Origin of the sequence: Bordetella sp. H567 (assembly GCF_001704295.1) — a bacterium.
Lineage (GTDB): Bacteria > Pseudomonadota > Gammaproteobacteria > Burkholderiales > Burkholderiaceae_B > Bordetella_C.
Genome location: NZ_CP012334.1, coordinates 2449095 through 2561177 on the forward strand (window position 1 = coordinate 2449095; position 112083 = coordinate 2561177).

Genomic DNA, 112083 nt, shown 5'->3' on the forward strand with positions numbered 1-112083 from the left:
ATTGAACAGGCCCAGCAGGGTGACCAGCAGCGCCAGCACGGGCACCGCGAGGGCGGACGCCGCGCGCACGGACGCATCGCCGTGCGGCACACCGCGCAGGGCCTCGGCGGCCCACACGGCGGCCAGCACCACATCGCGCAGCACCGTCATCACCAGCAGGGAAGAGAAAAACCCCATGGCCGTCAGGCCCGTCCAGGCCGCCTGCCGCGACCAGCGCGGCGCCATCCGGCGGGCGCGCGTGCCAAGAGGGATCAGCACGCAGGACGCCACCAGGTATAGTCCTGCCAGCCAGCGGATGGCGTCGGAAACGGGCGCGTCGGGGATGAGGCGCAACCCGATGTACACGTGCAAGAGGATGCCGATGGCGAGAATGCGGGTAATGAAGGGCGGGCGGCGCATGCAGGGGTCTCCGCCGAATTGAAAAATAGCCAGCGTGCCCTCATTATCCGATATGGCGGCGCTGGGCCGCGCGTTTCCGGTGGCCGGCGCCGGTTTGCAGGTGTTTCGCCGCGAAATTTGAAAGGCAACTGATTTGAAAGATATCGAGACCCTGCTGCTGGAGTACGGGCCGCTGCTGGTTTTCCTGAACGTGCTGCTGGAGCAGGCCGGCCTGCCCATCCCGGCCTATCCCCTGCTGGTCGTGGCGGGGGCGCTGGCGGCGCATGGCCACCTGTTCTGGCCGCTCACGCTGGCGGCCGCGGTGCTCGCTTGCCTGATCGCCGATGCGGGGTGGTATGCCGGCGGCAAGCGCTTCGGCAGCGGCCTGCTCAGCACGGTCTGCCGGGTGTCGATTTCGCGCGATTCCTGCATCCGCCAGACGCAATCCCTGTACTGGCGCACCGGCCCGCGTGTCCTGCTCGTCGCGAAATTCCTGCCTGGGGCCAGCGCGCTGTCCACCGTGATGTCGGGCTTCGCCGGCCTGCCTTTCCGCACCTTCATGACCTACGATGCCGCGGGTTCGCTGATCTGGGCGGGTTCGGCACTGATCGTCGGTATCGCCTTCAACGACATGGTCGGACAGGTCCTGGGCGTGCTGGGCGACTATGGTGGCTATGGCCTGCTGACCATCGCGGTCGTATTGGTGGCCTACCTGGCCTACCGCTGGGCGCGCCGCAAGCGCACCATCCGGCGTTTTGCCCACGTGCGCCGCGTGACGCTGGACGAGCTGGAGGAAATGCAGGCCCAGGGCCGCGTGCCCGTGCTCCTGGACGTGCGGGCCAGCAGCGACGATCCCTTGCCCGGGGCCATTCCGGTCGACCCGCATGCCCGCATCGGCGAGGAACCGTATCAATGGCCGCTGGACGCGCACATCGTCGTGTACTGCGCCTGCCCGGAGGAAATCTCGGCCGCGGTGCTGGCCGATCGCTTGCTGCGCGCGGGCTATCGCAATGCCGGCGCGCTGGCCGGCGGGTACAACGCCTGGGTCGCGCGGCAGCGGGCGGCGGATGCCGCCGTGGCACCCGAATCCGTGCGCATGTCCGGCGGCTGATCCGCGATGCCGAACGCGCCGCGTTCCGCCGCCGCCGAGCCGCCATCGCTGCAAAGCAGGCGCGATATCGATCCCACGGTGGCGGAATTCCTCGATGCGCTGTGGCTGGAGGACGGCCTGTCCCGCAACACGCTGGGCGCCTACCGCAACGATCTGGCGGCCTTCGACGTCTGGCTGCATGCGCATGAAGGCCGGCGCATTTCCGAGGCGCGCGCGGGTGATATCGAAAGCTGGTTCGCGTCCGTCCATGCCGATACGCGGGCGACCACGGCCAACCGGCGACTGTCGGCGCTGCGGCGCTATTTCCAATGGGCGCTGCGCGAGCGGCGGATCGCCCAGGATCCCTGCCTGTCCGTACGTTCCGCCCGCCAGCCGCTGCGCACTCCCAAGATCCTGTCCGAGGCGCAGGTGGAAGCCCTGCTGCGCGCACCGCGCGTGGAAACCGAATTGGGCCTGCGCGACAAGGCCATGCTGGAAACCCTGTATGCCACCGGCCTGCGCGTATCCGAACTGGTCGGGCTGGCCGCGCTGGACGTCAATCTGAACGAAGGCGTCGTTCGGGTGGTAGGCGGCAAGGGCGGCAAGGATCGCCTGGTGCCGCTGGGCGCGGAGGCGGCGCACTGGGTGGATCGCTACGTCCGGCACGCGCGGCCGCTGCTGCTGGCCGGACGCCTCTGCGACGCCATGTTCGTCACGGTGCGTGGCGACGCCATGCACCGCCAGACCTTCTGGCTGATGGTGGGGCGCTACGCGCGCGAAGCCGACATCCGCGCCCCGATTTCCCCGCACGTCCTGCGCCACGCTTTCGCCACGCACCTGGTGAATCACGGCGCGGACCTGCGCGTGGTGCAGATGCTCCTGGGCCATGCGGATATCTCGACCACGCAAATCTATACGCACGTCGCCCGTGAACGCCTGAAGGCGCTGCACGCGCAGCACCACCCGCGCGGCTGAGCAGGCGCGGCTCAACAGGCGCGGGTCAGCGCGTCTTGCGGAAGGTCAGGTTGATGCGGCTGGCCCCGGTGGCGGGATGGATGCCGTCGGCCAGCGGCGCAATCCCGTGAAAGGCCAGGCGCGACGGGCCGCCCCAGACCGCGACGTCGCCGTGCACCAGGGGAAAGCGGCGCGGCCGGTCGGCGCGCTGCAGGCCGCCGAACAGGAAAGTGGCCGGCAGTCCCAGCGATACCGACACGATGGGCGCGTGCAGGTCGAGTTCGTCGCGGTCCTGGTGCAGCGTCAACCGGGCGCCCGGACGGTACAGGTTGATCAGGCAAGCCTCCGGGGCAAAATCCGCATATCCCGCGCGTGCGGCGGCATCGCGCGCCAGCGCCGCCAGCAGCTCCGGCATGGCAGGCCAGGGCTGGTCGCTGAGGGGGTCGCGCGGCCCGTAGCGGTAGCCGCGCCGGTCCGATATCCAGCCTTGGGCGCCGCAGTTGGTCATCGCGACGGACATCCGCTGGCCGCCGGGGGTAAGCAGGTGGCGAAAGGGGGCCGCGGCGGCGATCGCCTTGACGGCCGCCAGGAGTGCAGGCGCCTGGCCACATGCGTAGCGGCGCAGCAGCACGGCCCCCGGCGCGATGGGTTCGTCCCAGGGCGCTTCTTCATCCGGGCTGCCGAACAGGTTGCCCGAGGAGGGCGGGGAAATGGGCGCTGGCATGCGTGCATTGTAGGGCCGGCGCGGCGCCGGGAAGGCCGCCGGACGGGGCGGCCGGAGCGCCAGCTGGCGCTATTGGCGGGGAAATTGGCCGGTGCCAGCGGGTGCCGAAGCGGCCCGCGCTAGTAGAATAGGCCTCGAACTTTCTTGCAGGCGGAGCATCATGGAAGACACTTTCAACTTTCCCCGGCGGCTCACCGACGGCTACCAGGATTTCCTCGCGGGACGCTTTCCGGCCGAGCGCAACCGGTATCGGCAGCTCGCGGAAGGGCAAAACCCGGAAATCATGGTCATCGGCTGTTGCGATTCCCGCGTGGCGCCGGAACTGATCTTCGATGCCGGGCCTGGCGAGATGTTCGTGCTGCGCAATGTGGCCAACCTGGTGCCGCCCTACGAGCCGGATTCGCACTATCACGGCACCAGTTCGGCCATTGAGTTCGCCGTGAACGGATTGAACGTCAAGCACATCGTCGTCATGGGCCATGCCTCCTGCGGCGGTATCCGGTCGTATTACGACGATGCCGAGCCGCTGGCCAAGGGCGACTTCATCGGCAAGTGGATGTCGCAGATCGAGGCCACCGCGCGCAAGGTCGACCTGACCGGCGAACGCCAGACCGACCTGCGCCGGCTCGAACTGCGGGTCGTCGAGCACAGCTTGAAGAACCTGATGACCTTCCCGTATATACGCCAGCGCGTGGAGCGCGGCGAATTGCAGCTGCACGGCGCGTATTTCGGCGTGGCCACGGGCCTGCTGTTCATCCGCAATCCGCAGTCAGGGGAATTCATGCCGTTCGGCGAAGGCCCCGGCGACGACGGCGCTGCCTAGGCGCCGCAGCGATGCCCGCGCCGTCCAACCTGCCGCGCCGCCGTGCGCTGCGCGCCCTCGGGGCCGCGGCGGTCGGCCTGTGCGCGGCCCCTGTCGGCAGGATATGGGCGCAGCCCGCGCCGCTGCGCATCGGCGTCATCGCCAGCGTGGCCAACGAAGCCACGGAAATCGCCATCGCCCAGGCGCGCGACGAGGGCGTCAACGCAAGGCTGGTGGAATTCGCCGATTGGGTGATGCCCAACGTCGCCGTCGCGGATGGCTCCATCGAGGCCAATTTCTTCCAGCACGAGCCCTTCCTGGACCTGTTCAACCGCAGCCGTGGCGTCAACCTGCAGCCCATCGCCTATGGTTATTCGACGACGATGGGCCTGTTTTCCAAGAAGGTGAAACGCGGCGAAGCGCTGCCGCGCGGCGCGTCCATCGGCATTCCTTCCGACCCCGTCAATACGGGGCGGGCGCTGCTGCTGTTGCAGTCCATGGGCCTGATCCGCCTGAAGGCCGGGGCGGCCGAGCGCGCCACGCTGCTGGACGTGGAAAGCAACCCGCTGCACCTGAAGTTCGTGGCCATCGAAGGCGCGCAGGCGGCGCGCGCTTTCGACGATGTGACCGCATCGGCCACCTACACGACGTTCGCCAAGCATGGCGGGCTGGACGAAAGCGATGGCCTGGCCTTCGACAACCACGATCCGGAGAATGTGCGGCGCTACGCCATACGCTGGGTCGCGCTGCCCGAACATGCAGAGGATCAGCGCCTGCTGAAGTTCATCGCGGTGTACCAGCGCTCGCCGGAGGTCAAGGCCACGCTGCGCCGCCTATACGGAAACCTGATCGAGTTCCCCTGGGCTGGATAGGACCACCCCCGAAGCGCTGCGCGCGTCCCGGGTCGAGCGGCATCGGCTTGGTGCGTCGGGGATCAGTCTTCCGCGGGCGCTTCGCCTTCCAGCGCGAACAGGTCCCATACCGCGGTGAACAGCGCGGCGATCAGCGGGCCGATGACGAAGCCGTTCAGCCCGAACAGCGCCATGCCGCCCAGCGTCGAAATCAGGATGACCCAGTCGGGCAGCTTGGTATCCTTGCCGACCAGGATGGGGCGCATGATGTTGTCCACCGTGCCGATCACCAGCACGCAGAAGGCGATCAATCCCACGCCTTGCCACAGGGCGCCCGTGACCAGGAAATACACCGCCACCGGCACCCAGATCAGCGCCGCGCCCACCGCCGGCAGCAGCGACAGAAAGGCCATCAGCACGCCCCACAGCAGGGAGCCCTGGATGCCCAGCACCCAGAAAGCCAGGCCGCCCAGCAGGCCCTGCGTGGCCGCCACCGCCACATTGCCCTTGATGGTGGCGCGGATCACCGTGGTGAACTTGCGCGTCAGGTGCTGCTTGTAGGCTTCGCTGAGCGGGATCGCGCGGCTGATGCTGCGCGACAGCGATGAGCCGTCGCGCAGCAGGAAGAACAGCAGGTACAGCATGACGCCGAAGCTGATGACGAACTGGAAGGTATCCTGGCCGATGCTGAACGCTTGAGTGGCCAGGAATTGGCTGGCCTGCACCGCGGCGGTGCTGAGCTTCTGCTGCACGCTGCGTATGTCGGACACGTCGAAGCGGTCCAGCATGGCATGCACCGAAGGGGGCAGGGCGTTCACCACACGTTCGAAGTACAGGCCGAAGTTCAGGTTGCCCGACTTCATCTGCTGGTAGAGTGCCGTACCTTCCTGGACCAGCGAGCCGGTGATCAGGATCATGGGCAGGATGGCGATCAGCACGCACAGCAACAGGGTGATCAGCGCGGCCAGGTTGCGCCGCTTGCCCAGGCGCGCCAGCACCCGGCGGTGCAGGGGGGAAAATATGATCGCCAGGATGGTGCCCCAGAACACGGCGCCGTAGAATGGCCACAGGATCCAGCCGAAGGCTATCGATACGACGATCAGCAGACACAGGAAGGTCCGGTAGTGCAGATTGGAATTGCTCATTATTTGGGGGTTCCCGCGATAGCGCGCCCGACCCGCTCGGCCGGGCGCCATGCGCATGATGCCATTGTCGCCGGGCCGTATGCGGCATTTATGTCAGGTGGAGGACAGACATGACGGATTCCGTCGATCTTAAGGGTATCGGGCTCAAAGTCACATTTCCGCGCTTGAAGATACTGGATCTCTTTCGCAACAGCGAACAACGACACCTCAGCGCGGAAGACGTATACCGGCATTTGATGAACGAAGGCGTTGAAATGGGCCTGGCCACGGTCTATCGCGTCCTGACGCAGTTCGAACAGGCAGGCCTGCTCAAACGCAGTCAGCTCGGCGGCAACAAGGCGGTTTTCGAGCTGAACGACGGCGAGCGCCATCATGGCCACTTGGTCAGCACGTCCACCGGGATCGTCGAAGAGTTCGTCGATCCCGAAATCGAGCGACGGCTGCGGCAGATCGCCGACGATATGGGCTACAGCCTGACGGAATTCACGATCACGATATTCGCCACCCCGAAATAAGCCCTGCCGGCGCCCAAGGCGCCATGACGCGGCAATTCAACGGCAGGCGGTGGCCGCTTCGAAGAAACGCGCGAGCAGGGGCGTATCGTTGTCCTGGCGATGGGCCAGCAGGATCTGGCTGCCCGCGTCGGGCGTGTCCAGGGGGCGGTAGACCACGCCAGGGATGCCCGTCTTGGCATAGGTTTCCGGCAGGATGGAAACGCCCATGCCGGCCGCCACCAGGCCCACGATCGTGGCGCCTTCCCGGGCTTCCTGGCCGATCTGCAGCGCGAAGCCGGCACGGCTGGCCAGCACGCTGACATGCTCGAACAAGCCGCAACCCAGCCCACGCGGAAACAGAATGAACGATTCACCGGCCAGCGCGGCCATGGGCAGGGGCGTGTCCGTGCACGCCAGCGGGTGTTCCGCGGGCAGGGCGGCCATCAGGCGGTCGCTCCATAGCGTGAGCACACGGATATTCGGCGGCGGGCAGAACAGGATGGAGGGCCGCAGGAAGCCCACGTCGATGCCGCGGTCGGCCAGGGCCTGCAATTGCTGTCCGGTGGACATATGCAGCAGATCGGCCTTTGCGGAGGGGTGCCGGGTGCGGAAGTCCTGCACGATGCGCGGGAAGGCTTCGAACATCGGCACGGACGCGGTGAAGGCAATGCGGATCTCGCCGGCCTCGCCCTGCAATGCCTGGCGCACGACATCGCCGGCGCGCTCCAGGTGTTGCAGGGCGCGCCGCGCCTGGTCCAGGAATAGCGCGCCCGCCTCGGTCAGTTCCACACGCCGCTTGGTACGGTGCAGCAGCGTGGCGCCCAATTCATCCTCCAGGGATTTCACCTGCATGCTCAAGGGCGGCTGGCTGACATGCAGGCGGCGGGCCGCCGCGCTGAAGCTCAGTTCCTCGGCCACCGCAACGAAATAGCGAAGTTGGCGGAAATCCATGGTTATTTGGAAAAGGTATAAATCCTGAATGGAAAAAGTATTGGACGCTATGAATAAGGGTAAACCATTATAGCGATCGAAACAGACGGTATTTTTTTGAAATTCCCAGGAGACTCGAATGCGAGCCAATAGCGCGTTGTCCAAACTCTTTCGCGGCTTGGGGCTGGCCACGACCGTGGCCTTTGCCGCCCTCCCCGCGATGAGCCGCGCAGCCGACTTCCCGTCCAAGCCGATCAAGATCGTCGTGCCCTACGCCCCGGGCGGCGCCGTGGATATCGTCACCCGCCTGGTCGCGCAGAAGATGGGCGAGACGCTCAAGCAGAGCATTATCATCGACAACCGTCCCGGCGGCGCGACCAATATCGGGATGGACATCGTGGCCCGCGCGCCCGGCGACGGGTATACGCTGCTGACCGCCTCCAATTCCCTGGCCAGCAATGCCGCGCTTTTCACGAACCTGAATTTCGATCCCGCCAAGGACCTGATCCCGGTGGGCGCGATCGGCTATGCGCCGCTGGTCGTCGTCGTGCCGTCGTCCTCGCCGTTCAAGACGCTGCAGGACATGATCGCCTACGGCAAGGCCAATCCGGACAAGCTGACCTACGCCTCCGCCGGCAACGGCAGCTCCGGCCACCTGGCCAGCGAATTGTTGAAGGGCGAGGGCAAGTTCGATGCGCTGCACGTGCCCTACAAGGGCGGCGCGCCGGCCATCACCGACATGCTGGGCGGCCGCATCAGCTTCATGTCGATCAACCCGGTCGAGGCGATTCCGCACATCAAGGCGGGCAAGATGACCACGCTGGCCGTGCTGGACAGCAAGCCGTCCGCGCTGCTGCCGGGCGTGCCCAGGGTTGCCTCGCTGGGCCTGCCCAACGCGGCGGCCTCCGTATGGTGGGGCCTGTGCGCGCCCAAGGGCACGCCGGCCGACGTCGTCGCCAAGCTGAACGAAGCCCTGAACAAGGCGCTGGCCGACAACGACGTGCAGACGCGGCTGTCCGAACTGGGCGCCGTCACCACGCCCGGCAGCGCGGCGGATTTCGGCAAGTTCGTGCAGGAAGAAACAGTCAAGTGGTCGCGTGTGATCAAGGCGGCCAATATCAAGGCTGATTAGGGGGGCCCACCCCCCGAAGCGCTGCGCGCTTCCCCCCTCAAGGGGGGCGACGCTGGCGGACCGGCGGAGCCGGATCCGCGGCGTCCCCGACCGAGTGGCACCCGTTTCATGCGGCGGGTGGTGTGAGGAAGGCCACCCTGGCGGAGCCGGATCCGCGGCTCCTGGGCGGCATCTGCTTCTTGCGGTGCATGGTGCGCGGGCGATTGATCTTTATGGAGGACGACTGACATGAGTTTCGCGGTACGGAATATTCAGCGCGCCGATGGCGCAATCATCACGCGGCTGGCGGCGGCCGGTACGGCTACCGTTCATGAAGCGCAGGGCCGCAGCGGCTTGTTGCAGCCCTATATGCGTCCCGTCTACGCGGGGGCAGCCATCGGCGGCAGCGCGGTCACGGTGCTGGCCCACCCGGGCGACAACTGGATGCTGCACGCCGCCATCGAGCTTTGCCAGCCCGGCGACGTCATGGTCGTGGCATGCAGCGCGCCCAATACCGACGGCATGTTCGGCGAATTGCTGGCGACCTCGATGCGCGCGCGCGGGATCGTCGGCCTGGTCATCGATGCCGGCTGCCGCGATGTGCAGGCGTTGAAGGACATGCAGTTTCCGGTCTGGTCCAAGGCGATTTCCGCCAAGGGCACCATCAAGGCCACGCCGGGATCGGTGAACCTGCCGGTCGTGTGCGCGGGGGCCATGGTGTCGGCCGGGGATGTCGTGGTGGCCGACGACGACGGCATCGTCATCGTCCCGCGCCGCCGCGCGGCCGAAGTGGCGCAGGCCTGCGAGGCCCGCCTGCAGAAGGAAGCCCTGAACCGCAAACGCCTGGCCGCGGGGGAACTGGGACTGGATATCTACGGCATGCGCGACAAGCTGCGCGAAGCCGGGCTGGTGTATGTGGACAGCGAGGCCGATCTGCCTTGAGCAGGACGTGGCCGGTGCTCCCGCGAGGGGACCGGCTCCGATGGATCAACGAACCGGCGCATGCGCCGGTTTTTTTCGCCCCAACGGCGCAGGGCCGGCGGCGGGTACGCGCTTACGACCGGCGGCGCGAGGCTGGCCGCTGGTACCCCGTGCAGGGCGGCGCGCGCGTTAACAGGCGCTAAGTACTTTCCCTAGATGCCATCGCACTGATATTCAGTATTATGAGCAAAAAGCTCAGTAGGCTGATTAATTAGTCGACAAATCGGCGCCACGAAGCGCCGGCACACAAGGGGTAAGCAAGCCATGAAGCTGCGCAAATTGATGCTGGGAGCCGCCACGGCGGCCCTGTGCCTGGGGGGCGGGACGGCCGCCGTCGCGGAGGACGCCGCGTCCTTTCCCAGCCGGAACTTCGACATCATCGTGACGTTCCCCCCGGGGGGCGGCACCGATATGCTGGCCCGGCTCGTCGGCAACTACATGGCCGACACGCTGGGCAAAGGCGCGGTCGTCGAGAACCGTCCCGGCGCCAGCGGCAACGTCGGCGCGCGCGTGGTGAAGGAGCGCGCCCCGGACGGCTATTCCTTGTTGATGGTCAACAGCTCCTTCGCCGTGAACCCCGGCGTGTTCAAGACCTTGCCCTTCGACCCGAAGAAGGATTTCGACGCCATCATCAACATCGCCTATGTGCCGTCGGTGCTGGTGGTGCCGCCCAATTCGCCGTACAGGACGCTGGCCGACGTCACGGAGGCCGCGGTGAAGACCAACGACGTGTCGTTCGGCTCCTGCGGCAACGGCACGCCCCAGCACCTGGCGGGCGAACTCTTCAAGCTGCAGGCCAAGGTGAACATGGTGCACGTGCCGTACAAGGGCTGCGGCCCCGCGCTCAACGACGTGGTGGGAGGGCAGATCGGCCTGGCCGTGATCACCGCATCCAGCGCGCTGCCGTTCATCAAGGCGGGCAAGCTGCGCGCGCTGGCGGTGACTTCCAAGGATCGCTCCAAGCTGATGCCCGACGTGCCCACGGTCGCCGAGCAGGGCTACCCCGGCTATGAACTGACGCAGTGGCACGGCCTGCTCGCGCCCGCTGGCACACCCGGCGACATCAAGCAGAAGCTATACGACGGCGTCGCGAAGATCATGCAGCGGCCGGACGTGCAGCAGAAGCTGGCGGACCTCGGCTACGACACCGCATCCGACGGGCCGGTGGCGTTCCAGAAGATGGTGGCCGGCGATATCGACAAGTTCACCGCGCTGGCGCACAAGATCGGCCTGTCCGCGGACTAGGGCCCGCCAAGGCCGCAAGGGCGGGCGGTATTTGCAGATAAATGGCGAAAAAACAAGGAGCATTCAATGAGCAACAAGTTGAGAATCAGTCTGGCCTGCGGCGCGTACGACCGGACGCAGGCATTGTTCGACGGCCGCGCGCCCATCGAGGGATGCGAGGTCGCCGCGGTGCCCGTCGAGCCTGAGGAAGCCTTCCACCGCGCGTTTCGCTACCAGGAGTTCGACGTCACCGAGATCTCCATGAGCAGCCACATGATGACCACCGCGCGCGGCGACAATGAATACGTCGCGGTGCCGGCCTTCATCTCGCGCGTGTTCCGGCAGTCGGGCATCTACATCCGCACGGACCGCGGCATCAAGACGCCGCAGGACCTGCGCGGCAAGGTCATCGGCGTGCCGGAATACCAGATCACCGCGAACGTGTGGATCCGCGGCATTCTGGAAGACGAATACGGCGTCAAGCCCAGCGACATCAAGTGGCGTCGCGGCGGCATCGAGGAGCCGGGCCGCGGCGAACGCGCGCCCATCGAACTCGGCAAGGAAATCGACCTGCGGCAGATTCCGGATGACAAGACCCTGTCCGGCATGCTGGAGGCGGGCGAGATCGACGGCTACATCGGTGCGCGCGCGCCGTCCTGCTTCCTGCGCGGCGCGCCCCATGTGGGCCGTCTGTTCGGTGACTACATCGAAGCCGAAAAGGACTATTACCGCCGTACGGGCATCTTCCCCATCATGCACATGGTGGGCATCCGCAAATCGCTGGTGGAGGAAAACCCCTGGCTGCCGGTCAGCGTCTACAAGGCCTTCCTGAAGGCCAAGGCGCTGGCGATGAAGGAGCTGAACGAAATCTGCCACCTGGCCGTCACGCTGCCGTGGATGGTGCACCATTACAACGAGGCACGCTCCATCATGGGCGAAGACTACTGGCCCTACGGGCTGGAGGCCAACCGCCACACCATCGAGACCTTCGCCCGCTACCACTACGAACAGGGGCTGTCCAAGCGCAAGGTGGCACCGGAAGAGCTGTTCGCCCGATCGGCGCTGGATCTGTCCAAGATCTGATCGACGCGGATGAAAGCCCCAGTCCTTCGTTACCTGGCGCCACGTTCGGTGGACGAGGCGCTCCACATGCTGGGCAACGAGGAAAACGCGCGCATCCTGGCAGGCGGCCAATCGCTGGTCGCCATGCTGAACATGCGCTTCGCCTTTCCCGACTGCCTGGTCGACATCAACCGCATTCCCGAGCTGGCCTATATCCGCGAGGACGAAGCGGGCGGCGCGATCGAGATCGGCGCCATGACGCGGCAGCGGGATGTCGAGTTCTCGCCGCTGGTGGCGGCGCGCCTGCCGCTGTGGCGCGAGGCGGTGCTGCATGTCGGGCACCGGCAGACGCGCAACCGCGGCACCGTGGGCGGCAGCCTGTGCCACCTGGATCCTTCCGCGGAGATCCCGACGGTGGCCATGGCCATGGATGCCACCATCGTGGCACGCAGCCGGCGCGGTACGCGCGAGATCGCCATCGCCGATTTTCCGGCCGCCTATATGACCCCCGCCGTCGCGTCCGACGAGATGGTGACCGCGGTGCGCGTACCGATATGGCCGCGCCGCCATGGGCATGCTTTCGTCGAATTCGCGCGGCGGCACGGGGATTTCGCCATCGTTTCCTGCGCGGCGCTCATTTCCTTGGACGAGCAGGGCCGCATCGCGCGGGCTTCGCTAACCCTGGGCGGCGTGGCCGTCGCGCCGATGCGCATGCGCGATGCCGAGGGCGGCCTGGTGGGCCGCGCGCCGGACGAGGAAACCCTGGCGCGCGCCGCCGCCCTGTGCGGACGGATCGACGCCACGGCGGATAGCTATGTGCCTGCATGGTACCGGCGCCGCCTGGCCGCAGTGCTGGCGCGCCGCGCCCTGGGCCAGGCGATCCAGCGGGCCGGCGCGCACGAGGAGCTCGCATCATCATGAACCAGGACGATAGGGCAGAGGCCCGGCCGATACGGCTGGTCGTCAACGGCGAAAGCCGCTGCGGCACGACGGAGCCGCGAGTGCATCTGGCGGACTTCCTGCGTGGGGAATTGAAGCTGACGGGAACGCACGTGGGTTGCGAGCACGGCGTGTGCGGCGCCTGTACCGTGCTGGTCGACGGCCATTCCGCGCGCGCCTGCCTGATGCTGGCGGTGCAGGCGGAAGACTGCCGGGTCGAGACCATCGAAGGCCTGGCCGGCAAGGACGGCACGCCGCACGCGCTGCAGGCCGCCTTCCACGAATTGCACGCGCTGCAATGCGGCTATTGCACGCCAGGCATCCTGATGTCGCTGGTCGAACTGCTGCGCGATCATCCGGATCCGGACGAGGCCGCCGTGCGCGACGTGCTGTCCGGCCATCTGTGCCGTTGCACGGGTTACCAGAACATCGTCGCCGCGGCCCTGCGGGCGGCGCGGCGGCTGCGCGAAGGACAGGTCGATGGACGTATCGCTTGAACGCAAGGCACCCGAGGGCGCGCCCGATGCCGGGCAGCGCGCCGCGACGGTGTCCAACCCCGGGATCGGCCAGCCCGCGCGCCGCATCGAGGACCAGGCACTGCTGACGGGCACTGCGCGCTTCCTGGACGACATCGCGGTCGATGCGCCGCTGCATGCCTGCTTCGTGCGCAGCCCGCATGCGCATGCGCGCATCCTGTCGATCGACGCCGCGGCTGCGCGCGCCATGCCGGGGGTCGCCGCCGTCTATGCCGCGCGGGACCTGTTCGGCGAATTGACGGAATGGCGCATGCCGCTGGGCTTTCCGCTGGCCAACCTGCCGGCCGACACCACGCCCTTCGTGCTGGCGCCGTCCGAGGTTGCCTTCGTGGGCGAAGCGGTGGCCATCGTCGTCGCCGCCTCGCGCCATGTGGCCGAGGACGCCGCGGCGGCAGTGGCGGTGGACTACGACATCCTGCCGGCTGTGGCGGATTGCCGCGATGCGCTGGATCCCGCCGCGCCGCGCGTGCGCACCGAACTGGCATCCAACGCCTTGCAGGAATACGCCTTGTCATATGGCGACTGCGATGCCGCCTTCGCCGCCGCGCATCGCGTCGTGCAAGAGAAATTCCATGTGCATCGCGGTTGTGCGCACCCCATGGAAGGCCGGGGCGTGCTGGCGCGTCCGGATCCGGCGTCCGGCGAGCTGACCGTCTGGTCCTCCACCCAGATGGCGCACGAGCTGCACTATACGATCGCCTTGATGCTGGGCCACCCGGAAGACCTGCTGCGTGTGGTCACGCCCGAGGTCGGCGGCGGATTCGGCGCCAAGTTCATGATCTATCCCGAGGAGGTTGCGGTGCCCGCGGCGGCGCGCAAGCTGGGCCGCGCCGTCAAGTGGGTGGAGGACCGCCGGGAGAACTTCGTCAGCGCGATCCAGGAGCGCGACCAGTACTGGTCGATGGCCGTGGCGGTCGACGAACGCGGCTGCCTGCTGGGGCTGCGCGGACGCATGGTGCACGATCACGGCGCGTACACGCCACAGGGCACCAACGTGCCGTACAACGCCGCCTCGTCCATGACGGGCCCGTATATCGTGCCGGCCTACCATCTGGATGTAGCGGTGGCCTATACCAACAAGGTCCCGGTCGCCACGGTGCGCGGGGCGGGCTACCCGCAGGCGGCCTTCGTCATGGAGCGGCTGCTGGACCGCGTGAGCATCGAGCTGGGCATCGATCGCGCGGAATGCCGGCGGCGCAACCTGATTCCGGCCGAAAAGATTCCGTACACCAAGCCGCTGAAGTCGCGCGCCGGGGTGCCGCTGACCATAGACAGCGGCGATTTCCCGGCCTTGCAGGCGCGGGCGCTGCAGGCCATCGACTACGACGGCTTCGAGGCGCGTAGGCAGGCCTCGCGCGACCGCGGGCTGTGCCGCGGCATCGCCGTCGCCAACAGCGTCAAGCCGACCGGCCGCGGGCCCTTCGAATCGGCGCGCGTGCGCGTGCAGCCCTCGGGCCAGATCACCGTGTACACCGGCGCCCTGGCCATGGGGCAGGGCATCAAGACCACCCTGGCGCAGATCTGCGCGGGACACCTGGGGGTGGCGCCCGAGGCCGTGCAGGTGATTGCCGGCGATACCGCGTTCATCGGCTACGGCATGGGCGGCTTCGCCAGCCGTCAGGCCATCATGGCCGGTACCGCGGTGGACCAGGCCGCCGCGCGCCTGCGGCGCAAGATCCTGGACGCGGCGGCTGTCCTGCTGCACGCCTTGCCGGATGACCTGACGCTGGCCAACGGCGAGGTCGTGCCGCGCTCCGGCGCGGGTTCGTCCGTCGCGCTGGCGCGGCTTGCCATGCTGTTGAAGGGCGTTCCCGGCTATGCGCTGCCGGTGCCGGGCGATCCCGGCCTGGATGAGACCGTGCATTTCCATTGCGACGCGCAGGCGTACGCGGGCGCCTCGCATGCCTGCGAAGTGGAGGTCGACGCGTTGACCGGCGCGGTCGCCATCGTCCGCTACGTCGCGGTGCAGGATAGCGGACGCATCATCAATCCCATGCTGGCCGAAGGCCAGGTACACGGCGGCGTGGTGCATGGCATCGGCAATGCGCTGTTCGAATGGATGGGGTACGACAGCGGCGGGCAGCCCCTGACGACGACGTTCGCGGAATACCTGCTGCCCACCGCGCCCGAGGTGCCGAACGTGGAAGTGATATTCCAGCCGTCGATCACGCCGCTGAATCCGCTGGGCGTGAAGGGCGTGGGCGAGTGCGCCACCATTCCGGTGGCCGCCGCGGTCATCGGCGCCGTCGAACACGCGCTGGCCGGCCATGGCGTGCGCCTGTCCGAGTTCCCCCTGACACCGGTCCGCCTGCTGGAATGCCTGGACGCGGCAGGCGAGCAGGGCGTGGGCGCGAACGCGCCCGGCCCGGACCAGCGCGAGCTTCCATCCCCCGTGGACCGCCCCTAGTTTCCAACCTTTCAGGAACAGCCATGGAGTTCACCAATACCTTCCACGTGCCGCTGCCGCTGGAGCAGGCGTGGCCGTTGATGCTGGACGTGCCGCGCATCCTGCCTTGCCTGCCCGGCGCGCGTTTGACGGAAGTCCTGGACGGCAACCGGTACAAGGGCGCGGTGTCGGTGCGGCTGGGGCCCATCCGGCTGTCGTTCGATGGCCAGGCGGCCCTGGTGCGCAAGGACGACCAGAATCACGTCGCCTGGCTGGAGGGATCCGGCATCGACCCCAAGGGGCGCGGCTCGGCGCGCTCGGAATTCAGTTTCGCGCTGGCGCCCGCGCCGGATGGCGGCACCCGGGTGACGGTGACGACGCAGCTGGCGCTGTCCGGCTCGGTCGCGCAATACGGGCGCGGCAGCGGCATGATCGCCGAGGTGGCATCGCAGATACTGGGGCAGTTTGAAAGGAACCTGGCGCAGTCTCTGGCGGGCGATGGGAGCGGCGAGGGCTTGCCCGGCGCGCCGGCACAGGCGGTGCCGGGCACGGAGGGCGCCCATATGGGCGATGGGCCGGCACACCGGGGGCCCTATCCGTCGGCGCCGCATTCCACCGCGCCGCAAACCGCCATCCCCACGGGCGGCCAGGGTAGGGCACCGGCCGCATATCCGGCGGCGGCCGGCGCCTTTTCCGCCCAGGGCGTGGACGTCCAGACTGTCCTGCTACAGGCGCAAGCCGTGCTCGGCCAGGCCCAGGCCATCCTCGCGCTGGCCCAATCGCGCATGGTGCAGGGCCGGCATGGCGCGGCGGCGCACGCGGCGCCGGCCGGCGAACTCAACATGCTCAGTATCGGGCTGAAGGCGATGTGGGCGCGGCTGCGCGGTGGCCTTGGCGACCTGTTCGGCCGGCGGCCATAGCGGCGCGCACGGCCCGCCGACACGCACGCCACGCTTCCCGCGTGGCTTTTTTTTTGGTCTGATGTAGCGGACCGCTCATGCATAAGTCTTATATAATATATAAGACGTCCCCGTCGCGGTGGCGCCCGTTTCTTTTCTTCCTACATGGACATGCCGGCATGAACTCCGCCTCGGATTCCACAGTACCCGCGCTCGAGCCCTTGGCGGATCCGCCAACGGTGGCGCAGCTTTTCCTGGGCTTTTTCTGGCTGGGAATGACGGCCTTCGGCGGCGCCTTGCCGCTAGCGCGCCGCATGATGGTGGAAAAGCACCGCTGGATTTCCAGCGAGGAATTCACCACGCTGCTGGGCCTGTGCCAGTTCCTGCCGGGCGGCAACATCATCAACCTGTCCGTGGCGCTGGGCATGCGTTTTCGCGGGGTGCCGGGCGCCGTGGGCGCGATGCTGGGCTTCGTGCTCATGCCCACGGTGGTGGTCATCATGCTGGGCGTGGTCTACGAGCACTACCAGGACGACCCGCACGTGCGCCACTTGTTCGCCGGGCTGGCGGCCGCGGCGGCCGGGCTGCTGATTTCCCTGACGTTGAAGATCGGCGCGCCCTTGCTGAAGAACCGCTGGGGCACGGTCGTCGCGGTACTGTGCTTCATCGCCATCGCGGTGTTGCGGGTGCCCTTGCTGCCGACCATGCTGGTGCTGACGCCGCTCAGCATCCTGGTCAGCTGGAGGATGCGCCGATGACGCAAATATTGATCCAGCTGGCCATCCTGTTTACCCAGCTGTCGCTGCTGGCCTTCGGGGGCGGCAACACCATCCTGCCGGAAATGCAGCGCCAGGTCGTCGACGTGCACCACTGGATGACGGCGGAAAACTTCACGGCGCTGTTCGCGCTGGCGCAGGCCGCGCCTGGTCCGAACCTGATGATCGTGCCCATGGTGGGCTGGCACATCGCGGGCTTGCCCGGCATGCTGGTCAGCAGCTTAGCCAAGTTCGTGCCATCTTCGCTGGTGGTCATCCTGGTCATGCGCCTGTGGGACCGCTTCAAGGACAAGCCGTGGCGCGCCGCGGCGCAGGCGGGCATTTTCCCTGTCACGGTGGGCCTGCTCGCGGCCAGCGCGGCCTTGATCACCGAAGCCTCGGTGGACGGCTGGCTGCTGGGCGCGATCGCCGCCGTGGTGGCCGTGCTGGGATGGCGTACCCGTCTGCACCCCCTGTGGCTGCTGCTGGGCGGCGCGGTCGTGGGATTGGCCGCCATGGGCCTGCCCGGTATCTCGTAAGCGGTGCCTGGCGCGGCGGGCCTCGGGCGCGCCGGCGCGTTGGCGTAAAATCCGCGCGTGGCATGAGCCCCGGCGCGTCGCTTCCGTGATGCGCCGGTTCGCCTTCGGAAAACTCGATGTCTTTCCCGCTGACAACAGCGCAGTTGCAAACCCTGCGGGAGCAGGGTTTCGTGGTTGCCCGTGAATTCGTGCCGGCCGTCCAGCGCGAGGCGCTGCGTGCGCTGGCGCAGGCCCAACTGGACCAGGCGGTCGCGCCGGTCGAATACGAGGCCGACCTGGCCTATCCCGGCGCGCCCGCGTCCCGCAACGCCGAAGGCGGCGGGACGGTGCGGCGCCTGCTCGATGCCTATGGGCGCGATCCGCTGTTCGCCGCCTGGGCGACCGCGCCGGCCGTGGCGTCTTCCCTGCACCGGTATTTCGGCCAGGCGGCGGTCCTGTCCCGCGCCCATCACAACTGCGTGATGACCAAGCATCCACGCTTCGGCAGCCTGACCGGCTGGCACCGGGACATCCGCTACTGGTCCTTCGACCGCGAGGACCTGGTTTCGACATGGCTGGCGCTGGGCCCTGAAACGGCGCACAACGGCGGGCTCTGGCTGGTGCCGGGATCGCACAGGATGACGCTGCCTGCGGATCGCTTCGATGCCGCGCAGTTCCTGCGCGAGGACCTTCCCGAGAACGCCGCCCTGATCGCGACGGCCGTATCGCCCGAACTGGCGCCGGGCGATGTTTTGTTTTTTCACTGCCGCACCCTGCACGCCGCCGGCCGCAACCAGAGCGACCGCGTCAAGCTTTCCGTCGTGCATACGTATCACGCCGTTGAAACGCACCCGTTGCCGAATACGCGATCGGCGAGCAAGCCCGAAGTCCTGCTGGATCCGGCAACCTGACGGGAAGCCGTCAGCCAAAGTGGTTGAAACCTTCTCGATGACGGTATGTCAGAACGACATACCGTCACGAGTCCACAATCATGGTTTCAGATCGCGAAAAGCAGGGCGGCCATTCAAATCCGCAGAATAATCAAGCGCCAGGGCGCGTCGCGGCATCGCCGGACAGCCTGGATAGCGGCGGCAAAATATCCGCGGATTCGCTGGCGGCCATGTTCCCGCCGGGCGGGGGCCGCCGGATTTCAGCCTGGAGCTTGATCAAGCCTTATTGGATTTCCGAGGATCGCCATCGCGCCCGCGCCCTGCTGGCGTTGGTGATTGCGTTGAACCTGGCCATCGTCTATGTCAACCTGCGCGTCAATACCTGGTACGCCACGTTCTATGATGCGTTGGACAAGCGCGACCTTCCCGCATTCACGCACTTGATTTTGGTTTTTACCCTGCTCGCCTTTATTTTCATTGCGCTGAGTACCGTGCAGATCTATTTTCGCCAGATGCTGGAATTTCGCTGGCGCCAATGGTTGACGGACGTCTACCTGCGCCAATGGCTGCTCAGCCGCTCTTATTACCGGATGGAGCGCGACCATATCGTCGATAATCCGGACCAGCGTATCGCCGAAGACCTGCGCAGCATGGCCACCAATACATTGGCGCTGTCGATAGACCTGATATCGACCATCGCCACCTTCTCGGTTTTCGTGTCCCTGTTGTGGATGCTGTCCGGCGCGCTCAGTTTCGCGCTGTTCGGCCATGCGGTGCGAATACCGGGCTACCTGGTATGGGCCGCGGTGGCCTACGGCATATTGGGTTCTTTCCTGGTCCACAAGATTGCCAGGCGCCTGGTGGACGTCGGATATCGCCAGCAGAAAGTCGAGGCCGATTTCCGCGTGCTGCTCGTACGCGTGCGGGAAAACGCCGAGCAGATCGCGTTCTACGATGGCGGTCCGGAAGAGGGCCGCCGCGCCCGCGCCGCATTCGGCGCGGTGCGCAATAACTGGCGCGAAATCATGCGATACACCAAGCGCCTGGTCTTCGCCAGTTCCGTCTACGGGCAGATCGCGATCATCTTTCCGCTGGTGGCGGCCGCGCCTCGCTATTTCGCGGGTGCGTTTACGATCGGCGTCCTGATGCAGCTGAACAACGCGTTCGGGCAGGTCAGCGGCGCCTGTTCCTGGTTCATCAACAGCTACGCCACGCTGGCGGATTGGCGCGCCACCCTGAACCGGTTGCGCGAATTCAGCAAGCGCATGGGCGAGGGCGATCCCGACCGCCTGTCGCGCGAACACGGCAATGAGGTTGCCGCCCGCGGCCTGCACGTCTTCCGTCCCGATGGCCGTCCGCTGGGCGTACCGTCAACCTTCCGCGTGGCGCCCGGCGAGCGCTGGCTGGTGCGCGGCCCCTCGGGCGCGGGCAAGAGCACCTTGCTGCGCACGCTGGCCGGCTTGTGGCCGCACGCGGCCGGCGACCTGGTCATGCCCGCCGGCGGGGGTTCGGGCGGCGGCGGCAAGGGCCATGCCGCCCTGTTCCTGCCGCAATCCACCTATGTGCCCGACGGCACCTTGAAACAGGCGGTCTGCTATCCCGACCCGGTGGATGCCTACAGCGATGCCGAATGCGCCGAGGCGCTGCGCCTGTGCCGGCTGGAGGCCTATGCGGACCAGCTCTACGTCGCCGATGCCTGGGCGCGCCGCTTGTCGCCGGGCGAGAAGCAGCGGCTGTCCTTCGCGCGCGCGCTGCTGCTCAAGCCGGCTTTCCTGTTCATGGACGAGTCCACCTCCTCGCTCGATACCGATACCGAACGGCATCTGTACGAAACCCTGTTGCAACGCCTGCCGCGCGCCGCCGTGATCAGCGTGGCGCATCGCGATACCTTGGCGCGCTTCCATACGCACGAGATGCATGTCGGACCGCAAGCGGACGCGCGGCCGCTGGCGTTGGCGCCGGCCGGGACTTGAATGGCTCAGGATTTCATCATCGCGCCGGGAGTGTTCTGGCGGGAAATCGTCCCCGGCCTCGTGCTGCTGCTGGCCACCGCCATCGGCGTGTCGCTGGGGTATTGGCAACTGCGCCGCGAAGTCATGCGGCGGCGCGCGGTCGAGGCGCAGCTGCAGGCCGCGCGCGACCTGGCCGATAGCGCCACGCTGGCGAAGTCCACCTTTCTCGCGACGATGAGCCACGAGATCCGCACGCCGCTCAGCGGCATCATCGGCATGCTGGACCTGTTGATGCGCGCGGCGATGGGTGCGGAACAGCGGCAGATGCTGCGTGCCGTCAATTCGGCCGCCAATTCGCTGCTGCAGATACTGGACCAGGTCATGGACTTCTCCAAGATGGAAGCGAATCGCATGAGCCTGGAATCCGTGCCGGTGGATCTGCGGGCCATGGTGCAGAGCGTGGTCATGGTCATGGGCGAACCCGCGCGGCGCCGCGGCGTGAAAACCCGCTATGTCGTGGATGAAGCCGTCAGCGCCACGGTGCTGGGCGATCCGCTGCGCATCCGGCAGATCCTGACCAACCTGATCAGCAACGCGGCCAAGTTCACGGCGCAGGGCGAGGTGAGCCTGACCTTGACGGTGGATGCCGCCGACGCGGGACATCAATCCCTGCGCTTCGTGGTGGCGGACACGGGTATCGGCATTCCGCGGGAAAAGCTGGCGCAGGTCATGGCGCCGTTCCGGCAGGCCGATACATCGATCTCCCGCCACTACGGCGGCAGCGGTCTGGGCCTGTCCGTATCCAGCCGGCTGGCCGCCTTGATGGGTGGCAAGCTGGTGCTGGACAGCGATCCAGGCAAGGGGACGCGCGCGACCTTCCTGTGCCGCCTGCCGGTGGGGCCCGCGACCGAAGGGATTTCCGCGGGCGCCATGGCCCGGCAACTGGCCTTGCCGGCCCCCGCGCCGTCGTTGCCGACGCTGGCCTGCCACGATGGCGCCGGCGCATGCGGCCACACGCATGCCTGGGACCCAGACCATGGCATGCCACCCACGTCCGGCGAACCGGCACCGTGCGCCGACAGCATGTCCGACGGGCCGCGCCTGCTGGTCGTGGACGATCACGCGATCAATCGCGACCTGATCCGCAGGCAGCTCGCCACCCTGGGCTATGCCTGCGACGTGCGAGCCGATGGCACGTCCGCGCTGGAGGCCCTGCAATCGGCCGGCTACACGATGCTGCTCACGGATTGCCACATGCCCGCGATGGGCGGCGCCGAACTGGTCGCGGCATGGCGTGAAGAAGAGCGGCGCCGCGGCGGCGCGGCGCGCCTGCCCATCGCCATGGTGACCGCCCGGACGGACGCCGACCCGGCCGATGGTCCGGATGTCGACGCGCGGGTCCGCAAGCCGGTCACGCTGGACCGCCTGCGCGCGGTGCTTCTGGATTGTCTGCCCGCGCACGCGGTGACCGCCACGCTCGCGGACGGATCCGGCCAGGTGGTACGGCCCGTCCCGCAGGCTGGCCTGGCGCTACCGGTGCTGCGCGAACATTTCCGTCAGGATGAGGCGGCCCTGCGCGAGTTCCTGCGGACTTCGCTGGCGGCCTTGCGGGCCGATCTGGTCCAGGCCCTGGCCGACCTGTGCCCGCAGTGCTGCGAACGCTACGCGGACTGGCTGCATCGGGCGCTGGGCGCGCTGAGCATGCTGGGACACTGGCCGGTGGTGGACGAAGGCAATGCCCTGGAGGCAGCGCTGCGCGGTGCGCCCAACCTGGGCTTGCTGCACGAAATGCTGCAGTTCCTGGAGCATTTCGCCCAGACCGTGGACGACATCGAAAGGGAAGTCGGCCTGCTTTGACGCGGCGGGGCGGTTCAGTATCGCGCGTCGTCGGTGGCCGCGCCTGCCAGTCCGGTCATCCTGTCCGGGAGCTGGCTGATCGCCGATCCCGTCATTTCGACGACATGGAAATCGCCGGCCGGACCGAGCATCCGCACTTGCAGCCGGCGCAGCGCGTACGAATCCGCGCCCATATGCAGCCACACCCTCGCGCGGTCCCGGTCGTCGGCGTGCAGGCGAGCCAGCCAGTCGTCCAGCGGCATGGCGGCCTCGGGCAGCGGGATGTCCTCAGGCAGCTGTCCCAGCCAGTACATGCGCTGTTCCGCGCGGCGGTATTCCCACGCCACACGGCCACTGACCTGCAGCGCGGCTTCGAGCTGGCGCGTCAGCGCGGCCGTGCGCATGAGGGCCTGTTCGCGATCCGCGGACAGCGCCGTGGTGACCAGGCTCAGCAGCGCGGCGCAGCCCAGGAAACCCTGCACGGCCAGTAGCGGCTCGCCATCGAAATGCGCGATATTGGCATACGGCCCCATGCCGCTCATGGTGTAGGAGCCGGCGACCAGCGCCAGGCCGGCGACGATCGCCGTGCTGCCGATCGCGCCCCAGGCAAGCGCCACGATCGCCACGAACAGCAGCGGGCCGTAGCTCATGCCGAAGCCGTCGTGCCATACGATTTGCTCTCCGCCCGGTGGATTGTCGAAAACAATGGTGGTGCCGGCCAGCAGGGCGAAGGCGGCGATCACGCCGATCCACAAGTGCAGCACGTTCTGTTCGGCCAGCGCGCGCGCACGGAAGTGCGACCACGCCAGGATCATCGGCGTCGTGATGAGGCAACCCACGAACCCGGCCAGCGTCCACACATACCAGTGCGTCGCGGACGCGGAGGAGTCGACGGCGCGCAGGCCCAGGACGGCCAGCACCCCGCCTGCCACGCTGCCCACGGACAGCAGCACGATGAACCACAGCGTGGCGGGCAGGGTGGCCAGGGTATCCGAGGCGTGGGTGCGCCAGCGCCACAGCGCCGCGACGCCGGCGCAGAACACCAGGTCGGTCAGGGCGAAGACCAGCGCCACGGGCAGCGTGCGCTGCCCGACCAACATGCCCGTGCCGACATGCAGCAAGGCGGCCAGCGCCATCCAGCCGGGCCAGCGCCGCGGCGGCTTCATCATCAGCGTGGCCATGAGCACGCCGGCCGGCGGCCAGAACAGCGTGGAGAGCGTGGCGGCGTCCCGTTCGCGCATGCTGACGATGGCCAGGCAGACATAGCCCAGCGCGAAACCCAGCAGGCACAGCACGCGGCGATGTGTCATGGCGTCAGGACGGAGATGGTTCCGGAACATCGGGCGCATCTTACAATGGCCGCCGGGGAGATCACACGCCAATTGCAAGGGGAAGGAAGATGGATATTCAGCGCTTTCGCCACATTGCCGCATGGGCGGCCGCGGCGCTCCTGTGGGCCGGATTCCTGCCCGATGGACTGGCCGCGTCGCGTCCCGCCGTCGAGGCCACTAACGGCATGGTGGTGACGTCGCAATACCTGGCCTCCGAGGTTGGCGTCGATATTTTGAAAAAAGGCGGCAACGCCATCGATGCGGCGGTCGCGGTGGGCTATGCCCAGGCGGTGGTCAATCCCTGTTGCGGCAATATCGGCGGCGGCGGGTTCATGACGATACACCTGGCCGACGGCCGCGATACCTTCATCAACTTCCGCGAAACGGCGCCGGCCGGCGCATCGCGTGACATGTACCTGGACGCCAAGGGCGACCTGGTCAAGGGCGCCAGCCTGTTCGGCTATCGCGCCGTCGCCACGCCAGGCACCGTGCTTGGCATGGACACCGCGCTGCGCAAATACGGGCGCTTGTCGCGCCAGGCCGTCATGGAGCCGGCCATCAGGCTGGCGCGCGACGGCTTCGACCTGACGCGCGCGGACACCGATATCCTCGACACCAGCACGGCGATGTTTCGCGCCGACCCGGAAGCGGCCAAGGTCTTCCTGCGTCCGGACGGCACACCCTTGCAGCCGGGCGACCGGCTGGTGCAGGCCGAGCTGGCGCGCACCCTGCAGGCGATCGCGGACCAGGGGCCGGATGCTTTCTACAAGGGCCGCATTCCGGCGGCGGTCGAGCAGGCCTCGGCGCGAGGCGGCGGCGTGATCAAGGCGGCGGACTTCGCCGCCTACAGGATCACCGAAACGGCGCCCATCACTTGCAACTACCGGGGTTATGTCTTCGTGTCGGCGCCGCCGCCCAGTTCCGGGGGCACGACCTTGTGCGAGATCCTCAACATCCTGTCCGGCTACGATCTGCGCGCCATGGGCTATGGGTCCGCGCAGTCGGTCCACGTGATGGCCGAGGCCATGCGCCATGCCTACATGGACCGCAACACCTATCTGGGCGATCCCGCCTTCGTGGACAATCCGCTGGGACGGCTGCTCGGCAAATCCTACGCCGCCGCCATACGCGAGAAAATCGCCGGTGACCGTGCCACGCCGTCGGCGCAGGTCCAGCCCGGCATGGCGCCGCATGAAAAAACGGAGACGACGCACTATTCCATCGTCGACAAGGACGGCAATGCCGTGTCCACCACGTATACGGTCAACGGCCGTTTCGGCGCCGGCGTCATCGCGCCGGGCACGGGCTTCTTCCTGAACGACGAGATGGACGACTTCACCACCAAGATCGGCGCGCAGAACCTCTTCGGCCTGGTGCAGGGCGCCACCAATGCCATCGAGCCCGGCAAGCGGCCCTTGTCATCCATGGCGCCCACGCTGGTGACGCGCGACGGCAAGACCTACATGGTGCTGGGATCGCCGGGTGGATCGCGCATCATCACGATCACGCTGGAGACGGCCATCAACATCATCGACCACGGCATGGCGCCACAGGAGGCGGTGGACGCGGCGCGCATCCATCACCAGTGGCTACCGGACGAGGTCTATTACGAAAAATATGGCCTGTCGCCCGATACGCTGAACATCCTGCGCGGCATGGGCTACAAGATGGTGGAACAAACGCCATGGGGTGCGGCTGAACTGGTGCTGGTGGGCCTGCCTGACGAAACGCGCAAGGACGGCACGGCCAGTTCGGGCAACGACGCCTCGGTGTCCGGCTCGGTACGGCCCGGCTATCTGTATGGCGCCAATGACGAACGCCGCCCCGCTGGGTCGGCACTGGGGTATTGATGGACACGGAAGGAACGCAGGATCTGGCGCGGCGCGTCAAGGAACTCGAGATCAAGGCGGGGTTCGCCGAGGATCTCCTGGAGGAGCTGAACCAGACCGTGCACAGGCAGCAGGCGCAGATCGAAAAACTGGCGCAGCAGATCGGCCGGATGCGCCAGCAGATGGCGGACGCGGATGAGGCCAAGGACGCGTTCCGCAGCCCAAGGGAGGAGCTGCCGCCGCATTATTGACGTGCCATCCTTGCGTGGCATCGCTGATGTGGCATCGCTGCCGTGGCAGCGTCGCCGTATCGGCATAGGCGTGCCGCTGCGCGGCCCTGCTTTGATGGACTTTACACGCGCGTGGCAGCTGCTTGCGCGCAGTTGCACGCCGCCCCGTTTCGTTTCCACGGCGCGGCCACGCTTCGCGCGCCAGCGCGGGGAACCGCGTCGCCTCGGACAGTCCTAATAGCGCCGGAATGGGTAGCTCCCATTCCCATCGCTATTCCTGGGACTCATGGCAGAAATCTTCCTTCCTTCGTATTTTCGCGCCGGCCGCGACAGCGCGGACGCCGAAACCGGCACGGCGCGCCTGGCGGTGCTGCTGGCCGTCCATGGCATCGTCTGGACGATTGCGTCAGCCCTGTACCGGTCCAATCTGGATTGGGCAGGCGATATGCTCGAAAACTATACCTGGGGCATCGCCTGGCAAGCGGGCTATCACAAGCATCCCCCGCTGTTCGCCTGGATGACCGCGGCCTGGTTCACCGTCTTTCCGCATACCGACGTCGCGTATTTCGCGCTTTCCGTGGCGAACGCGCTGTTGGGCGTGTGCGGCGTCGTGGCGCTGGCGCACCGTTTCCTGCCGGCGCGCGAAGCCGCGGTGGCCGGCCTGGCCCTGGCCGTATCCCCCATCTACACCACGCTGGCGATCAAGTTCAACGCGAATACCGTGCTGTTGTCCCTATGGCCATGGACCGCGTATTTCTTCGTGCGGTATATCCAGACGGGCACGCGCAAGGCCGCGCTGGCGATGGGTGCCGCGGCGGGCCTCGCGATGCTGGGTAAATATTTCTCCGTCGCGCTGCTCGTCGGCCTGCTGCTGGCGGGCTGGGCCCGGCCGGCCTGGCGCGCGCGGCTGCTGCAGCCGCAGGCGCTGCTGGCGGTCATGGCGGGCGCCATCGTGCTGTGGCCGCACATGCGATGGCTGGTGGATCACGGCATGCCCACCTTCGCCTACGCGCGCGATCGCATGCATGAGATCGCGCGGCCTTTGCCGGCGGTGGCCGCCGATATGGCCGTCTATGGCCTCGTGCAGGTGGCCTACCTGCTTCCCAGCATGGCGTTCGTGCTGCTGCTGGCCGGACATGCGCGCGGCCGCGCGGCCAAACTGATGCTGCATGGCTATGTGCGACGCTCGCTGCAGCGGGACCTGTGGTGGCTGGCCATGGGCACTTTCCTGGCGATATGCGCGCTGGCCATGGTGACGCGGACACATCTGTCTTCGCTGTGGGGCAATACTCAGTGGTTCGCGATCACGGTGTTCTGGCTGGCGGTACTCGCCAACGCGGGCGTCCGGCTCGACATGCGGCGCATTCCGGTCGTGATGGCGGTGTACTGGGCCCTGACGCTGGCCTTGTCCGCCGGCGGCGGCTACCTGAAGGCCGTCCATCACGACAGGCTGGCGATGGAGCCACGCCAGGCGCTGGCGCGGGCGGCGCACGACGCATGGGACCGCGGCACGGCACAGCCCCTGCGTATCGTCGCCGGCAACGACAAAGAGGCAAGGGCGGTGTCGTTCTACGCGCGCGAACGCATACATTACTGGGACGTCCTCGATCCGGCCGCCACGCCGTGGGTCACGGAAGCAGACGTCCGCCGCGAAGGCGTCTTGTTCGTGTGCCGCGACGACGACGCGCATTGCCAGCGTGCCGCGTCGTCCTTCAGCGGCGAGGAGCCCATGACGATAACGGTGCATAAGACGACTTGGGGCATCCGCATGCCTGAGCGCCACTATGTGCTGTTCCTCCTGCCGCCGGGCAAGCCGGCCGGGGCGGATGTGACGACGGCGCGAATGACCGCCCCCGTGGCGCCCTGATGCGCCGCGGTCTCAGCGCCGCTGCACCATCCGTGCCTGCAGCGCATGGAAGCCGGCCAGGAACACCTCCTGGCTGACGAAGCGCTTCAGCTCCGTCTCGCGCTCCGGCGCGGCCGTGAATTCGGCGCTCCATTCGCCGAAGCAGCGGTCGCCGTCCGTGACCGGTGTCAGCTTCAGGGTCGCGACGTAGTCGGATACCCCCATGGGGCTTTCCAGGATGGCGTAGGTAAAGGTGTAGTCGTAGTCGGACAGGGCCAGCAACTGCTCCCGGATCGACCCGCCGTCGCGCGTATGGAAATAGCGCACACAGCCGATGCGGTCCGCCGTCAGGCCGTTTTCGATCAGGGAGTCGGCGATCAGCGGGTGCCATTGCGGCATGCCGTTGAAGTCCCGCACGGCCGCCCAGACATCCGCGGCGGGCGCATCGATGACGCTGGATACGAAAACGGTGGTCATGGCTTTTTCTCTCCGGCGGGCGCGGCCAGGCTGCCCGCGCCCGCCATGCGGTTGATATCGGCGCTGTCCAGCCCGATTTCCTTCAGCAACTGATCCACGATGGGCGCCTGCGCCCGGAAGCGCAGCGCCGAATTGACCACCGCGTCGGAAAAGCTTCCGCCGTGGTCGTGCCCACCGGCGCCGCCGGACAGTCCATCCACGTGCATGATCCGTATGCTGTCGATTTTCTCCATGGGCTTGACCGATTCGCGGATGATTCCTTCGACCTTGTCCAGCAGGCGCATGCGCAGGGCCGAGGCGCGCGCTTCCGGCGTCAGGATGTTGGACGACTCGTTCATCATGCGCAGGCCTTCGGCTTCCACCTCATGGCGGATGCGCGCGGCGGCCAGGCGGATGCGCTCCGCGTCGGCCTGGGCTTCGGCTTCGGCCCGCATCGCATAGCCGCGGTCCTCGCTGGCGGCCCGCTGCGCCTCGGCCGCCACGCGCAGCCCCAGCGCCTCGCGCTCGGCCGTCTGCGCCGCGGCCACCAGTTCGATACGCTTGCGCCGTTCGGCCATTTCCAATTCGCGCGCGGTAAAGATTTTCTCTTCCGCCGCGACGGCCAGCGCCCGCGCTGCATCCGCGGCGGCCTGCGCCTCGGACTGGGACTTCGACTGCATGGCCACGGCAATGGAGCGCTGCTGTTCGGCCAGTTCGATCGTCTTGCGCCGCTCGATTTCGGCCGCCTGCAGTTCGCGGTCCTTGTTGATGCGGTTGGATTCGACGATCTGTTCCGCGCGCAGCCTGGCTTCTTCCACGGCTTGTTGCGCGGCGATCTGGGCACGCTGGCCTTCCTTGTCGCGCTCCGCGCGTTCGCGCGTCAGGGTGGCGCGCTGTTCGGCGCGGGCGATCTCCAACTCCCGCTCCTGGGCCAGGCGCGCGGCTTCCGACTCGCGGTCGATGTCCAGGGAGAGTTTTTCCGCTTCCAGGTTCTTGTTGCGGATCGCGATGAGCGTGTCCTGTTCGATGTCGTTGCGCTGCTTCTTGCGCCGTTCGATCTGTTCGGTCAGGCGGGTCAGGCCTTCGGCATCGAAGGCGTTGCTGGGATTGAAGAACTCCATCGGCGTCTGGTCCAGCTGGGTCAGCGACGCGGCTTCCAGTTCCAGGCCGTTCTTGGTCAGGTTGTCGGCGACGGCCTCGCGCACGCGGCGCACGTAGTCGCCGCGCCGCTCGTGCAGTTCCTCCATCGTCATCTCGGCGGCCACCGTGCGCAGCGCGTCGACGAACTTGCCTTCCAGCAGTTCCTTCAGCTGTTCGGGGGCCATGGTCCGCTGGCCCAGCGTCTGCGCGGCGTCCGAGACTGCCTGGGCGCTGGCCTGCACGCGCACGTAGAACTCCGCGATCACGTCCACGCGCATGCGGTCCTTGGTGATCAGGGCCTTGTCGCGTCCGCGCGCCACCTCCAGCCGGAGCGTGCTCATATTGACGGGGATGACGTCGTGGACGATGGGCAGCACCAGCGCGCCGCCGTCCAGCACCACGCGCTGGCCGCCCAGGCCGGTGCGGACGAAGGCCCGCTCCTTGGATGCGCGCAGGTACAGCCAGTGCAGCAGCCCGACGATGACGGCGGCAACGATCGCGATCGCGAGCACGATCAGCAGAAAGGTGCCGAATTGTGAGCCTGACATGATGAGCCTCTTTTATCGGGTGATTTGCTTGAACTGCCGCGCGGTTTCGGTAAGCGCGGTTTCGGCCGGCAGGCGCTCCATGCTGGAAGCGCCGAAGAACCCATGGCACTGCGGGCATTGCGACAGGATGTAGGCCGCGTCCCCGGGTGCCGAGATAGGGCCGCCGTGGCACAGCACGATGACGTCGTCGCGCGCCCTGCGGGCGGCATCCGCCCAGGCCTGGATGCGGGGCACGCATTCGGCCAGGGTAGCCGCCGTGCGCGCGCCGATATCCCCGCCCGTGGTCAGTCCCAGGTGGCAGACGACCACGTCCGCGCCGGCGCGCGCCATATCGGCGGCGTTCTCCGCGCTGAACACATAGGGCGTGGTCAGCATGTCCATGGCATGCGCGCGCGCGATCATCTCGACCTCCATGCCGTAGCTCATGCCGGTTTCTTCCAGGTTGGCGCGAAACACGCCGTCGATCAGGCCCACGGTCGGGAAATTCTGCACGCCGGAGAAACCGAGCACCTGCAGCCGCCGCAGGAAGGCATCGGCGATCATGAACGGGTCCGTGCCGTTGACGCCGGCCAGCACCGGGGTATGGCGGACCACGGGCAGCACTTCGTGCGCCATCTCCAGCACGACCTCGTTGGCGTTGCCATAGGCCAGCAAGCCGGCCAGCGAACCGCGTCCCGCCATGCGGTAGCGTCCGGAGTTGTAGATCACGATCAGGTCCACGCCCCCGGCCTCTTCGCAGCGCGCGGACAGGCCTGTACCGGCGCCCGCGCCGATGATGGGCTCGCCGCGCGCGATCATGCCGCGCAGGCGTTGGACGATGGTTTCACGCGCGATGCGCGGCATGGCGGCTCTCCTGGCTGGGCGACAAGGGAAGGGGCGGGCCGTCCGCCTGGATCTCGCGGAAGGCCTGGACCAGCGCCTCGGCAAAACGCGGGTCGTTGATGTGATAGGGCAGGCGTCGCAGCTGGCGCGCCGGCGACGGGCGAAATCCCTGTTCGATGGTGGCGTACAGCGCGCGGTCGGCGTCCGGATCCCAGAAAGGCTGGCCCGGCATGTCGATGGCCGAGACCCCGCCTTCGGGCAGCAGGAAGCGCACGGGGCCGCGCATGCGGTTCAGCTTGTCCACGAGGAAGGCGCCGATGCGGCGGTTTTCCTCCGGCGTGGTGCGCATCAGCGTGATGTTGTCGTTGTGCCGGTACAGCTTGCGCGCGCGGAAGCGTTCCGGCACGGTGTCCATGGCCATGAAGTTCACCATGTCCAGCGCGCCGCAGGAGCCCACATAGGGGATGCCGCTCTCGACGATGGCATCCAGGCGGCCCGGCCCGGCGGAGAACACGCCGCCCACGATCTCGTCGGCGATCTCCGTCGTCGACACGTCGATCACGCCTTGCAGCAGCCGCGATTCGACGAGTTTCTCCATGGAGTTGCCGCCGATGCCCGTGGCATGGAACACCATGCAGTCGTAATCGGATCCCAACGCCGCGGTGACCGCCTGCACGCAAGGCGTGGTGACGCCGAACATCGTCAGGCCCACGGCGGGGCGCTGGGCCTGGGGGGGCGGGGCGCGATGCAGCACCATGCCCGCCAGGGCATGGGCCGCGTTGCCCAGGACCTGGCGGCTGATCGGGTGGATGCCGGACACGTCCGTGACGGAATACATCATGCAGATGTCGCTGGGGCCGACATAGGGCCGCACGTCGCCCGACGCCACCGTGGACACCAGGACCTTGGGTATGCCGATGGGCAGCGCACGCATGCCTGCGCTGGCCAGCGCGGTGCCGCCTGAACCGCCCGCGGCGATGACGCCGCCCAGGTCGCGCCGGCTGGGCAGGAAACGGGCCAGCGCGCGCGCCATGGCCGAGACGGCCGACCCGCGGTCGCCGGTGAAGACGGCCTGTTCGCCATCCGGATGATGGCGGGCCACTTCGCGAGGATGCACGCCGGCGGGCGAGGGCTGTCCGGACGTGGAGACATCGACGGTCACCGTGCGCAGGCCCAGGCGCTGCAGGCAATCGCGCAGCAGGAAGAGCTCGCGCGCCTTGGTATCGAAGGTTCCCACCACGTAGGCGGCGCGGTTCACGGCGACGGCCACGGGCGGCATCGCCGGCGGCGGCGCGGCCGGCGGCCCGCCGTCCACATCGCTGCCTTCGTCCGCATGGCCCATCGGGGCCGGCACCGCGCTCTCCTGCCAGCGATTGAAGCCCTCGTCCGCACGCGGCAAGGCGGGTGGCGGGGAGTCGCCGGCGTGCTCGCGCCTGATCGTCAGGACTTCCACCATGCCCGCGCGCGGCATCGCGGCGGGCGCGTCATCGTCCGGCGTCCCGGTGCCGGGCCCGGTGGCCACGCCCAACAGGCGCTGCTGCAACGCGCGGTCCGCGCCCAGTTGCGTGGCGGGCATCACGCGCGCCACCTGGCCGTTGACCAGTACGGCAACGGTGTCGGCCACGTCGATGGCCACCCCCAGGTTCTGCTCGATCAGCAGGACCGCGATCCGGCCTTCGCCGGCCAGGCGCTTGAGCATGGCGGCCACGTGTTCGACGATGACCGGCGCCAGGCCTTCGGTGGGCTCGTCCATCACCAGCAGCGTCGGGTTAAAGAGCAGGGCGCGGCCGATGGCCAGCATCTGCTGTTCACCGCCGGACAGCTGGGCGCCGCCGTGGTGGCGCCGTTCGGCCAGGCGGGGAAAGGCCGCATAGACGCGATCCATGGTCCATTCGCCGCGCCGCGCGCTGCGGGCGGCCAAGCGGAAGTGTTCGTCCACGGTCAGCGACGGCCAGACATGCCGGCCTTGCGGAACGTAGCCTATCCCCAGTTCGGCGATGGCATGGGGCGGCTTGCCCAGGATGTCCTGCCCGTGCAGGCGGATCGCGCCGCGCGCGGGAACCAGTCCCGTCACGGCATTGCACAGCGTGGTCTTGCCCATGCCGTTGCGGCCGACCACGGCCAGTACGCCGCGGGGCAGGATCAGCGATACATCGTGCAGCGCGTGCGCGCTGCCGTAGTACACATTCAGGCCGGCGATCTCCAGGACCGGCGTTCCGCCGCTGTCCTTGGGCGGTGCAGCCGTTGTGGCCCCGGTACGTGCGTCAGTGACCATGTCGCCGCTCTCCCATGTAGATGGCCTGCACGTCCGGATCGTTCTCGATCTCCTGCGGCGTGCCGTGGCGCAGCACGCGTCCGTTGTGCATGACGGTCACGCGCGTCGCCACCGACAGGGCGATTTCCAGGTCGTGTTCGATGATGACGTAGGCGATATGGGGCGGCAGCGCGCGCAGCAACGCCACCAGCTCGCGGCGCTCGGCGGGCGACAGGCCGGCGGCCGGTTCGTCGAACAGGATCAGGCGGGGCGCGCCGGCCAGGGCCATGCCGATTTCCAGCTGGCGCTGCTGCCCGTGCGACAGCAGCGCGACCGGTGTGTCGGCCAGTTGCGTCAATCCCGCGTGCGCCAGCAGCGCTTCGGCGGCCAGGTCCGAGGCGCTGGCCCTGGCGGTGCGCCGCAAGCTGAAGCGTCCACGCGAGACGCCGCGCACCGCCAGGTATAGATTGTCCCGCACGTTCAGGTCGCGGAACAGCAGCGAGGACTGGTAGGTGCGGCGCAGCCCGCGCCGGATGCGCTCCCAGGGCGGCAGCGCGGTCACGTCCTCGCCGAACAGCAGCACGCGGCCGGCGGTGACCGGATAATCGCCCGTGATCATATTGAACAGGGTGGTCTTGCCCGCGCCGTTGGACCCGAGCACGGCGTAGCGCTGGCCCGCCTCGACATTGAACGAGACCCCGTCGATGGCTTTCAGCGCACCGAATGCGCGGCTGATGCCGTGCAGTTCCAGCGCATGGAAATGGCCCACACGCCGCGCCGGTGCACCGGCTTGCCGCATCTCGGCGGGGCCCTCCTCGGTGGGAGAGGCCCCGGGAAACGAGGAGGAGGCGCCGATGGCCGCGCGCGTGCCGTCCATCATTTGCATTCCGGATTGGTGCGCGAGCCCAGCCCCATCTTGTCGAATTCCGCCTTCGACAGGCCCAGCCGCTGGTCCACGTCAGGAATGACCTTGACGAACTTGTTGTACAGCGTGCCGTCGCTGTTCTTCGCCACCTCCGTCAGGAAGATGTTGGCGACGGCGTTGCGGTTTTCATCCAGCTTGACGTTGCCCGTGGGGGTGGACACCGTCATGGTGGACAAGGTCTGGCGCAGCTTGGCCTGGTTGTCCGACAGATCGGCTTTTTCCTGCTCCAGCGCGTCCAGCACCGCCTTGGTATTGACGTAATAGGCATGCGCGAACAGGCTGGGACTGGGCAGGCCATCCTTGTACGCGGCGCGGTAATCGGCCACGAACTTCTTCCACGCCGGATCGCCGTAGTTGTCGGCGATCGGTCCCGCCGAGGGCGTGCCGATCAGGGCATCGCGGCGCTTGCCCTTGTAGCCCAGCACCGATTGATCGATGGTGATGGAGCCGGCGATCAGCGGCTTGTCGCCGCCGGCCTGTTCATACTGCGAGAAAAAGTTCACCGCGTCCGAGCCGCCCAGGGCGACGTAGATGGCGTCGATATTGTCGGGCAGGCGGGCGATGACGGACGAATAGTCCTTGGTTCCCAGCGGTACCCAATGCTTGTCCACGACCTTGCCGCCCGCCTTGCAGAACTCGATCATGAAGCCCTGCAGCAGCGAATAGGGAAACGAATAGTCCTCGGCCACGGAGACCACGCGCTTGTAGCCCTTGTCCTTGTAGGCATAGGTGCCCAGTCCCGCCTGCCATTGCGCGCCGTCGGGCGAAAACCGGAAGAAGTTGGGCGCGGGTTCCTGCAGCGTCGTGCCCTGCGCGGCCGACGAGCCGTTCACGAAAGTCACTTCGGGGTGCGTCTTGGCGTAGTTCTTCACCGCGATGCCCTCGGAGCCGGACAAGGGCCCGATCAGGATGCGCACGCCGTCCTGCTCCACCAGCTTGCGCACGGCGTTGACCGCCGTATCCGGATTGCCGTTGGACGAGGCCTTGATGATCTCGATCTTCTTGCCCGCCACCATGCCCTTGTGCTCGGCCACGGCCAGGTCCACGCCCCGCATGCCATCCTGGCCCGGCACGGCGAACGGCCCTTCGAGCGTGGCCAGGGCGCCGATCTTGATGACCTCCTGCGCCTTGGCGGGATGCGCGCCCAGCACGGCGGCAAGCGCCAGCGCCAGCGAGCCGGCGGCCTGGGCGGCGCGGCGCGGTGTGCGCGCAAGGGTGGCGGTAATCGCGTATGTCATGGATGTCTCCTGGTTCTCGTGGTGATTCCAGCGGGTGCGGCGCCGGGGGTGGCGCCCTGCGTATGAACCGGCTCGGCGGGCCGAGCCGGCCCGCGCAATCTGCGCCGCAGGCCCAGCAGGCCGTCCGGCGAAACCATCAGAACCAGGAGGAACACGCCCCCGATCACCAGGTTGAACCGTTCGCGGTCCACCAGATCAATGGCGAAGTTCTGCAGCAGCACGAACAGCAGCGCGCCCAGGAAGGCGCCAGCGGGATGCCGCATGCCGCCCAGCACGGCGATGATCAGGATATTGATCATGGACGTCGTGTTGACCGAGCCGGGGGAAATCTGCGAGTTGTACCAGACCAGCAGCACGCCGCCGACGCTGGCGATCAGGCCCGCGAGCGCGTGCGCGGCGATGCGATGCGCCGTCACGTCGAAACCCAGGGCCCGCATGCGACGGGCGTTGTCGCGTATGCCTTGCAGCGCCATGCCGAAGGGGGCGCGCGCCACATAGGCCACGGCCGCGTAGCCCAAGGTGGCACAGGCCAGGCTGATGTAGTAGAACGGCACCGGCGCGCGCAGATCCGCCCCGTACGGCGCGGGCGGCAGGATGCGCGCCAGGCCCTGGAAACCGTTGAAGACGGTGTAGTTCTGCTGGACCAGGTAGAAGAACGCCACGCCGATGGCCAGCGTGATCATGATGGTATAGATTCCTTCCGTGCGCACGGCCAGCATGCCGATCAGCGTGGCCGCCAGCGTGCCGATGGCCAGCGCGGCCAGGACGGCCAGCCACCACGGCCATCCCAGGCTGTGCGCCGCGTCGGCGTTGATGCCCAGCAGCGCCACCGCATAGCCGGCGATGCCCGCGACGGTCATCTGCGACAGGGTGACCATGCCGCCGTAGCCCGCCAGCAGCGCCAGCGACAGCGCGATCAGGCCCAGCACCAGCGACTGTGCGCCCACTTGAAAGATGAAAAAGGGCGTGGCCACGACGGGATACAGCAGCAAAGCCACCGCGATGCAGACATGGAGCAGGGTCGTGCGCGATACGCCACGCTGTTGGCGCCGCCCGACGCCGGCCGAGGCCACCGGATACGCTGCCGCCGGCTGGGTCATGACGCGCCGCCATTTCGCCGCACTCATTACGCTTTTTGCTCCTGTTCGCGCCGTCAGGCCCGCCTGCCCATCAGACCCTCGGGACGGAAGGCCAGCACGGCGACCATGATCAGAAAGGTGAACACCACGCCATAGGTGGGCGCATAAGCCAGGCCGAAGGTTTCCGCCAGCCCGATCAGCAGGGCGCCCACGGCGGCGCCGCTGATGCTGCCCATGCCGCCGACGATCACCACGATCAGGGAAGCCAGCAGGTAGCGCACGTCCTCGCCGGGTGCGATGGACAGGGCCGTGCCGCCCATGACCCCGGCGAACCCGGCCAGGCCGGCCCCGACGGCAAACGTAATCGCGAATACCTTTTGCACATTGACGCCGCTGGCCGACAGCATGCGTTTGTTGTCCACGCCGGCGCGGATCATCATGCCGACGCGGGTCCGGTTCAGGAACAGCCATAACGCCGTCCCGATCACCACCGCCGACAGCAGTACGACCAGCCGGAAGCCCGAGTACTTGCCCACGCCGGGCACGCTCACCACACCCAAGAGCCAGCGCGGCGGATCGAACTGGTAGGCTTCGCCGCCCCAGATCCACAGGAAGATATCGGCCAGTACGATGGACAGCCCCAGGGTTACCAGCGTCTGCCTCAAGTCCTGTCCTTCCATGTGCTGGAAGACCAGCAATTGCAGCAGCAGGCCGGCCAGTGCCGTGGCCACGAAGCCGGCGGCCAGCGCCAGGAACCACGACCCGGTCGCATCGCCCACCGTATAGCCGATATAGCCGCCCAGCAAGAACAAGGATCCGTGCGCCAGGTTGACGTTGCGCATCAGGCCGAACACCAGCGTGAAACCGCTGGCAACCAGGAAATAGAGGGCGGCCAGGGTCAGCCCGTTCAACAGCGACAGGCCAAAAAGCCGCGCGTTGTCCGCGATGGCGACAGCGGCCAGCCCTGACAGGATGGCCAGCAGGGCGAGAGCCAGGATCCAGGACCCGTAGCGCTTCACGGCGCGCCTCAGGCAGCCCAGCGCGTGCTGCGCGCGCTGGCGATCTGCGGCGCCCGGTGGAACTCGCCGTCCTTCATCACCGCCAGGATGCGCTTCTTGTCCTGCAGGATGCGGATATCGGCCAGCGGATCGCCGTCGATGAGCAGCAGGTCGGCCAGGTAGCCGTCGCGGATCTGCCCCAGTTCGTTGCCCTGCATCATGATCTGTCCGCCCAGGGTCGTGGCCGACAGCAGCGCCTCCTGCGGCGACATGCCCACGTACTTCACGAAGTACTCCAGGTCGGTGGCGTTGGTGCCATGGGGCGTCCAGGCAAATCCGTAGTCGCCGCCGGGCAGGATGCGTATGCCGCGGCGGTGCATCTTCTTCATCGACTCCACGGCGACCTCGAGTTCGCGGTGATAGCCCATCTTCGCGGTGACCTCGGGCGTCAATCCCCACTCGCTGGCGTGGTACGAGGTATTCACCAGCCAGGCCAGGCCCGGCGCCACGAAGACGCGATCCTTTTTCGATTCCAGCATGTCCAGCGCCTCTTCATCCGTGAAGCTGGCGTGGTAGATGATGTCGATGCCGTGGCGTATGCACTGCTTGATCGACTCGCAGGATCGCGCGTGCGCGGCGACGCGCTTGCCGAAGCGCCTGGCCTCGGACACGCACATGGCGACCTCCTCTTCGGAAAACTGCGTCATTTCCGCCGGCAGTCCCGCGATGTACTCGCCCGAAAGGTTGATCTTCAACTGGTCTACGCCATACTTCACGAACAGCCGCACCATCTTGCGCATTTCCTCCGGGCCGTTGACGATGGCGCCGAAGCTCAGTTCCGGGTAGGGCATGTGCGGCGGCGTCGAATCGCCCAAGCCGCCGGTGGTGGTGATTTCCTGGCTGGCCGCCAGGTAGCGCGGGCCGACGATCTGGCCGTCGCGGATGGCATTGCGCGTGACCACGTCCAACCGCGGCTTGGCCGTTGCCGCGCCCACGCAGGACGTCCATCCCATGTCCAGGTAGCGGCGCGCCACGGTGATGCACCAGACGACATGCTCTTCGACGGGCATGCGCTGGATGGCATCCAGCGAGGGCTGGTCGTTCCAGGAAAAATGGGTGTGGGCCTCGGTCATGCCCGGCATCAGGAAGGCGCCCGCGCCGTCCACGACCGTGACCCCGCCCATCGTCAGGGAACGCGTGGAGCGCGACACGCGCGTGATGCGGTTGCCCTGGACGAGCACCTCGCCCGAATAGGGCAGCGCACCGGTTCCATCGAATACGCGTACGTTGGTGAACAGCACCTCTGCCATGGCGGTCTCCCGGCGGTTGGGTGGGCGAGGGCGGCGCGGCTCAGCGCGCGTGCGCCGAATAGAAATCCTTCAATTCACGCAGGCAGGCATCGGGACGCTCAAAGGTGGTCCAGTGTCCACAGCGGGGATAGATCACCACGCGGCTGCCGCGGATCCGTTCGCCGATGGCGCGCACCGACAGGGGCGGCGCAACGCCGTCCTCGTCGCCGGTTACCAGCAGGGTGGGGCAGGCAATCGCGTCGATGGGGGCGGCCTGCGCGTCGGCCAGGGCGTCGCAGCTGCGCGCATAGCCGTCCGGGTCCTGGCGCATGACGCTTTCGCGCACCAGGGCCACTGCCGCGGGCTGGTGTTGCCGGGTGTCGGCGGATGTCGCGCCGGCCACGATGGCATCGGCAATGGCTTGCATGCCCGCCACGCCTTCGTCGCGCGCGCGCTGGCCGCGTGCCCGGATATTGGCGCGCGCCCCGTCGGGCGGGCAGAGCATCGGTCCGAACAAGGCCAGGCTGCGCACCAGTTCGGGCCACGCCGTCGCCAGCTTGAAGCAGACAATGGTGCCCAGCGAGTGGCCAACCAGGTGCGCGCGCTCCACGCCCAGCCGCGCACAGATGTCGCGCACCGACTGGGCCAGGCTGTCGATGCCGATCGGTCCGGCCACGGCGTGCGAGCGCGCGCTGCCCGGCAGATCGATGCGCAGCACGCGAAACCGGCTGAAGGCGCCCATGACGGGCGTCCAGTTGTTCGACGATCCCCCAAGGCCGTGGATGCACACGACGGCATCGCCGTGCCCGTCGACTTCGACCGCGATGCGATTGACGAATTCGGTACTCATGGCCTGCCCCCGGCAGCGATGCCGCGGGCGAGAACAGCGTGCACAGGCCTTTCGCCAGCCGGACAAGGCGCGGCTGCGCGAACGATGGCGATCGTCACGGATTGTCTCCTCGGCGAGGAATTTTTCTTGGAATGGGCAGCGGTGCGGCGAACTGAGACACGCGATCCGATTTAAGATACGTGTCTCGTTTTCCGAATCATGCTAGAAGACGGTTTTTGGGCTGTCAATAAAAATCTGGACACACGAGCATGGGATATTCCCCTAACGCAATCACCGCCGTGCCGCAGGCGCCTACCCGCGGGCCGCGCGCGCGTACCTGGAAGCTGCTGATGGACGCGGCCAGCAGCCTCATCGAAGAAGGGCATACCCCAACCGTGGCGGAGGTCGCCAAGCGTGCGCAGGTATCGCGCGCGACGGCCTATCGGTATTTCCCCACCCGCAGCCGCTTGATCACGGCCATGGTCGACACGGCGCTGGGACCGGTGCGGTCCTGGTCGTCGTCGCAAGCGGACGGCCGCGCCCGTATCACGGAGCTCTTCGAATCGACCTTCATCCGCTTCAAGGAGTTCGAGCCGCACATGCGTGCCGCCGCCCAATTGGCCCTGGAACACCAGGCTTTGGAGCGCGCCGGCATCCTGGAGGAAGAGCCCTATCGGCGCGGGCATCGCATCCGTATCCTGGCGCACGCGGTGGAGCCGTTCCGCGCCCAGGTGCCCGCCAAGGCCACGGACCGCTTGCAGAAGGCCTTGTCCATCATCTACGGCATCGAGCCGCACATCATCCTGAAGGATATTTGGGGCGCGAAGAACAAAGAGGTGGAGGCGATCGTCTTTTGGATGGTGGGGGCCCTGATCGAGGCCACCTTGAAAGAGGCCAAGGACACCGCGCCCGCCAAAACCGGCAGGCGCCCGGCGCGGCGCGGTGCCGACGCGGCTGGCAAGGCCGCGGCCTAGGCCGCCTTCTCTCGGCGCCGGCCTACGGCTGACTTAAGGGGAGCGAGACGATCTCAGCCTACGCGCGGATGCTTGATCCGGCGCCGCAGATTACGGTCCGGGACCACGTTCAAGGCGACGGCGGCACGGCCGGCGGGGCGGCTTCCAGGGCGGGCAGGGGGGCCATGCCGGCGGCGGCCAGTACGGCGTTCGCATGGGGTAGCCAGGCGCTGTAGCGAAGCTCTCGGTCCACGCGAACACCCATCTCGCGGCGCGCGTCCTCGGACAGCGGGTCGTCGCTGGTGGGCAGCTTCAGGGCCTGCAGACGCTGGTCCACGCGTTCTTCGAATCCATCCAGGCTTTCGTAGAGGGCGCGCTCGACAGCCCGGCACGCATCGGGCCCGATCTGCCGCCGGACCTCCGCCAGGAAGGGCGTGAAATCCAGCATCAGGTAGGTGGCGATGGAATCGGCTTCAATCCGCGTAATGGCCTCCTTGGCCTGCTGGATGTCCAGGTCGGTCACAGGGCTCAGGTCGGGAAATGCCATGCCCTTGACGCTGAGCGGCAGGTGTAGCGCTTCGGCCAGGTTCACCTGGTAATCCAGCATGATTTCGACGGGATCGATGATGATCAACGGAACGCCGGCCTTCTGCCTTTCCTGGTTCTCTTTGTGCAGGGCCTGGATCTTCGCTTGTGCGACGGACTCCAGGGTTTCCCATCGCAGGGTGGTCAGCGCAAGGTGGCAGAGCTCGCCCAGTCTGTCCGCGTACTGGCCTTCCATGGCTTCGGCCTTGCGCAGGAGCATCTTCAGGCGATTCCACGTCAGCAAGGCGTTATCCCTGCACATGATCGAGCCTTCATCGCAGATGCGAAAGGCTTCGGCGCGCAGGGCCTCGCGTCCGGGTTGGGCGGCCTGGACCAGCCACTGCGCGACCTCTTCACGCGTGGTGCCCGACCGGTAGATATGCGAGTGTGTCAAGCCAAGCAGGAATCGCTTGAATGACAGCGTGGGCGGCGTGGCGCGGGTATGGCGTAGCGGTTCGTCGATCTCGGTCCATCGGGCCGCGAGTTCCGGGTCGGGCTGGTCCATCCAGTGTTCGATCAGTCCGCCGATGGGACGGTCGGCCGTGTGCTGCTCGTGGGTGTAGCTGGCGACGTGCGCGGGGGTGGGCATGTAGGGCTCCGGCCTGAAGGGCCGCCGGTGCCGCTCGACCCGGATCGGGCCGCCGGCGGTCTCCGCGGGAACGGCAGCCGCGCTTTCGGCCCCAGGCCACAGTAGCTGCAGGGGACGATCGAGCGTGGCGGCGGCCTGCGCCATCGCGTCCTGCGTGCCGTGCATCGCCGCGGCGCCCATCAGGCTGCTGTTCGGCCACTGGCCGGCGAGCAGCTGGCGATACACGTTGTCCATCGTACCCGCAAGCAGCGACAGGTATTGATGCGAGACCAGCCGCAGCTGCATTTGCGAAACCGCGGCGACGGCGGCCCGCAGCGCGTCGTCGGCGTCCGACGCCGGGACGCCGGGTGGCTGCTCGAAGGTAAGCAGGGGGAGGGCCAGCGTATCCGCGGTGAATGCCAGAGTCGGATAGCGGCCATGCAGGGCTGACACGCTACGCAGCTGGCGCAATGCCGCCGCGCCGTCCTCCATACGGTTGATATCGCGGAAATGGGCGTCGGCAAACTGCAGCTGCACGGGGCTGGGGTCGCCGGTGACGATGGCATACAGCAGGTCGGCGAAGGAAGCCGGATACGGGCCGGGCAGGGCGGGCTGCAGCGGTTGCCCGGGACCGGCCTGCCGCAGGCTGGCGGCCAGGAGATGTGCCATCGCGTCGAACGATTGAGCGTTGCTGATGGGGGTGTGCATGGGGCGGCTTCCTGGGGTAAGGGTGGCGCAGGACCGGACGGGGGCGCAAGGGAAGGTCGGCGACGGCGCGCGTTGAGTAGCAGCCTTGCCGGCAAAGTTCGGCCGGCGCGGGGTATCGCCGGGGCGCCGGGAAGCGTTCCACGTACCGTCGGCCATCCGCGGTGCGCGTCTTCGGAAGGTGCTGATTTCGCCACGGGCGATTTAGGCGAGGGAACCTCCGGGGTGGCGGGCGACTTACCGCGGTATTTGTCCAGGAGTCCCGATGATCATCTCCGTATCCCCCTCGGCGGCGCTGCCGCCCTCTTTTGCGCCGGCCTTCTTCACGCCCTACACGCCGGCGCCGGAAACACCCGTACGCACGGCGGCCGATGAAGGCCGGCCCAGGATGAGCTACTGGGCCGACCGCCATGGATCGCACGCGGCATTCTGCGCTAGTCCGGACTTCGAACAGTATCGGCAGGAAGTGGCCGACGACGTGCGCTTTCTCACCGGGCTTGCGCGGGACCTCGGCATGGTCGACGCGGATATGGTCGAGGAAAACCTGCGCGTCCTGTACGAGCACCGTTTCAACGTGAACCACTTCGATACCCACGCGGAACTGTTCGACAGCGCGGGGAAGCGTTCGCTGGACAATGTGTGCGACATGTTGCGCGACGAGCGCTTGCCCCAGGACAAACGCCGGAACGCGATCCGCGAGCTGGCGCTGGGGGTAACGCTGTGCGCCTCCGGCGCGGTCGCCAATCTGATGGCCGCGGATCGCGAGTTGTCGCTGTCGACCGGCGGCATGCGCAGCAAGCTCTGGAAAATGAAAGAGGATGTGGTGCGCAGTGTCCTGCACCAGGCCGTGTTGGAACAATTCGGCGCGAACCCGAATTATCCCGGCGATGAGGTGCATTACTTCTCCGGCGTGTGGAACTATGTCGCCGACGCAGTGGGGCTGAACGAGATCGAGGACCTGATGGTGCCCAGGCTCCCGCTGGACTTTCTGAACGCATGCCAGAAGAAGGTGTTCGCGGCGATATCGCCCGACAAGCTCGCGCGGCTGATGGCCACCGAATGCCTGGAAGGGTTCCGCAGCCGGACGATAGACAATGCGCATCCAGCGTCGGGCGTATGCACCGCCGCGGCAACGGAGCGGTTTACCGAAGTCTTGAATGACATACGGCAGGAGCTCGGCCTGGAGGAAGACGCGCTAAGCATGCATTCCTTCGTGCGGATCGATGGCGATGGCCTGCGCTACGACGTCCGGACCGATTGCGGGTTGATTGCCGTGGAGTTACTGAAGGCCATGAACGCCGACAAGCTATTGGAGGACGCGCCCAGGCAACTGGGCGAACGCGTGGAGGCAGACGGTACACATATCGGCTTGTACTCCTACGGGGACCGTCTGGCGTGGCGGCTGCGGCAGGCGATGGACGGTGCGGCGCCATGGTTTGCCCAGGGCGACCTGGAAACGATCGATTTCGCGGATCTGCACGCCTTGCCCGGCGCGCAGGCTCCGGATGCGCCGACGCTGCCCGCCGGAGTAATACGCGAGATCCTGCGCAAGGGCAATCCGGCGGACCTCATGGGCGTCCGTGCGAATTGGCTGGGAACGTCCCGGTCCATCCTGGCTTTGCTGAACAGGCTCGATGCCGATCAAGCGATCCAGTATCTGGACGCCAATATGCCTTATCTGCGCACCGGTTTCCCCGAGAGCGAGCGCGCCAGTTTTCTCAGCGATGCGATCACGATGGGCGAGCCCGGCCGCCAACTGGCGCGCGCCTGGTATCCGGATCCATGGGCCTTGCTGGGCGAGAAGCCGAGGGAATACACCTCGGTCACCCAATTGGAAAGATGGCTCATGGCGAACCAGGCCGCCCCCATCGATACCGTGCGCGAGATGATAGTCGCCGGGTGGCAGAACGGTCATGACGCGGTTTCCCTGCGCGATGCGATGTTGAAGGCGCTTACCGGCATCGAGGGCAGATCCCTCATGTGGGTGCCCGTACATACCAAGACCCCCGCCGGCACCGATGCCTTGCACCGCCTGGTCGTCGATCTGCTGAACGAGCCGGCGTCCGGCCCAGCGATGGCCCAAGCCCTGCCGAAACTGTTGAGCGGCACAAACAGCCACATCCAGGTACTGGACATGCTGGACCCGGGCAACGCCGCTGCACTCTCCGCCGTGCACCGCATGCTCTTCGATCCCGCGATCCTGCCGCTTATCCAGAACGACATGCCGCACATCCTGTTGGGCGGCCAGCCGCAGAAGGAGGTTCCGATGTGGTCGGCGCTGTACACGCGGGACGTGCCCCTTATCCGGGCGTATGGTGCATTGCTGGCCGATGTGGCAAAGGTGCCGGGCATGGAAAAGTGGCTGGCGATACTGACGACGCCGAACAAGTCGGCCGGCTCGCCTGAGCCGGGCGGACGCTTGACCGACAGCGTCTTGCTGCATGTTTCCGTGGCGGTCGGCGTTGAGGTTATCAAGGCTTACCACGACATCCTTGTCCATCCGGCCATTCTGCTGCACATCCAGGGGATGTTGCCCGAACTGCTCGGGCCCACCGAGGCGGACGATTTCCGGCGGCCCGGCTATCTGACCGCCAGCCTGCTGAGCGAGAACCTGGGCGGCTACACCGCGTACCGCGAGATGATCACGGACCCGCGTATCCTGCCTCATATCCTGCAGGGCTTGCCCCGGATGCAGCTCCTCATGCTGGTCCAGGCGGGTATCGTTGAAGCGCCAGTCGAGCCGGTCCATGCGTTGCCGGCCAGCTTGCCCACCTTCCTTCAGCTCCTGCAGGACCGTCAGTCCTAGACGCCTGGTCCGGACATGGCCGGCGCGCCCCCTGGTATCGTCTAGATAGCCGAAACTACCGGGCGACGGCCGCGTCCCCGCGATCCATCGCCCGGCGCGGCCGGCATGCAAAGTATCGCTATCCGGCGTATCGAACACCCCTGTCCGATACGCTGTTCTCGGAGGATGGAACGATGGATCTGGGTTTGAAAGGCAAGACCGCCATGATCACGGGCGGCAGCAAGGGCATCGGGCTGGCCGTCGCCAAGGCCCTGATGGCGGAAGGCGTACGCGTGGGCATCGTCGCGCGAGGACGGGCGGGGCTGGACGCCGCCATGGCCCAGTTGGGCGGGCAGGGCGCACAGGGCGGCGGCAAGCTTTTCGCGGCGGCCGCCGACCTGATCGATCCCAACCAGGCAGCGGGCGCCGTCACGGCGATCGAGAATGCCTTGGGACCCATCGACATCCTCGTCAACAGTGCCGGCGCCGCGCGCCGGCACGATCCCGAGACGCTGGACGCGGATAAATGGCGCGCCGCCATGGATGCCAAGTTCTTTACTTACATACACACGCAGGATGAAGTGCTCAAGCGCTTGCGCGCGCGTAACGCGCCGGGCGCCATCGTCAACATCATCGGTTCAGGCGGAAAGACGCCGACGGTCACGCACCTGGCCGGCGGTTCGGCCAATGCGGCACTGATGCTGGCCACCGTCGGATCCGCGCATTACTACGCGCGCTTCGGCATCCGCATCAACGCCATCAATCCGGGCGCCACGGTGACCGACCGCGTACAGGAAGGGCTGGCCGTGGAGGCCAAGTCGCAAGGCGTCAGTGTCGAGGAGGCCCGCAGGCGAGGCGAAGCCGGTATTCCGCTGGGACGCTACGCCGAACCGGAAGAGGTCGCCGATGTCGCGGTGTTCCTGGCCAGCGCCCGCGCCAGCTATGTCGTGGGCGCGGTGGTTCCGATGACGGGTGGCCTGGCGCCCACGATCTGACGTACGCGAGGTGATCAACAGGGCTTGTGGGCCAGGCCGGCGGTGTCGTCCGCGCGGCCTGGCCGATTGCTTGAGGCTTCCGGGGCAGGCGAGGCGGTATTCCGCTTGGCCAGCGCTGCGCCCTCGTCGGTCCTACACCATCAGCGCTCCATCCGGCAACCAGCCTGTGCGGCGCGTTTCGTCTTTATCCGGCCTTGACGTTGCCTCGTACGCTTCGACGGCGGCGTCGGTGATTTCCGCCGACGCTGTTGTCCCCAGTTGGTATTGGACTTCGCTCAAGAACGGGGCGAAGTCCAGCAGGAGCCAGGCGGGGAAGCGTTCCTTCTCGGCCTGCCGTATCACTTCCAATGCCTGGTCGATGTCTTCCTCGGTGAGCTGCGCCGTATCGGCGTAGTACATACGCGTGACGGGGATGGGAAGATCCAGGGCTTGCCGCAGTCCGAGCTGATACCCCAAATGGGTTTCCAGCGGGTCGATGATTTCGGACTCCTCTCGCTCCTCTTCGGTGCGCTGCTGCTCCTGTGCGTAGAGCTGTTCGACCTTCGCGGAAGCGACTGTCTCGAGTTCTTTCAGCCTGAAGATGGACCGCGCGACGCTATGCAAGTCGGCAAGCCGGCCCCGGTAGCGCCCTTCGCGTACGTCGGCCTCGATCGCCAGCATGGACAGCTTGTTCCAGATGGATAAGGCGCCGTCCTGGCAATTTCCCGCAGCTTCGATGCAGGCTTCGAATGCTTCGGTACGCAATTGCGCGCTGAGCGGCTGCGCGTCCGTTCGACCGGGACAGGATCGTCTGGCCATAGCGAGACCACCGCTTCCAGTATCTCCTCGGGGGTTTTGCTTGCTTGCTGGACGCGCAGCAAGTCGTCGGCGAACGCGGCGATGAGACGCAGCATTTCAGGGTCTTCGTCGCGCCCCTCGGGCAGGTTTGGGTCGTGTCGCGCCGGACTGTCGATGGGCTCGCTGGGGCGCGCGGTACGGGTTCGTTCGGGGGTGACATGCCGGCCAGCGCCGGCGTCGTCAAAGACGATGACGGGATAGCTGCCTCGCTGTTTCGCCAGCCCCTGCAACTCACGCAAGACCGTGCCCGAGGCCAAGTAGCAATAGAGTCCCCGGATATGGTCTTCCAGGGTGCCGAGTTGTTGTGCGGTGGGATTTCCGACCACGACGATGTGGATGATGTTGGCGAAATTGACCAGCCTGCCGGTCTGGCCGGCAGGCCCGGCGTGCGGCGAAAGAGGGACAAGTTCCAAACTGCCGTCAGGGGCGTGGCTCGCGAACGAAGCCCAGGCGGTGGGCTCTGTGGTAATGGGTCTCATGGGTATACGGCCGTGGTCGTGGATCTGGCCGTTTTCGTAACCCCACGCATGGCAATGTTCACCCGTTGGGGCCGACGAACCAGGCCGTCGCCTGGTCCGCCACCATCGCGGCATCCGGGCCCGGATGCGCCGCCTGCCGCAGCGCTTCGATTACCCGCTGATATCCACGCAAAGGTATTTCAGCTCGACATACTCGTCCAGCCCATGGCGCGAGCCTTCACGCCCCAGGCCGGACTGCTTGACGCCACCGAAGGGGCCAACTTCGTTGGAGATCAAGCCCGTGTTGATGCCGACGATGCCGTATTCCAGGCCCTCGGACACGCGCCACACGCGGGCGTTGTCGCGGGTGTAGAAATAGGCCGCCAAGCCGAAGATGGTGTCGTTGGCCAGCCGTAGCGCTTCCTCTTCCGTGTCGAACCGGAACAGCGGCGCGACGGGGCCAAACGTTTCCTCGCGGGCGAAGAGCATGGATTGCGTGACGTCCCGCACCACGGTGGGTTGAAAGAAGGTTCCCCCCAGCGCATGCGACTTGCCGCCCACCACCACCTTGGCGCCCGCACGCGTCGCATCGTCGATATGCTCACGGACTTTCTTCACGGCGTTCTCATCGATCAGTGGACCTTGGGTCACGCCTTGCTCGAAACCGTCGCCCACCTTCATCGCGCCGACTTTCTCGGCCAGGCGTTGGGCGATCTGGTCGTAGATGCCGGACTGTACATAGATGCGGTTGGCGCAGACGCAGGTCTGACCGGCATTGCGGAATTTGGATGCCAGGATGCCGTCCACCGCTTTTTCCGGATCCGCGTCGTCGAAAACGATGAAGGGCGCATTGCCGCCCAGTTCCAGCGACAGCTTCTTGATCGTGGGCGCGCACTGCGCCATCAGCTTGCGGCCAACCTCGGTGGAACCGGTGAAGCTGAGCTTGCGCACGGTCTCGCTTTCGCACAGGGCCGCGCCGATCTCGCTGGAGCTGCCGGTGATGACGTGCATGACGCCGGCCGGCACGCCGGCTTCCTCGGCCAGGACCGCCAGGGCCAGGGCCGTCAGCGGCGTCTGCTGGGCCGGCTTGACGATCATGGTGCAACCGGCGGCCAGGGCAGGGCCGAGCTTGCGGGTGATCATGGCGGCGGGGAAGTTCCATGGCGTGATGGCGGCGGTGACCCCCACGGCCTGCTTCAGCACCATCATGCGTTGCCCGGCCTTGGGGCTTTGCAGGACTTCGCCGTCCATGCGCTTGGCTTCCTCCGCGAACCATTCCAGGAAGGACGCGGCGTAGCCGATCTCGCCCGCGGCCTCCGTGACGGGCTTGCCCTGTTCCGCCGTCATGATGGCGGCCAGGTCCTTCTGGTGCTGCATCATCAGTTGCGCCCAGCGTTGCAGGATGACGGCGCGTTCCTTGGCCGGGCGCGCGGACCAGGCGGGCAGGGCGGCGGCGGCGCGCTCGATGGCATGTTCGGTTTCCGCGCGTCCGAGCTTGGGCACGGAAACGATGATCTCGCCAGTCGAAGGGTTGTTCACCGGGATGGCCGGTCCCTTGCCGGCGCCATGCCATTTGCCGTCGATGTAGCAGGCGTCGCGAAGCAGGTCGGGGCGTTCCAGTCGTTGGGTCAGGGAGGTCACTGCTGTCTCCTGGAAATGGGCGGCGGCGCCAGGGCGCGGTGCGCCGTCGCAAAAAGTGAGGGTCTTGCGCAGGCCGTGGGGAATCAGTCCTATGGTAAGCCCTGCGGAACCCTGGCCCCGATTTCGCCTTGCGTCCGAATTTTTTGTATGCAAAGATATGCAGAACATTCCGGCGGCCGGCGTCGCCGCCGGTGACGATTTCTCAGGAGACACTTAACGTGTTCAAACCGCCGTTCCTTTCCCGGTGGCTGCTTGCCGCCGCGGCCCTCATGCCGGCGCTCGCCGGCGCCCAAGGTTTTCCCGACAAGCCGATCCGCCTGGTCGTTCCCTTCGCGCCCGGCGGCGGCACCGATAGCATTGCGCGCGATATGGCGCGCACGCTGGGCGAAAAACTGGGGCAGGCCATCGTGGTGGAAAACCGCGGAGGCGGCGGCGGTTCCATCGGCGCGAACGTGGTCGCGCACGCGACGCCCGACGGCTATACCTTGTTGTTCGCGACTTCCACCTTCGTGACCAACGCGGCGGCGGAGGGGACGACGCTTTATGACGTCGAAAAATCCTTCCAGCCCATTGCCCTGATCGGACGCGGCCCGCTGCTGGTAGTGACCAACAAGGACGTACCGGTGAACAGCGTCGCGGAACTGCGCGAGCTCGCGCTGAAGAAGCCCAACGCGATCAACTTCTGCTCGGCGGGCAATGGCAGCATCAACCACATGTCCGGCGAGCTGTTCAAGCAGCGCGCCGGCGTGCAGATGACGCACGTGCCCTACAAGGGCAGCGGTCCGGCGACGCTGGACCTGCTGGCCGGACGGGTGCAGGTGTTCTTCGCCACGGTGCCGACCATCCTGCCGCAGGTCAAGGACCATCGGGTGAAGCTGCTGGCCGTGACCAGCAAGACGCGCTCGCCGCTGTTCCCGGATACCCCCACCATGGCGGAAGCCGGCATTGCCGATTTCGACGTCAGCACGTGGTGGGGCGTGCTCGCGCCCGCCGGCACGCCGCCGGCCGTCGTGGACAAGCTGAATGCCGCCGTGAACGAAGCCGCGGCGGCCACGCTGGTACGTCAGCGCCTGACCGACGAAGGCGCGCAATCGTTCAAAGGCTCGCCGGCCGACTTCGCCGGCGTGCTGCATGGCGAACTTGCGCTCTGGAAGGGCGTGGTCAAGCAGTCGGGCATGAAGCTGGATTGAGCATCGGGCTCGACCCGGCGCATGATGCCCGTCCCTAATCGAGGAAACCACATGAAAATCGTAGTGCTGCCCGGCGACGGGATCGGTCCGGAAACCATGGCTGTGGCCGTCGATGTGCTGCAGGCCGTCGATCGCCGCTTCAAGCTGGGCCTGCAACTGGACCATGACATTGCCGGCCACGAAAGCCTGAAGCGCCATGGCGCCACCGTCACGCCCGCGCTGTTCGAAAAAGTGCGCGCCGCCGATGGCCTGATGCTGGGCCCGATGTCGACATACGACTTCAAGGACGAAGCCAAGGGCGAAATCAATCCGTCGATGTACTTTCGCAAGAAGCTGGATCTGTATGCCAACATCCGGCCGGCGCGTACCTACAAGGGCATCCCCGTGCGCCTGGGCGAGTTCGACCTGGTGGTGGTGCGCGAGAACACCGAAGGTTTCTACGCGGACCGCAACGTCGAATCGGGCGGCAGCGAAATGCTGATCACCCCGGACGTGGTGGTGTCGCTGCGACGGATCACGCGCCTGTGCTGCGAGCGCATCGCGCGTTCCGCCTTCGAGCTGGCCATGACGCGCAAGAAGCACGTCACCATCGTGCACAAGGCCAATGTGCTGAAGATCGGCGACGGCATGTTCATCGAGGAATGCCACAAGGTGGGCAAGGAATTCCCCGAGGTGCGCGTGGACGATGTCATCGTGGACGCCATGATGGCGCACGTCGTGCGCGCGCCGGACCGTTATGACGTCGTGGTGACGACCAATATGTTCGGCGACATCCTGTCGGACCTGACGGCGGAAATGTCGGGCAGCCTGGGGCTGGGCGGTTCGCTCAATGCCGGCCGCGATCACGCGATGGGGCAGGCGGCGCACGGTTCGGCGCCCGATATCGCCGGCCAGAATATCGCCAACCCCGCGTCGCAGGTGCTGTCGGCGGCCATGCTGCTGAACTGGTATGGCCAGCGCAAGGCCAAGCCGGCCTTCGTGGAAGCCGCCGGGGCCATCGAAAAGGCCCTGGCCGACGCGGTTGCCGCGCGTGAATGCACCAAGGACGTGGGCGGCACGCTGGGCACCCGTGAAACCGGCGCCGCGTGGGTCAAGCGCCTGGCCTGATCGGACTGCGCCATGGTGGCGCCGCATCCCTGCTTGCGCGGCGGCCGGCGCAATGCCGTTCGCCACGCGTGGGCGGCTGCCATCGCCCTTGGCCCCGCATCGGCGGGTGCCGGACGGTGGCGCTCGTATCGGCGATGGCCGCCATTGTGATCTGTCGTTGCGACCTGTGCGATGGTTATTGATGAATACTCTTCATTAATGAGCGGAACGCAGCCGCGATTGACCTCGCGCCGCTGGCTGACTAGACTGCAACGGCCGCGCCGGGCGGGCGCCTATCCCGCGCCGGCGTGTGTCGCGGGCCGCCACGGCCCTGCCATCAACGCGTATTACGAGACATCATCATGAGCGAATCGACGAAACAGCGCCTGCGCCGACGGGTGGAGCAGCGCAACGGCCTGCTCGTTCCCGGCGCCTTCAATGCCATGAGCGCACGGGTCGTGGCCGACCAGGGCTTCGAGGCGGTCTACCTGACCGGTGCCGGGCTGACCAATATGCATTACGGCGTGCCCGACCTGGGCATCATCGGCCTGCGCGACGTGGCCGACGCCACATCGCGCCTGCGCGAGGCCGTGGACCTGCCCATCATCGTCGACGGCGATACCGGTTTCGGCAACGCCGTGAACGTCTGGCACACCGTGCGGGCGCTGGAACGCGCCGGCGCCGATGCCATCCAGCTGGAAGACCAGCTGTTTCCCAAGCGCTGCGGCCACTTTTCGGGCAAGGAAGTCGCGCCGCTGCCGGAAATGCTGTCCAAGATCCGGGCCGCCGCCGATGCGCGCCGCGACCAGGACTTCCTCATCATCGCTCGCACGGATTCGCGCGCGGTGCTGGGTTTCGATGCCGCGGTCGAACGCGCGCAGGCCTTTGCCGATGCCGGGGCGGACATCCTGTTCGTCGAGGCCACGGAAAGCCTGGAAGAAGTACGCGCGCTGCCCAAGCTGCTGAACAAGCCGCAGCTGATCAACATCGTGATCGGCGGCAAGACGCCCGCGTTGACGGCCGAGGAACTGGGCCAGATGGGCTACGGGATCATCCTGTACGCGAACGCTGCCCTGCAGAGCGCGGTGGCTGGCATGCAGCGCGCCTTGGGCATGCTCAAGCGCGACGGCCTGCTGAAGGAAGATCCCGCCCTGGTCGCTCCTTTCCTGGAACGCCAGCGCCTGGTGCAGAAGCCGCTGTATGACGAGCTGGAGAAGAAGTACACGGATAAGTAAGCCCAGGCGGGTCCGCGGTAAAACGAAGGCGCCGTCTCCGTAGGAGGCGGCGCCTTTTGCGTCGGAACGATAGTCGCCATGCGCGCCGGAACGCGCACGGCCCGCTATCGGATCGCCATCGCCGCATCCTTCGCCGCGCTATCCTGACCCGCCGATGCAGTACTGCCAGATGGCGCGGGCGGTGGCGCCGAGGCGGCCATCGGCGTTTTGCTCCAATCTCCGCCCAGCGCCTTGACCAGGAACACGGACACCAGCAACTGCTGGCCCTTCAGCTGCGCGGCCTGGCGTTCGGTATTCAAGACCGCCTGTTGCGCGGTGATCACGTCCAGGTAGGTCGTGGCGCCGCCGCTGTAGCGGTCGGCGGCCATGTCCAGCACCTTGCGCGCATCGGCCACGGCCTTCAACGACTGCGCGCTGGCGCGGTCCAGCGCCGCCAGGCCGGTGATGCCGTCCTCGACTTCCTGCATGGCGCCCAGCACGGAGCGGCGGTAGTTGGCGACGGTGGCGTCGTAGCCGGCGCGGGCGAAGTTGACGTTGGCGCGGGTGCGGCCGGCGTCGAAAATGGTTTGCACGGCGGAAACGCCGATGGACCACAGCAGGCTAGGCGCATCGAGCAGGGCGCCGATCTCGCGGCTGTCGGCGCCCAGGCTGGGGTTCAACATGACGCTGGGATAGAAGGCGGCCGTCGCCACGCCGATCTGCGCGTTGGCCGCGGCCATGGCGCGTTCGGCGGCGGCGATGTCCGGACGGCGCTGCAGCAGGTCCGAAGGCAGGCCCAGCGGGATGGCCGGCGGCATCATCGATGCCGTCAGGGGCTGGGGCGGCAGTGCGAAGCTGGGGGCCGGCGTGCCGGTCAGCGAGGCAATGGCATGCTCGAATTGCGCGCGCTGCTTGGCAAGGACATCCACCTGGGTCAGGGTGTTGTCCAGCAGCGCCTGTTGCTGCGCGACCTCCAGGCCCGAGGCCGCGCCGCCGTCGTAGCGTGCGGTAATCAGTTCCAGCGCGCGGCGCTGCAAGGCCACGGAACGGTTGACGACGTCGATTTCCGTATCGAGCGCGCGCAGGTTCACATAGTTGGCGGCAAGTTCGGCGGTAAGCACCAGGCGCGCGTTGGCCAGGTCCGCCTCGGCCTGTTGCGCGGTCGCGGCGGTGGCCTCGACCGAGCGGGCGACGCGGCCGAACAGGTCGACTTCATAGCTCGCGTTGAACGAGAAGGTATAGTCGTTCTGCACCGTCGAGTACTGCGGCGAGGCGTAGTTGGTCAGGGGCCGGTTGCCGGAAATCTTGAAGCGCGATACGCGTGTGCCGGCTGTCAGCTGCGGGAACAGGCCCGACCGGCTGGCATCGGCGCTCGAGCGTGCCTGCGTCAATCGCGCGGTGGCGATGGCCAGGGTGGGGTTGGCCGACAGGACCTGTGCCTGCAGGCGATCCAGCACCGGATCGTTGTAGCGTAGCCACCATTCGCCCTTGTCCAGGCCATCGGCCGGCGCGGCCTCGCGCCACGGGGCCTCCAGTCTCCAGGTGACGGGCAGGTCGACGTTCGGCTGGTGGTAGTCCGGGCCGACGGCGCAGGCCGAGAGCAGCAGGGCTGCGGTGAGCGGCGCTGCGAAGGCACGCCGTATCGCGCAGGCGCGCGGCGCCTGCCGGGCATGCTTGGCGCTGCCTTGCGCCACACCGCCGCCATCGCGCCGGCCCGCGGCCGGCAACGTCTTTCCACGCCCCATCGTCATTGCTCGCTTCCGGTGGCGCGTTCGGCGGCCCCGGTACTGATCGCGGGCGTGGGGACGGGCGTGGGCGCGGCCGCCTTGCCTTGCGCGACGTGCACCACGTCGCCGGCCGACAGCGAATCGGCGGGGTTCAGGACGATGCGGTCCGTGGCCTGGAGCCCGTCGGCGACCTCGATCGTCTGGCCGAAATTGCGGCCCAGCGTCACGCGGCGCAGGTCGATGCGGCCCTCCGGGCCCACGACCGCCACCATCGTGCCCTCGCGGCGGAACAGCAGCGTATTGGTGGGCACGGCCAGCGTCTCGCCGGCCGGCAGGTCCAGGCCCACCGACACGTAGGCGCCCGGCAGGAGCACCCCATCCGGGTTGCGCAGGCTGATTTCCACCTGCATGGTGCGGGTGGCCAGGTCGATGGAGGCAGCGGTGCGCGCGATCGTGCCGGTGAACTTCTGGCCGCCCAGTTCGGCCTGCGTCACGATGACGTGTTCGCCTGCCTTGACCAATTGGGCGTAGCGCTGCGGCACGTTGATGTACACGCGCAGCGGGTCGGTTTGCGCCATCAGGAACAGCGGACGGCCGCTGCCGGCGTCGATCAGGTCGCCGACGTCGACGTTGCGGCGGGTGATGATGCCGGAAAAGGGCGCCACGATGCGCTTGAAGCCTTCCAGCTGGCGCAGCCGCTGTTCGTTGGCCTGCGCGGCGGCCAGGTTGGCGGCGGCCTGCGCGGCGCCGCCGCGTTTTTCTTCCAGATCCTGCTGCGATACCACGTCCTTGCGGCGCAGTGCTTCCCAGCGTGCCAGCGTGCTGTTGGCCAGCGTGAGGGCCGCCTTGGCCTGTTCACGCGCGGCAATGGCCTGCGAGAGCTGCTGGTCGATTTCGGGCGTTTCGATTTCCGCCAGCAGGTCGCCTTTTTCCACGCGGCTGCCGATGTCCTTGGTCCAGCGCTTCAAATAGCCGCTGGCCCGCGCCGAGAGCGGCGCTTGCACATAACCCTGGAGGGTGCCGGGCAGCGCCAGGGACTGGCCGTTTTCCGGCGTGCTGGGCACGGTGGTCTGCACATACTGCACTGCGCGTTCCTGCGTGCCGCTTTCCAGTTCGCTGGAATTCTGGATGCGGCTGACCACCGTGCGCGCCGCGCCCAGGGCCAGCACGACGAGGACGATCAGCACCAGCAGGCGGGTGCGGCGCACCACCTGGTCGCGCTTGGGCAAGTCGCCCGCGCCGACCTCGCCAGGCGTCAGTGGATGTATTCCCAATTGGTTGTGTCGCTGCTCCGACATGCTCAAGTCTCCCGCCGCGCGGCATCGGACGCCAGCGGCGCGGTGGACGCGGCGCCGGCGGGCCCGGCCTTGCGGCGTCCCAGTCGATGATGTACGCCGGCAAAGACCACCGGGACGAAGAAAAGCGTGGATACCGTGGCGAACAGCAGCCCGCCGATCACGGCGCGCCCCAGCGGCGCATTCTGTTCGGCGCCTTCGCCCAGGCCCAGGGCCATGGGGATCATGCCGATGATCATGGCCAGGGCGGTCATCATCACGGGGCGCAGCCGCGTGGCCCCTGCCTCCAGCGCGGCCGACAGCACGGGCGCGCCTTCCTCGCGCCGCTGCCGCGCGAAGGACACCAGCAGGATGCTGTTGGCCGTGGCCACCCCCATGGTCATGATGGCGCCGGTCAAGGCAGGCACGCTCAGCGTCGTGCCGGTGATGAACAGCATCCAGGCGATGCCGGCCAGCGCGGCGGGCAGGGCGGAGATGATGATGAAGGCATCGATCCACGACTGGAAGTTCACCACGATCAGCAGATAGACCAGCACGATGGCCATCAGCAGCCCCACGCCCAGGCCGATGAAGGAACTCTGCATGGTCTCGACCTGGCCCAGGATCTGCACCTGGCTGCCGCGCGGCAGCTTCTGGCGTATCTCGTCGACCTGCCTGGAGACCTGCGACGCGACGCTGGCCAGGTCCTTGCCCTGCACGCTGACATAAACGTCGATGGCGGGCTGGATGTTGTAGCGCGACACCACGGCCGGCTGGCGCGCGGGTCGGATATCCACCAGGTTGCCCAGCAGCTGGGTGTTGCCGCCGGCGGCCGCGCCGGGTGCGCCCACCGGCAGGGCGAGCAGCTGGTCCATGCCGTCGATCTGGTATTGCGGCGCCTGCACCGCCACGCTGTAGACGATGCCGTTGCGCGGGTTCAGCCAGAAGGCGGGCGAAGTCTGCGTGCTGCCCGACAGGGCGATCAGCACGCTTTGGCCCACGTTGGCCGCGCTCAGCCCGACCTGCTGCAAGCGCGTGCGATCCATCACCATGTTCAGCGTGGGCAGGTCCAGGCGCTGGTGGATATGGGCGTCCACGGCCCCGGGGACACGGCGTATCGAACCGACCAGTTCGCCGGCCAGACGGGCGTTGGTGTCGACGTCGGCGCCGGTGAACTTGACGTTGATGGCGGCGGGCAGGCCGAAGTTCAGGATCTGCGTGACGATATCGGCCGGCTGGAAGAAGAATTCCAGGCCGGGAAAGCGCTTGGGCAGTTCGGCGCGCAGGCGCTCGATGTAATCCTCGGTGGGCGCGTGTCCGTCGCGCAGCGACATCAGGATCTCGCCATCCAGCGAACCGAAGGTGCCCGCGTTGCTGTACGACAGGTTGATGCCGCTGTTGGGCACGCCCAGGTTGTCCAGGATGGTTTCCAGGTCTCTCGGCGGGATCAACTGGCGGATATGGTTTTCCACTTCATCGGCCAGGCGCGCGGTTTCCTCGATGCGCGTTCCGGTGGGCATGCGCACGTGCAGGCGGATCTGGCCAGCGTCGACCGTGGGGAAGAAGTCGCGTCCCAGGAAGGGATAGAGCAGGCAGGACAGCAGGCAGAAGCCCAGGAACACCGAGGCGAACACCTTGCGGCGCGACAGCTGCGCCGATAGCACCAGGGTATAGGCGCGCCGCATGCGTTCGAAGCGCTGGTCGAAGGCCCGGTACAGGCGCTGCAGCGCGCTGGGCCGCGCGCTCGCGGCGGCGGTGCCGTGCTGGCGCATCAGCAGCATGACCAGCGTGGGCACCAGCGTGCGCGACAGGATGTAGGAGGCCAGCATGGCGAAGACCACGGCTTCGGCCAGCGGCACGAAGAGAAAGCGCGCCACGCCGGACAGGAAGAACATCGGCACGAAGACGATGCAGATGCAGATCGTGGATACGAAGGCCGCGACGCCGATCTCGTTGGCGCCGTCCAGGATGGCGGTGTTCAGCTCCTTGCCCAGGTGCATGTGCCGCTCGATGTTCTCGATGGTCACGATGGCCTGGTCGACCAGGATGCCCACCGACAGGGCCAGGCCGCCCAGCGTCATCAGGTTGAGCGTTTCGCCCAGCGCCTTCAGCGCCAGGATGGCAGCCAGGATGGACAGCGGGATCGTCAGGGCGATGATCAAGGTGCTGCGCCAGTTGCCCAGGAACAGCAGCACCATGGCGGCCGTCAGCAGGGCCGCGATCAGGGCCTCGATGATGACGCCCTTGACGGCCGCCTTCACGAACACCGACTGGTCGAACAGGGGCGTGAGCTTGATCTCCGGCGGCATGGTCGCCACCACGCTGGGCAGCAGGTCGCGCAGATTGGAGACAATGTCCAGCGTGGAGGCGCCGCCGTTCTTCAGCACCGACAGCAGCACGCCCCGCACCCCGTCCTGGCGGACGATATTGGTCTGCGGGTTGTAGCCGTCGCGGACGTAGGCGACGTCGCGGACATAGGTGGCAGCGCCGCCGGGCACGGCGCGCACCGGCAGGGTGTTCAGCCCGGCGATGGTCTCCGGCGAGCTGTTCATCCTGACGTTGTATTCGGTTTCGCCGAACTTGGCCGTGCCGGACGGCAGGATCAGGTTCTGGGCGTTGATGGCGTTGACGACGTCCGACGGGGACAGCCCGCGCGCCTGCAGCGCCTGCAAATCCAGGTCGACGGAAATGACGCGGTTCTTGCCGCCGTAGGGAAAGGGCACCGCCACGCCGGGAATGGTGATCAGGCGCGGACGCAGCGTATTGAGGGCGCTGTCGAAGAGGGCCTGCTCGGGCATCGTGGGGCTGGACAGCCCCAGCTGTATCACCGGGATGCTGGACGCCGAATACTTGATCACCAGCGGCGGCGTGATCCCGGGCGGCAATTGCCGAACCTGCGTCTGCTCGGCCGCCACGACTTGCGCGATGGCCGTCTGGATATTGGCCGTGGGCTGGAAGAAGATCTTGATGACGGTGATGCCGGCCAGCGATGTCGATTCGATGTGCTCGATATCGCTGACGGTCGTGGTCAGGCTGCGTTCGTTCTGGGCGGCGATGCGCTGGCCCATCTCCTGGGCGGACAGGCCGTTGTAGTTCCAGATGATGCTGATCACCGGAATGTTGATTTCCGGGAAGATATCCGTGGCCATGCGCATCAGCACGAACGGCGTGGCCAGGATGATCAGCAGCGCCATCACGATGAACGTGTAGGGGCGCCGCAACGCCAATTGCACTACCGACACGGCGGACCCCCGGACAAGAACGGATCGGACAACTGCAGCATCATGATGCGGGCACCCCTGCGGGGCATGAATGGACGGCGGGATGCGCGCGCGTGCCGTCCGGACGCCCGCGACGGGGCCGCGTTCGGGGAGGGAGCCGCTTGCGAGGCAAAAATAAGACTACGAAAAGTAACAGGTATTCTTAGGCATACCGCGGGAAAGCGCAAGGCGGATAAACGCGGGGTTTGCCCGCTGGTCCAGCGCCTGGACGGCCCTGGCCGGAGCGCGGACGAGGTCGGGCTTCATGCCGGTGCATCCGGCCTGCGGCGTCGCCGGCTGCTGCATTGCAAACGGCGCCCGCGGGAGCGTGGGTTAAGCTCACGGTCGCTGGACTTTCCTGAACTGCTGCTTACAAATACTGCCCTTATCGACCATGCCTTTGCCGTCACGCTCCTTCGTCGCCACTATTGAAGACCTGCGCAAGATCGCCGAAAAGCGGGTGCCCCGCATGTTCTACGACTACGCGGATTCGGGCTCATGGACTGAATCGACGTATCGCGCCAACGAGGCCGACCTGCAGAAAATCCGCTTCCGCCAGCGCGTGGCGCGCAATATGGAAAACCGCAATATCGCCACGACGATGGCCGGCATTCCCACCGCCATGCCGGTTGCGCTGGCGCCGACGGGCCTGACCGGCATGCAGCACGCGGACGGCGAGATCCTGGCGGCGCAGGCGGCGGAAGCCTTCGGGGTCCCGTTCACGCTGTCCACCATGAGCATCTGCTCCATCGAGGACGTGGCGCAGAACACCACCAAGCCGTTCTGGTTCCAGCTGTACATGCTGCGCGACCGCGATTTCATTGAACGCCTGATCGAGCGCGCCAAGGCCGCCAACTGCTCCGCCTTGATGCTCACGCTGGATCTGCAGATCCTGGGCCAGCGCCACAAGGACCTGCGCAACGGGCTGACGGCGCCGCCGCGCCTGACCTTGCGCAATATCCTGAACATGGCCGGCAAGCCCGCTTGGTGCTATCACATGCTCGGCACCCGCCGGCGGGGCTTCGGCAACATCGTGGGGCATGCCAAGGGCGTGGCCGACATGGCGTCGCTGTCGTCGTGGACGGCCGAGCAGTTTGATCCGCGCCTGAACTGGGGCGACGTGGAATGGATCAAGCGGCGCTGGGGCGGCAAGCTCATTCTGAAAGGCATCCTGGACGCGGAGGATGCGCGCCTGGCCGTCGATACGGGCGCCGACGCGCTGATCGTCAGCAACCACGGCGGACGCCAGCTGGACGGTGCGATGTCCTCGATCAGCATGCTGCCCGCCATCGTGGACGCGGTGGGGGGCAGGATGGAAGTCTGGATGGACAGCGGAATACGTTCCGGCCAGGACATCCTGCGCGCCGTGGCGCTGGGCGCGCGCGGCACCCTGATCGGCCGGCCCTTCCTGTATGGCCTGGGTGCGGGCGGGCGCGAAGGCGTAACCAAGGCCTTGCAGATCCTGGCCAATGAGCTGGATGTCACGATGGCGCTCTGCGGCCATCGGGATATCCATGACATCGACCGCGGCATCCTGATGCCGGGCACCTATCCGGCTCCATGAGCCCGGGTGCGGCCAGGCACTAGGACTGCAGGATGAAGTCGTACAGGCGCTGAGCGGCCGCGGAGAGAGCGCGGCCACGGCGCCTGATCAGCCCCAGGGTGCGTGAAATCGGCGGGTCCACCAAGGGCACGCTGACCAGCGTCGCGTGCCCCAGGTGCGGCATGCCCAGCTTGGGCACCACGCCCACGCCCACCCCGGCTTCGACCAGGCTGACCAGTGCGGGCACGTGCTGCACTTCGCAGAACCATCGCGGCAGCGCGGCCGTATTGGCCAGCGCCTGATCGATCAGCATGCGGTTGCCGCTGCCCTGCGCCACGGTGACGTAGTCGTGTCCGGCCAGTTCAGCCCAACGTACCTTGCGCCTGCGCGCCAGCGGATGCTCGCGCGAGCAGGCCAGCACGAAAGGGTCTTCGATCAAGGGTTCGAATTCCACGTCGGGTTCCTGCGTGCCGATATAGGTCAAGCCGAAATCGGCTTCGCTGCGCGCCACGGTGGTGAGGATTTCGGCGGAGGTTTCGTCGCGGATGCGCAGCCGGATGCGCGGATATTCGTCGTGATACGCCTTGATCACGCGGGGCAGGAAGAACGCCACCGCCGAGGGCACGCAGGCGATGGTGACTTCGCCGGACATGCGGTCGGCCAGATCGCGCGTGCCCAGGAGCGCGCTCTCCAGTTCATTGAGGACGTGGCGCGCCTTGTGCACGAATCCCCGGCCGGCGGTGGTCAATTCCAGGCGCCGCGTCGTGCGCTCGAACAGGCGCAGGCCCAGCGCGCCTTCCAGTTTTTCGATGCGGCGGCTGAGCGCCGATTGGGAAATGCAAAGGACTTCCGCCGCGGCGCGGAAACTGCCATGGTCGCTGGCGGCGACGAAGGCGCGCAGGTCTGCGAGGTCGAAATTCATCGGGACGAAGGACGAAGACATGTTGCGATGCGTCATTGAACGGCACGCGGATGCCATCCGCAGTGCAGCAAATGCCGTGATGCGTCTAACGCAAGAATCCTAAGAATATTTGCACTTTACACGATTGTCGACCTTCTTCATCCTTCGCGCATATTCAAAAAGTGCGCCGGCGCAATTCCGTCTCCGGCGCGACGAGGAAGGAGCAAAAGCATGACGACCCCCGGCGCCGCCGGCGCGCCCCCTTTGACCCGCTACGTCGCGGACTTCGTGGTGGGCACGCAGGAGAAGGACATCCCCCAGGAAGTCCAGCAATTAGGCAAGAAGGCCATCCTGGACGCGCTGGGCGTCGTATTGCCCGGCGCGATTTCGCAGCCGGGCAGGGTGCTGGCGGATTATCTGGCCGACCTGGGATGTCGTGGCGACGCCACGGTGCTGGGCACCGCGCTGAAGCTGTCGCCGCGCTTCGCGGCGCTGGCCAACGGCACGGCCATGCATGCCGACGACTACGACGACACGCTGCAGGCCGAAACGGGCCGCTTCCAGGGCGTGCACCCGACGGCGCCGGTGCTGTCGGCGGTGCTGGCCGCGGGCGAAGCGCGCGGCGCATCGGGCCGTGAGGTGCTGCTCGCCTACCAGGTCGGCGTGGAAGTAGCCTGCCGCCTGTTCGACGCCACGCACGTCAACCACATCCTGAACGGTTTCCATGCGACCGCAACCTGCGGCATGCTGGGCGCGGCCGCCGCCGTCGGGCGCCTGTACGGCATGGACGCCGACGGCATCGCGACCACGCTGGGCATTGCCGCCAGCCAGGCCGGCGGTTTGCAGGAAAACTTCGGCCGGTCGGTGAAGCCCTTTCACGCGGGGCGGTCGGCGGAAGTCGGCATCTTCGCCGCCGACCTGCAACAGCGCGACTTTACAGCGTCTCCCATCATCCTGGAAGCCAAGCGCGGCTTCTTCCAGGCCTTGGGCGGCGGCTACGAGGCGCCGCGCCTGATGGACAAGCTGGGGCGGCCGTGGTCCTTCGTCGACCGCGGCGTCTGGCTGAAGGCCTTCCCCACCGGCAGCCTGGGCCATCCGGCGATGACCAAGATGCTGGAGCTGGTCAAGCGCCATGACGTCCGCCCGCAGGACGTGGCCCGCGTACGCGTGAAGACCAGCCAGAACATCCACCACACCCTGCTGCATCATCGCCCGACCACCGAACTGCAGGCCAAGTTCAGCCTGGAGTTCTGCCTGGCGGCGCTGCTGCTGGAGCGCAAGTGCGGGCTGAACCAGTTCCACGACGAATACGTCATGCGGCCCGACGTGCAGGCCGCCATTGCCAAGGTCGAGTACACCACGTTCACGCCCGAAGAGGCCAAGCGCGAGAGCCACACGATCGTGACGTCGTACGTGGAAATCGAGATGAACGACGGCACGCGGTATGGCGAGCGTGTCGATGCCGGCAAGGGCAACAAGGCCAACCCCATGTCGGAGGACGAGGTGGCCGACAAATTCCGCGAATGCGCGGAATTCAGCCGGTGGCCCGCGGACAAGGCAGAGCGGGCGATCGCGCTGGTCCGCCGGCTGGAGGAGGTAAAGGACGTGCGCGAGATTACGCGCGAACTGGCCGCGGGGCCGGCCGCATAACACCTGGCAGGTGAAGGAGACCATCATGAATTTCGCAATCACCGCGGAAGGCGCGCTGCTGCGCCGTTCGCGTAACGGGCTGGCGCGCGCCGCCGCGGCCCTGTCGCTGCTGTGGGCCGGGCCGCTGGCCATGGCGCCGGCCCATGCGGCCGACGATGCCAAATGGCCCACGCGGCCGATCCGGCTGGTGCTGCCATTTCCGCCCGGCGGCGGCACCGACACCCTGGCACGCATCATGGCGCCCAAGCTGGGCGACCTGCTGGGCCAGCCCATCGTGGTCGACAACCGCGCCGGCGCGTCGGGCAATATCGCAACGGACATCGTCGCCAAGGCGGAGCCGGACGGCTACACGGTGCTGATGGGGTTCAATACGGCGCTGACCATGAACCCCTCGCTGTTTAAGAACCTGCCGTTCAACGTGCAGCGCGATTTCAAGCCGGTCACCATGCTGGCATCCGCGCAGTACGTGCTGGTGGTCAATCCCTCGCTGCCGGTGCATTCCGTGCAGGACCTGATCGCGCTGGCCAAGGCCAAGCCGGGACAGTTGAATTATTCGTCCAGCGGCCCGGGCAGTCCCCTGCACCTGGCCGGCGAGCTGTTCAAGGCACGCACCGGCACGGATATCGCGCACATACCCTACAAGGGTGGCGGCCCGGCCACCATCGGTCTGCTGGGCGGACAGGCGCAGCTGATGTTCGGCAGCGTGTCCGCCGTCATGCCCCACGTCAAGGAAGGCAAGCTGCGCGCCCTGGCCGTGACGGGGATGAAGCGCTCGGACGTGGCGCCCGAGCTTCCCACATTGGACCAATCCGGACTGCCCGGTTTCAACGTGACGTCCTGGTATGGCTTCCTGGTGCCGGCCAAGACGTCCGACGCCATCGTCGCCAAGTTGGAAGCCGCCGCGCACAAGGTCATCCAGCTGCCCGAAGTCCGCGACGCCATGGCCAAGCAGGGCCTGGAGCTGAGCATCGACACCCCGCAGGAGTTTGCCGAGACGATCAAGACCGAGACCGCCACCTGGGCGGACCTGATCCACAAGATGAATATCCACGCCGATTAAGGCGCGGCCGCGGCCAGCGGGACGACCCGCCAGGCCGCGGCCGGCTATCCATTGGGGCCGGCGCCATGCCGGCCTTTCATGTTTTTCCACACAGGACCCCGAATGAAGAACAACGAAGTCTCCCCGGTCATGCAGAAGCTGAGCCGGTATATCTCCGGTGCCGCCTCGCGCAAGGTGCCCGCCAAGGTGGCGGAGCGCGCCAAGCTGCACCTTGTCGATACGTTCGCCGCGATGATCTCCGGGTCGCGGCTGCTGCCGGGAAAGAAGGCCATCGAATACGTGAAACCGCTGGGCGGCCGCGAGGAAGCCGGCGTGATCGGCACGCGCATCGTGACCACCGTGCAGAACGCCGCCCTGGCCAACGGCATGTTCGGCCATGCCGACGAGACCGACGACACGCACCCGCCGTCGCTCACGCACCCGGGCACCAGCGTGCTGCCTTCGGCGCTGGCGATTGCCGAGCGCGGCCGCATGAGCGGCGAAAAGCTGCTGCGCGCCGTCGTGCTCGGCTATGACATCTGTGCCCGCATGCTGCTGACGCTCAAGCCCATGCCGTATCTGCGCTCCGGCCACCACGCGGGTGCGACGGGCCAGCTGTTCGGCGCGGCCGCGGCCGCGGGCACGCTGCTGGAACTGACGCCGCTGCAAGTGCGCTACATGCTCTCGTACACCGGCCAGCAGACCGCCGGCCTGTACACCATGTTCCGCGACCCCGAGCACATAGAAAAAGCCTATGCCATGGGCGGCATGCCCGCTCACAACGGCCTGCAGGCCGCGATGATGGCGGCGGCCGGATGGACGGGCGTGGAAGACATCTTCTCGGGCGAACGCGACTTCTTCCACACCTTCGCGCCCGAGAAGTTCGACCGCGAGGACCTGTCGCGCGATCTGGGCAAGACCTACGAGATGCTGCGCGCCTCGATCAAGCGCTGGCCGATCGGCGGCCCGATCCAGGGTCCCATGCACGTGCTGAACGACCTGATGGCCGAGCATGGCTTCGGCGCCAACGACGTGGAGAAGGTCGTTGCCAACATGCCGGACAAGGAGCTGGAAATCGTCAACAACCGGCCCATGCCGGATATCTCCGTGCAGCACCTGCTGGCCGTGATGCTGCTGGACCGCAAGCTGACCTTCAAGTCGGCGCACGATTTCGAGCGCATGAAGGATCCGAAGGTATTGAAGATGCGCGCGCGCGTGCACGCGGTGGGTGATCCCGCGCTGACCGACGTGCAGCGCCGCTGGCGCTGCGTCATGGAAGTGCACCTGAAGGACGGCCGCGTGTTGCATGGCCAGACCATGGCGGCCAAGGGCAGCTTCGAGAACCCGCTGACGCCGTCGGAGGAAAACGAAAAGGCCATGGACCTGCTGGCGCCCGTCCTGGGCAAGGCGCGTTCCGTCGAGCTGCTGGAGACCTTGTGGAATATCGACAAGGTGAAGGATGTGCGGACTCTGCGCAAGCTCTACATGAAGTAGGTTGGCGGGGCCCGCAGTCGGCCCCGACGCGTTATTCGGTCTTGATGCCCAGCCGATTGATGATGTCGGCGAAGCGCGTGATTTCCGATTGGTAGAAAGCCCGCAGCTGGTCCGGGGTCATGTATTCCGGATCGGCGCCTTGCGTGGCCAGGCTTTTCTTCACGTCGCCCTTGGCCAGCACGGCCCGGGTTGCCTGGTTCAGCTTGTCGATGACCGGCGCGGGCGTGCCGGCGCGGGTGAACAGCGCGTACCACTGGGCGAACTGCAGGTCCTTGTAGCCGGCTTCGCCCATAGTGGGCACATTGGGCAGCGAGCCGGAGCGGTGTGTGCTCGCGACCGCCAGGATCTTGATCTTGCCGGAAGCCAGCAGGGGCGCGGCCGAGGCCACGCCGACGAAGGCCATGGGGACCTGGCCGCCCATCGCATCGGCGACCGCCGGCGCATCGCCCTTGTACGGCACGTGCACCATGTCCAGGCCGGTGGCGGCCTTGAACGCCTCGCCGCACAGATGCCCGGTGCCGCCCACGCCGCTGCTGCCGAAGGCCAGCTTGCCAGGATGCGATTTGCCGTAGGCGATCAGCTCGGCGATGCTGTTGACGCCCAGCTTGGCGTTGACCGCCAGGACGATGGGCACCGACGCGACCATGCCCACCGGCGCGAAGTCGCCATTGGGGTCATACGGTAGCGCCTTGTACAAGGTGGGATTGGTGCCGTGGGTGGCGCTGTTTCCCATCAGCAGCGTATAGCCATCCGGGGCGGCCTTGGACACGAAGCCGGCGCCGACGATGCCGTTGGCGCCCGCCTTGTTTTCCACGACGATATTCGCCTTCATCACGCCGGCCATCTGCTGCGCCATCAGGCGCGTCAGGAAGTCGTTCGCGCCGCCGGCGGCATAGGGCGATATGTACTGGATCGGCCTGTCGGGGTAGTCCGCATGGGCGATGCCGGCGCAGGCCGCGAGCAGGAAAGCGGCGGCCAGGCGCGCCAGCCGGGTGGAAAGCAGTTGTCTCATGATCATCCTCCGCGCCATCGATGGCGGCTTTTCTTGTCAACACACGCATACCCGGCCGCGCAAGCGGCAAGGGGCATGAGAGAAAAGTCTACGGAGTTGCGGGGCGAATGGAGGCGCGGAGGGGCAACGGGTCGGGAAATTCGAGTCCACAACATGGACTTTCGCGCGGCTGGCCGGGAGTGCCTGGCGGTGCAAGGCGGCGGTGGACAGGGCATGCATCAGCCTGGGTCAGGGCTGCACGTCGCGCCCCCTATCCAACTGCTTGCGCAGCTCCGACTCGATGGATTCCACCGCGTCGCCCAGGCAGCGCACGACCATTTCCAGCCTGTCCTTTCCCAGCCGCGATGCCAGTGTCGATACGCTGATGCCGGCTGCCGGCGAGCCGTCCGGATAGCGGACTACCAGGCCCACGGAGTGCACGGGCGGTTCGTCCATCACCTTGTTGGTGGCATAGCCGCGCCGCCGCGTGGCGGCGATGCTGGCCCGCAACTGGGCTTCGGTGAAGCGCGGGTTCTTGCGCTGCGTGCGTTCGACGTTGATGCGGCAGATGCGCTGCACGTCGTCGTCGGGCAGCGCGCTCAGCAACGCCAGCCCGCCGGCCCCGACATTCAGCGGGCGATGGCGACCCACGTCGTGGACGAACATCTTGATGGGAAACGAGCCGTCCGCGCGCGCCACGCAAACGCCGTCGAAGCCGGATCGCACGGTCATGAACACCGTGTCGCCCGTGTGTTCGGCGACGGCTTCCAGGTAGGGATGGCAAATATCGCGCAAGGCCAGCTTGGGGGCGGCGGCCAGCCCCATTTCGTACATCAGCGAGCCGAGGTAATAGCGCTTGTTATGGCTGTCCTGGCGGATCAGCTGTTCGGCGATCATGCCCTGCAGGATGCGATGCGCGGTCGGGCGCTCCAGGCCCGCGCGCCGGTACAGGTCCACCAACCGGCTGCCGGTGCGGTTGTGCGCCGTGATCAGGCGCAGCAGCAGCACGGCGCGATGCAAGGTCTGCGTCCCGGCCGCCGCGCTGGCGGCGTGGGAGGGTATGGTCGGGCTCATCGAGTTGTCTCCGCTGTTCGCGCGATGGCGTGGCGGCGCTGCCTGTGCGCCGCGCGTCTTCTGGCGAGACGCTGCGCAGATTCTATATGTTGGACCTTCCGGGGGGAAGCCTGGCGCGGGGAAACGTCGCGCGGGCACGGAGGCGATCTCGATATGTGGACTTTTTATTGGCGCCGCGGGCTGCCGTCCGGCCCGCTCTTCCCCTAGGATATAAAAAAGCGGCCGCGTCAGCGGCAAGGCAAAGCGATGAAGGAGACGATGTGACTTATCCCGGAAGGCCCGGCGGGGACAGGCCGCCTGCGGCGACCGTTGCGGCCGCGACGACCACGGGCACCGCGACGACCACGACGACCGCGGCGGATACGGCCGACGCCGGCCTGCGGCAGGCGCGCGACGGCGGCGTGCTGGTGCTGACGCTGAACCGGCCCGAGCGCCGCAACGCACTCAGCCTGGCGCTGTACGAAGCGCTGCTGGGCGCGCTGCAAGCCGCCGGCGGCGATGCGGCCATCGGCGCCGTCGTGCTGACTGGAGCAGGGCCATCCTTCTGTGCGGGCGGCGACGTGTCGCGCATGGCCGGCGCCGCCGACGCGCCCGCGCCGCCCTTCGAGGAAAAAATGCGCGCCTTGCGCCGCCGCACGGGCATCTGCGAACTGCTGCACACCATGCCCAAGCCCACCATCGCCATGATGCGCGGCGCCGCCGTGGGCGCGGGGCTGAGCCTGGCCCTGGCCTGCGACCTGCGCTACGCCGACACGACGGCGCGGCTGCGGACGGGCTTCGTCAATGTAGGCCTGTCCGGCGATTTCGGCGGGCACTACTTCCTGCCGCGGCTGGTCGGCATGGCCAAGGCGCGCGAACTCTATCTGACATCCCCCATGCTGGATGCCGATGCGGCGCTGGCCATGGGACTGCTGAATGCCGTGTACGAAGCGGCGGTGCTGGAAGCGCAGGTGATGGCGATCGCGCGCCGCCTTGCGGATGGCCCGCGCACCGCCATCGCGCATATCAAGGGCAATCTGAACGACGCGCCGCACCTGACGCTGGGTGAAATGCTGGACCGCGAATGCTGGCGCCACGTGCGCTGCACGGAGACGGCGGACCACCGCGAGGCGGCGAAGGCGTTCGTGGAAAAACGGCCCCCCCGGTTCGGCGCCGGTCAGGGCTGACCAGAAAAATCCACAGGAGAGAGGAATGAGCAAGCTTTGCCAGGATCGGGTGGTCATCGTCACGGGAGCGGCGCGTGGCATCGGCCGGGAGTACGCGGTGCAGCTGGCCGCACACGGCGCGAAGGTGGTGGTCAACGACCTGGGCGTATCGCGCGACGGCATCGGCCAGGACCTGTCGGCGGCGCAGGCGGTCGTCGACGAGATCCGTGCCGCCGGGGGCGAGGCCATCGCCAACGGCGACGACGTATCCAGCTGGAACGGCGCGCGCCACATGATCGAAAGCACGGTCGCGCATTACGGCGCCTTGCATGCGCTGGTCAACAACGCCGGCATCCTGCGCGACCGTACGCTGGCGAACATGGAGGAAAGCGAGTGGGACGCCGTGATACAGGTGCACCTGAAGGGCAGCTTCGCGCCGGCGCACCATGCCGCGGCGTATTGGCGCGCCCTGCAGAAGGAAACGGGCGAGCCGGTCAACGCCCGCATCATCAATACGTCATCGGCCTCCGGCCTGTTCGGCAACATCGGGCAATGCAATTATGGGGCGGCCAAGGCGGGCATCGCCGCCTTCACCATCATCGCGGCGCGCGAGCTGAAGCGCTATGGCGTCACCGTCAACGCCATTTCTCCGCACGCGCAGACACGCATGACCGAAAGCCTGCGCGAACGCACGCCGGAGGAAATCGCCGCCCGCCATCCGCGCTGGATTGCACCGGCCGTGGTGTGGCTGGCCAGCGCGGACAGCGGCGAGGTGACCGGCCGGGTGTTCGAGGTGGGTGGCGGCTTCCTGGCCGCGCTGGAGGGCTGGCATCGAGGGCCGGAGGCCGAACCCGTGGACGACCCCGTGCGCATCGGCCCGGTGATGCGTGACCTGGCCCGGCGCGCGCGCCGCAATGCCGATATGAAGGGTAAGGACCTGGATTGAGCCATGATCGATAAACGCGTCAAACACATCGCCGACGCCGTGGCCGGCATCAAGGACGGCGACGTGCTGCTGGTGGGCGGCTTCGGTACGTCGGGCCGCCCCGCCGAATTGATGCACGGCGTGCTGGAATTGGGCGTGCGCGACCTGACCATCGTCGCCAACAACGCAACCATCGGGCAGGACGTTGTCGGCGACCTGATGCGCGCCGGCCGCATCCGCAAGATGGTCTGCTCGTTTCCGCGCGGTCTGCAGGGAAAGACCATATTCGACGAGCTCTACGCCGCCGGCAAGATCGAGCTGGAGCTCGTGCCCCAGGGCACGCTGGCCGAACGCATACGCGCCGGCGCGGCCGGCATCGGCGGCTTCTACACGCGCACGGGCGCCGGCACGCTGCTGGCCCGGGGCAAGGAAAGCCGCATCATCGACGGCCAGGAGTACGTGCTGGAAGCACCGCTGCGGGGCGATGTGGCCTTGATCAAGGCCTTGCGCGGCGATCGCTGGGGCAACCTGGTGTATCACCGGGGGGCGCGCATCAATAACCCCGTGATGGCCGGCGCGGCGCGGCTGGCGGTCGCACAGGTCAGCCAGATCGTCGAACTGGGCGCGCTGGACCCTGAGCACATCGTGACGCCCGCCAATTTCATCGACCGGCTCGTGGAGGTCGCGCAATGACGAAAGGACTTAGCCGCCAGGACATGGCGCGGGTGGCCGCGCAGGATATTCCGGAGGGCAGCTGCGTCAACCTGGGGATAGGCGTGCCGACGCTGATCGCCGACTACGTGCCCGCGGGGCGGGAACTGCTGCTGCATAGCGAGCAGGGCTTGCTGGGGTTGGGACCGGCCGCGGCACCGGGCCAGGAAGATCCCGACGTGCTGAATGCCGGCAAGCAGTTCGTCACGCTGTTGCCAGGCGCGTCGGTGTTCAGCCACAGCGATTCCTTCCTGATGGTACGGGGCGGGCATATCGACATCGCCTGCCTGGGCGCGTTCCAGGTCGCGGCGAACGGCGACCTGGCGAACTGGAGCACCGATGCCGAAGGCCAGATACCGGGCGTGGGCGGCGCGATGGACCTGGCCGCCGGCGCGGCTCGCGTGTGGGTGCTGATGGAGCACTGCCAGAAGTCCGGCGCGCCGCGCATCCTGGAGCGCTGTACGTATCCGTTGACCGCTGCCCGCTGCGTGGACCGGATCTATACCGACCTGGCCATGATCGACGTCACGCCCGCCGGCCTGCTCGTGCAGCGTATCGCCGATGGCGTGGATTTCCCGACCCTGCAGTCCCTGACGGCCGCGCCGCTGGCGCTCGGCCCGGACTGCCGGCCATACCGTCCGGCAACGGACGACCGCGCGGCAGCCCCGGCCGCCGCGCGACCAGGAGTCTGATGGTGCAAACCGCTATTACCCGATTGCTCGGCATCGAGCATCCCATCATCCAGGGCGGCATGCAGTGGGTCGCCCGCGCCGAGCTCGTCGCGGCCGTCTCCAATGCCGGCGCGCTGGGCGTGCTGACCGCGCTTACCCAGCCCACGCCGGAGGCGCTGCACCAGGAGATCGCGCGCGTGCGCGCCATGACCGACCGCCCGTTCGCGGTCAACCTGACCTTCCTGCCCACGCTCAAGCCGGTGCCTTATGACGCCTATCGGGACGCCATCATCGACGGTGGCGTCAAGATCGTCGAGACGGCGGGCAACAATCCCGCGGCCCATCTGCCGGCCCTGAAGGCGGCCGGCATCAAGGTCATCCACAAGTGCACGACGCCGCGCCACGCCTTGAAGGCTGAGCAGATCGGCGTCGATGCCGTCAGCATCGATGGATTCGAATGCGCCGGCCATGTCGGCGAGGAAGATATCCCCGCACTGATATTGATCCCGGCCACGGTGGCCAAGGTGGGGATACCGGTCATCGCATCCGGCGGCTTCGGCGACGCGCGCGGCCTGGTGGCGGCGCTGGCGCTGGGCGCGGAAGCGATCAACATGGGCACCCGCTTCATGTGCACGCGGGAATCGCCGGTGCACGAAAACATCAAGCGCACCATCGTCGCCAATACCGAAGCCGATACCTGCCTGATCCTGCGCAGCCTGCGCAACAGCAGCCGCGTGGCCCGCACGGCCCTGGCGCGCAGCGTGATCGAGATGGAAAAGGCCGGCGCCGGCATCGACCAGATCGGCCCCAAGGTCGCAGGCGCCAAGGGCCGGCGCGTGTATGAAGAAGGCGATGCGGAAGAGGGCATCTGGACCGTCGGCATGGTGCAGGGCCTGATCCATGACATCCCGACGTGCCAGGAGCTTGTGAGCCGCATCATGTCCGAGGCGGAATCGCTGGTGCGCGTACGCCTGCACGGCTTGATGGCGGCGGCGCCTGCCGCGGCCTGAACCAAGGAGACATCCCCATGCTGGAAGTGGATACCCCCTACGATCTCGAACCCTACGTCGGCAAGGCGCTGGGCACCAGCGACTGGCTGGAGATCGACCAGACGCGCATCGACGACTTCGCCCGGGTTTCCGGCGACGACAACTGGATACACGTCGACGTGGAGCGGGCCCGGCGCGAGCTGCCGGGCGGCAGGACGCTCGCCCATGGCATGCTCACGCTGTCGCTGATCACCTACCTGGGCCAGGGCATCTGCCGTGTGCGCCATCGGTCGCGCGGCATCAATTACGGCTCGAACAAGGTGCGCTTCACCGCGCCGGTGCAATGCGGCGCGCGCATCCGCCTGCATCGCACGCTGGAGCGCTACGAGCCCTTCGACGGCGGAGTGCGGCTAACCTACGGCAACCGCATCGAAATCGAGGGCAACGAGCGGCCCGCCATGGTGGCCGAGACGATGTCCCTGATGTACGTGAAGGAGACGCAGGCATGAGCACCAGCGCCCAAGCGCCCGAAGGCGGCGCGCTATCCCCCTACGCGGTCTATGTCGGTCACCTGAAGGCCGGCAGGTTGGCTTATCAATACAGCACGCTGGCCAACAAGCCGGTGTTCTTTCCGCGCGTGCTGTGCCCGTACACGGGGCAGGACTGCCTGGAATGGCGTATCAGCGCGGGCACGGGCACCGTGTACAGCACCTCGGTCGTGCATCCGCGCAAGGGCGAGCCCTATAACGTCGCCTTGATCGATTGCGACGAAGGTTTTCGCCTGATGAGCCGGGTCGAAGGCGTGCCGCCGATGGCCGTGGCCATCGGCATGCGGGTGCGCTTTCATGCGCACGCGGCCGACACGGACGACGACGATCCCTATCCTGTATTCAAGCCGGTGCACTGATGAAATCCCTTTCCGAACACCGCCGCGCCGCGATCGTTGGCGCGGCCGAATCCGACCTGGGCGAAGTGGGCCCGGGATTTTCCGCGCTGGACCTGATGGCGCAGGGCGTGCAGCGCGCACTCGGCGATTGCGGCCTGGCCTTGCGCGATGTCGACGGCTTGTTCTGCGCGACCACGCAAAGCCGCATGGCAGGCTTGGCCCTGGCCGAATACCTGGGACTGCCGGAAGCGTATATCGACTCCACGTCGACGGGCGGCTCGTCCTTCATGGGGCACCTGGCGCGCGCCGTGCAGGCGGTGGAGGCGGGCGTGTGCACGGTGGCGGTAATCGCGTATGGCAGCACGCAGCGCTCGCTGGGCCGCAAGAACACCAGCCCGCCCGAGCGCAACCCCTACGAGGCGCCGTTCAAGCCCTTCATGCCGTCCACCGCCTACGCGTTGGCCGCCGCGCGCCACATGCATGAGTTCGGCACGACGCGCGAACAGCTGGCGGAAGTCGCCGTGGCGGCGCGCGCCTGGGCGCTGCGCAATCCGCAGGCCTGGGAAAAACAGCCGCTGACGGTGCAGGAGGTGCTGTCCTCGCGGATGGTCAGCTATCCGTTGACGATACGCGACTGCTGCCTGGTCAGCGACGGCGGCGGCGCCATCGTGGTTACTTCCGCGGAACGCGCGCGCGGCCTGCGCAAGCCGCCCGTGTATTTACTGGGGTCCGGGCATGCCACCACGCACCTGAGCATTTCCAGCATGCCGGACCTGGTGCGGACCGGCGCGCGGCGGTCCGGCGAAATCGCCTATGCGCAGGCGGGACTGGGGATGTCGGATATCGACGTCGTCGGCGTGTATGACGCGTTCACCATCAACACCATCCTGTTCCTCGAAGACCTGGGATTCTGCGCCAAGGGCGAGGGCGGGGACTTCGTCAGCGGCAGCCGCATCGCGCCGGGGGGCAGCCTGCCGGTGAACACCAACGGCGGCGGCCTGTCGTATTGCCATCCGGGGATGTACGGCCTGTTCCTGCTGGTGGAGGCGGTGCGCCAACTGCGCGGGGAATGCGGCGATCGCCAAGTGGCCGGTGCCGAGGTCGCGCTGGCCCACGGCAACGGCGCGGTGCTGTCGTCGCAGTACACGGTCATCCTGGGCGGTGCGCACACCATCCAGCGTTGACGGGCCCTGGCGCGTTCAGGCGGAATGCTGGCGATCCACGTGGCCCAGGTCACGGCCCGGGTCGATGTGGTCGCGCACCAGCTGCTTGAGCGTCTTGGCATCCGGGAAGCCGCCCTGGGCCTTGCGGTCCCATAGCAGCGCGCCGTCGCAATGCACCTGGAAAATGCCGCCCGTGCCCGGCAGCAGGGCCACTTCGCCCAGGTCGGTGCCGAAGGTGGACAGCAGTTCCTGCGCCATCCAGGCCGCGCGCAGCAGCCACTGGCATTGCGTGCAATAGGTAATGGCGATGCGGGGCGGGGCGGTGGCGGTCATGTCGAGTCTCCGGCTTGCGGCTGCAGCGCCTGGATCAGCGCGCGCGTGTAATTGGGCAAGGCCTCCAGCGTGCGCGCGCACAGCATCAATTGGCGGTCGGCCCAGCGCTCGTCCAGTATAAGCAGGCGCGTGCCGCCGCGCCCGCTCCAGCGGCGCGCCGCCGATTCCGGCATGATGCCCAGGCCGGCGCCCTGCAGGACCAGCCGCGCCACCGCGTCGAAACCCTGCACGCGCACGCGCGCGCGCAAGGACCGGCCGATGCGCGCCGCCTGGTCGTCCAGGTAGGCGCCCAGCGCCGTGGAGGCGGGCAGGCCGACATGATCGTGGTCCAGGGTTTCGCTGTAGCGCACCCGCGTGCGGCGCGCCAGCGTGTGGCCGCGCGAGGCGAGCAGGACCAGCCGGTCGCGGCGAAAGGGGGTGGCGTACAGGCCGCTCAGGTCCACGGCATCCGAGACGATGCCCACGTCCGCCGTGCCTTCGCGCAGTTCCGGCAGGATGCGGTGGCTGGGCTGTTCCTGCAGGTCCACGTCGATATTCGGATGGGCGCGCAGGAAGGCGCCCAGCGGCTCGGGCAGGTGTTCGGTCACGGCGGCGGTATTGCACAACAGCCGTACGCGTCCCTTGAAGCCGCTGGCGTAGTCGCCCAGGTCTTCCTGCATGCGGTCCACATGCTGCAGCAGGCTGCGGGCATGATAGGCCAGGGCCTGGCCAGCCGCGGTGGGCTGCACGCCACGGCGCCCGCGGGTCAGCAAGGCCGTGCCCAGCGACGCTTCAAGGCCGCGCATGCGCGCGCTGGCCGAGGCCAGCGCAAGATGGCTGCGCGCCGCGCCGGCGGTGATGCTGCCGCTTTCCGTGGTGTTCAAGAACAGGCGCAGGTCCGTCAGGTCGAAATGCATGGAGGGGTTCCTGGTGCGCGGTTTTTGCCTATGGATATTCCGAAGGCACCCTAAGTGTAATACCGCTTTTCGCCGGTGCGCCGCGGGGGCATGATGCCGCCCATGGATACCTTGTTCGACTTCTACCGTGACGGCGGTACCGCCCTGATCGTCCTGGTTTTCGCCAGCTTCGGCGTCGCCGGCCTGGTCAAGGGCGTCATCGGCCTGGGCCTGCCCACCGTATCGATCGCCTTGCTCAGCGTGGCTATGGCGCCGCCGCAGGCTGCGGCGCTGCTCATCATCCCTTCCATGGTCACCAACGTCTGGCAGCTGGCGGCCGGCGGACGCTTCCTGTACCTGCTGCGCCGCTTGTGGACCATGCTGGCGGGCATCGCCATCGGAACCTGGCTGGCGGGCCTGTGGCTGGCAGGCCGGGAAACCGCCTGGGCCGGCCACGCACTGGGCGCCGCGCTGTTGATCTACGCCGCCATCGGGCTGAGCGCCGTGCGGCTGAACGTGCCCCTGCGCGTCCAGGGTTGGGCCGGCCCCGTGGTGGGCGCCACGACGGGCGCGATCACATCGGCCACCGGGGTGTTCGTGATTCCCGCCGTGCCGTACCTGCAGGCGCTGGGGCTGGACCGCAACGAACTGGTGCAAGCGATGGGGCTGGCGTTTACCGCATCCACCATTGCGCTGGCCGGGGACCTGATCCACGGCGGCCAGCTGGGCGGGCGGGAGGCATGGGCCTCGCTGTTGGCGCTGGTGCCGGCGCTGGCGGGAATGATGGCGGGACAATGGCTGCGTCATCGCGTCAGCGCGACGACGTTTCGCCGGATTCTCTTCATCGGTATCGGCGCGCTCGGCGTGCACCTGCTGCTGGCGGGATAAAGAGACGGCCGCCGGCGCCGGCCGGGAACCCAGATACGGCCGGCGTCGTCGTCGGCCGGGAACCGGAATGCCGCCGGCGAATCCGCACGAATCGCCTTGGACCAGGGCGAACCCTCACATCCGGACTTGTCGGCTGCGCTACAGTCTGCCTATCGCGGCATCGGACGCCGCGTCCCCGCATGGCAACGGAGGCCCCGGATGAACGACGACGATGCGTTGCTGACCCCACAGGAAATGGCCGCTGCCGACCAGGCGGCGGTGCTGGCCGGCCATTCCGGCGCCACACTGATGGAAAACGCCGGCGCGGCCGTGGCGCGGGCGGTGCGGGACCGCTGGGCGCCCCGGCCTGTCGCGGTATTGTGCGGTCCCGGCAATAACGGCGGCGACGGCTTTGTCGCCGCGCGCCATCTGGCGCTGGCCGGCTGGCCCGTCACCTTGGCCTTGCTGGGCAGCGTGGAAAGCTTGAAGGGCGACGCCGCGCACCATGCCGCGTTATGGCAGGGTGACGTGCTGCCTTTGGCGCCTTCCGTGCTGGAAGGCGCCGGGCTGGTGATCGACGCGGTTTTCGGTGCCGGTCTGGCCCGGCCGGTGGAGGGCGTGGCGGCCGCCACTCTGCGCGCCGCCATCGATCGCGGGCTGCCGATCTGCGCCGTCGACACGCCCAGCGGGGTGGACGGCCACTCGGGCGAGGTGCGCGGCATGGCCGCGCCCGCGGCCTGCACCGTGACCTTCTTCCGCAAAAAACCCGGGCACGTCTTGCTGCCGGGACGCGCCCTGTGCGGCGAACTGGTCGTCGCCGATATCGGCATTCCCGAATCGGTGCTCGGCACGATCAAGCCGCGCGCTCATGAGAACACGCCGGCCTCGTGGCTGCCGCGCTTGCCCTGGCCGCGCATCGACGCCCACAAGTACGCACGCGGCCATGTCGTCGTCATGGGTGGCGAAGTGATGACGGGCGCCGCGCGCCTGTCCGCGCTGGCGGCCGCGCGCATCGGCGCCGGCCTGGTCACGCTGGCGGCCCCGCGCGCGGCCTGGCCCGTGTATGCCGCCGCGCTGACCAGCATCATGGTCCAGCCCGTGACGGACGAACGATCGTTCGCCGACTTGCTGTCGGATACGCGCAAGAACGCCATCGCCATCGGGCCGGGTGCCGGCATCTCCGACGCGACGCGCGCCCACGTGCAGGCGGCGCTGGCCACCCGGCGCGCGGTCGTGCTGGATGCGGACGCGTTGACCGCCTTCACCGACAAATCCGCCACGCTGTTCCATGCGATACACGGGCCTTGCGTGCTCACCCCGCACGAAGGCGAATTCGGCCGCCTGTTCGATCGCGCGGGCGACAAGATGGCACGTGCCCGGCGCGCCGCCCAGCGCAGTGGGGCCGTGGTGCTGCTGAAGGGGGCCGATACGGTCATTGCCGCGCCCGACGGCCGGGTGGCCATCAATGCCAACGCGCCGCCCGACCTGGCGACGGGCGGCACCGGCGATGTGCTGACAGGGATGATCACGGGCTTGCTGGCGCAGGGCATGGACCCCTTCGATGCCGCGTGCGCGGCGGCCTGGATGCATGGAGCGGCCGCCGCCGCGCATGGTCCCGGCCTGATCGCGGAGGACCTGCCGGGCTTGATTCCACGGGTGTTGCGCGGCCTGAAGAACGACGGCCGTCCCGCCGCAAGCTGAGGCTCGCAGCCGCGTGTGCGGCCAGCCCTGAAGGTGGGACGATGCAGGCCGCCGGATCAGGCGCGCTAAGGTAGCTGCGCCTTGCCGCCGACATACGCCTGCCGGGCCTCGGGCCGCGGGGCAAGCGCCTGCGCGGCGGGGTAGTGCTGCTCCGCGCCGCTGGGCAGCGCGGCCACCATGGGCGCCCGCATCCATGAGGCGATATCGCGCCAGACGGTTTCGGCCTGCAGATCCCTCAGCAGCATGTGGTAGCCGTCCTTGTAGACCGCGACACGCGGCCGCGTATCGGCCGGCGTGCCTTCGATGCGCTTCAGCGTTTCGGCGACCACTTTGTCCGGCAGGATCTGTTCATGGCGGCCGAACAGCACCAGCAGCGGCACGTCGGCGGGAATGGCAGGCAGGGCGGTTTCGGCATTGCTCATCAGGTCGACCAGTCCTTTCAGGGCATCGATGCGCGTGCGCTTGATGACCAGCGGGTCCCTGCCCAGCGCGCGCAGCATGTCGATGTTGTCCGACGGCATGATCTTCAAGCCGCGTGGCGCTTCCACCTCCATGCCCGGCATCGTGTTGTAGCCGAGCCAGAGCGTGAGGCGATAGAAGGGGTTCATGACCTCCCGGCCCCACATCGCGGGCGCGGACAGGATGGCGCCCGCGACGCGGTGCGACAGCGGCGCTTCCGGCCCGAGCGGCACGCTCGCCAGCGCGGAGGCGACGACGGCGCCGCCCATGCTTTCGCCCAGCACATAGACCGGCAGCCCGGGATGCGCGGCCGCCACCGCGTCCACGGCTGCGTTCAGATCGGCGACCATGGTTGCGGTATCGGCCCATATGCCCGGGCGCGGCCCGGCGCCAAACCCGCGCTGGTCGTAGGCATACGTGACGATGCCCAGGCTGGCCCAATAGCGCGCCGCCTGGTCGAAGGCATTGGAGTAATCGTTCATGCCGTGCAGCGCGACGATGGCGGTCCATGGCGCCTGCAGGGGCTGCCAGGTGCGCAGCGGCAGTCGCGCGCCGTCTATCGAGACGAGCTTGTCGCCATCGATGGACGGGGTGGCGCGGGCAGGGCCCATGGGTTGATAGCACGTGGTGCATGCCGTCAGGGCCAGGACGCCCAGCACGCCGGCGCGCCGCAGGCAGGCGCGCGCCAGCAGACGGAAGCGGCGGGCCAGCGATTCAGGCAGGCGGAACATCGGCATGGTCGGGTACCAGGGGGGACGCGCACGGCGTGCTGGCTCGATTCTAAAAGAGGTTGCGGTCCTTGCCATCGTGCGATTTCCGCAATGAAGGCCGGATACGCCGCCGCGTGCAATCGGAAAGCACGCCGGCTGGGCAGGAAAATCGGACTGGCGCGCCGCCGTCGATCTGCGTACTATATCGCCCGTCGTATATGGCCAAGCATAACGGTGCATGGAACCGGGACAGGAGTCGTCATGAAATTGCCAGTCATCGCCGCGGTAGCCGCCGTGTTGGCGGCCGCCTGCGCCGCCAGCGCGTCGGCCGCCGACGTGCAGGTTGCGGTGGCAGCCAACTTCACGGCGCCCATGAAGGCGATCGCCGACGCCTTCCACGCGAAGACCGGCGATACCGTGGTGGCCGCCTATGGCGCGACCGGCCAGTTCTATGCCCAGATCAGGAACGGCGCGCCCTTCGAGGTCTTTCTGGCTGCGGACGACACCACGCCGGCCAGGCTGGAGCAGGAAAAAGCCGCCGTGCCCGGCACGCGTTTCACGTACGCCACCGGCGCGCTGGCCTTGTGGTCGGCCAAGGATGGCTACGTCGACAAGGAAGGCGAAGTATTGCGGCGCAATGCCTACGCGCATCTGTCCATCGCCAATCCCAAGGCGGCGCCCTATGGCCTGGCGGCGATACAGACCCTGGAAAAATTGGGGCTGATGGAGGCGGTGCGCCCCAAGATCGTCGAAGGCCAGAACATCGCCCAGGCGCAGCAGTTCGTCGCCAGCGGCAATGCCGAGCTCGGTTTCGTCGCCTTGTCCCAGGTGTACAAGGACGGCAAGCTCACCGGCGGATCCGCCTGGATCGTGCCCGCCTCTCTGCATGAGCCGATCCGCCAGGATGCGGTCATCCTGGCGCAGGGCAGGAACAATCCGGCGGCGCGCGCCTTCGTGGACTTCCTCCAGGGTCCGGACGCCGGACACATCATCCTTTCCTACGGCTATACCCGCTGATACGGAGCCCCGATGCTGAATGCCGAGGACGCGGCCGCGATCTGGCTGACGCTGAAACTGGCCGGACTGACCACGCTGCTGCTTCTGGTCATCGGTACGCCCATTGCGTGGTGGCTGGCCCGTACGTCCTCGCGTTGGCGCGGTGCCGTGAGCGCGGTCGTGGCGCTGCCGCTGGTGCTGCCGCCGACCGTCATCGGCTTCTATCTGCTGCTGGCGATGGGGCCGAACGGCTATGTCGGCAAGTTGACGCAGGCCATGGGCATCGGCACCTTGCCGTTCAGTTTCGCGGGCCTGGTGGTGGGGTCGCTGGTGTATTCGCTGCCTTTTGTCGTGCAGCCGCTGCACAACGCCTTCGGCGCCATCGGGCGCCTGCCGCTGGAGGCCGCCGCCACGCTGCGCGCCGGCCCCTGGGATCGCTTCATGACCGTGGCCCTGCCGCTGGCACGCCCCGGCTACCTGACCGCCGCCGTCCTGGGCTTCGCGCATACCGTCGGCGAGTTCGGCGTGGTGTTGATGATAGGCGGCAATATTCCCGGCCGCACGCGCGTCGTGTCGGTGCAGATCTATGACCACGTAGAGGCGCTGGAATATGCCCGCGCGCATGTCCTCGCTGCCGGCATGGTGGTGCTGTCCTTCCTGGTCCTGCTGCTGCTCTATGCCCGCCGCGGCGACCCCTGGGGCCGGGCGTGAGCGCGCCCGCGCGGCCGCCCGAAGGGCGCGCTCCCTCCCACGGGGAGGATGTCGCGCAGCGACAGGAGGGTACACCCATGAACACCAGGGACATGCCCACGCCGGATGCCGCGGGCGAGCCCACCATCCACGCCCGCTTCCGGCTGCGGCAGGGCAGCTTCGACCTGGATGTCGATCTGCGCCTGCCGGGCCGGGGCGTGACGGCGCTGTTCGGGCCGTCGGGGTGCGGCAAGACCAGCCTGCTGCGTTGCCTGGCCGGGTTGTCCGTCCCCGATCCCGGCTATCTGCGCGTCAACGGCCAGGTGTGGCAGGACAGTGCGCGCGCCCACGCGCTGCCCGCGCATCGGCGCGCGGTCGGCTATGTCTTCCAGGAAGCGAATCTCTTTCCCCATCTGGATGTGCGCGCCAACCTGCATTACGGCTACAAGCGCGTGGCGCCGGCAGCGCGGCGCGTACATCCGGCCGATGCCGCGGCGCTGCTGGGTATCGATCACCTGCTGGCGCGCATGCCGGGCGGCCTGTCCGGCGGCGAGCGCCAACGCATCGGCATCGCGCGGGCGCTGCTGACCAGTCCCAGCCTGCTGCTGATGGACGAGCCACTGGCCGCGCTGGACGACCGCCGCAAGCAGGAGATCCTGCCCTACCTGGAGCGGCTGCATGACGAGCTGGATATTCCCATGATCTACGTCAGCCATGCGGCGCAGGAACTCGCCCGGCTGGCGGATCATGTGGTCTTGATGGAGAACGGGCGGGCCGTGTCCAGCGGCCCGATCGCCGAAACGCTGGCCGACCTGGGCCTGCCGCCGGCACGCGGCGAGGAGGCTTCCGTCGTGGTGCGGGGCGTCGTCACGGGCCACGACGACGTCTATCGGCTGCTCTCGGTGGCGCTGCCGGACAGCACATCCACACTGCGCGTGGTCCACGCCGCCGTGCCGCCGGGCCATCCCATGCGCCTGGTGGTCAAGGCGCGCGACGTCAGCCTGGCGCTGAGCCGGCAGGATGACGGCAGCATGCTCAACGTGCTGCCGGTGCAGGTGCAGGGCAGCGTATCGGCCGACAACCCGGCCCACGTCATGGTGCGCCTGGACGCCGACGGGACGCCCTTGCTGGCGCGCATCACGCGCTACTCGCACGACCGGCTGGAGGTCCGGCCTGGCAAGCGGCTGTGGGCGCAGATCAAATCGGTGTCGCTGCTGTCGTGAAAACGGCCATGCGTCGCCAGCGGCTGTTCGCCTTCGCGGATCCTTGCCGCTTTCGGCGTTGAAGTATTCTTGCCGCCATGGCGACTTCTTCCTCCAGGACTTCCACATCGGCCGGGCACACCGGGCAGCCCGACGTGCGGTTTCGCCTGCGCATTCGCAAGGGAGAGCTGCTTGCGATCGGGCCCGGCAAGGTAGCCCTGCTGGAGGCCATCGCGGAACATGGCTCGATCTCGGCGGCGGCACGCAGCCTGGGCATGTCCTATCGCCGTGCGTGGCTGCTGGTGGATGAGCTGAACCGCGCGTTGTCGGCACCCGCCACCGAATCCGGGCCGGGCGGCGCGAGCGGGGGCGGCAGCACCCTGACGCCGGTGGGCAAGCGCATCGTCGCCCTGTACCGCGGCATAGAGGCGCGTGCCCATGAAGCCTGCTTGGATCAAATAAAGGAATTGACGGCGCTGATGAAGCCCTGATCCATGGGGATTCCGGACGGCGTGCCGGGGAATCCCGCGGTCCGGTGCGATCGGCACCCCGTTAGGCGTTCGGCGCCTGTCTGCGCTTTTCCGGCTTGGGCGCTGCCCGGCCGTTGGCGGTAGGGGCATCGATCCGGGCAATCGCCGCGGTGAACAGCGCGATGAAACGTTGCGCGGGATCGGATATCACCGACCCGCGCCGCGTGACCAGGTTCAGGGAGCGGCGTACGACAGGATCGCGCAGCGGCTTGAGCACCATCGCCTGCGCCGTCGCCGCCGGGCGGATGCTCGTCGGCACGATGGCCACTCCCAATTCTTCGCGCGCCAATGCCAGCGCGGTGATCGTGTTGGTCGCTTCATACGCGGGGCGCAGCGCCTGGCCCGCCGCCATGAATACATTTTCGGTCAGGGTGCGCACCGTGCTGCCCACGGTCAGCGTGACGATGGGCTGGTTCAGGATGTCGTTCCACCGCACGACGCGCTTGCGGGCCAGCGGATGGCTGGGCGGCAGCGCCACCGCCAGCGTGTCTTCGGTCAGCGGCTGGCTGTCCAGTTCGCTGTTCTTCTGTATGCCGAATCCCAGGCCGAAGTCGATTTCGCGCGCATAGATCCGTCCGATGATTTCCTCGTTCACGCACTCGCGAAACACCACCGATACGCGGGGATAGTCGTCGCGGAACGCCTTCAGTACTTCCGGCAGCACGGTCCCGGCCAACTGCGGCGCCAAACCCAGCGAGATCCGGCCCGCCTGATCGGCCGTTGAGCCGCGGCCGCAGGCCAGGACGGATTGCGCATCGGCCAGCATGCGCTCCGCGATAGGCAGCACCTGGTTGCCCGCCGGCGTCAGCGCGACGCTGCGTGTCGTCCTTTCGACTAGGCGTGCATCCAGTTTTTCCTCCAGACGGCGGATCAGGATGCTGAGTCCGGCTTGCGTCAGATGCAGTTGATCGGCTGCCCGGGAAAACCCGCCCAGGCGCGCGAGCAGCACGAATGCTTCCAGTTGGCGCAGGTTTAGATTCATAAAGTTCTGCAATGAGTGGATAGTCGACTGTTATTTTACTTATCAACCGCCCGGCATGACACTGTGTTGTCGCTTCTTCATGCAGGGCCACGGACATGGGCTACACCGCGATCGAGAAAGTGCTGGCACGCACTTCGGGGACACCCGGTGTGCGCGCCGGAGACCTGGTTTATCCGGATCCGGACATGGTGATGATCCACGACGGCCTGGTGAAAGAGGCCAAGCTGGAATTGGATCGTATAGGCATCGACCGCTTGATGCAGCCGCGCAAGGTCATGATGGTCAGCGATCATGATGTGGTCTACGGCAGCGACAGGGCGGCCGAGCGCGGCGCTTTCAACCGCAAGGCGGCGGCGCAATGGGGCGTGGCCCAGTTCTACGACGCCGGCCGCGGCGGCCATGGCCATATCTTTCCCATGGAAGAGGGCAAGGTACTGCCGGGCATGTTCTATTTCGACAACGACACCCACGCCACGAATGCCGGGGCGGTGGGTGCTTTCGGAATGCGTGTGGGTAATGAGATCTCGCGCGTGCTGGCCACCGGCACGACATGGGTGGAAGTGCCGCGCACCGTGCTGCTGGAATTGCGGGGACGCCTGGCCTCTGGCGTCATGGCACGCGATATCGGCTTTTACCTGGCGCGCCAGGTCAAGCGCAAGGCAATGGACCTGGACCTGGACTACCGCGTGGTGGAGTACGGCGGCGACCTGGATGCCTTTGGCTTCGGCGCGCGCGTGGCCCTGTGCAGCACCCCCACGGAAATGCGGGCCGCGGGGGTCTTCGTGCCGCCATCCGAAGCGATCCTGGCATATTGCCGGCGGCACGCCTGTCGGACCTTCGAGCCCGTCTACAGCGACCCGGACGCCGAGTATGAATCGCGGCACGTGATCGCTCTGGACCGGATCGCGCCGCAGGTTGCGCTGCCAGGCAATGTCGGCAATGCCGTCGACATCGACGAGGCGGCCGGCACCCGTGTCGATCACGCGTTCATCGGCTCCTGCGGGTCCGGCACATACGAGGACCTGCTGCGCGCGGCCAGTATCCTGAAGCGACGGCGTGTCGCGGACCACGTGCGCCTGTTCGTCGTGCCGGGTACCGAGCGTTCGACGCGCCGCCTGGCCGAGGATGGGGTGATGCAGGTCCTGCTGGACGCCGGCGCCATGCTGCTGCCGGCCGGGTGCGGCCCCTGTAACGACGCGGTCGTCGGGCCCCTGGCCTCGGGCGAGGTGTCGATATCGACCGCCGCCAATAACAACGCGGGGCGCTTCGGGGCTACCGATGCGCGCCTGTTCCTGGGTAATCCGGCCACGGTGGCCGCGTCGGCGGTGGCAGGCTGTATCGCGGATCCGCGTGGTGTCGATGCCGACGCGGCCCTGTACCACCTCAGCGAGGCCGCCTATGAATGACTATCGATGGGTATTACGGGGCCGGTGCTACAAACTGGGCCACGATGTACCGCACCCCGACGGGGTGATTCCCGCACGCTACATCACCGCGCGCGAGATGGATCCCGCGGTCCTGGTGCCCCATCTGTTCGAGCAGACCGATCCCGGTTTCTCGCAGCGCAGCCGTCCGGGCGACATCATCGTCACCGGCCGCAACTTCGGCATGGGGCCGAAGGGCAACGGCTATGTGGCGATGCAGGCGCTGGGCTTGGGGCTGGTATGCGAATCGATGTCGGTCCAGGCGTACCGGGCGGCCATCAGTACCGGCCTGCGCGTGCTGAACCACTGCGAGAACATCACGGCATACTGCCAGACGGGCGACGAACTTGAAGTCGATTTCCTGAACGGCGCTTTCATCAATCACACCCAGGGCGTCGCGCGCGCCGTGCCGCCGGTGCCGCACGCGCTGCGCGAACTGCTGGCCTGTGGCGGCAACGAAGGCTGGCTCGAGCGCTGGTGGCTGGCACGGCAGCAACAAGCACGGGACAGCGCCACGGCGGCCTGATCCGGGTGGAGACGGCAAAAGCATAGGGACCGGCGGATAGCAATGCACGGGACCGATGCGGGGAACGCCGCGACGGCTTGAACCAGGCCGGCGGCGCTGTGTTCAATCGTCACAGGAGTGGCGTTGCGTCGTCCGGCGGCGTGCGCCTGTTGCCATCATGTCCTTATCTCGATCGCGTGTCCTGCGCGCAGTGCTCGCTTGCGCCGTCCTTTGCGCGTCGTCCGCCATGGCGCGGGCGGCGGTGTCCTATCCCAATGGACCCATCCGCTTCATCGTGCCCGCCACGGCGGGCGGTCCCACCGATGTGATCGCGCGCGTCGTCGCGCAGCACATCACGCAATCCTGGGGCGTACCCGTGGTGGTGGAGAACCGCGCGGGTGCCGGAGGCGTCATCGGCGCGTCCTATGTGATTTCCGCCAAGCCCGATGGACAGACGGTGCTCTTGGCGCCCAGTGCTTTCGGCGTGCGGTCCGCGCTGGACCGCAGGCTGCCCTACGATCCCTTGAAGGACCTGGCGGGCGTGGGCTTGCTTGCGCGCTCGCCCAGCTTCCTGGTGGTGTCGCCGTCGCTGGGGGTGAAGTCCCTCGCCGATCTGGCGGCTTATGCCCAGGCGCGGCCGGAGGGCATCAGCTACGGATCCGCCGGCATGGGCAGCACGGGTCATCTGCATGCGGCGCAGTTCGCCGCGGTGTATGGATTCGCGGGCGTACATGTGCCTTACCGCGGCACCCCGGAGGCCGTGACCGATGTGATGCAGAACCGCGTGCAATATGCGTTCGCGCCGGGACCCAACGCCTTGCCTCTGGCAAGGGATGGACGCTTGCTGGTGCTGGGCGCGACATCGGCGGCGGCGGACAAATTCATGCCCGGTGTGCCGGTGGTGAACCAGCCCGGGATGAAGGAGTTCGACGCGGACGATTGGTTCGGCGCGCTGGTGCCGGGGAAGACGCCGATGGCGGTGCGGCAAAAGCTCAGCGCGGAGATTGCCCGTATCCTCGCCTTGCCGGATGTGCGCAAGCGGTTGAACGACCTGGGAGCGGAGCCGCAATCCAGCACGCCGGAGGAGTTCGACGCGATGTTGCAGGACTATGTGGCCACCATACGCCAGCTGGGGGACCAAATGCATATCACGCTGGAGTGATCGCCTGGCGACGGGCGGGTCTTGCACCGCCGTCGCCGGGGACCTTGCGTCTCTAGTGGTGATGGTCGTCGTGGTGGCCGTGGTCATCATGGTAATCATGATGATCATGATGATCGTGATGATCGTCATGATGCACGACCACTACCGGGCGCCGTCCGCGGCCCCACTCGTCATGTCCGCGGTAGACCACGGGCGGCGGGGCGACATACACGGGGCGCGGCGCGACCACGACGGGCGGCGGCGCGGTATAGATCGGCGTGCCGATGCCGAGGTTGATGCTCACTTGGGCATGGGCCGCCGGGACGGCGGCCGTGGCGGCAACGCCGGCCAGGGCGGCCAGAATGGCTCGTTTCATGTGGCGGATCCTTCGGGCGGCGTTCAGCCCTGGCTGGGAGCGGGAGCGGCCTTGCGCTTGTGCGCGGCGTGGCGCTCATGGGATTCGGCGAAGACCTTGTCGGCGATGCGCTTCTGGTCCTCCGGCATGGCGTTGTACAGCGGGGCGAAGACCGCGGCCAGCTTTTTCACGCCGTCGGAGTTCGCTTGCGTGATCTGGGCGTAGGAATCCAGATCGTCCAAGGCGCTCATCGTGTCGTGGCTTTCGCGCTTGGCGATCAGCTGGTCGATCTGCGTGGCGTTATCGCGCATGGTCTGCGCGACGATGGCCCATTGCTGTTCTTCGGCGGATGTGATCTTCAACTGGGCGTGCAGCTCTTTGATGTGCTGCTCGACGCGCGCGTTGGCCTGGGCGGGCGCGGCCGCGCCGGTGGCCGTCACGGCCTGAGTTTGCGCCAGGGCCGCGGCGCTGAACAGCAGCGAGGCGGCCAGCACGGTGATGCGCAGTTTCATTCTGTTCTCCTGGAGGAATGCGACTTGAAAGGCTTGCGCCCCGGGGGCGCGGCCCGCGGGTATGCGCCGCCTGGTGTAAGCGCTGCTCAGCATACGCACTGGCCGCGGCCGGAACTTGTGCCGTCCCCTATATTTAGTGATGAATCGTACTGTCAGCTTCGGGACAAGGGGGCCGGCGGGCTCGTCGCCCATAGGGGTTCAACGATGCGGCCCGCGATGAGGGGTAGTGATGCGTTTGCGGTTGCTTACGACTCTTCCAAAGTGTGTCAAAGCCCCACCGGCATCCCGGACGGCTTCGCCGCACAGGTGGGGCGCCCGCTACTGCGGTCGGTTCAAGTCCAGGCAGCAGAGTCCGTCTTTCTCGACAGCCGCAGCCCGCACGGTATCGGATAACAGTGTGCATCGAGCAATAATGGCTTTGGCTCTGGCGCGCCGAAGCAAGGCCAGCTGCGCTTCGCCGCGGTAATCGACGCCGAAAGCCTTTTCGGTAACGTAGTCGGACTGCAACGGTTCACGCAGGCCGTCAAATGCAAACAATGTCAAGTTATCGATAACGAGACGCTTCGCGGCGTCGCCTTTTACGCCACATTGCGATGCGAACGAACGTATCTCGGCACGTCGCGATCCGTAATTGAAAACAGGTACCGAAAACAACTGCCCCTGCATATCGATGCCGGGAGAGCGGGAGGCATGTATCGTCGACGGCATTACCTTGAACAGCAACACGGCGGCACTGGCGAAGAACAGCAAATACAAGGGCGACAGCCATATAAAAAGTGTACGGGTTGACGCCTTCAACACGCCCATCGACGAAAGCTCGATGGCGCTCAATGTCGCGGAGATCATCATGAGCGGAAGTACCAGGCCGGCGGAATAGAAATTCCAGACCCGGTACATCGCCACGTGGGCCGCGATGCTGACCCACAGTGCCATCAAGATCCACGCTGCAATATTTGCGCGCTGTCGCCGCACGAGGCTGCACACCAACGTAGCGGGCGGCAGTATGGCCGCGCACAAGTACACAGCGTATACGATCGATTCGATGCCCCCGTTCACCCAACGCGTTAGCCGGGATGCGGCAACGCCTTGCGACGCCGTCAGCCAGCCCGACTGATACACGTCGGCGAACTTCATATGCACCAGCATGGCATCAGGCGCGTTGCGAACGTTGTTCCATACCTGGGCGACGAACTCCAGTGGGTGCGACCATATCAATGAAGGCGGGGTCGTCTGGGACTGCATGAACGTCGCAAAGATCGGCGCGCCCGGACAATCGGTCAGTGCAAAGGCAAAGTGCAGCGCGGCGCGGAGAGTCAACAAGGTGATGACAAGTACGCATGCGCAGGCAACACGATTAATCGGCCAAAAAGCCAGCCATGCCGACAGGAACAGGACCGGGAAGAAAAATAGCGACTTGGGATGCGTGTAAAAGAAAATGCTCTGCAGCACGCAGAATGCGATGGCACACGCCAAAATCCAACCCACATTCAGACGCGGAACATAACGCGAGATGAGGTGCGGGGCGCAGATGAATATCAGCAACAGCAACAACAGCATCTGCTCGCCGCGCGCCATCACCAGCGTCAACGGGAGCACGCCCAGCCCCGCGACGCAGATGACCGCCGCAATCCACGGCAAGCGCGACTGTTTCGAGTCCGCCCAGGACTTCACGGCGATGCCAAGAAAACCCATTATGCCTACATCGACGACCATCCCGCCGATACGGATGCCCAGAGGGCTGGCGTGTGAATAGGCAAAATCGTAGGCCAGCGCGCCCGGCAGCAGCAGACGAGGCACTTCGCGCAGGAACTCCGGCCGGCATTGCGGAAGGAGCGTGTTGAATTTCCACCCGTTGGCAATAAACATCCCACGCATCAGCTTGGTCGCCGTCTCGTCGCCATAGAGCGGCACGAAAATGCCGACGCCGATGATGGCCAGACAAACCGCCACAAGCAGTACCGCGAAAACGAGCGGAAGCGTTGGGCGTGTGCCGTTGGCCGCGCAATCATGCGCTGAAGTCGAGTATGTCATACGGGAGGTGTGCTTGGGATATGGTCCGTCGTGCCCATACGTGAGTCTTCGCTGCTGGACTGGCGTGCCGCGCGCAGTATATTCAAAGCCGGCTTGCAATTCCAATCTATCGGCGAGCGCCCTGGTTTTCTACATGCCGTCGTCTATCTCGCGGCACACCTCGCGCAGGATTTCCGTGAATCGTTCCTCGGCCTCCATGGGTACTTCGCGTTTCCTGCGGATCAGGCTGATCGGCGGCAGCGCCCAGTCGAAGGTCCACGGCACCACCGTCACAGAACCGATGCGGCTCAGGTCTGCCGCGATGTCCTCGGGCACAATCGATAGCAGGCTATCGTCGTTGTTCATCAGCGCGGTGATGACGTCCATGGAATAGGTTTCGATCATGGGAGAGGGCGGCCTCGCGCCCGCACGCGTGAATAATTCGCTGACCATGCTGCCGATCGGTGTGGCCGGCCGGGGCAGGATCCAGTTCATGTCGGCCAACTCCCGCCAGTCGGGTTTGCGGCGTGCCATGCGCCGGGCCAGACGGGGATTCGCGATAAGCGCGGGCCTTTGTGCATACAGGAGTTCGTGGTGCAGCTCCTGCATATTGATCATGACCGACGCACGACCGATGACGCAGTCCAGCGCATGGCCACGCAGCGATTGCAGCAACTGGTCGGTGGTGGCGCGTTCCAGGGTGACGGTAATGCGGTGGCGCTGGTGCAGCCGTTCGATGGTCGGGACAAGCACGCGCGCCGAAATGAACGGCACGGCGCCCACATTGAGGTGGGCCGCGTGGCCGCCGCGCTGAGCCTCCATCTCCAGGGCCCAGCTATCGACGTCCTGCAGCATGTGCCGCGCGCGCACGACCGCAAGTTCGCCCAGGGGCGTCAGGCGCAGCCCGCGCGGTGTACGGGTGAATAGCGGGCCGCCGAATATGCTTTCGACCTCCGCCAAGGCCTTCGTGGCGGCCGGCTGGCTGATGCCCATGGCCTCCGCCACGCGGGTCAGGGATTCGCGCTCGGCGATGTTGAGGATAAGCGCAAGGTGGCGCATCTTCAGGCGCGACACAAGACGGGCGGAAGAAGGAAGCATGAAGGACCTATAACTGAATGTTTATTGCTCCATTATAAAAAACATCAATTTCGTTATCTCTTCGTTCTTATACTGGCAGCCTTTGCCCCTATGGGTGACTTTGCCCGGACGACTTCCATGGCGACCTCTTTCACTACCCGGCCGGAAATTCGCGGCTCGTTCGGCGTCGTTTCGTCGACGCACTGGCTGGCGTCGCAAGTGGCGATGAGCGTGCTGGAGCGGGGCGGCAACGCCTTCGACGCGGCTGCGGCAGGCGGCTTCGTCCTGCAGGTCGTCGAACCGCATCTGAACGGCCCCGGCGGTGAAGTCCCCATCCTGTTCTGGGACGAAAAGGACCGCCGTATCCAGGCGCTGTGCGGGCAGGGTAGCGCGCCCGCCCTGGCCACGCCGGCCTATTTCAAGCAGCTGGGCCTGGACCTGGTGCCCGGGATCGGCCTGCTGCCGGCGACCGTGCCGGGCGCCTTCGGCGCGTGGCTGACGTTGCTGCGCGACCACGGCACCTGGGAACTGGCGGACGTGCTGCGTCCCGCCATCGAATATGCCCGGAACGGCTTTCCGCTGGTGCCGCGCATCGTGCAGGCCATCTACGCCGTGCAGGCGCTGTTCCGCGACGAGTGGTCCTCCTCCGCCGCGGTGTGGATGCCGGATGGCAAGGTGCCGCATCCGGAACGCCTGTTCCGCACGCCCGCCATCGCCGACACCTATACCCGCATTCTGAACGAGGCCAGCACCAAGGGCGACCGTCGCGCGCGCATCGACGCCGCCATCGACATCTGGTACCGCGGCTTCGTGGCCCGCGCCATCGACCAGTTCTATCGTACGCAGGCCATCCGCGATACGACCGGCGAGCGCAATACCGGGCTGTTGCGGCTGGACGACATGGCCGCCTGGCAGGCGCGCTACGAGGCACCCGTCACCACGCAGCTGGGCCGCTATACCGTGGCCAAGTGCGGGCCGTGGTCGCAGGGCCCCGTTTTCCTGCAGCAGCTGGCCGTCCTGAAGCATCTGGGCATCGAAAACACGGCACCCGACTCACCCGAATTCGTGCACAAGGTGGCCGAGGCCGCCAAGCTGGCCTTTGCCGACAAGCTGGCCTGGTATGGCGATCCCGATGCGGTGGATGTGCCGCTGGAGGCACTGCTGTGCGACGGCTATGCGCGCGAGCGCGCCGCGCTGATCGGCGATCGGGCTTCCACGGAGCTGCGCCCAGGGCGCCCTGGCGGCCGCGACTTCCGGTTGCCGGACCTGGAAGCGGCGGTGCGCACCCTGGCCCAATCGGACACGCGCTTCGGCGTGGGCGAACCCACCTTCGCGCAATTGCCGCCGGTGCAAGAGTGGCTGGAGCGGGAAGTCTTCGTGGGCGATACCTGCCATATCGACGTCATCGACAGCGACGGCAATATGGTGGCCGCCACGCCGTCGGGCGGCTGGCTATCGTCCAGCCCCGCCGTGCCGGAACTGGGCTTTTCCGTGACGACGCGGCTGCAGATGACCTGGCTGGAAGAAGACCTGCCCGGCACGCTGCGTCCGGGCATGCGGCCCTGCACCACGCTGTCGCCCGGCATGGCCCTGCGCGACGGGGAACCGTACATGGCGTTCGGTACGCCGGGCGGCGACCAGCAGGACCAATGGGCCGTCTCGTTCTTCCTGCGCCATGCGCTGCACGGCATGAACCTGCAGGAAGCCATCGAATATCCGTCCTGGCACATCGATCACTTCCCGGGATCCTTCTGGCCGCGCACGACCACCCTGAACCGGATCACCGCCGAATCGCGCTTCCCGATCGCGACGCTGGAGGCCTTGCGCGCCGCGGGACACGAGGTCAAGGCGGGCGCGGACTGGTCGGAAGGCCGCATCAGCGCCTGTACCCGCGAGCCGGAAGCCGGCGGCGGGCGGCTGTTGCGCGCGGGCGCCAATCCGCGCGGCATGCAGGGATACGCCGTGGGCCGCTAGCACGCCAACGTTTCTCAGGGCCGTGGCATGCGGGCCGCGGCCGTTTGTTCACCCAGCGCGCGACAGCCGTATCGCGCGCGACTCTCAACTGTGGGGATTTTCAGATGAAATCGATACAACGTTTCTTGCGCGCCGCCGCCGTGGCGCTGGCGGTCCTGCCGGGCCTGTCCCTGGCCGCCTATCCGGAAAAAACGATCACCATGATCGTGCCGTGGGCCGCGGGCGGTTCCACCGACATCCTGGCCCGCCTGGTGGCGCAGCACATGAGCCAGTCCTTCGGCCAATCCGTGGTCGTGGAAAACCGCTCCGGTGCGTCGGGCAACATCGGCTCGGCCTTTGTGGCGCGCGCCAAGCCGGACGGGTACACGCTGCTGATCGGCTCGATGAGCACGCACACCATGAACCAGGCGCTGTACGCCACGATGCCGTTCGACGGCGTCAAGGACTTCAGCCCCATCGCCGAACTGGCGCTGGTCACCAACACGATGGTGATCAACCCTGAAGTGCCCGCCAAGAATGTGGCGGAATTCATTGCCTACGCCAAGGCGCATCCCGGCATGGTCGCCTATGCCTCCGCCGGCGCCGGCTCGACCAACCACCTGAGCGCCGCGCTGTTCCAGAAGGCCACCGGCGTGCAGATGGTGCACGTACCGTACCGTGGCGGCGCGCCTGCCGTGCTGGATACCGTGGCGGGCCGTACCCAGCTGCTGTTCAGCGCCGGCACGCAGACGCTGCCGCACGTCAAGACCGGCAAGCTGCGCCTGCTGGCCGTGACGGAAGACAAGCGCTCGCCGCTGCTGCCCGATGTGCCCACCGTGGCCGAAACCGTGCCTGGCTACGAGCTGGCCGTGTGGTACGGCGCCTTCGGCCCGGCCGGCATGGACCCGGCCGTCGTTCAGAAGCTGAACACGGAAATCAACCGCATCCTGGCGCTGCCGGAAGTCCAGAAGCAGATGGGCGATATCGGCGTGCAGGTGATGCAGACCACGCCGGCCGAATTCCAGAAGACCCTGGCACGCGACGCCGACAAGTACGGGAAGCTGGTGCGCGAACTGGGCATCAAGGCCGACGAATAAGGTCCGTCTTCATGACCGATACTGCCTTCTCCATCAACGGCGTTCCGCTGCAGCAGGCCGTGCTGCAAGGCATAGACGCCATCGCGGCGGCGTGCGCCGGCACGGATCCGATCGCCTTGTTCGCGGCCATCGATGCCTATACGAAGCCGGTGCTGCGGCAAACGCTGTGCACCGTCAACCGCTTCGATGCGCAGCGGATCGCCGTGGTGCGCCTGTATAGCTCCGATCCCGTGGCCTATCCGCCAGGGGGCTCCAAGGAGAAGGCCGGCACGCGCTGGGGCCAGCATGTCCTGCTGGACCGGCGCGTCTATGTCGGCGAAGGCGTCGAGGCGATCCGCGCATCGTTCGACGACCACGCCGCCATCCTGGCGCTGGGGTTGAAGTCGGTGATCAACGTGCCCGTGGTGGCCCATGACGTGTGCCTGGGCACGCTGAACCTGCTGATGCCCACCGACCGCATCGACGGCGGCATGATCGCCTTCGCGCGCCTGGCGGGGCTGCTGGCCGTGCCGGGTTTCCTCGCGCTGGCGCGCTGAGCGCCGGTCCGTCCGGGGCCGTCAGCGCCCCGGCGGCATTTTCGCCATCGCTTGCTTCATTTCTTCCGGCGCCACGTCGTACTTGTGCGTGGCGATCGACCAGCGGTGGCCGTATGGGTCGTCGATCTGCCCATAGCGGTCGCCCCAGAACATGTCGGTTACCGGCATGACGGGTTTCGCGCCGGCCGCCAACGCGCGTTGCACCGTGGCGTCGACATCCGTGACATACAGATGGATCACCATGGACTTCGGCGCGCCGTCCTGGGGCCCTTGCGACCCCCATTGCGGGCATTCGTCGGCCAGCATCAGCGCCGAGTCGCCGATGCGGAGCATGGCGTGCATCAGCATCTTGCCGTCGGGCGACATCAATTTGTTTTCCAGCTTCGCGCCGAAGGCTTTCTCATAGAAATCGATGGCGCCGAGCGCGTTGGCGCAGATCAGGTGCGGCGTCAGCGCGTGCATGCCGGGCGGAATCGGATGGGACGTCGGTTTGGGCATGGTAAGGTTCCTTTCAGGTGGACGCGGCGGCCGGACCGCTGCATGGAGTGGGCCTGCCTGACGACGAACGGGCGCGCAAGAAATCGACAGGGCGGGGCTACACTTTTACACCCGACGCCGGTGTCGGACACAACTTTCGCGGACTAACCATGCCAAAACCCCAGGCCCGTCCCATGCCCCTGAACGCCATGCTGCGCGACGAACTGGAAGTCGCCACGACGGGGCGGGGCTTTTTCGAGCTGACCGACGCCGTCCGGACGCTGGTATCGCGCAGCGGCCTGGAATATGGCCTGGCGCATGTTTTCACCCGCCACACCAGTTGTTCCCTGCTGATCACCGAGAACGCCGACCCGCAGGTGCGGGACGACCTGGAGCGCTACTTCGCGCGGCTGGTGCCGGACGGCGATCCGCTTTTCCTGCATGACGCGGAGGGGCCCGACGACATGCCCGCCCATGTCCGCGCCGCCCTGACCGGCGCCAGCCTGGCCATTCCCTTCAACCACGCCAGCCTGGACTTGGGGACGTGGCAGGGAATCTACCTGTGGGAGCACCGCACGCGGCCGCACCGGCGCCAGGTCGTGGTCGCGCTGACCGGCTACATGCAGCCGCCCGACAATAACCAGGCGGGCTGACGCCGCGGGTCGCCGCGGCGTCCGCGCGTCACATTCGCATGTGCTGCGGCAACCAGGTGGCGATGCCCGGCGCCACATACAGGATCAGCACGGCCACGATCATCAGCAGGAACATCGGGATGGACGCGCGCGCGATATACGGTAGTTCGCGGCCCGTCATGCCGGATAACACGAACAGGTTGAAGCCCACGGGCGGCGTGATCTGCGCCATCTCCACGACAAACACGATGAAGATGCCGAACCAGATCAGGTCGATGTGCGCGGCCTGCACGGTGGGCAGCAGCACCCCCATCGTCAGCACGACGATGGAGATGCCGTCCAGGAAGCAGCCCAGGACGATGAAGAACAGCATCAACGCCATGATCAGCCAGAACTGCGTCAGGCCCAGGCTGCCTATCCATTCCGCGAGCTGGCGGGGCAGGCCGATATACCCCATGGCCAGCGTCAGGAACTGCGCGCCGGCGAGGATCAGCGCGATCATGCAGTAAAGCCGTGTCGCGCCCATCAGCGAATCGATGAAGGTGGCGCGGTTCAGCGACCCCTGCAGGGCCGACAGGATAAGCGCGCCGACCACGCCGACAGCCGCGGCCTCCGTGGCGGTGGCCACGCCGGTATAGATGGAGCCCAGCACGGCGGCGATGAGCAGCACGACAGGGATCAGATGGCGTGATTCGTGCAGCTTTTCCGACAGGCGCATGGTGCGGTCCGGCGCGGGCACCGCATCGGGGTTGCGCAAGGCCCACCAGGCGATATACCCCATGAACAGCCCGGCCAGCAGGATGCCCGGGATGATGCCGGCGATGAACAGGTGGGCGATCGACACGTCCGCGGCGACGCCGTAGACAATCATGATGATCGACGGCGGAATCAGCAGGCCCAGCGTGCCGGCGCCTGAAAGGGTGCCCAGTACCTGTTTCTCCGGGTAGCCGCGCCGCTTCAGTTCCGGGATGGTCATCTTGCCGACCGTGGCGCAGGTCGCCGCCGACGAGCCGGACACCGCCGCGAAGATCGCGCAGCCGATGACGTTGGTATGCAGCAGCCGTCCGGGCAGTCTTTCAAGCCATGGGGCCAGCCCCTTGAACAGGTCTTCGGACAAACGTGTGCGGAACAGGATTTCTCCCATCCACAGGAACAAGGGCAGGGCGGTCAGCGTCCAGCTGGACGCCGCGCCCCACACCGTCACCGCCATGGCGTCGCCGGCCGGCCGGCTGGAGAAAATTTCCATGGCGATCCAGGCCGTGCCGGTCAGCGTCAGGCCGACCCAGACGCCGCAGCCCAGCAGCAGGAAGATGGATATAACCAGCAGGGTAATTACCGCGAGATCATTCATGGACTTGCTGCGAAGAGGGTGCGGCGTGGCCGCGGAGGCGACGGAGCAGTTCGTCCACCAGCGCAATGCAGAAAAGGACGGCGCCGAACGCCATGCTGACCTGCGGTATCCACAACGGCGTGGCGTCGTTGGACGTCGACACGTCGTTGAAGTCCCAGGAATCGTGCGCCAGCTTGACGCTGTACCAGGCAAAGGCGGCCGCCAGGATGGCGCCCACCGCCAGCGCGAAGATATCCAGCCGGCGGCTGCGCGCCGGCGACAGCGAATTCAGGATCAGCGTGACGCGGATATGCTCGCCATGCTTGAAAGTGCTGGCCAGGGCCAGGAAACCGGCCGCGGCCATGAAATAGCCGGCATAGGCGTCGGTGCCCGGGATATTCCATCCCATTTCGCGCGCCATGATGCCGGCCAGCACGGCGAGCAGTACGCCCACCGTGCACAGCGCGCCCAGCACGGCGCCCAGCCCGTAGAGGCCATCCAGGAAACGTCGCATGGCGGCTTCTACTTCCTATAGGCGTCGATCATCGCCTGGCCGTCGGCGCCCGCGCTCTTCACCCATTCGGCGATCATCTGTTCTCCGACCTTCTGCAGTCCCTGCGTCAGCGCCGGAGTGGGCGTGACGATGGCCATGCCGTTCCTGGTCAGTTCCTGCTGGTACCAGGTGTTCTTTTCCTGGGAGAGCTTCCAGCCGCGTTCCTCGGCCTGGGCGGCCGCCTTTTTCAGCGCCTGCTGCGTTGCCGGATCCAGGGCGTCGAAGGCGCGCTTGTTCACGATGATCGCGTTCTTCGGCAGCCAAGCCTGGGTATCGTAGAACTTCTTGATGTATTCATAGGTCTTGGTGTCGTAGCCGGTAGAGGCCGACGACATATAGGAGTCGATCACGCCGGTGGCCATGGCCTGGGCCAGTTCGGCCTGCTGCACCGTGACGGGCTGGGCGCCGACCAGTTCGGCGATGCGCGCCGTGACCGGGCTGTAGGCACGCCATTTCAGGCCCTTCATGTCGGCGACCGTCTTGATGTCCTTATTGGCGAAGATGCCCTGCGGCGGCCAGGCCACGGCGTAGAGCAGCATCATGCCCTGCGACGCAAGCTTCTTCTCCAGGAAGGGCTTCTGCGCCTGGTACAGCTTGAATGACGCGTCGTAGCCGGTGGCCAGGAAGGGCAGGCCGTCCAGCGCGTACACGGGCGCTTCGTTGGCGAAGTTGGTCAGCAGGATTTCGCCGATCTGCGCCTGGTTGCCTTGCACGGCGCGCTTGATTTCCGGCGCCTTGTACAGCGATGCGTTGTTGTGGACCGTGATCGCCAGCTTGCCGTTGGACAGGGTGCCGACGTCCTTGACGAACTGGTTCAGGTTTTCGACATGGAAGTTGCTGGGCGGGTAGGCGCTGGGCAAGTCCCATTTGGTCTGGGCCTGCGCCGTGGCGGCCAATAACACGCTTCCCGCGAACAACGTAATTTTCCTCAGCATATGGGCTGTCCTCGTCGAAAAGGTTTTGACCGCGCGCCCTTCGGCAATGGCGCTCGCCATGCCGCGCAGGAACGCCGCTGCGCTCGTGGCGGACGGTCTGGAAGGGAAAACGCGGCAATTCTACGGGGCCGATGGGCCGGATTTGGCCCGAACGTGGTCCTCTACGGGTAATTCCCAGCCCGGACCCCGGCATGAAGCCGCCTTCGCGGCGTGCCACAATGCGTGTTTGCAGGTTTCTCTTCCTACTTCAATGGAACTGCGGCAACTGCGCGCCTTCGCGCGCATCGTCGAACTGGGCAGCATGGGCCGCGCGGCCGCGGAACTGGGTGTCGTGACGTCCGCGCTCAGCCAGCAGATCAGCCGGCTGGAAAGCGAGCTGGCCACGCGATTGTTGCAGCGCACATCCACCGGCGTCGTGCCCACCGATGCGGGCCGCGCGTTTCTGCGCCAGGCCCAGTTGGCGATCCGCCATGCGGATGCGGCGGCCATGGCGGCACGCGAAGCCCGCTTGACGGGCCAGGTCAGCGTCGGCCTGGCTTCCACCACGGCCACCGTGCTGGCCCCCCGCTTCATCCATGCCATGCAGCAGCGCTACCCGGATGTGCGGCTGCGCATGGCGGAAAGCCTGTCCGGCCACCTGGCCGCGATGCTCAATGCCAGGCAGGTGGACCTGGCCATCGTCTTCAATACCGACGCTGCCCAGCGCTGGACCGTGCTGCCGCTGCTGGACGAACAACTGGTGCTGATCGGCCAGCCCACCACGCCGAATTGGCCCGGTACGGAGACCGCCACCCTGCGCGAGCTGGCCGGCGTGCCCCTGGTGCTGCCCAGCGCCGCGCACGGCTTGCGCAACCTGGTGGACGCCGCCTACGCCCGCCTGGGGGCGGAGCCCAATATCGTGGCCGAAGTCGACGGCCTGGCCACCCTGATGGCGATGGTGCGCGTGGGACACGTTGCCACGATCCAGCCCGGCGCCGCCCTGGCCGCCGACCCGACGCTCGGGAGGATCTGGCTGACCGGTCCGGACCTGCATCGCAAGAACCTGCTCGTCAGTTTGCCTGAAGACGAACTTTCGCCGGCAGGGCTGGCGGCGCGGGTGGTGCTGGCCGATGTCGTGCGCGAGCTGGTCCAGGAAGGCGGATGGCCGGGGGCGACCCTTCAGCATTCGTGAACACCTATTGAAATAAAAGCCCTTACGGGAGGATGGCTTCTGGTCTACAGTCCGCAGCTGTCCAAGGAGGGCTAGAGAGCCATGTGGGATGTATTGGTTATCGGCGGCGGCAACGCCGCGCTTTGCGCTGCGCTCATGGCCAGGGAGGCCGGTGCCAGCGTCCTGATGCTGGAGTCCGCGCCCAAGGAATGGCGCGGCGGCAATTCGCAGCACACCCGCAACCTGCGCTGCATGCACGATGCGCCGCAGGACGTGCTGGTCGAGGCATACCCGGAAGAAGAGTTCTGGCAGGACCTGCTGAAGGTCACGGGCGGGATCACCAACGAGCACCTGGCGCGACTCACGATCCGTGCCTCGTCGACCTGTCGGCCCTGGATGCGCAAGCACGGGGTGAATTTTCAGCCCCCGCTGTCCGGCGCGCTGCATGTGGCGCGCACCAATGCCTTCTTCATGGGCGGCGGCAAGGCCCTGGTCAATGCCTACTACCGCAGCGCCGAATCGCTGGGCGTACAGGTGCGCTACGACGCGCCCGTCGAACGCCTGGAACTGCGCGACGGCCGCTTCGTCGCGGCCTTCGTCGGCCAGGAACGCATCGAGGCCAAGGCCTGCGTGCTGGCGGCCGGCGGCTTCGAATCCAACCGCGAGTGGCTGCGCGAGGCCTGGGGCCAGAACGAGCGCGGCGAATGGCCGGCGGACAACTTCCTGATCCGCGGCACGCGGTTCAACAAGGGCGTGCTGCTGAAGTTCATGATGGACGCGGGCGCGGACATCATCGGCGATCCGTCGCAGTCGCACTGCGTGGCCATCGACGCGCGCGCGCCGGAGTATGACGGCGGCATCTGCACGCGCATCGATTGCGTGTCGCTGGGCGTGGTCGTCAACCGCGACGCCCAGCGCTTCTATGACGAAGGCGAGGATTTCTGGCCGAAGCGCTATGCGATCTGGGGCCGCCTGGTGGCGGGCCAGCCTGACCAGATCGCTTATTCGATCATCGATGCCAAGGCCGTCGGCCGCTTCATGCCGCCGGTATTTCCTGGCACGCAGGCCGATACGCTGGAAGAGCTGGCGCGCAAGCTGGGCCTGGACGAAGCTCGCTTCATGCAGACCATGCGCGAATACAACGAAGCCTGCCGCGTCGGTACGTTCGACCACACCACGCTGGACGATTGCCACACCGAGGGCATCGCGCCTGCCAAGACCCATTGGGCCCGTCCCATCGACCGCGCGCCGTTCTTCGGCTATCCACTACGGCCCGGTATCACGTTTACCTACCTGGGCCTGAAGGTGAACGACGAAGCCGCCGTGCACTTCAATGGCATGCCCAGCGACAACCTGTTCGTCGCGGGAGAAATGATGGCCGGCAACGTGCTCGGCAAGGGTTATACCGCCGGTGTCGGCATGTCGATCGGCACGGCATTCGGCCGCATCGCGGGTACGCAGGCCGCGCTGGCCGCGGGAAAGAAATCATCCATGGGAGCCGCCCTTGAAACAGCTTGAAGCCCTCGTCAAACAGGCGAGCGCCATGCATATCGTTACGCCCGACGCTTCGGTCACCCCGGCCCGCACGGCCGAGGGGCACAGCGCCATGAAGGAAACGCCCGTCAAGTTCGTGCGCGCCGGCGCCCAGGCGCCGACCACCGAAGACGAAGAGGAAGTCGCGCGCGTCATGCAGATCTGCAACGCCTGCCGCTACTGCGAAGGCTTCTGCGCCGTCTTCCCCGCGATGACGCGCCGCCTGGAGTTCGGCAAGGCAGACGTCAACTACCTGGCCAACCTGTGCCACAACTGCGGCGCCTGTCTGTACGCCTGCCAGTACGCGCCGCCGCACGAGTTCGGCGTCAACGTACCGCAGGCCATGGCCAAGGTGCGGGTGCAGACCTACACCGATTACGCGTGGCCCGCCGCCCTGGGGTCGCTGTACAAGCGCAACGGCCTAACGCTGTCGCTGGCGACCGCGGCGATGCTGGCCTTGTTCCTGGCGCTGACGATCCTATCCGCCGGGTCGTTGATCCACGCTCCGCTGGCCGGCAACTTCTACGCCATCTTCCCGCACAACACGCTCGCACTGATGTTCGGCGTCGTCTTCCTGTTCGCCATCCTGGCGCTGGGCATCGGCGTGACGCGCTTCTGGCGCAATGTGTCGCCGGGCAAGGCCAGCGGGCCGGCCGTGGCCGAAGCCGCGCACGACGCCTTGCGCCTGCGCTATCTGGACGGCGGCCACGGCAAGGGGTGCAATGAAAACGACGACGCCTTCACGCTGGCGCGCCGCCGCTTTCACCACTTCACGTTCTACGGCTTCATGCTGTGCTTCGCCGCCACCTGCGTGGGGACGCTGTATCACTTTCTGCTGGACTATCACGCGCCGTATCCTTTCTTCAGCGCGCCGGTCCTGCTGGGTACCGCGGGCGGCATCGGGTTGCTGATCGGGCCGGCCGGCCTGCTGTGGCTGAACCTGCGCCGGCATCCGGAGCAGGGGGACGTGGCGCAGCGCCCGATGGATCGCGGTTTCATCGTGCTGCTGTTCCTGATCTCGCTGACCGGGCTGGGGTTGCTGGCGTGGCGCGATACCGGCGCGATGGGCCTGCTGCTGGCCATCCACCTGGGCGCCGTGATGGCCTTGTTCCTGACGCTGCCCTACAGCAAGTTCGCGCACGGCATCTACCGCAGCGCCGCGCTGCTGAAGTGGAATATCGAGAAGCGCCAGCCGAACTCGCTGCAACTGGGTTCGGACTAGGCCTCAGGCAAGCTCCATCCCGCGGGGCGGTCGCGGGCGCGGCTTATTCCTCGACCGGTCTTTCCCGGTAGTACCACGTCAGTACCGGCAAGGCGGAAATGCCGTGCACGAAGACCGATACCGTGATGACGCTCAACAGGATAGGCACTAGCGGCTTGACCTGGCCCGCGGCGTGCTCCAGCGCGAACAGCAGGTAGAAGAACGTGCCCACGCCGCGGAATCCCAGCCAGGACGCCACCAGGCGCTCGCGCCAGGGCGCGCCCGTGCCGGCCATGGCCGCCTGGACGGCCACCGGCCGGGCAACGAAGAAGAGCAGCGCGATCATGGTCAGTGGCGCCCAGCCGATCAGTTCGCGCCAGTGCGCGGAGATCACACTGCCTATCAGCAGCATCAGCGCCAGTTCGACGATACGTTCCATTTCCACGGAAAACGCCATCATGGATTCGGCAAGGTAGGCGTGCGCCAGTTGAGGGTCCTGGGCCGCTTCGCGGCCTTCGCCGCGCGGGACATCGTGCAGGGCTTCGCGTGGCCTTTCGTCGCCGGTGGCCCGCATTTCGCGCCGGCGCAGGGCCACGCCGGCACAGAAGACCGCCAGGAAGCCGTAGCCGTGCACCAGCAGAGTCAGTCCATAGCAGGCGGTCATCAGTCCCAGGGCGAGGAAGCCTTCGAAGCCCAGCGCCTTGGCATAGCGGATCCGCAACCGGGCCACCAGGGTCTGGGTGAATGTTCCCATCGCCCAGCCGATGATCGTCGCGGCGACGATGCCCCATGCCAGTTCGCCGGCAAGCTTCCACGCCGGATCCAGCGCAGCGGCCGGCGTTCCGCACAGCATGACGCCCAACAGGGCGAAAGGATAGGCGGCGCCGTCGTTGGCGCCCCCTTCGCCGGACAGGGAAAAGCGCAACGGATCGTCGTCGCCGGCCTCGCGCGGCCGCAGCTCGCTGGCCAGCACGGGATCGGTCGGTGCCAGCGCGGCGCCCAGGACCAGGGCCGGTCCCAGCGGCAGTTGCAAGCCGTAGTAAGCAGCAGCCGTCATCACCGCGATGGTGATGATCATCGCCGGCAGTGCCAGCCGGAATGGAGGCGACCATAAGGGATGGCCCAGCGGCGCGCGTAGATGCAGGCCGATCGCGAATAGCGCGACGATCAAGCCGGCCTCGGTAATGATCCGTACGGTATGCGTGTCCCGATAGATGTCGATATCGAGCAGGCCGGCGCCCGCGGGGCCGATGGCGAAGCCCACGGCCAGGTAAATCATGGAGCCCGTGACGGGCAGGCGCGCGATCACATTGCGCGCCAGCGCCATGGCGATCAGCAGGGCGCCGACCAGCACGTACCAGATGGCTTCGATCATGGGAAAGTTTCCGCCTATTGCGCCAGGGTGCGCCGCCAGGCAAGGCCCGCCCGGCGGCATCGGCGCGCTTCAGCACGTGCCATGCCCATCCTTGCGGGGGGCGCGGTGTCTGGTCCTTCGCCGATCAGCCACGGACACGGACGGGAGGAATCCTGGCCGCGTAGGCGTCGAGGTTGGCGGCGCACGTGCGTTCGTCCAGTTTCTTCCTGGCGTGGGCGGCCATCAGCCCGGGGCCGCCGGTTACCACGTCGTATACACGCTGCGACGCGGCCGTGAGAAGGACACGAGTGACCTCCTGCGCCAGGTCGTGCCGGTTCTGGCCGGCGTTCACGATGCGCAGTTCGCGCGGCGGCTTGCGCGGCAATTGGCTCAGCCCATTGTCCTGGACGTCCAGGCGCACCAGGCGTTCAGGCAACGGCTCCGGCAGGGACGTCAGGTTGTTTCGGGAGACGTCCAGCACGACCAGCCGCGCCGGCAGCGGCGTTCGCAGGAGCTTGATCCGGTTGCCCGCCAGCACCAGGAACTGGATGCCGCAGGGTAGCTGGGTGACTTCGGACAAGCGGTTGTCCGAGAGATCCAGGCTGAAGACGTTCGGAATGACGGGCGGAATCCGGAGCAGGCCCAGGCCCTTCAAGGACAGCTTGGCATTGCCGCCTTGCGCGATGGCCGCTTCGATGCGCAGGCGGGCGGTGGCGCGGTCTTCGCCCACTTCGGCGCCTTGCACGTAGCTGTCCAGTATCCTGGCCAGGCGCGGATCCAGCTTGATGCCGCTGGAGACGGCGACGGGTTCGCCGGGCGCGCCGGCCTGTTCGATCGCCGCGACCGCCTCGTCCAGGGCACTTCGTGCCACAAGGACATCCGCCTGTGGAGGCCGCAGGTCCAGCGACACGTTGGGATTGTTGCTCAATGGGCTTATGACGATCATTATGGCAACCTCGGGGTAGGGAAGCACTAGGCGCGTTTCCGTTACGGGCACGGCCCGGCGGTTCCAGGCCTGGCGGCCGCTTGACTTCCGGCGAATCGGAAAATCACGAATCCGGACTTATGGATAAAACGCTACTGAAGGGCCTGATGGTGCTGGAGGCCGTGACCGAGGTCGACCACCGGCCCCGCACGATCGAGGAACTGGCCGCACGGGTGGGACTGACGCGCAGCAATACGCATCGCACGCTGCAAACCCTGGTGCATGCGGGCTATATCGCGAAGGACGACGACAGCGGGGAATACCGCGCCACCGTGCGGCTGTTCGAGCTGGGCGCACGGCAGCTGGCGCGCATGGACGTACGCAAGCTGGCGCAGCCGGCCATGCGCCGCCTGGCGGAACAGTCGGCGGAAACCGTGCATTTGTCGCTGCTGGACGGCATGGAGGTCGTGTACATCGACAAGATCGACAGTGCCCAGCCGGTGCGCGCCTATTCGTATGTCGGCGGACGCGCACCCGCGTACGCGGTGGCCACGGGCAAGGTGTTGCTGGCCCACCAGCCGGAAGGCTATATCGCGCGCTACGCCGATGCGCTGCAGCCGCACACGCCGAGGACCATCGTTTCCATGGCGGCGCTGGAAGAAGAAATACGCAAGATACGGCGCCAGGGCTACGCCGCCAACCGCGGCGAATGGCGCGCCACCGTGGGCGGCGTGGCCGTGGCGATCTTCAACAGCCTGGGCCAGCCGGTGGCGGCATTGGGGATTTCCGGCCCGCTGGAACGCCTGACCGCCTCGCGCATGCGCGAACTGGCGCCTGCCGTGGCGGCATCCGCGGCCGAAGTCTCCGAACTCATGGGGTATCGGGCGGCGGCGCATGCCGGGCCGCCCTGATCAGCCCTCAACCGTTATAGAACCTGCGCCCGTGGTTCCGCAGCCACAGCCTGACCAGATGGCGCTTGCGGTCTTCTTCTGCGTAGTCGACGAAGGCGGTCCGGCGATGGCCCAGGCGGGTGTTGTCGACGATCTGGATCTGGCCCGCCTCGAAGAAGAATTCCCGCGACCAGCGAGGCTCCATCATGATGGATTCCAGCGTGTACAGCGCGGCCTTGGTCTGTTCATCCATTTCCTGGCCCGCCATGGCGTAGCCGGTGACTACATGGCGATGCGACAGGCGGCACAGGGTACGGCCCTCGTGCGTCTGGAACAGGGGATGGCTGATCAATTTGGCGTCGTCCGGCGCATGTTCGCGCTGGCGGTCGAACAGGTAGGGCTGGTATAGCCGCTCCACCAGGTCCGGATGCGAGGCGAGCATTTCGTTATAGACCGAATAGAAGCTGACGATGCTGCTGATGCCGCCTTCCATGGCCGGGCGCAGGCACAGCAGCGCCACGTAGTCGGGCGGATACAGGTTATAGCTGTTGTCGGTATGGAAATTCTGCTCGGCGTTGGTGATGTCCGGCCGCACGCCGTTGCCCGGTGGCTTGCCCAAGTCGCGCACGTCATAGATGACCTTGCCGTCCCAGCTTTGTGCCACCGGCCGCGAGACGATCTGGGCCAGCAGCCAGTACACGGCGCGCGCCTCGTCGACGGTGTAATCGTCCATGGGCAGCTTGTCGACGATCACGAAGCCCACGCCGTGTTCCAGGACGGCGCGCGCGCGCGTCATCATCGCGCGGCAGGCGGGCAGGTCGAAATCCTCGATCTGCAGCAGCGGCGTCGGCAGGGGATTGCGCCTGAGGGTCTCCACGAGTTCGTCCAGCTCCTTGCGGCTGCCGGCGTCCAGCGCAATGATGCCGTCCTCGGGCGCCAGCGTGTCGCGGCGCCAGACGACCGGGCCTTCGAAAGGCGTGTCGCGGGCCCGGATGGACTCGTCGTGATGTTCGGCAAGAATGCGTTCGATGGCGCCCATGTCTTCCTCCGGTTTTGCGGCCGTGCGAGGCGGGTTCGCGGTGTACGGCTCGATCACAGTCTAGGCGCCGGCATTGATCGAAGAAAGCGATTTATTTTTTAGAAACTTCATCGGATACTTCGATGTAGCGCAACGCATCCCGGAGCACCGCATGCACATACGGCAGTTGGAGACCTTCATCCGCATCGTCGATACCGGCAGCTTCGCCGGCGCGGCGCAGGCCATGCATGCGACGCAATCGACGATCTCCGCGCGCATGCGCGAGCTGGAGGCATCGCTGGGCGTCCCCTTGTTCGACCGCAGCGGCCACCGCGCCGTGCTGACGCCCCGCGGCCGGGCGCTACTGGCCCGCGCGCGGCAGATGGTCGGCCTTGCCGCGGACATCGCGCGCGATATCGGCGATGCGCACGGCGCCAGCGGCATCGTGCGCATCGGCGTGGCCGGGTTGGTGGCGATGACCTGGCTGCCTCGCCTGATGGCCGCGCTGCGCCAGCGTTTTCCGGCGGTGACCGTGCAACTGGAGATCGCGTTGACCACGCCGCTGGTCGAACGCCTGGCCACTGGGGAGCTGGATCTGGCCATCGCGACGGGGCCCGTGCACGGCGCGCGCCTCGCGTGCCTGTCGCTGGGCTACGACGAGTTCGTCTGGATGGGACCGCCCGGGCTGGCGTTGCCGCCTCGCGCGCTGAGCCCGGCGGAACTGGCGGAGTTGCCGGTCCTGGGCTTGTCCGAGGCATCCCATCACTATCCGGTGATCGAGCAATGGTTCAGCGCCGGCAAGGCCTCCTACCAGCCGGTGGTCTCTTGCAGCAATGTCCGGGTGCTGGCCGACCTGACGATGGCCGGCCTGGGGGTGAGCCTGCTGCCCCTGCGGTCCTGCCGCCAGGAGCTGGAAGCCGGACAGCTGCGCCGGATTGACGCACGGCCAGCGCTGCCACCGGTGGAATTCGTGGCGGTCCACAAGCGCGACGTGCTGGACCCGCTGGTAGGCGCCATCGCGGCGCTGGCGCGCGAGACCAGCGAATTCCCCGCGATCGGACTTCCCGCTACTTCTTCGCGATCTCCTTCCCGCCGGCAGCCTGCACGACCGCGGTCCACTTCTTGAGTTCGGCCTGCAGCATCTGCGTGGTCTGGTCCGGCGTGGTGGTGACGGCTTCGGCGCCTTGCTGGCGGAACTTTTGCTGGACCTCCGGCATGGCCCCGACTTCCTTCATGGCGGCGGCCAGTTTGTCGATCACGGGCTTGGGCGTGCGCGCCGGCGCGAGCACGGCATAGGCATTGGTGACGTCGTAGCCACTCACGCCTTCCTCTTGCAGCGTGGGCAGGTTGGGCATGCTGGGCGAGCGCTTGGCGCTGGTGACGGCCAGGACATGGATGCGCCCGGTGTTGATGTTGCCTTGCAGGGCCGGCAGGGTTTCGATGACCAGGTCCACCTGGCCGCCCAGCAGCGCAGCCACCGACGGCCCGCTGCCCTTGTACGGCACGTGCATCAGGTTGGTGTGCGTGTCGGCCTTGAACAGTTCGACGGCCATCTGCTGCGGCGTGCCGGGGCCGGCGGATCCGAAGGTCAACTGACCGGGTTTCTGTTTGGCCAGCGCGATCAGTTCGGTGATCGATTTGGCGGGCACCTTGCTGTTGACGGCGACGACCATGGGCACCGTGGCGGCCATGGACACCCCGACGAAGGCCTTGCCGAGGTCGTAGGGGCTTTCGCCCAGCGCGGCATGGATGGAATGGCTGCCCAGCGCACCCAGCAGCAGGGTATAGCCGTCCGGGTCGGATTTGGCGACGTGGTCCGCGCCGATCTCGCCGCCCGCGCCGGCGCGGTTTTCCACCACCACGGTCTGGCCCAGCTTGTCGGTCAGGTATTGCGCGTAGATGCGGCCGGCGGCATCGCTGGCGCCGCCGGGCGGAAAGGGCACGACCAGCTTGATGGGCCGGGACGGCCAGTTGTCCGGCTGCGCCTGGGCGGGCGCCGCGGCCGAGCACAGGGCAAGCACGAACGCGCTTGCGAGGGTACGCCAGTGATGATGCATGATGAGTCTCCTTCAATATCCCCTTGGGGGTTTGTGTATGCGCCGCGTTCTTCGACGCGGCATGACGACTGCTTGCTCATGCCGGGCCGGCGTGGTCCGCGCGCAGGCGCGCGGCCAGGAGGGACCGGTCCACCTTGCCGACCGCGTTCTCGGGCAGCGCGTCCACGGCGATGAAGCGCTCGGGCACGTAGATGCGTCCCAGCACGCGCAGCATCTCGCCGCGCAGCGCCGCTTCGTCGATGGCGCCGCCGTTCCGGCCGACCACAAAGGCCACCGGCACTTCGCCCAGGTCCGCATGCGGGCCGCCCACCACCGCGCACGCGGCCACGGCGGGCAGGGCGGCCAGCGCGCGCTCGATGACCGTTGGGGATATGTTTTCCCCGCCGCGGATGATGACGTCCTTGATGCGGCCGGTGATGCTGAGATAGCCGTCCGGGTCGAAGCGGCCCAGGTCGCCGGTGCGCAGGATGCCGTCGGCGATGCCGGGATCGGCCGCGCCGATATAGCCGGTCATCAGGTTGTCGCCCGCGATGCAGATTTCGCCCTCCGCGCCCGGCGCGGCGACGCCGCCGTCCGGACGGCGCAGGAAGACGCGCTGGCCGGGGAGTACCGTTCCCACGGTGCCGATGCGCCGCGCGTGCGGCGGGTTCATCGTGGACGTGCAGGTGGCTTCGGACAGGCCGTAGGAAACGATGAGCGGACAGCCCAGGAAATCCTCGATGCGCCGATGCAGGGCCTCGGTGATGGGCGCGGAGCCGCAGCGCGCGAAGCGCAGCCGCGCCAGGTCGGCGCGGTCGAAATCCAGTTCCAGCATGCGCGCATACATGGTCGGCACGCCGGTGATGATGGTGGGTGCATGGCGCCCCATCAGGCCCGGCATGTCCTCGGCGCGAAACCGGCCGCCCAGCGCGATGGCGGCGCCGGCGAGCAGGGGCGCCAATACCTGGTTGTTGATGGCGTTGGTGTGATGCAGCGGCATGACGTGCAGGAGGCGGTCGTCCTGCCGCAGCCCGGTATGCGCGGCGACGCCGCGCGCGTTGCATAGCAGGCCGCGATGGTTCAGCAGCACCCCTTTGGGGCGGCCCGTGCTGCCGGAGGTGAACAGCAGGAGCGCCGGATCGCCGGGGCTGACGTCCGCATCCCAGCCGGCCGCGGCATCCGGGTCATGGCGCTCCCAGTCCAGCAGTTGTGTCGCGGGCAGGCCACACGCCGCCGCCAGGTCGCCGTGCGCGGCGTCGTACACCATCCATGCCAGGCCGACGGCGTCGACGCGCCTGCGGGTTTCCTCGGCGGAAATGCGCGGTTCCAGCGGGCAGGGGCAGGCCCCGGCCGCCAGCGCGCCCAGCAGCACCATCACTTGCGCGGGTGTGCGCGCCATGGCCACGCCGACGAAATCGCCGCGCCGCACGCCGGCCGCGCGCAGCCAGCCCGCGATGCCGGCCACCCGATGGGCGAGCTCGCCATAGGACAGCGTGCCGTCGTCGTGGACCAGGGCCGGCCGCCCGCGCCAGGCGGGGGCAGTCCAGCGCCGGCGCAGCTCGGCCACCAGGTTACTTTCCGGGATTTCCGCTTGCGGGCTGGCCTGTGTCGAGATGGCGTCTTTGTGGACGTCCTTGTGCATGGAGGCTCCTTCCTGTTGGCGCGCGGCGCGGCTGGCCATCAGCGCAGCTTGACCGCCGCGTCGCGCTCGAACTGTCCGTCGGGGTCCAGCGCGCGCAGCGCGCGCAGTTCCCGCTCGGTGGGCGCTTGCGTCGGCGCCGCGCCCGTGGCGTCGAACTCGAAACCGGTGCGCGCGCGCACTTCGTCCAGGCTGGCCTCCGGATGCCAGGACTGCAAGGCCAGCCGGCCGTCGCGCTTCACGAATACCGCGATTGGGGTCACCACCCCATGGAAACCGCCCCAGGAGGTCGTGAAATCGAGCTTGCGCACGAAGGTGCGAGTGGAATGTTCGGTGCGCCAGGTGCAGGCGCGCCGGGCGGTCGGCAGCATGACCGCGCCGCCGCCGCCACCGGGCAGGCGCACCTTGGGCCGATGCCAGTCGCCGATGCTGGAATTGTTGGCGCAACCGTTGCCGTCGATCTGCGCCGCACCCAGGAAGGTCAGGTCCATGCGCCCGCGAGTGCACAGGTCGTAGAAGTCCTCGTTGGCGAAAATCGATGCCGAGCGCTCGGCCAGTACCGGGTCTGAACTGGACAGCGGCACGTGCGAAGGCCGCGGATCCACGCCGCCGGCCACGTTGATGTAGACGAAGTCCCAGTCGTAGGCCTGCTTGGCGAGCAGGCAGGCCAGCATGGGGAAGGTGGAATTGACACCGCTGAACGTGATTTCGTCGGGCCGGATGAAGCGGGCCAGGTTGATCGCGATATAGGAAAAGGGAGACCAGGCTTCACGCATGGAGGGCCTCCTGGCTTTCGGGCGCCTCGGCCATGTGGGCGTCCAGGGTGCGCGTCGTGTCCATATAGCGTTCCACCGCCGGATAGTCGATGGCGTAGTCCGGCCAGCACGATCCCGGCCAGGCGCCGTGCGGGACCACGGCCAGTGCCTGCACCATGAAATAGGGCACCACGGTGGCTTCCGGTTCGCGTTCGAACACGGCACTGTCCACCATGCGCTCGGCCACCACCAACACGCTGCCGGCGGCGCGGCTCATGATGCGGTCCCAGTGATAGGTGCCGCGCACGCGCACGTTGCCCTGGGCATCGACCTCGCTGGCATGGATCACCGCGAAGTCGGGACGGACGGCGGGTATGACCCAGGTCTTCTGCCCGCTGCCGTAGGGATCGTCCAGGCACGCCCAGCCGTTCAGCGCGGGCAGGTCGCTGCCGTGCACGCCGCCGCAGGGCATGAAGGGTACGCCATAGGCCGCGGCACGCAGGCCGGCGGTCAGGGTGGCGCAGGCGTGCTCCTCCAGTTCCACCTTGCCTTGCTCGATGGCCTTGCGATAGCCCGGCGCCAGGCCGAAGTTGCCCTCCATGGCGACGATGCCGGCGCGCACGCGGCGCAGGACGCCGGCCCGGCACAGGATGTCGACGTCGTAGCCGGGGGATTGCTTGATCAGTTCCAGGTCGCGGCGGCCCTGCCGGATCAGTTCGCGCACCAGGGCGAACGGACCGCGGTGCAGGAAGCTGCCACCCAGCGCCACCGAAGCGCCGTCGGGAATGAGCGCGGCCAGTTCGGACAGGGTGCGTTGCTTGTCGGGTTGATTGAAGCCGGATCCCATGATGCGGTGTCTCCTCGCGGTTTTCCTGCGCCTGCAGGATGTTCCTGCGCGGCGCGTTTACGTATGCCTTGCTTGCCGTGCCCGCCTAGCGGGGCGCATCCAGATAGGCGGCGATGCGCTGCTTCAGCCCCGGCGCGGCCGCCGACCGGACCAGCCGCGCCAGGTCTTCGTCGGTGCCCCGGTCCGCCAGCGTGTCGTACAGCGCCGTCCGGCTCGCGGCGGGCAGTTGCGCCGCGCGCGCGGCGGCCTGGCTGCGCAGGGCAGGCCATTCGTCGCGCGATGCCATCGCCTGCACGAAGCCCATGTCGCGGGACTGCGCGGCATCGAAGGTGGCGGCGGTTTCGAGCAGCGCGCGCGCGGCCTGGGTGCCCACCAGCGAGGCGAAATGGCGCGTGCCCAGCACCAGCCCGAATTTCAGGCCCGGCATGCGGAAAGTGGCTTCCTTGTCGGCGTAGCGCAGCCGGCAGGCGGCGAACAGGTCGACGCCGGCGCCGAAATTGCGGCCATGCGCCAGCGCCACGGTCAGGCAGGGCGAGCCGCGCAGCAGCTGCAGCAGCGTTTCGATGCGCACGAAGCGCAGCAAGAGGTCGCCCTCGGACTGGACGTCCACATCGGCAAAGTCGAAGCCGGCGCTGAAGTTCCTGCCTTCGCCTTCCAGCACGATGACACCGGCGTTTTCGCGATGCGCGTCTTGCACCGCGTCGATCAAGGCCTCCACCAGGGCGGCCGACAAGGCGTTCATCTTCTCCGGCCGGTTCAGCCGGATATGGAAGGCGTCGCCGTCCCGCTCGATGCGCACCAACCCGCTCATTTCGCGGTCTCCGCGGTCGCCCGCACGGCCCGCAGGGGCGCCAGGATTTCCTCGTTATGCTCGCCCAGTCCCGGCGGCCGCTGGCGGATGGCGCTGGCCCGGCCGTCGAAGCGCACCGGCATGCCGAAGGTGCGGGTCTTGACGCCATTGGGCAATTCCACCGGTTGGACCCAGCCCATATGGGCGACCTGCGGGTCGTCCAGCACCTGGGAATAGGAATTGATGGGCGCGCAGGGCACGCCGGCCTGGCGGAATCGCGCCAGCCAGTGCGCCGCGTCCTGCTGCAGGAAGATCTCTTCCAGCATCTCGCG

Annotated in this window: 102 protein-coding genes and 1 pseudogene (2 of these 103 running past the window's edge); 57 read left to right on the top strand and 46 right to left on the bottom strand. The window is 67.2% G+C overall.

Annotated features, from left to right (window positions below; genetic code table 11):
* A protein-coding gene (locus AKI39_RS11005) for a metallophosphoesterase (protein WP_066635585.1) crosses the window boundary here: on the bottom strand, positions 1-399 show its start. It extends 762 nt beyond the left edge of the window; only the first 399 of its 1161 coding nucleotides appear in the window; its start codon is at positions 397-399; the stop codon falls past the left edge of the window.
* Between the two features lie 133 nt (positions 400-532).
* Between AKI39_RS11005 and AKI39_RS11010 the strand changes: the two genes are divergently transcribed.
* Positions 533-1489 carry a VTT domain-containing protein gene (locus AKI39_RS11010; protein WP_066635588.1) on the top strand — a complete coding sequence of 319 codons (957 nt, stop codon included), beginning with the start codon at positions 533-535 and terminating at the stop codon, positions 1487-1489.
* A 6-nt stretch (positions 1490-1495) separates the two neighbouring features.
* The gene (xerD, locus tag AKI39_RS11015) at positions 1496-2443 is read left to right on the top strand and encodes a site-specific tyrosine recombinase XerD (protein ID WP_066635591.1); all 948 of its coding nucleotides are present in this window, start codon (positions 1496-1498) and stop codon (positions 2441-2443) included.
* 25 nt (positions 2444-2468) lie between these two features.
* On the opposite strand, the gene alkB is transcribed toward xerD, so the two are convergent.
* On the bottom strand, positions 2469-3146 hold the full coding sequence (gene alkB / locus AKI39_RS11020) for a DNA oxidative demethylase AlkB (protein WP_083228770.1): 678 nt from the start codon (positions 3144-3146) through the stop codon (positions 2469-2471).
* Positions 3147-3306: 160 nt separating this feature from the next.
* On the opposite strand from alkB, the gene AKI39_RS11025 reads away from it, so the two are divergent.
* Both AKI39_RS11025 and AKI39_RS11030 read left to right on the top strand, forming a co-directional pair.
* Positions 3307-3969: a carbonic anhydrase gene (locus AKI39_RS11025; RefSeq protein ID WP_066635594.1), complete on the top strand. Its 663-nt coding sequence runs from the start codon at positions 3307-3309 to the stop codon at positions 3967-3969.
* A gap of 11 nt (positions 3970-3980) precedes the next feature.
* Positions 3981-4820, top strand: a complete 840-nt coding sequence (locus AKI39_RS11030) for a MetQ/NlpA family ABC transporter substrate-binding protein (RefSeq protein WP_066635597.1) — start codon at positions 3981-3983, stop codon at positions 4818-4820.
* Between the two features lie 62 nt (positions 4821-4882).
* Here the strand turns inward: AKI39_RS11030 and AKI39_RS11035 are convergent, their stop codons facing one another.
* Positions 4883-5944: an AI-2E family transporter gene (locus AKI39_RS11035; protein ID WP_066635600.1), complete on the bottom strand. Its 1062-nt coding sequence runs from the start codon at positions 5942-5944 to the stop codon at positions 4883-4885.
* Between the two features lie 110 nt (positions 5945-6054).
* Here AKI39_RS11035 and AKI39_RS11040 point away from each other — a divergent pair, with 110 nt between their 5' ends.
* On the top strand, positions 6055-6459 hold the full coding sequence (locus tag AKI39_RS11040) for a transcriptional repressor (RefSeq protein WP_066635603.1): 405 nt from the start codon (positions 6055-6057) through the stop codon (positions 6457-6459).
* Between the two features lie 36 nt (positions 6460-6495).
* Here the strand turns inward: AKI39_RS11040 and AKI39_RS11045 are convergent, their stop codons facing one another.
* Positions 6496-7389, bottom strand: coding sequence for a LysR substrate-binding domain-containing protein (locus AKI39_RS11045; protein WP_066635606.1), 894 nt, complete (start codon positions 7387-7389; stop codon positions 6496-6498).
* Positions 7390-7507: 118 nt separating this feature from the next.
* On the opposite strand from AKI39_RS11045, the gene AKI39_RS11050 reads away from it, so the two are divergent.
* The 13 genes from AKI39_RS11050 (at position 7508) to AKI39_RS11110 (ending at position 22478) form a co-directional block, all read left to right on the top strand.
* On the top strand, positions 7508-8500 hold the full coding sequence (locus tag AKI39_RS11050) for a Bug family tripartite tricarboxylate transporter substrate binding protein (RefSeq protein WP_066635609.1): 993 nt from the start codon (positions 7508-7510) through the stop codon (positions 8498-8500).
* A 228-nt stretch (positions 8501-8728) separates the two neighbouring features.
* Positions 8729-9421: a 4-carboxy-4-hydroxy-2-oxoadipate aldolase/oxaloacetate decarboxylase gene (locus AKI39_RS11055; RefSeq protein WP_066635612.1), complete on the top strand. Its 693-nt coding sequence runs from the start codon at positions 8729-8731 to the stop codon at positions 9419-9421.
* Between the two features lie 303 nt (positions 9422-9724).
* Positions 9725-10705 carry a Bug family tripartite tricarboxylate transporter substrate binding protein gene (locus tag AKI39_RS11060; protein ID WP_066635615.1) on the top strand — a complete coding sequence of 327 codons (981 nt, stop codon included), beginning with the start codon at positions 9725-9727 and terminating at the stop codon, positions 10703-10705.
* A gap of 66 nt (positions 10706-10771) precedes the next feature.
* On the top strand, positions 10772-11767 hold the full coding sequence (locus AKI39_RS11065) for an ABC transporter substrate-binding protein (protein ID WP_066635617.1): 996 nt from the start codon (positions 10772-10774) through the stop codon (positions 11765-11767).
* A gap of 9 nt (positions 11768-11776) precedes the next feature.
* A complete protein-coding gene (locus AKI39_RS11070) occupies positions 11777-12667 on the top strand; it encodes an FAD binding domain-containing protein (protein ID WP_066635620.1) in 891 nt (296 codons plus the stop codon).
* Positions 12664-13182 carry a (2Fe-2S)-binding protein gene (locus AKI39_RS11075; protein ID WP_066635632.1) on the top strand — a complete coding sequence of 173 codons (519 nt, stop codon included), beginning with the start codon at positions 12664-12666 and terminating at the stop codon, positions 13180-13182. Before AKI39_RS11070 ends, AKI39_RS11075 begins: the two co-directional genes overlap by 4 nt.
* Complete coding sequence (locus tag AKI39_RS11080) at positions 13166-15628, top strand: xanthine dehydrogenase family protein molybdopterin-binding subunit (RefSeq protein WP_083228771.1); 2463 nt, start codon at positions 13166-13168, stop codon at positions 15626-15628. Before AKI39_RS11075 ends, AKI39_RS11080 begins: the two co-directional genes overlap by 17 nt.
* 23 nt (positions 15629-15651) lie before the next feature.
* Positions 15652-16527 carry an SRPBCC family protein gene (locus tag AKI39_RS11085; RefSeq protein WP_076879690.1) on the top strand — a complete coding sequence of 292 codons (876 nt, stop codon included), beginning with the start codon at positions 15652-15654 and terminating at the stop codon, positions 16525-16527.
* 158 nt (positions 16528-16685) lie between these two features.
* Entirely contained in the window at positions 16686-17264 is a 579-nt protein-coding gene (locus AKI39_RS11090; RefSeq protein ID WP_066635637.1) for a chromate transporter, read from the top strand.
* The gene (locus AKI39_RS11095; protein ID WP_066635639.1) at positions 17261-17800 is read left to right on the top strand and encodes a chromate transporter; all 540 of its coding nucleotides are present in this window, start codon (positions 17261-17263) and stop codon (positions 17798-17800) included. Before AKI39_RS11090 ends, AKI39_RS11095 begins: the two co-directional genes overlap by 4 nt.
* Positions 17801-17916: 116 nt before the next feature.
* Entirely contained in the window at positions 17917-18690 is a 774-nt protein-coding gene (locus tag AKI39_RS11100) for a phytanoyl-CoA dioxygenase family protein (protein ID WP_066635641.1), read from the top strand.
* A gap of 209 nt (positions 18691-18899) precedes the next feature.
* Complete coding sequence (locus tag AKI39_RS11105) at positions 18900-20642, top strand: ABC transporter ATP-binding protein/permease (RefSeq protein ID WP_066642739.1); 1743 nt, start codon at positions 18900-18902, stop codon at positions 20640-20642.
* On the top strand, positions 20643-22478 hold the full coding sequence (locus tag AKI39_RS11110; protein ID WP_066635643.1) for an ATP-binding protein: 1836 nt from the start codon (positions 20643-20645) through the stop codon (positions 22476-22478). It abuts the gene before it with no gap.
* A gap of 14 nt (positions 22479-22492) precedes the next feature.
* Here the strand turns inward: AKI39_RS11110 and AKI39_RS11115 are convergent, their stop codons facing one another.
* Entirely contained in the window at positions 22493-23767 is a 1275-nt protein-coding gene (locus AKI39_RS11115) for an MASE1 domain-containing protein (RefSeq protein WP_066635646.1), read from the bottom strand.
* Between the two features lie 206 nt (positions 23768-23973).
* On the opposite strand from AKI39_RS11115, the gene ggt reads away from it, so the two are divergent.
* The 3 genes from ggt to AKI39_RS11130 all read left to right on the top strand — a co-directional run bounded on the left by ggt (position 23974) and on the right by AKI39_RS11130 (position 27714).
* Positions 23974-25638 carry a gamma-glutamyltransferase gene (gene ggt, locus AKI39_RS11120; RefSeq protein WP_235610823.1) on the top strand — a complete coding sequence of 555 codons (1665 nt, stop codon included), beginning with the start codon at positions 23974-23976 and terminating at the stop codon, positions 25636-25638.
* Positions 25638-25868, top strand: coding sequence for a SlyX family protein (locus tag AKI39_RS11125; protein WP_066635649.1), 231 nt, complete (start codon positions 25638-25640; stop codon positions 25866-25868). The genes ggt and AKI39_RS11125 overlap by 1 nt, the downstream gene beginning before the upstream one ends.
* A gap of 265 nt (positions 25869-26133) precedes the next feature.
* Positions 26134-27714: a glycosyltransferase family 39 protein gene (locus AKI39_RS11130; RefSeq protein WP_066635652.1), complete on the top strand. Its 1581-nt coding sequence runs from the start codon at positions 26134-26136 to the stop codon at positions 27712-27714.
* Positions 27715-27726: 12 nt separating this feature from the next.
* Here AKI39_RS11130 and AKI39_RS11135 read toward each other — a convergent pair whose 3' ends face one another.
* From AKI39_RS11135 to AKI39_RS11180, 11 genes and pseudogenes are all read right to left on the bottom strand, one after another.
* A complete protein-coding gene (locus tag AKI39_RS11135) occupies positions 27727-28170 on the bottom strand; it encodes an SRPBCC family protein (protein ID WP_066635654.1) in 444 nt (147 codons plus the stop codon).
* Positions 28167-29837: a flotillin family protein gene (locus AKI39_RS11140; RefSeq protein ID WP_066635656.1), complete on the bottom strand. Its 1671-nt coding sequence runs from the start codon at positions 29835-29837 to the stop codon at positions 28167-28169. Before AKI39_RS11140 ends, AKI39_RS11135 begins: the two co-directional genes overlap by 4 nt.
* A 12-nt stretch (positions 29838-29849) precedes the next feature.
* Positions 29850-30680 (bottom strand): phosphoenolpyruvate hydrolase family protein, encoded by an 831-nt coding sequence (locus tag AKI39_RS11145; protein WP_066635658.1) that lies wholly within the window; start codon positions 30678-30680, stop codon positions 29850-29852.
* Positions 30661-31938, bottom strand: a complete 1278-nt coding sequence (locus tag AKI39_RS26225) for a Tm-1-like ATP-binding domain-containing protein (RefSeq protein WP_201258589.1) — start codon at positions 31936-31938, stop codon at positions 30661-30663. The genes AKI39_RS11145 and AKI39_RS26225 overlap by 20 nt, the downstream gene beginning before the upstream one ends.
* A 519-nt stretch (positions 31939-32457) precedes the next feature.
* Positions 32458-32934 (bottom strand): annotated as a pseudogene (locus tag AKI39_RS26230) (ABC transporter ATP-binding protein); the annotation flags it as partial.
* Positions 32924-33793: an ABC transporter ATP-binding protein gene (locus tag AKI39_RS11155; protein WP_201258561.1), complete on the bottom strand. Its 870-nt coding sequence runs from the start codon at positions 33791-33793 to the stop codon at positions 32924-32926. The gene AKI39_RS11155 and the pseudogene AKI39_RS26230, both read right to left, overlap by 11 nt.
* The gene (locus AKI39_RS11160) at positions 33790-35076 is read right to left on the bottom strand and encodes an ABC transporter substrate-binding protein (RefSeq protein WP_083228773.1); all 1287 of its coding nucleotides are present in this window, start codon (positions 35074-35076) and stop codon (positions 33790-33792) included. Before AKI39_RS11160 ends, AKI39_RS11155 begins: the two co-directional genes overlap by 4 nt.
* On the bottom strand, positions 35073-36203 hold the full coding sequence (locus tag AKI39_RS11165; protein WP_066635663.1) for a branched-chain amino acid ABC transporter permease: 1131 nt from the start codon (positions 36201-36203) through the stop codon (positions 35073-35075). The genes AKI39_RS11160 and AKI39_RS11165 overlap by 4 nt, the downstream gene beginning before the upstream one ends.
* A 26-nt stretch (positions 36204-36229) precedes the next feature.
* A complete protein-coding gene (locus tag AKI39_RS11170; RefSeq protein ID WP_201258562.1) occupies positions 36230-37174 on the bottom strand; it encodes a branched-chain amino acid ABC transporter permease in 945 nt (314 codons plus the stop codon).
* An 8-nt stretch (positions 37175-37182) separates the two neighbouring features.
* Positions 37183-38463, bottom strand: coding sequence for a metal-dependent hydrolase family protein (locus tag AKI39_RS11175; protein WP_066635666.1), 1281 nt, complete (start codon positions 38461-38463; stop codon positions 37183-37185).
* A 40-nt stretch (positions 38464-38503) separates the two neighbouring features.
* Positions 38504-39292, bottom strand: coding sequence for an alpha/beta fold hydrolase (locus tag AKI39_RS11180; RefSeq protein ID WP_066635669.1), 789 nt, complete (start codon positions 39290-39292; stop codon positions 38504-38506).
* A gap of 248 nt (positions 39293-39540) precedes the next feature.
* Between AKI39_RS11180 and AKI39_RS11185 the strand changes: the two genes are divergently transcribed.
* Complete coding sequence (locus AKI39_RS11185; RefSeq protein WP_066635672.1) at positions 39541-40245, top strand: TetR/AcrR family transcriptional regulator; 705 nt, start codon at positions 39541-39543, stop codon at positions 40243-40245.
* Positions 40246-40354: 109 nt separating this feature from the next.
* On the opposite strand, the gene AKI39_RS11190 is transcribed toward AKI39_RS11185, so the two are convergent.
* Positions 40355-42085 carry an NEL-type E3 ubiquitin ligase domain-containing protein gene (locus AKI39_RS11190; RefSeq protein WP_066635675.1) on the bottom strand — a complete coding sequence of 577 codons (1731 nt, stop codon included), beginning with the start codon at positions 42083-42085 and terminating at the stop codon, positions 40355-40357.
* A gap of 262 nt (positions 42086-42347) precedes the next feature.
* Here AKI39_RS11190 and AKI39_RS11195 point away from each other — a divergent pair, with 262 nt between their 5' ends.
* Positions 42348-44888 carry a hypothetical protein gene (locus AKI39_RS11195; protein ID WP_066635677.1) on the top strand — a complete coding sequence of 847 codons (2541 nt, stop codon included), beginning with the start codon at positions 42348-42350 and terminating at the stop codon, positions 44886-44888.
* A 173-nt stretch (positions 44889-45061) separates the two neighbouring features.
* Positions 45062-45862: an SDR family NAD(P)-dependent oxidoreductase gene (locus AKI39_RS11200; RefSeq protein ID WP_066635678.1), complete on the top strand. Its 801-nt coding sequence runs from the start codon at positions 45062-45064 to the stop codon at positions 45860-45862.
* A gap of 132 nt (positions 45863-45994) precedes the next feature.
* Here the strand turns inward: AKI39_RS11200 and AKI39_RS11205 are convergent, their stop codons facing one another.
* Complete coding sequence (locus tag AKI39_RS11205; protein ID WP_066635680.1) at positions 45995-46660, bottom strand: NEL-type E3 ubiquitin ligase domain-containing protein; 666 nt, start codon at positions 46658-46660, stop codon at positions 45995-45997.
* A gap of 668 nt (positions 46661-47328) precedes the next feature.
* A complete protein-coding gene (locus tag AKI39_RS11210; RefSeq protein WP_066635682.1) occupies positions 47329-48798 on the bottom strand; it encodes an NAD-dependent succinate-semialdehyde dehydrogenase in 1470 nt (489 codons plus the stop codon).
* A gap of 269 nt (positions 48799-49067) precedes the next feature.
* On the opposite strand from AKI39_RS11210, the gene AKI39_RS11215 reads away from it, so the two are divergent.
* The 3 genes from AKI39_RS11215 to AKI39_RS11225 all read left to right on the top strand — a co-directional run bounded on the left by AKI39_RS11215 (position 49068) and on the right by AKI39_RS11225 (position 52309).
* Positions 49068-49988 (top strand): tripartite tricarboxylate transporter substrate binding protein, encoded by a 921-nt coding sequence (locus tag AKI39_RS11215; protein WP_083229094.1) that lies wholly within the window; start codon positions 49068-49070, stop codon positions 49986-49988.
* A 51-nt stretch (positions 49989-50039) separates the two neighbouring features.
* Positions 50040-51095: an isocitrate/isopropylmalate dehydrogenase family protein gene (locus AKI39_RS11220; protein ID WP_066635685.1), complete on the top strand. Its 1056-nt coding sequence runs from the start codon at positions 50040-50042 to the stop codon at positions 51093-51095.
* Between the two features lie 341 nt (positions 51096-51436).
* Complete coding sequence (locus AKI39_RS11225) at positions 51437-52309, top strand: isocitrate lyase/PEP mutase family protein (RefSeq protein WP_066635688.1); 873 nt, start codon at positions 51437-51439, stop codon at positions 52307-52309.
* Positions 52310-52413: 104 nt separating this feature from the next.
* On the opposite strand, the gene AKI39_RS11230 is transcribed toward AKI39_RS11225, so the two are convergent.
* The 3 genes from AKI39_RS11230 to AKI39_RS11240 are packed head-to-tail and all read right to left on the bottom strand — an operon-like array spanning position 52414 to position 58531.
* The gene (locus AKI39_RS11230; protein WP_235610788.1) at positions 52414-54039 is read right to left on the bottom strand and encodes an efflux transporter outer membrane subunit; all 1626 of its coding nucleotides are present in this window, start codon (positions 54037-54039) and stop codon (positions 52414-52416) included.
* On the bottom strand, positions 54036-55313 hold the full coding sequence (locus tag AKI39_RS11235) for an efflux RND transporter periplasmic adaptor subunit (protein ID WP_066635690.1): 1278 nt from the start codon (positions 55311-55313) through the stop codon (positions 54036-54038). The genes AKI39_RS11230 and AKI39_RS11235 overlap by 4 nt, the downstream gene beginning before the upstream one ends.
* Positions 55314-55315: 2 nt before the next feature.
* The gene (locus AKI39_RS11240) at positions 55316-58531 is read right to left on the bottom strand and encodes an efflux RND transporter permease subunit (RefSeq protein ID WP_066635692.1); all 3216 of its coding nucleotides are present in this window, start codon (positions 58529-58531) and stop codon (positions 55316-55318) included.
* 412 nt (positions 58532-58943) lie between these two features.
* Here AKI39_RS11240 and AKI39_RS11245 point away from each other — a divergent pair, with 412 nt between their 5' ends.
* Positions 58944-60113 (top strand): alpha-hydroxy acid oxidase, encoded by a 1170-nt coding sequence (locus AKI39_RS11245; protein WP_066635700.1) that lies wholly within the window; start codon positions 58944-58946, stop codon positions 60111-60113.
* Between the two features lie 19 nt (positions 60114-60132).
* On the opposite strand, the gene AKI39_RS11250 is transcribed toward AKI39_RS11245, so the two are convergent.
* A complete protein-coding gene (locus tag AKI39_RS11250) occupies positions 60133-61014 on the bottom strand; it encodes a LysR family transcriptional regulator (protein WP_066642752.1) in 882 nt (293 codons plus the stop codon).
* Positions 61015-61224: 210 nt separating this feature from the next.
* Between AKI39_RS11250 and AKI39_RS11255 the strand changes: the two genes are divergently transcribed.
* The 3 genes from AKI39_RS11255 (at position 61225) to AKI39_RS11265 (ending at position 65176) form a co-directional block, all read left to right on the top strand.
* The gene (locus AKI39_RS11255) at positions 61225-62643 is read left to right on the top strand and encodes an MmgE/PrpD family protein (protein WP_066635704.1); all 1419 of its coding nucleotides are present in this window, start codon (positions 61225-61227) and stop codon (positions 62641-62643) included.
* A gap of 25 nt (positions 62644-62668) precedes the next feature.
* The gene (locus AKI39_RS11260; RefSeq protein ID WP_066635707.1) at positions 62669-63703 is read left to right on the top strand and encodes a tripartite tricarboxylate transporter substrate binding protein; all 1035 of its coding nucleotides are present in this window, start codon (positions 62669-62671) and stop codon (positions 63701-63703) included.
* Positions 63704-63805: 102 nt separating this feature from the next.
* Complete coding sequence (locus tag AKI39_RS11265; RefSeq protein WP_066635709.1) at positions 63806-65176, top strand: MmgE/PrpD family protein; 1371 nt, start codon at positions 63806-63808, stop codon at positions 65174-65176.
* A 31-nt stretch (positions 65177-65207) separates the two neighbouring features.
* Here AKI39_RS11265 and AKI39_RS11270 read toward each other — a convergent pair whose 3' ends face one another.
* On the bottom strand, positions 65208-66188 hold the full coding sequence (locus AKI39_RS11270; protein ID WP_235610789.1) for a Bug family tripartite tricarboxylate transporter substrate binding protein: 981 nt from the start codon (positions 66186-66188) through the stop codon (positions 65208-65210).
* Between the two features lie 228 nt (positions 66189-66416).
* Positions 66417-67241 (bottom strand): IclR family transcriptional regulator, encoded by an 825-nt coding sequence (locus AKI39_RS11275; RefSeq protein WP_066635714.1) that lies wholly within the window; start codon positions 67239-67241, stop codon positions 66417-66419.
* Between the two features lie 260 nt (positions 67242-67501).
* Between AKI39_RS11275 and AKI39_RS11280 the strand changes: the two genes are divergently transcribed.
* From AKI39_RS11280 to AKI39_RS11315, 8 genes are read left to right on the top strand one after another with little or no spacing between them, the layout of a single operon-like run.
* Positions 67502-68407: an enoyl-CoA hydratase gene (locus AKI39_RS11280; protein ID WP_235610790.1), complete on the top strand. Its 906-nt coding sequence runs from the start codon at positions 67502-67504 to the stop codon at positions 68405-68407.
* A gap of 25 nt (positions 68408-68432) precedes the next feature.
* Complete coding sequence (locus AKI39_RS11285) at positions 68433-69332, top strand: SDR family oxidoreductase (protein ID WP_066635724.1); 900 nt, start codon at positions 68433-68435, stop codon at positions 69330-69332.
* 3 nt (positions 69333-69335) lie between these two features.
* Positions 69336-70004 (top strand): 3-oxoacid CoA-transferase subunit A, encoded by a 669-nt coding sequence (locus AKI39_RS11290; protein WP_066635727.1) that lies wholly within the window; start codon positions 69336-69338, stop codon positions 70002-70004.
* A complete protein-coding gene (locus AKI39_RS11295) occupies positions 70001-70714 on the top strand; it encodes a 3-oxoacid CoA-transferase subunit B (RefSeq protein WP_066635732.1) in 714 nt (237 codons plus the stop codon). Before AKI39_RS11290 ends, AKI39_RS11295 begins: the two co-directional genes overlap by 4 nt.
* 2 nt (positions 70715-70716) lie before the next feature.
* Positions 70717-71703 carry an NAD(P)H-dependent flavin oxidoreductase gene (locus tag AKI39_RS11300; RefSeq protein ID WP_201258590.1) on the top strand — a complete coding sequence of 329 codons (987 nt, stop codon included), beginning with the start codon at positions 70717-70719 and terminating at the stop codon, positions 71701-71703.
* Positions 71704-71720: 17 nt separating this feature from the next.
* Positions 71721-72191 carry a MaoC family dehydratase gene (locus tag AKI39_RS11305; protein WP_066635736.1) on the top strand — a complete coding sequence of 157 codons (471 nt, stop codon included), beginning with the start codon at positions 71721-71723 and terminating at the stop codon, positions 72189-72191.
* Positions 72188-72589, top strand: a complete 402-nt coding sequence (locus tag AKI39_RS11310) for a Zn-ribbon domain-containing OB-fold protein (protein ID WP_066635737.1) — start codon at positions 72188-72190, stop codon at positions 72587-72589. Before AKI39_RS11305 ends, AKI39_RS11310 begins: the two co-directional genes overlap by 4 nt.
* Positions 72589-73752, top strand: a complete 1164-nt coding sequence (locus tag AKI39_RS11315) for a thiolase (RefSeq protein ID WP_066635745.1) — start codon at positions 72589-72591, stop codon at positions 73750-73752. The genes AKI39_RS11310 and AKI39_RS11315 overlap by 1 nt, the downstream gene beginning before the upstream one ends.
* Before the next feature lie 15 nt (positions 73753-73767).
* Here the strand turns inward: AKI39_RS11315 and AKI39_RS11320 are convergent, their stop codons facing one another.
* Positions 73768-74064 carry a SelT/SelW/SelH family protein gene (locus AKI39_RS11320; protein ID WP_066635748.1) on the bottom strand — a complete coding sequence of 99 codons (297 nt, stop codon included), beginning with the start codon at positions 74062-74064 and terminating at the stop codon, positions 73768-73770.
* Positions 74061-74960 carry a LysR family transcriptional regulator gene (locus AKI39_RS11325; protein ID WP_066635751.1) on the bottom strand — a complete coding sequence of 300 codons (900 nt, stop codon included), beginning with the start codon at positions 74958-74960 and terminating at the stop codon, positions 74061-74063. The genes AKI39_RS11320 and AKI39_RS11325 overlap by 4 nt, the downstream gene beginning before the upstream one ends.
* Positions 74961-75062: 102 nt before the next feature.
* On the opposite strand from AKI39_RS11325, the gene AKI39_RS11330 reads away from it, so the two are divergent.
* Both AKI39_RS11330 and AKI39_RS11335 read left to right on the top strand, forming a co-directional pair.
* The gene (locus tag AKI39_RS11330; protein ID WP_066635754.1) at positions 75063-75827 is read left to right on the top strand and encodes a sulfite exporter TauE/SafE family protein; all 765 of its coding nucleotides are present in this window, start codon (positions 75063-75065) and stop codon (positions 75825-75827) included.
* A 198-nt stretch (positions 75828-76025) separates the two neighbouring features.
* Positions 76026-77507 (top strand): bifunctional ADP-dependent NAD(P)H-hydrate dehydratase/NAD(P)H-hydrate epimerase, encoded by a 1482-nt coding sequence (locus tag AKI39_RS11335; RefSeq protein ID WP_066635765.1) that lies wholly within the window; start codon positions 76026-76028, stop codon positions 77505-77507.
* 65 nt (positions 77508-77572) lie between these two features.
* Here the strand turns inward: AKI39_RS11335 and AKI39_RS11340 are convergent, their stop codons facing one another.
* Positions 77573-78703: an alpha/beta fold hydrolase gene (locus AKI39_RS11340; protein WP_201258563.1), complete on the bottom strand. Its 1131-nt coding sequence runs from the start codon at positions 78701-78703 to the stop codon at positions 77573-77575.
* Positions 78704-78937: 234 nt separating this feature from the next.
* On the opposite strand from AKI39_RS11340, the gene modA reads away from it, so the two are divergent.
* The 4 genes from modA (at position 78938) to AKI39_RS11360 (ending at position 82055) form a co-directional block, all read left to right on the top strand.
* Positions 78938-79693 (top strand): molybdate ABC transporter substrate-binding protein, encoded by a 756-nt coding sequence (modA, locus tag AKI39_RS11345; RefSeq protein WP_066635767.1) that lies wholly within the window; start codon positions 78938-78940, stop codon positions 79691-79693.
* 12 nt (positions 79694-79705) lie between these two features.
* Positions 79706-80383: a molybdate ABC transporter permease subunit gene (gene modB / locus AKI39_RS11350; RefSeq protein WP_066635770.1), complete on the top strand. Its 678-nt coding sequence runs from the start codon at positions 79706-79708 to the stop codon at positions 80381-80383.
* Positions 80384-80475: 92 nt separating this feature from the next.
* Entirely contained in the window at positions 80476-81585 is a 1110-nt protein-coding gene (gene modC, locus AKI39_RS11355; RefSeq protein WP_066642757.1) for a molybdenum ABC transporter ATP-binding protein, read from the top strand.
* 77 nt (positions 81586-81662) lie between these two features.
* On the top strand, positions 81663-82055 hold the full coding sequence (locus AKI39_RS11360; RefSeq protein ID WP_145925244.1) for a winged helix-turn-helix domain-containing protein: 393 nt from the start codon (positions 81663-81665) through the stop codon (positions 82053-82055).
* Positions 82056-82116: 61 nt separating this feature from the next.
* On the opposite strand, the gene AKI39_RS11365 is transcribed toward AKI39_RS11360, so the two are convergent.
* The gene (locus AKI39_RS11365) at positions 82117-83076 is read right to left on the bottom strand and encodes a LysR family transcriptional regulator (protein WP_066635780.1); all 960 of its coding nucleotides are present in this window, start codon (positions 83074-83076) and stop codon (positions 82117-82119) included.
* Between the two features lie 95 nt (positions 83077-83171).
* On the opposite strand from AKI39_RS11365, the gene AKI39_RS11370 reads away from it, so the two are divergent.
* The 3 genes from AKI39_RS11370 to AKI39_RS11380 all read left to right on the top strand — a co-directional run bounded on the left by AKI39_RS11370 (position 83172) and on the right by AKI39_RS11380 (position 86167).
* Positions 83172-84482, top strand: coding sequence for a 3-isopropylmalate dehydratase large subunit (locus tag AKI39_RS11370; RefSeq protein ID WP_066635782.1), 1311 nt, complete (start codon positions 83172-83174; stop codon positions 84480-84482).
* Positions 84475-85026 carry a hypothetical protein gene (locus AKI39_RS11375; protein WP_145925245.1) on the top strand — a complete coding sequence of 184 codons (552 nt, stop codon included), beginning with the start codon at positions 84475-84477 and terminating at the stop codon, positions 85024-85026. The genes AKI39_RS11370 and AKI39_RS11375 overlap by 8 nt, the downstream gene beginning before the upstream one ends.
* Before the next feature lie 157 nt (positions 85027-85183).
* Positions 85184-86167, top strand: coding sequence for a Bug family tripartite tricarboxylate transporter substrate binding protein (locus tag AKI39_RS11380; RefSeq protein WP_066635788.1), 984 nt, complete (start codon positions 85184-85186; stop codon positions 86165-86167).
* Between the two features lie 52 nt (positions 86168-86219).
* Here the strand turns inward: AKI39_RS11380 and AKI39_RS11385 are convergent, their stop codons facing one another.
* The 4 genes from AKI39_RS11385 to AKI39_RS11400 form a co-directional block, all read right to left on the bottom strand.
* Positions 86220-86522 (bottom strand): hypothetical protein, encoded by a 303-nt coding sequence (locus AKI39_RS11385; RefSeq protein ID WP_066635791.1) that lies wholly within the window; start codon positions 86520-86522, stop codon positions 86220-86222.
* 23 nt (positions 86523-86545) lie between these two features.
* Positions 86546-87013 carry a Spy/CpxP family protein refolding chaperone gene (locus AKI39_RS11390; RefSeq protein ID WP_066635798.1) on the bottom strand — a complete coding sequence of 156 codons (468 nt, stop codon included), beginning with the start codon at positions 87011-87013 and terminating at the stop codon, positions 86546-86548.
* 318 nt (positions 87014-87331) lie between these two features.
* Positions 87332-89044: a hypothetical protein gene (locus AKI39_RS11395; RefSeq protein ID WP_145925247.1), complete on the bottom strand. Its 1713-nt coding sequence runs from the start codon at positions 89042-89044 to the stop codon at positions 87332-87334.
* 129 nt (positions 89045-89173) lie between these two features.
* A complete protein-coding gene (locus AKI39_RS11400) occupies positions 89174-90121 on the bottom strand; it encodes a LysR substrate-binding domain-containing protein (protein WP_066635809.1) in 948 nt (315 codons plus the stop codon).
* A gap of 117 nt (positions 90122-90238) precedes the next feature.
* On the opposite strand from AKI39_RS11400, the gene AKI39_RS11405 reads away from it, so the two are divergent.
* The 3 genes from AKI39_RS11405 to AKI39_RS11415 all read left to right on the top strand — a co-directional run bounded on the left by AKI39_RS11405 (position 90239) and on the right by AKI39_RS11415 (position 93686).
* A complete protein-coding gene (locus AKI39_RS11405; RefSeq protein ID WP_066635812.1) occupies positions 90239-92074 on the top strand; it encodes a gamma-glutamyltransferase family protein in 1836 nt (611 codons plus the stop codon).
* Positions 92075-92178: 104 nt separating this feature from the next.
* Complete coding sequence (locus AKI39_RS11410) at positions 92179-93150, top strand: Bug family tripartite tricarboxylate transporter substrate binding protein (RefSeq protein ID WP_066635815.1); 972 nt, start codon at positions 92179-92181, stop codon at positions 93148-93150.
* 11 nt (positions 93151-93161) lie between these two features.
* Positions 93162-93686 (top strand): GAF domain-containing protein, encoded by a 525-nt coding sequence (locus tag AKI39_RS11415; protein ID WP_066635817.1) that lies wholly within the window; start codon positions 93162-93164, stop codon positions 93684-93686.
* 21 nt (positions 93687-93707) lie between these two features.
* Here the strand turns inward: AKI39_RS11415 and AKI39_RS11420 are convergent, their stop codons facing one another.
* Positions 93708-94184: a VOC family protein gene (locus AKI39_RS11420; RefSeq protein WP_066635819.1), complete on the bottom strand. Its 477-nt coding sequence runs from the start codon at positions 94182-94184 to the stop codon at positions 93708-93710.
* Between the two features lie 149 nt (positions 94185-94333).
* Between AKI39_RS11420 and AKI39_RS11425 the strand changes: the two genes are divergently transcribed.
* Entirely contained in the window at positions 94334-94816 is a 483-nt protein-coding gene (locus AKI39_RS11425; protein ID WP_235610792.1) for a secondary thiamine-phosphate synthase enzyme YjbQ, read from the top strand.
* Between the two features lie 28 nt (positions 94817-94844).
* Here the strand turns inward: AKI39_RS11425 and AKI39_RS11430 are convergent, their stop codons facing one another.
* The 3 genes from AKI39_RS11430 to AKI39_RS11440 are packed head-to-tail and all read right to left on the bottom strand — an operon-like array spanning position 94845 to position 97613.
* On the bottom strand, positions 94845-96146 hold the full coding sequence (locus tag AKI39_RS11430; RefSeq protein WP_066635821.1) for a TRAP transporter large permease: 1302 nt from the start codon (positions 96144-96146) through the stop codon (positions 94845-94847).
* Positions 96139-96639, bottom strand: a complete 501-nt coding sequence (locus AKI39_RS11435; RefSeq protein ID WP_066635827.1) for a TRAP transporter small permease — start codon at positions 96637-96639, stop codon at positions 96139-96141. The genes AKI39_RS11430 and AKI39_RS11435 overlap by 8 nt, the downstream gene beginning before the upstream one ends.
* Before the next feature lie 8 nt (positions 96640-96647).
* The gene (locus tag AKI39_RS11440) at positions 96648-97613 is read right to left on the bottom strand and encodes a TRAP transporter substrate-binding protein (RefSeq protein ID WP_066635830.1); all 966 of its coding nucleotides are present in this window, start codon (positions 97611-97613) and stop codon (positions 96648-96650) included.
* Positions 97614-97863: 250 nt separating this feature from the next.
* Between AKI39_RS11440 and AKI39_RS11445 the strand changes: the two genes are divergently transcribed.
* From AKI39_RS11445 to tcuB, 3 genes are all read left to right on the top strand, one after another.
* Positions 97864-98784, top strand: coding sequence for a LysR family transcriptional regulator (locus tag AKI39_RS11445; protein WP_066635833.1), 921 nt, complete (start codon positions 97864-97866; stop codon positions 98782-98784).
* Positions 98785-98865: 81 nt separating this feature from the next.
* Positions 98866-100281, top strand: coding sequence for an FAD-dependent tricarballylate dehydrogenase TcuA (gene tcuA, locus AKI39_RS11450; RefSeq protein WP_066635836.1), 1416 nt, complete (start codon positions 98866-98868; stop codon positions 100279-100281).
* On the top strand, positions 100268-101518 hold the full coding sequence (gene tcuB / locus AKI39_RS11455; protein ID WP_066635840.1) for a tricarballylate utilization 4Fe-4S protein TcuB: 1251 nt from the start codon (positions 100268-100270) through the stop codon (positions 101516-101518). The genes tcuA and tcuB overlap by 14 nt, the downstream gene beginning before the upstream one ends.
* Before the next feature lie 43 nt (positions 101519-101561).
* Here tcuB and AKI39_RS11460 read toward each other — a convergent pair whose 3' ends face one another.
* Both AKI39_RS11460 and AKI39_RS11465 read right to left on the bottom strand, forming a co-directional pair.
* Positions 101562-102872, bottom strand: a complete 1311-nt coding sequence (locus AKI39_RS11460; RefSeq protein ID WP_066635843.1) for a cation:proton antiporter — start codon at positions 102870-102872, stop codon at positions 101562-101564.
* Between the two features lie 124 nt (positions 102873-102996).
* Positions 102997-103797, bottom strand: coding sequence for a hypothetical protein (locus tag AKI39_RS11465; RefSeq protein ID WP_066635846.1), 801 nt, complete (start codon positions 103795-103797; stop codon positions 102997-102999).
* Positions 103798-103916: 119 nt separating this feature from the next.
* Here AKI39_RS11465 and AKI39_RS11470 point away from each other — a divergent pair, with 119 nt between their 5' ends.
* Positions 103917-104687 carry an IclR family transcriptional regulator gene (locus AKI39_RS11470; RefSeq protein WP_066635847.1) on the top strand — a complete coding sequence of 257 codons (771 nt, stop codon included), beginning with the start codon at positions 103917-103919 and terminating at the stop codon, positions 104685-104687.
* A gap of 7 nt (positions 104688-104694) precedes the next feature.
* On the opposite strand, the gene AKI39_RS11475 is transcribed toward AKI39_RS11470, so the two are convergent.
* Positions 104695-105705 carry a TauD/TfdA family dioxygenase gene (locus tag AKI39_RS11475; protein WP_066635849.1) on the bottom strand — a complete coding sequence of 337 codons (1011 nt, stop codon included), beginning with the start codon at positions 105703-105705 and terminating at the stop codon, positions 104695-104697.
* A gap of 151 nt (positions 105706-105856) precedes the next feature.
* Here AKI39_RS11475 and AKI39_RS11480 point away from each other — a divergent pair, with 151 nt between their 5' ends.
* Positions 105857-106810: a LysR family transcriptional regulator gene (locus AKI39_RS11480; RefSeq protein ID WP_145925248.1), complete on the top strand. Its 954-nt coding sequence runs from the start codon at positions 105857-105859 to the stop codon at positions 106808-106810.
* Here AKI39_RS11480 and AKI39_RS11485 read toward each other — a convergent pair.
* From AKI39_RS11485 to AKI39_RS11510, 6 genes are all read right to left on the bottom strand, one after another.
* Positions 106752-107741 carry a Bug family tripartite tricarboxylate transporter substrate binding protein gene (locus AKI39_RS11485; protein WP_066635853.1) on the bottom strand — a complete coding sequence of 330 codons (990 nt, stop codon included), beginning with the start codon at positions 107739-107741 and terminating at the stop codon, positions 106752-106754. The genes AKI39_RS11480 and AKI39_RS11485 overlap by 59 nt on opposite strands.
* 76 nt (positions 107742-107817) lie before the next feature.
* Positions 107818-109362, bottom strand: coding sequence for a class I adenylate-forming enzyme family protein (locus AKI39_RS11490; RefSeq protein ID WP_066642768.1), 1545 nt, complete (start codon positions 109360-109362; stop codon positions 107818-107820).
* 38 nt (positions 109363-109400) lie between these two features.
* Positions 109401-110135 carry a CoA-transferase subunit beta gene (locus AKI39_RS11495; RefSeq protein ID WP_066635862.1) on the bottom strand — a complete coding sequence of 245 codons (735 nt, stop codon included), beginning with the start codon at positions 110133-110135 and terminating at the stop codon, positions 109401-109403.
* Positions 110128-110961, bottom strand: coding sequence for a CoA transferase subunit A (locus AKI39_RS11500; protein ID WP_066635865.1), 834 nt, complete (start codon positions 110959-110961; stop codon positions 110128-110130). The genes AKI39_RS11495 and AKI39_RS11500 overlap by 8 nt, the downstream gene beginning before the upstream one ends.
* An 85-nt stretch (positions 110962-111046) precedes the next feature.
* Positions 111047-111772, bottom strand: a complete 726-nt coding sequence (locus tag AKI39_RS11505; RefSeq protein WP_066635873.1) for an enoyl-CoA hydratase/isomerase family protein — start codon at positions 111770-111772, stop codon at positions 111047-111049.
* Positions 111769-112083 carry the final stretch of a CaiB/BaiF CoA transferase family protein gene (locus AKI39_RS11510; RefSeq protein WP_083229098.1) on the bottom strand. The gene runs 867 nt beyond the window's last position, so 315 of the gene's 1182 nt are visible here — the last part of the coding sequence; its start codon lies beyond the right edge, outside the window; its stop codon occupies positions 111769-111771. The genes AKI39_RS11505 and AKI39_RS11510 overlap by 4 nt, the downstream gene beginning before the upstream one ends.

What these genes read in the sequence shown, in the direction of transcription:
- tcuA (WP_066635836.1), top strand. Translation starts at nt 98,866, where the DNA reads ATGTGGGATGTATTGGTTATCGGCGGCGGCAACGCCGCGCTTTGCGCT.
- AKI39_RS11365 (WP_066635780.1), bottom strand. Translation starts at nt 83,076, where the DNA reads ATGAATCTAAACCTGCGCCAACTGGAAGCATTCGTGCTGCTCGCGCGC.
- AKI39_RS11105 (WP_066642739.1), top strand. Translation starts at nt 18,900, where the DNA reads ATGTTCCCGCCGGGCGGGGGCCGCCGGATTTCAGCCTGGAGCTTGATC.
- AKI39_RS11465 (WP_066635846.1), bottom strand. Translation starts at nt 103,797, where the DNA reads ATGATCGTCATAAGCCCATTGAGCAACAATCCCAACGTGTCGCTGGAC.
- AKI39_RS11380 (WP_066635788.1), top strand. Translation starts at nt 85,184, where the DNA reads ATGTCCTTATCTCGATCGCGTGTCCTGCGCGCAGTGCTCGCTTGCGCC.
- AKI39_RS11255 (WP_066635704.1), top strand. Translation starts at nt 61,225, where the DNA reads ATGACGACCCCCGGCGCCGCCGGCGCGCCCCCTTTGACCCGCTACGTC.
- xerD (WP_066635591.1), top strand. Translation starts at nt 1,496, where the DNA reads ATGCCGAACGCGCCGCGTTCCGCCGCCGCCGAGCCGCCATCGCTGCAA.
- AKI39_RS11320 (WP_066635748.1), bottom strand. Translation starts at nt 74,064, where the DNA reads ATGACCGCCACCGCCCCGCCCCGCATCGCCATTACCTATTGCACGCAA.
- AKI39_RS11295 (WP_066635732.1), top strand. Translation starts at nt 70,001, where the DNA reads ATGACGAAAGGACTTAGCCGCCAGGACATGGCGCGGGTGGCCGCGCAG.
- AKI39_RS11265 (WP_066635709.1), top strand. Translation starts at nt 63,806, where the DNA reads ATGAAGAACAACGAAGTCTCCCCGGTCATGCAGAAGCTGAGCCGGTAT.
- AKI39_RS11400 (WP_066635809.1), bottom strand. Translation starts at nt 90,121, where the DNA reads ATGCTTCCTTCTTCCGCCCGTCTTGTGTCGCGCCTGAAGATGCGCCAC.
- AKI39_RS11340 (WP_201258563.1), bottom strand. Translation starts at nt 78,703, where the DNA reads ATGCCGATGTTCCGCCTGCCTGAATCGCTGGCCCGCCGCTTCCGTCTG.
- ggt (WP_235610823.1), top strand. Translation starts at nt 23,974, where the DNA reads ATGGTGGTGACGTCGCAATACCTGGCCTCCGAGGTTGGCGTCGATATT.
- AKI39_RS11030 (WP_066635597.1), top strand. Translation starts at nt 3,981, where the DNA reads ATGCCCGCGCCGTCCAACCTGCCGCGCCGCCGTGCGCTGCGCGCCCTC.
- AKI39_RS11235 (WP_066635690.1), bottom strand. Translation starts at nt 55,313, where the DNA reads ATGTCGGAGCAGCGACACAACCAATTGGGAATACATCCACTGACGCCT.
- AKI39_RS11215 (WP_083229094.1), top strand. Translation starts at nt 49,068, where the DNA reads ATGCCGGCGCTCGCCGGCGCCCAAGGTTTTCCCGACAAGCCGATCCGC.
- AKI39_RS11190 (WP_066635675.1), bottom strand. Translation starts at nt 42,085, where the DNA reads ATGCACACCCCCATCAGCAACGCTCAATCGTTCGACGCGATGGCACAT.
- AKI39_RS11160 (WP_083228773.1), bottom strand. Translation starts at nt 35,076, where the DNA reads ATGACATACGCGATTACCGCCACCCTTGCGCGCACACCGCGCCGCGCC.
- AKI39_RS11135 (WP_066635654.1), bottom strand. Translation starts at nt 28,170, where the DNA reads ATGACCACCGTTTTCGTATCCAGCGTCATCGATGCGCCCGCCGCGGAT.
- AKI39_RS11470 (WP_066635847.1), top strand. Translation starts at nt 103,917, where the DNA reads ATGGATAAAACGCTACTGAAGGGCCTGATGGTGCTGGAGGCCGTGACC.
- AKI39_RS11230 (WP_235610788.1), bottom strand. Translation starts at nt 54,039, where the DNA reads ATGACGATGGGGCGTGGAAAGACGTTGCCGGCCGCGGGCCGGCGCGAT.
- AKI39_RS11440 (WP_066635830.1), bottom strand. Translation starts at nt 97,613, where the DNA reads ATGCTGAGGAAAATTACGTTGTTCGCGGGAAGCGTGTTATTGGCCGCC.
- AKI39_RS11480 (WP_145925248.1), top strand. Translation starts at nt 105,857, where the DNA reads ATGCACATACGGCAGTTGGAGACCTTCATCCGCATCGTCGATACCGGC.
- AKI39_RS11405 (WP_066635812.1), top strand. Translation starts at nt 90,239, where the DNA reads ATGGCGACCTCTTTCACTACCCGGCCGGAAATTCGCGGCTCGTTCGGC.
- AKI39_RS11095 (WP_066635639.1), top strand. Translation starts at nt 17,261, where the DNA reads ATGACGCAAATATTGATCCAGCTGGCCATCCTGTTTACCCAGCTGTCG.
- AKI39_RS11250 (WP_066642752.1), bottom strand. Translation starts at nt 61,014, where the DNA reads ATGAATTTCGACCTCGCAGACCTGCGCGCCTTCGTCGCCGCCAGCGAC.
- AKI39_RS11420 (WP_066635819.1), bottom strand. Translation starts at nt 94,184, where the DNA reads ATGCCCAAACCGACGTCCCATCCGATTCCGCCCGGCATGCACGCGCTG.
- AKI39_RS11045 (WP_066635606.1), bottom strand. Translation starts at nt 7,389, where the DNA reads ATGGATTTCCGCCAACTTCGCTATTTCGTTGCGGTGGCCGAGGAACTG.
- AKI39_RS11110 (WP_066635643.1), top strand. Translation starts at nt 20,643, where the DNA reads ATGGCTCAGGATTTCATCATCGCGCCGGGAGTGTTCTGGCGGGAAATC.
- AKI39_RS11220 (WP_066635685.1), top strand. Translation starts at nt 50,040, where the DNA reads ATGAAAATCGTAGTGCTGCCCGGCGACGGGATCGGTCCGGAAACCATG.
- AKI39_RS11475 (WP_066635849.1), bottom strand. Translation starts at nt 105,705, where the DNA reads ATGGGCGCCATCGAACGCATTCTTGCCGAACATCACGACGAGTCCATC.
- AKI39_RS11035 (WP_066635600.1), bottom strand. Translation starts at nt 5,944, where the DNA reads ATGAGCAATTCCAATCTGCACTACCGGACCTTCCTGTGTCTGCTGATC.
- AKI39_RS11415 (WP_066635817.1), top strand. Translation starts at nt 93,162, where the DNA reads ATGACCGATACTGCCTTCTCCATCAACGGCGTTCCGCTGCAGCAGGCC.
- AKI39_RS26225 (WP_201258589.1), bottom strand. Translation starts at nt 31,938, where the DNA reads ATGCCGCCCGTGGCCGTCGCCGTGAACCGCGCCGCCTACGTGGTGGGA.
- AKI39_RS11505 (WP_066635873.1), bottom strand. Translation starts at nt 111,772, where the DNA reads ATGAGCGGGTTGGTGCGCATCGAGCGGGACGGCGACGCCTTCCATATC.
- AKI39_RS11060 (WP_066635615.1), top strand. Translation starts at nt 9,725, where the DNA reads ATGAAGCTGCGCAAATTGATGCTGGGAGCCGCCACGGCGGCCCTGTGC.
- AKI39_RS11275 (WP_066635714.1), bottom strand. Translation starts at nt 67,241, where the DNA reads ATGAGCCCGACCATACCCTCCCACGCCGCCAGCGCGGCGGCCGGGACG.
- AKI39_RS11225 (WP_066635688.1), top strand. Translation starts at nt 51,437, where the DNA reads ATGAGCGAATCGACGAAACAGCGCCTGCGCCGACGGGTGGAGCAGCGC.
- AKI39_RS11075 (WP_066635632.1), top strand. Translation starts at nt 12,664, where the DNA reads ATGAACCAGGACGATAGGGCAGAGGCCCGGCCGATACGGCTGGTCGTC.
- AKI39_RS11180 (WP_066635669.1), bottom strand. Translation starts at nt 39,292, where the DNA reads ATGAGTACCGAATTCGTCAATCGCATCGCGGTCGAAGTCGACGGGCAC.
- AKI39_RS11385 (WP_066635791.1), bottom strand. Translation starts at nt 86,522, where the DNA reads ATGAAACGAGCCATTCTGGCCGCCCTGGCCGGCGTTGCCGCCACGGCC.
- AKI39_RS11315 (WP_066635745.1), top strand. Translation starts at nt 72,589, where the DNA reads ATGAAATCCCTTTCCGAACACCGCCGCGCCGCGATCGTTGGCGCGGCC.
- AKI39_RS11430 (WP_066635821.1), bottom strand. Translation starts at nt 96,146, where the DNA reads ATGAATGATCTCGCGGTAATTACCCTGCTGGTTATATCCATCTTCCTG.
- AKI39_RS11500 (WP_066635865.1), bottom strand. Translation starts at nt 110,961, where the DNA reads ATGGGATCCGGCTTCAATCAACCCGACAAGCAACGCACCCTGTCCGAA.
- modB (WP_066635770.1), top strand. Translation starts at nt 79,706, where the DNA reads ATGCTGAATGCCGAGGACGCGGCCGCGATCTGGCTGACGCTGAAACTG.
- AKI39_RS11130 (WP_066635652.1), top strand. Translation starts at nt 26,134, where the DNA reads ATGGCAGAAATCTTCCTTCCTTCGTATTTTCGCGCCGGCCGCGACAGC.
- AKI39_RS11100 (WP_066635641.1), top strand. Translation starts at nt 17,917, where the DNA reads ATGTCTTTCCCGCTGACAACAGCGCAGTTGCAAACCCTGCGGGAGCAG.
- AKI39_RS11360 (WP_145925244.1), top strand. Translation starts at nt 81,663, where the DNA reads ATGGCGACTTCTTCCTCCAGGACTTCCACATCGGCCGGGCACACCGGG.
- AKI39_RS11270 (WP_235610789.1), bottom strand. Translation starts at nt 66,188, where the DNA reads ATGAGACAACTGCTTTCCACCCGGCTGGCGCGCCTGGCCGCCGCTTTC.
- AKI39_RS11375 (WP_145925245.1), top strand. Translation starts at nt 84,475, where the DNA reads ATGAATGACTATCGATGGGTATTACGGGGCCGGTGCTACAAACTGGGC.
- AKI39_RS11260 (WP_066635707.1), top strand. Translation starts at nt 62,669, where the DNA reads ATGAATTTCGCAATCACCGCGGAAGGCGCGCTGCTGCGCCGTTCGCGT.
- alkB (WP_083228770.1), bottom strand. Translation starts at nt 3,146, where the DNA reads ATGCCAGCGCCCATTTCCCCGCCCTCCTCGGGCAACCTGTTCGGCAGC.
- AKI39_RS11245 (WP_066635700.1), top strand. Translation starts at nt 58,944, where the DNA reads ATGCCTTTGCCGTCACGCTCCTTCGTCGCCACTATTGAAGACCTGCGC.
- AKI39_RS11050 (WP_066635609.1), top strand. Translation starts at nt 7,508, where the DNA reads ATGCGAGCCAATAGCGCGTTGTCCAAACTCTTTCGCGGCTTGGGGCTG.
- AKI39_RS11310 (WP_066635737.1), top strand. Translation starts at nt 72,188, where the DNA reads ATGAGCACCAGCGCCCAAGCGCCCGAAGGCGGCGCGCTATCCCCCTAC.
- AKI39_RS11425 (WP_235610792.1), top strand. Translation starts at nt 94,334, where the DNA reads ATGCCAAAACCCCAGGCCCGTCCCATGCCCCTGAACGCCATGCTGCGC.
- AKI39_RS11155 (WP_201258561.1), bottom strand. Translation starts at nt 33,793, where the DNA reads ATGATGGACGGCACGCGCGCGGCCATCGGCGCCTCCTCCTCGTTTCCC.
- modC (WP_066642757.1), top strand. Translation starts at nt 80,476, where the DNA reads ATGCCCACGCCGGATGCCGCGGGCGAGCCCACCATCCACGCCCGCTTC.
- AKI39_RS11305 (WP_066635736.1), top strand. Translation starts at nt 71,721, where the DNA reads ATGCTGGAAGTGGATACCCCCTACGATCTCGAACCCTACGTCGGCAAG.
- modA (WP_066635767.1), top strand. Translation starts at nt 78,938, where the DNA reads ATGAAATTGCCAGTCATCGCCGCGGTAGCCGCCGTGTTGGCGGCCGCC.
- AKI39_RS11490 (WP_066642768.1), bottom strand. Translation starts at nt 109,362, where the DNA reads ATGCACAAGGACGTCCACAAAGACGCCATCTCGACACAGGCCAGCCCG.
- AKI39_RS11330 (WP_066635754.1), top strand. Translation starts at nt 75,063, where the DNA reads ATGGATACCTTGTTCGACTTCTACCGTGACGGCGGTACCGCCCTGATC.
- AKI39_RS11200 (WP_066635678.1), top strand. Translation starts at nt 45,062, where the DNA reads ATGGATCTGGGTTTGAAAGGCAAGACCGCCATGATCACGGGCGGCAGC.
- AKI39_RS11145 (WP_066635658.1), bottom strand. Translation starts at nt 30,680, where the DNA reads ATGCCGCGCATCGCGCGTGAAACCATCGTCCAACGCCTGCGCGGCATG.
- AKI39_RS11410 (WP_066635815.1), top strand. Translation starts at nt 92,179, where the DNA reads ATGAAATCGATACAACGTTTCTTGCGCGCCGCCGCCGTGGCGCTGGCG.
- AKI39_RS11090 (WP_066635637.1), top strand. Translation starts at nt 16,686, where the DNA reads ATGAACTCCGCCTCGGATTCCACAGTACCCGCGCTCGAGCCCTTGGCG.
- AKI39_RS11070 (WP_066635620.1), top strand. Translation starts at nt 11,777, where the DNA reads ATGAAAGCCCCAGTCCTTCGTTACCTGGCGCCACGTTCGGTGGACGAG.
- AKI39_RS11115 (WP_066635646.1), bottom strand. Translation starts at nt 23,767, where the DNA reads ATGACACATCGCCGCGTGCTGTGCCTGCTGGGTTTCGCGCTGGGCTAT.
- AKI39_RS11285 (WP_066635724.1), top strand. Translation starts at nt 68,433, where the DNA reads ATGAGCAAGCTTTGCCAGGATCGGGTGGTCATCGTCACGGGAGCGGCG.
- AKI39_RS11335 (WP_066635765.1), top strand. Translation starts at nt 76,026, where the DNA reads ATGAACGACGACGATGCGTTGCTGACCCCACAGGAAATGGCCGCTGCC.
- AKI39_RS11460 (WP_066635843.1), bottom strand. Translation starts at nt 102,872, where the DNA reads ATGATCGAAGCCATCTGGTACGTGCTGGTCGGCGCCCTGCTGATCGCC.
- AKI39_RS11370 (WP_066635782.1), top strand. Translation starts at nt 83,172, where the DNA reads ATGGGCTACACCGCGATCGAGAAAGTGCTGGCACGCACTTCGGGGACA.
- AKI39_RS11040 (WP_066635603.1), top strand. Translation starts at nt 6,055, where the DNA reads ATGACGGATTCCGTCGATCTTAAGGGTATCGGGCTCAAAGTCACATTT.
- AKI39_RS11205 (WP_066635680.1), bottom strand. Translation starts at nt 46,660, where the DNA reads ATGGCCAGACGATCCTGTCCCGGTCGAACGGACGCGCAGCCGCTCAGC.
- AKI39_RS11175 (WP_066635666.1), bottom strand. Translation starts at nt 38,463, where the DNA reads ATGGCAGAGGTGCTGTTCACCAACGTACGCGTATTCGATGGAACCGGT.
- AKI39_RS11445 (WP_066635833.1), top strand. Translation starts at nt 97,864, where the DNA reads ATGGAACTGCGGCAACTGCGCGCCTTCGCGCGCATCGTCGAACTGGGC.
- AKI39_RS11390 (WP_066635798.1), bottom strand. Translation starts at nt 87,013, where the DNA reads ATGAAACTGCGCATCACCGTGCTGGCCGCCTCGCTGCTGTTCAGCGCC.
- AKI39_RS11055 (WP_066635612.1), top strand. Translation starts at nt 8,729, where the DNA reads ATGAGTTTCGCGGTACGGAATATTCAGCGCGCCGATGGCGCAATCATC.
- AKI39_RS11195 (WP_066635677.1), top strand. Translation starts at nt 42,348, where the DNA reads ATGATCATCTCCGTATCCCCCTCGGCGGCGCTGCCGCCCTCTTTTGCG.
- AKI39_RS11290 (WP_066635727.1), top strand. Translation starts at nt 69,336, where the DNA reads ATGATCGATAAACGCGTCAAACACATCGCCGACGCCGTGGCCGGCATC.
- AKI39_RS11325 (WP_066635751.1), bottom strand. Translation starts at nt 74,960, where the DNA reads ATGCATTTCGACCTGACGGACCTGCGCCTGTTCTTGAACACCACGGAA.
- AKI39_RS11065 (WP_066635617.1), top strand. Translation starts at nt 10,772, where the DNA reads ATGAGCAACAAGTTGAGAATCAGTCTGGCCTGCGGCGCGTACGACCGG.
- AKI39_RS11185 (WP_066635672.1), top strand. Translation starts at nt 39,541, where the DNA reads ATGGGATATTCCCCTAACGCAATCACCGCCGTGCCGCAGGCGCCTACC.
- AKI39_RS11495 (WP_066635862.1), bottom strand. Translation starts at nt 110,135, where the DNA reads ATGCGTGAAGCCTGGTCTCCCTTTTCCTATATCGCGATCAACCTGGCC.
- AKI39_RS11080 (WP_083228771.1), top strand. Translation starts at nt 13,166, where the DNA reads ATGGACGTATCGCTTGAACGCAAGGCACCCGAGGGCGCGCCCGATGCC.
- AKI39_RS11485 (WP_066635853.1), bottom strand. Translation starts at nt 107,741, where the DNA reads ATGCATCATCACTGGCGTACCCTCGCAAGCGCGTTCGTGCTTGCCCTG.
- AKI39_RS11140 (WP_066635656.1), bottom strand. Translation starts at nt 29,837, where the DNA reads ATGTCAGGCTCACAATTCGGCACCTTTCTGCTGATCGTGCTCGCGATC.
- AKI39_RS11395 (WP_145925247.1), bottom strand. Translation starts at nt 89,044, where the DNA reads ATGACATACTCGACTTCAGCGCATGATTGCGCGGCCAACGGCACACGC.
- AKI39_RS11435 (WP_066635827.1), bottom strand. Translation starts at nt 96,639, where the DNA reads ATGCGACGTTTCCTGGATGGCCTCTACGGGCTGGGCGCCGTGCTGGGC.
- AKI39_RS11165 (WP_066635663.1), bottom strand. Translation starts at nt 36,203, where the DNA reads ATGAGTGCGGCGAAATGGCGGCGCGTCATGACCCAGCCGGCGGCAGCG.
- AKI39_RS11025 (WP_066635594.1), top strand. Translation starts at nt 3,307, where the DNA reads ATGGAAGACACTTTCAACTTTCCCCGGCGGCTCACCGACGGCTACCAG.
- AKI39_RS11085 (WP_076879690.1), top strand. Translation starts at nt 15,652, where the DNA reads ATGGAGTTCACCAATACCTTCCACGTGCCGCTGCCGCTGGAGCAGGCG.
- AKI39_RS11125 (WP_066635649.1), top strand. Translation starts at nt 25,638, where the DNA reads ATGGACACGGAAGGAACGCAGGATCTGGCGCGGCGCGTCAAGGAACTC.